The sequence below is a fragment of the Erwinia sp. ErVv1 genome (assembly GCF_900068895.1).
In the GTDB taxonomy this organism is placed as follows: domain Bacteria; phylum Pseudomonadota; class Gammaproteobacteria; order Enterobacterales; family Enterobacteriaceae; genus Erwinia.
On record NZ_CDPK01000002.1, the window covers coordinates 287160 to 374949 of the forward strand.

Consider the following 87790-nt stretch of genomic DNA (forward strand, 5'->3'; position numbering starts at 1 on the left):
GCACTCCAACTTTATCCGCACCGCTCGCGCCAAGGGGCTACCAATGCACCGCATCGTGCTGCGGCATGCGCTGAAACCCGCGATGCTGCCGGTACTCTCCTATCTCGGTCCGGCTTTTGTCGGCATCATTACCGGCTCAATGGTGATTGAAACCATCTACGGCCTGCCGGGCATTGGTCAGCTGTTTGTTAACGGCGCGCTTAACCGCGACTATTCGCTTGTGCTGAGCCTGACCATTCTGGTAGGGGTGCTGACCATCCTGTTTAATGCGATCGTTGACGTGCTCTATGCGGTTATCGATCCCAAAATTCGTTACTAAATCCGGAGCTCGCGATGATGTTAAGTAAGAAAAATAGCGCCGCTCTTGATGCCTTCAGTGAAAAACTGGAGGTCGAAGGACGCAGCCTGTGGCAGGACGCACGCCGTCGTTTTATTCATAACCGTGCCGCGCTGGGCAGCCTGATTGTGCTGGTACTGATTGCGCTGTTTGTCATTTTCGCCCCCATGCTGTCGTCGTTTACCTATGACGATACCGACTGGGGCATGATGTCCGCCGCGCCGGATCTGGTGTCGAAACACTATTTCGGCACCGACTCCTCCGGGCGCGATCTGCTGGTGCGCGTCGCGATTGGCGGCCGAATTTCGCTGATGGTCGGCGTGGCGTCGGCGCTGGTGGCGGTGCTGGTCGGCACGCTTTATGGTTCGCTGGCGGGCTATCTCGGGGGCAAAACCGACTCGGTCATGATGCGCCTGCTGGAGATCCTCAACTCCTTTCCCTTTATGTTCTTTGTCATTCTGCTGGTGACCTTCTTTGGCCGTAATATTCTGCTGATCTTCGTGGCGATTGGGCTGGTTTCCTGGCTTGATATGGCGCGTATCGTGCGCGGTCAGACCCTGAGCCTGAAGCGCAAGGAGTTTATTGAAGCGGCCCACGTCGGCGGGGTTTCCACGCCGCATATCGTGGTTCGTCATATCGTGCCGAACGTGCTGGGCGTGGTGGTGGTTTATGCCTCGCTGCTGGTGCCGAGCATGATCCTGTTTGAATCCTTTCTCAGTTTCCTCGGTCTGGGCACGCAGGAGCCTCTGAGCAGCTGGGGGGCACTGCTGAGCGATGGCGCTAACTCAATGGAAGTGTCGCCGTGGCTGCTGCTGTTTCCGGCGGGCTTCCTGGTGGTCACCCTGTTTTGTTTCAACTTTATCGGCGATGGCCTGCGTGATGCCCTCGACCCGAAAGATCGTTAAGGAGTTTCCCGATGAGCATAATTGAACAACAGCCAGCGATGGCCAGTCTGACGGGAAGCAAGCTGCTTGACGTAAAGGATCTGCGCGTGACCTTTGGAACGCCGGACGGGGATGTTACCGCCGTAAACGACCTCAATTTTAGCCTGCGCGCCGGTGAAACGCTGGGCATTGTGGGCGAATCCGGTTCAGGTAAGTCGCAGACCGCCTTTGCCCTGATGGGGCTGCTGGCCAGCAATGGCCGAATTGGCGGCTCGGCGCTGTTTAACGGTAAAGAGATCCTCAACCTGCCGGAAAAGCAGCTTAACAGGCTGCGGGCCGAGCAGATTGCGATGATCTTCCAGGACCCGATGACCTCCCTTAACCCCTATATGAAGGTGGGCGAGCAGCTGATGGAAGTGCTCAGGCTGCACAAGGGGATGAGCAGCGCGCAGGCGTTTGAAGAGTCGGTACGCATGCTGGATGCCGTCAAAATGCCTGAGGCGCGCAAGCGCATGAAAATGTATCCCCATGAGTTTTCGGGCGGCATGCGTCAGCGGGTCATGATTGCGATGGCGTTGATGTGTCGGCCTAAACTGCTTATTGCCGATGAGCCCACCACTGCGCTGGATGTGACGGTACAGGCGCAGATTATGACGCTGCTGAATGACCTGAAAAGGGAATTCAATACGGCGATTATTATGATCACCCACGACCTGGGCGTGGTGGCGGGCATCTGTGACCAGGTGCTGGTGATGTACGCAGGCCGCACCATGGAGTATGGCCGCGCGCGCGACGTGTTCTATCAGCCTACGCATCCTTATTCTATTGGGCTGCTTAATGCCGTGCCGCGTCTGGATGCGGAGGGCGAATCGCTTACCACTATTCCGGGCAATCCGCCTAATCTGCTGCGTCTGCCGAAAGGCTGCCCGTTCCAGCCTCGTTGCCCCCACGCGATGGAAATCTGCTCTACCGCACCGCCGCTGGCGCCATTCGGCGAAGGGCGTTTACGTGCCTGCTTTAAACCCGCGGAGGAACTGGTATGAGTGCGGTCGCTGAAAAGAAAGTTTTGCTGGAGATCGCCGATCTCAAAGTGCATTTCGACATCAAGGACGGTAAGCAGTGGTTCTGGCAGCCTTCCAAAACCCTGAAGGCGGTTGACGGCGTCAGCCTGCGGCTTTACGAAGGGGAGACCCTGGGCGTGGTCGGCGAGTCGGGCTGTGGAAAATCCACGCTGGCTCGCGCCATTATTGGCCTGGTAAAAGCGACCGATGGCCGCGTGGCCTGGCTGGGACGCGACCTGCTGGGGCAGAGTGAAGAGGAGTGGCGCAGGGCACGCAGCGATATTCAGATGATCTTCCAGGATCCGCTCGCCTCGCTGAACCCGCGCATGACCATTGGCGATATTATTGCCGAGCCGCTGCGTACCTATCATCCCAAAATGGCAAAGGCTGAGGTGAAAGAGCGGGTTAAAACGATGATGATGAAGGTCGGGCTGCTGCCTAACCTGATTAACCGCTACCCGCATGAGTTCTCAGGCGGCCAGTGCCAGCGCATCGGTATTGCCCGTGCGCTGATCCTGGAGCCGAAGCTGATCATCTGCGACGAACCGGTTTCCGCGCTGGACGTGTCGATTCAGGCACAGGTGGTTAACCTGCTGCAAAAGCTGCAAAGGGAGATGGGGCTGTCGCTAATCTTTATCGCTCATGACCTGGCGGTGGTGAAGCACATTTCCGATCGCGTGCTGGTGATGTATCTGGGCCATGCCGTAGAGCTGGGGACCTATGATGAGGTCTATCAGAATCCGCAGCATCCTTACACCCGGGCGCTGATGTCAGCGGTGCCTATCCCCGATCCGGATCGCGAGAAAAACAAGGTGATTCAGCTGCTGGAAGGGGAACTGCCGTCGCCGATCAACCCGCCGTCCGGCTGCGTTTTCCGTACACGCTGCCCGATTGCCGGTCCCGAATGTGCGAAAACCCGCCCGCTGCTGGAGGGGAGCTTCCGCCACGCGGTTTCCTGCCTGAAGGTTGATCCGCTGTAAATAAAAACGGCACCCCGCTTATGCGCCGTCGCACATAAACGGGGTGCCGCATCAGGCTCGAACTGAGCCGCGGACGTTACTGATGCCGTAACCGGTGGCCGTATCAGGCCTCAGCTCTGTTGACCGTCTTGCTTACTCACGCCATAAAATATGACACAGCTTGTGGTCTTTCTCACGGCACAGCAGCACGCGGGCGAAAACGTCGTTGATCGGTTCGCCATCGGCATCACCCAGACCAATGACCACCTCGGCGAAAAAGTCCGGGTTGAGATCGAAGTCCACATGTTCCGCCCAGTCGTCAGACGGGTCAAACAGCTCGGCGCCGCCGCGCTCTTCAAACTGCAGATTGAACAGGATGACATCGGCCGGATCGAGATTATCGACTGCCAGCTCAAGAAAAATGTCGTAGGCCTGTTCCAGCGTTTCATCTTCGGTAAGACGATTATTCAAATCCATATCATTTCCCATCATGCCCATTGGGCGCTGTGCAATTTCGCTCGTTTTACAGCAACGGGCTGAAGAAGTAAAACAGTCGTTCAACAATACGCTGCCAGTAGGCGCGACGCGCCCAGCGCTTGCCGTCGACCAGCCGTGATCGGGCGATGTAATCGTCCTGGACGGTCGCCAGATCGCTGCCGAATCCGTCATCATCAATCACCAGCGTAATTTCAAAATTCAGCCACAGGCTGCGCATATCAAGGTTCACCGTCCCGACCAGGCTTAGCTGACCATCGACCAGCACGCTTTTGGTGTGCAGCAGGCCATCTTCAAACTGATAGATCTTCACGCCCGCTTCCAGCAGCTCGGCGAAGAAAGCCCGGCTGGCCCAGCCAACCAGCAAGGAATCGTTATGGCGCGGCACAATGATGCTGACATCCACACCACGGTGCGCCGCGGTACAGATGGCATGCAGCAGATCGTCACTGGGCACAAAGTAGGGGGTGGTCATAATCAGCTGCTCACGTGCGGAGTAAACCGCCGTCAGTAGCGCCTGATGGATCAGATCTTCCGGGAAACCGGGGCCGGACGCAATTACCTGAATAGTATGACCACTCTCCTGTTCAAAGGGCATGATATTGGTGTCGGGCGGCGGCGGTAAAATGCGCTTGCCCGTTTCGATCTCCCAGTCACAGGAGTAGATTATCCCCATGGTGGTCGAGACCGGACCTTCCATCCTCGCCATCAGATCAATCCACTGCCCGACGCCGGCATCCTGTTTGAAATAGCGCGGATCAACGAGGTTCATGCTGCCGGTATAGGCGATATAGTTATCAATCAGCACCACTTTACGATGCTGACGCAAATCCATCCGGCGCAGAAAAACGCGCAGCAGGCTCACTTTTAGCGACTCCACCACATCCACGCCCGCATTGCGCATCATTGCAGGCCAGGGGCTGCGGAAAAACTGCACGCTGCCTGCGGAGTCCAACATCAGCCGGCAGTGTACGCCGCGCCGCGCCGCCGCCATAAGTGATTCGGCCACCTCATCGGCCATCCCGCCGGGCTGCCAGATGTAAAACACCATCTCGATATTATGCCGCGCCAGCTGAATATCCCGGATAAGCGCGGTCATGGTCTCTTCTGTGGAGGTGAGCAGCTGGAGCTGGTTGCCCTTGACCCCGGCAATCCCCTGTCGGTTTTCACACAGCTGGAACAGTGAGCGCGCGACGTCGCTGTTGTCCTGGGCAAAAATCTGGTGACAGGACTTCAAATCGTTAAGCCATCTGGCCGTTGAGGGCCACATGGTGCGCGCGCGCTCGGCGCGGCGCTTGCCCAGATGCAGTTCGCCGAAAGACAAATAGGCGATAATACCCACCAGCGGCAGAATATAGATAATCAGCAGCCAGGCCATAGCTGAAGGCACGGCACGGCGCTTCATCAGAATGCGTAGCGTCACACCTGCTATCAGCAACCAGTAGCCAAAAATGAGAAGCCAGCTGAGTAAAGTATAAAAAGTCGTCATGTCAGTGGAAATTCCGTTCACGCTAAGTAAGAGGAGTTTACGTGCAGATGCGAGCGGGCGAAACCTTTAATGTTTTTAAGTCATCGGACCTGGGCGAAGGCGATAAAGGTCTATAATGCGCCGCGTGTTTTTTAGCCGGGAGTCGAAATGAGACGGAGTAAGAATGAAGTTGCGCGCTGGCGCATGTCGCGTCAGGTTAAACGCCGCCGGGCGCGCTGGCTGGAAGGGCAGTCGAGACGCTATGGCCGTATGCATGCCATCCGCCACCAGTTGAGTCAGCAGCAGCGCCGTTCGATACTGTTTGTTAACCCACTACTCTCGTAGTGAGTACTGCCTGCGCCATCGCAGGCAGTACTCCGGGTTAAAATACCCGCCTGAAGGGCTTTACGGCGACCTGTTTATAGACGCCCGCGGCAATGTACGGGTCGTCCTGCGCCCAGGCCTGCGCCACCTCAAGCGACGGGAATTCGGCAATGATGGTTGAACCGCTAAAACCTGCCACGCCCGGTTCGTTACTGTCCACGGCTGGCATCGGCCCGGCCACAATCAACCGTCCTTCATCCTGTAGCAGCTGCAAACGTGCCAGATGGGCAGGGCGCACGGCCGAGCGCTTTTCCAGTGAATCGGCATTATCTTCTGCATAAATTACGTAGAGCACGTTACAACTCCTGTGGAATCGACAAGATTTTTGTCATCACGTTATGTCATCGTTCACTATTGTGCAAATGAAAAGCCTGCTCGCGCTTGATTAAGGTCAGCCAAAAGTCAATTTCTGACAAATCGCTCGCATGGCCGCCTGATGTTATTGAAACTGATTGCTATTTGCATTTACACTTAGTGCTTCACATTTACAGCAGAAAGATTATGACGACGCTGACCGAAACATCATTCCCCCGCCGTTTTTCCCTGCCCATGCTGCTCTCCATTGCGCTGCATGCGGCAGCGATTGGCGGGATCCTCTATGCTTCATTTCACCGGAGTGTTGAACTACCTAAAGCGTCTCAGCCAATCAGCGTGTCACTGGTCGCACCGGCAGTACAGCCCGTGCCACAGCCGGCTTCCCAGCCAGCGCCGCCGCAGGAAACCGTGCCGGAACCTGAGCCAGAACCGGTTCCCGAACCCGAACCGCCAAAACCTGTGCCCGTTGCCATTCCTAAACCGGCGCCTAAGCCTAAACCTAAGCCCAAACCGGTCAGGAAAGAAGTGGTAAAGCCGAAGAAGCAGGTGAAACCGGAGGAAGAACCCCGGCACGCTTCGCCAATTAATGAACATCCGGCGCCATCGACCACGCCCTCAACGGCACCGAAGAGCTCGCCGACGCCTTCCACATCATCCGTTGCCAGCGGGCCGAAGGCACTCAGCATCGGTAAACCCGGCTACCCGGCACGCGCTTTTGCGCTGAGAATAGAAGGGCGGGTTCGCGTACAGTTCGACGTTGACAGCTCCGGCCAGGTGGGGAATATTCGCATTCTCTCCGCCGAGCCGCGCAATATGTTCGAGCGTGATGTGAGGCAGGCAATGAAGAAGTGGCGTTATGAGCCGAATAAGCCGGGTAAGGACATCAAGATGAATATTGTGTTTCGCATCAATGGCGGCTCAAGTATTGAATAGGCTCTGCCGGAGGGGCGCACCGCACCAGCGATGCGCCCATGCAGGGCAATGATGGTGGAGCATCTGTTACGGGCTGCTTCTCAGTAAGGGGGGAGTCAGTCCCGATCCTTCAGGTCAAAATGACCTTTTCCCGCCGGCAGCGGTCGGGATTTCCCCTGGGCGTCCACGGCGACATAGATGAACACCGCTTCGGTAGTGCAGTATCGCTGACCGATAGGTTCAGATGACACTTTCTTTATCCACACTTCAATGTTAATCGTGATTGAGCTGGTACCGGTGCGAATGCACCGGGCATGGCAGCTCACCACGTCTCCCACCGCTACCGGCTTCAGGAACGTCATGCCATCGGCGCGTACGGTGACGACACGCCCACCGGCAATCTCCTTTGCCAGAATCGCGCCGCCCATATCCATTTGTGACATCAGCCAGCCGCCAAAAATATCGCCGTTGGCATTCGTATCAGCAGGCATAGCCAGCGTTCGCAGAACCATTTCGCCCTGCGGAACGCGATTAGTGTCATCGCTCATTAATAGGCTTCTCAATAAAAAGTGCTGAAATGCCCGGAATGATTTCCGGGCGTTAAAAAATTATTTTTCTTCCTGGGGCATGATGCGGTAGATATAAAGCCCACTGATAACGGTGAAAACCAGGGTGAGGCCGGTCAGACCGAATACTTTAAAGTTAACCCAAAGTTCCTGCGGCAGCCAAAATGCGACGTAAATATTTGCCAGACCGCAGGCAAGGAAAAAGAGCGCCCAGGCAATATTTAGCCTGCGCCAGGCAGCGGCCGGCAGCGTCAGCTCTTTGCCGAGCATGCTCTGGATCAGGGGCTGTTTCATCCAGAACTGACTGAACACCAGCGCAACGGCAAACAGGGTGTAAATCACCGTTACTTTCCATTTGATGAACTCATCATTGTGAAAAACCAGCGTCAGGGTGCCAAAAACGGCGACCAGCACAAAGGTGATGATGGTCATTTTTTCAAGCTTGCGATAGAGCACCCAGCTGGCGACCAGCGCCAGCGCCGTTGCTGCAATCAGCGCACCTGAGGCGACGAAGATGTCATACAGCTTATAGAAAATGAAAAAGACAACGAGAGGGAGGAAATCAAGTAGCTGCTTCATAAGGGTTTCCGGATAACAGACTCAGGCGAACAATCATAATCTCGCGGGTGCCCTGTGGCAGAGCACCCGGTTATGACTAACGTAACAGCATATAGAGACGATAGAGATAGATAATCATTATCGCCGAAATCAAATTACTCAAGGCATTGAGCACGACCGAGGCGACGTTGGCGGGCAGGACGGTCAGCGAGGATGCCAGCAGCAGCACAACGATTTTGGCCAGCAGCCAGAGTGCCACCGCCGGTGCAACCAGCTTAAGATGTCCCCATACCAGGCGCACGCTGAGTCGCATCGAGGCAAAAATACCCACTTTCTCCGTGCTCAGTACGATGGGAGCCAGCGCAAGAACCACGGCCAGCAATACACCCGGCACGACCAGCACCATAAAGCCGAGCTGCACCACCAGGGTCATAATAAACACCAGCAGCAGCAGGCGCGGCAGCGAGGGTGCCGAGGTGCCGATAGCACGTAGCGCGCTGACGCGCTGACCGGCTGACACCATCGGGATCAGGCTGAGCATGCCGCCGAGCAGCAGGGTATTTCCCACCAGCGAAGCAAAAGTACCGGCTGCTGAAGCGCGAAGCAGAATACGCTGCTGATCGGGCGACATATTCTGAACCATTTCCAGCAGGCTCATGCCCGAGCCACGGCTGCCGTCGGTCAGCATGGAGAGTTGGTCGGCCCCGGGCGTCAGCGCGTGGCCGATCAGAACGGTGATAAATGAGGTTAGCAGCGACATCAGCACGATGGTAACCAGCTGATGACGTAAAAAATTCCCCGTGTCACGGTATAACGAGCCAGCCGTGATTGACATGTACTCTCCTTTCAAGCCTGCATTAACGATCCGGGGATTGTACATGGTCTGGGGCGAACCTGGCACCCTGACTTACATAACTTTCATTTAAAGAAGGTGTTACCGGATAAAACAGCGGCGGCAATCCATAGCGTGCCCTTGCCCGGTCACAGGCCTCATTCGCCACGCCATCCTCGCCGGAACGGGCAAACTCGCGGCAGGGGGTGGGTCGCTGCTGATAAATTCCGCAGGAGACACAGCCGCCAGGTTCGCCCTCCAGCGCCACGCAGCGAGGGGTCGCCGCGTTGGTGCCGCGCATATTGCGCAGGAACAGATTCAACGGCTCGGTCAGGTCAGCAGGGACGGTGCCGCCGCCGTCGTCGGCTTCTGCCCAGTAAAAAGAGACGCGAAAATGGGCGCAGCAGGCGCCACAGTTAATGCAGGGGTTAATGCTATCGCTCATTCGATTACCCCGCCCTCAGGCGTCGAACCAAAATCACATGGAAGGAGATAAGCAACATAAGCCGCCGGATATGTTCCCGCAAGGGCTATTTATTGCGCTTGTGAGGGGCGTAAATTGATCTAAATCAAATCGTTGTTTTTTAAGGAGTTTAAAAGAATTGATTAGGATGATCTTTCCCGTTAATCAATGTAAATATGTCGCCAATAAAAATGACGGCGTGTATTGCGCGCTTTTGAAATTGCAAAGGAGTGATGATGAAACTGAAAGCACTGGCCCTGGCTCTGGTAACGCTGCTGCCCGCGGTGGCGTCCGCACATCAGGCAGGCGATTTCTTTATACGGGCAGGCTCTGCGACCGTGCGCCCCACGGGCGGTTCGGACAACGTGCTGGGGTTGGGCGAGTTTGACGTCAGCAACAACACCCAGCTTGGCCTGACGTTTACCTATATGGCCACCGACAATATCGGTATCGAGCTGCTGGGCGCCACGCCATTCCGCCACAAGGTGGGTCTGGCAGCCACCGGCACGCTGGCTACCGTACACCAGCTGCCGCCAACCCTGATGGCGCAGTGGTATTTTATGGGTAATACCAGCAAATGGCAGCCTTACGCCGGCATCGGTATTAACTACACCATGTTCTACGACACTGATTTCAACCAGACCGGTCGCGATGCAGGACTGAGTAATCTGAGCGTAAAAAACACCTGGGGCATCGCCGGACAGGTGGGGCTGGATTATCAACTGACGCCGAACTGGATGCTGAACGCCTCGCTCTGGTATATGGATATTGATACCAAAGTCCGGTTTGATGCGGGCAGCGACCGTCAGAGCATTGACACCCATATCAATCCATTCGTCTTCTTCTTCGGCGCAGGTTATCGCTTCTGATTTCAGGCGAAAAAAAAGGCGCACTCAGTGCGCCTCTGTAATCGTGCAAAGCCGATTTATTTAATCTGCATATTGTTGGTTACCGCAGTTACGCCTTTCACGGTACGGGTGATTTGCACCGCACGGTTAGCCATCTGCGGGGTGGAGACAAAGCCGCTCAGCTGAACGCGACCTTTAAAGGTTTCAACGTTAATTTCCGTAGACTTCAGTGAGTCATCCTTCAGCAGTTCGGTTTTAACTTTGGTCGTTACTACCGTGTCATCAAGATAACCACCGGTGCCTTCTTTAGTCGGGGTTGGCGCGCATGCGCTGACTGTAATAGCCACTACTGCTGCAACAACCATACCCGTCAGCATTTTAAACAACTTCATTATCGATCTCCCTGTCATCTTTGATTGGCATAAGCCGTATTTACAGAAACGCTCTGTAGCCTATCTAGTGTTAGCCACGAAATGGAAATTATCAAATATGGGCGCTTAAAATAGTGTTGAAATAACGCCTTACCGGGTCAGGCAGGGCGTTAGTCGCAATATTAGCGCGTTGCGGCTTTCAGGCTACTGACAAACGACGTCAGCTCGGCCAGCATCACCGGGGGATTGGCGTGATTTTTTTCAATAATTTTTACAATAGCGGAACCCGAAATGGCACCGGCTGCGCCTGCCGCCAGCGCCTCTTTCACCTGAGAGGGTTCAGAGATGCCAAAGCCCTGTAGCGGCGGCGCGGCATGATACTCACGAAGCTTATCCACCAGGTGGCCCAGCGGCAGCGCGGCGCGCGTCTCGGCACCGGTGACGCCGGCACGCGACAGCAAATAGGTATAGCCCCGGCCCCACGAGGCGATCTCCCGCAGCAGATCGTCGCTGGCATTTGGCGGGCAGATAAATATCGGCGCTACGTTGTGCCGCATGGCGGACTGACGGAAGGGGGCCGATTCCTCAATGGGGACATCCGCCACCAGCACCGAATCCACACCGACCTGCTGGCAGCGGGCAAAGAAATTATCAATACCGTTTGAAAACACCAGGTTCGCATACATCAGCAACCCAATGGGAAGAGTGGGGTATTTCTGGCGAATGGTTGCCAGCATCTCGAAGCAGACGCCAGGCGTGACGCCGGCCGCGAACGCGCGCAGCGTGGCGTTCTGAATAGTCGGACCGTCAGCCAGCGGATCGGAGAAGGGAATACCCAGCTCCAGCGCATCGGCACCGCCTGCAACCAGCGCGTCGATTATGCGTAGCGACAGCTCGGGCGTGGGATCGCCCAGCGTCACGAAGGGGACAAAGGCACCTTCTTTCCGCGCCTTCAACTGCTTAAATAGTTCGTCGTAACGTTCCATCAGATCTCTCCCTTCGCGGTCAGAATATCGTGCACGGTAAATATATCTTTATCGCCCCGTCCCGACAGGTTAACCACCAGGAGCTGCTCTTTCTCAGGCGCGTCGCGCATCATCCGTAGGGCGTGAGCCAGTGCGTGTGAGGACTCCAGCGCCGGAATGATCCCTTCGCTTCGGCATAGCAGCTTAAACGCATCCAATGCCTCATCGTCGGTAACAGAGACATAATCAGCACGACCTGAGCTGTTGAGGTGGGCATGCTGTGGGCCGACTGACGGAAAATCCAGACCGGCGGAGATAGAGTAGGACTCCTCTATCTGCCCGTCTTCGGTCTGCATCATGGGGGCTTTCATACCGAAATAGATCCCCACGCGTCCGTGCTTCAGCGGTGCACCGTGCTCGCCGCTTTCGATGCCGTGGCCGGCAGGCTCAACGCCAATCAGGTTGACGGAGGGCTCATCAATAAAGTCCGCAAACATGCCGATGGCGTTAGAGCCGCCGCCGACGCAGGCGATAAGCGCATCCGGCAGGCGGCCTTCTCTTTCGAGGATTTGCGCTTTCGTCTCTTCGCCAATCATGCGCTGGAACTCGCGGACAATCGTCGGGAAGGGGTGCGGGCCTGCCGCAGTGCCGAGCATATAGTGGGCTGTCTCATAGCTGCCGGACCAGTCGCGCAGCGCCTCGTTGCAGGCATCTTTCAGCGTCGCCGAGCCGCTGTGTACCGGGATCACTTCGGCACCCATCAGACGCATTCTGAACACGTTTGGTGACTGGCGCTCGATATCCTTGGCACCCATGTAGATACGGCACTTGAGGCCCAGCAGGGCACAGGCGAGGGCAGAGGCGACGCCGTGCTGACCCGCGCCGGTTTCAGCAATAATTTCAGATTTGCCCATCCGCTTAGCCAGCAGCGCCTGGCCCAGAACCTGGTTCGTCTTATGCGCGCCGCCGTGCAGCAGATCTTCGCGCTTCAGATAAAGACGGGTCCGGGTGCCTTTGGTCAGGTTTTTACACAGGGTGAGCGCGGTTGGGCGACCGGCATAGTTTTTCAGCAAATCGTTAAATTCAGCCTGGAATTCCGGATCGCGCTGCGCGCTGACAAAGGCTTCTTCCAGCTGATTCAGTGCGGGCATCAGAATCTGCGGCACGTACATACCGCCAAATTCACCAAAGTAGGGATTCAATAAAGTCATATTGCTTCTCTTTTCGTTTGTCGGGCTGGACGGGGCCAGCCCAAACGGCATCAGTAAGCCTTCAGGGTTTGAAACACCGAGGCAATTTTGGCGGCGTCTTTAACGCCGGGCTGGCTTTCAACGCCGGAGTTAAAATCCAAGCCCGCGCAGCCCAGCTGTGCAGCCTGTACGCAGTTATCTGCCCCCAGACCGCCTGCCAGCAGGACGTTATCCAGCGTCTGGCCTTCCAGCAGGGACCAGTCGAAATTCTTACCGCTGCCGCCGTTACCATTATCGAAGACGTAGCGATCAACGCCCGTCCAGTCGCGAACGGGGAGGGTGTTCACAATGCTGAACGCCTTCCAAATCTGCACGTCAGCCGGCAGCTGTACCCGCAGGGCATTGACGAAATCACGATCCTCATCGCCATGCAGCTGTACCGCATGCAGGCTAAGTGCTGCGGCGGTGGTGACAATGTCACTGACAGGGCTGTTGCGAAACACGCCGACGTACTTAAGTTTAGCGGCATGCGTTAAGGTCCGCGCGGTGTCAATGTTCACGCAGCGCGGGGATCCCTCAACAAAGATCAGTCCGCCGTAGATAGCGCCAGCCTCCAGCGCGCTTCGGGCATCTTCAGGACGGGTCAGTCCGCAAATTTTGTTATCACCCATGATAACCCGACGCACGGCGGCGGCCAGATCCTCTTCGGACATCAGCGCCGAGCCAATCAGGAAACCGTTGGCAAAATGGCTAAGCGCACGCACCTGGGCGTAGCTGTTGATACCCGACTCGCTGATCACCGTCACGCCGTGGGCCACCTTTGGCGCAAGGCGACGTGTGCGATCCAGGTCAATCGACAGATCGCGCAGATCGCGGTTATTGATGCCGACCACCCTGGCGCCCAGCGCCGTGGCGCGCGCCAGTTCTTCATCACTGATGGCTTCGGTCAGCACGCCCATATTCAGGCTGTGTGCGACGGCCGCCAGCTGACGATACTGTTCATCATTCACCACCGACAGCATCAGCAAAATGGCATCGGCCTGATAGTAACGTGCCAGATAGATCTGATAAGGGTCGATGATAAAGTCTTTGCACAACACTGGCTGAGTAATGGCCGCGCTGACAATGGATAAAAACTCGAACTGCCCCTGGAAATATTTCTCATCGGTTAGCACCGATACGGCCGAGGCGTAATCCTTGTAAACACCGGCGATAGCGGCCGGGTCAAAATCCTCGCGGATCAGCCCTTTTGATGGAGAGGCTTTCTTACACTCCAGAATAAACACCGTCCTGGCCCCTTGTAGCGCATCATAAAAGCTGCGGGTGGCGGGGACGATGTCGTTCTGGAAGGAGGCCAGCGGCTGCTGCTGCTGACGCGCGGTCAGCCACAGCGCTTTGTCCTGCACAATTTTAGCGAGTACGGTATCCTGCATGATTATCCTCTTGCTGCCAGTGCCACAACGCGCTCGTAAGCTTTGCCACTGCGAATGACGTTCAGTGCCTGCTGCGCGTTCTCACGCAGATCTTCATGTCCGAAAACCTTTAACAGCAGAGCGACGTTGATTGCCACGGCTTCTTCGTGCGCGCGCTCGCCTTTACCCTGGAGCAATCGCGTTAAAATGTCACGATTTTCTTCTGGCAGGCCACCTGCCAGTGCCTCCTGCGGGTGGAAGCTCAGGCCGAAGTCCTCCGGCGTCAGCTGATAATGGGTGATTTCGCCGTCGCGCAGTTCTGCAATATGGGTCGCGCTGTGCACCGCCACTTCATCCATACCGCCGCCGTGGACCACGGCAGCACGCTGGTAGCCGAGCATTTTCAGGGTCTGCGCCACCGGCAGCACCAGTTCCGGGCTGTAGACGCCGATCACCGCCAGCGGCGGGCGAGCCGGGTTAATCAGCGGGCCGAGCACGTTAAACAGGGTGCGCGTTTTCAACTGCTGACGTACCGGCATCGCATGACGGAAACCGGTGTGATACTGAGGGGCAAATAAAAAGCAGACGTTAAGCTCATCCAGCGCTTTGCGCGCCTCATCCGCAGGCAGATCGAGGCTGATACCAAAGGCGGCGAGCAGATCGGACGATCCCGACTTACTGGAAACGCTGCGGTTGCCGTGCTTGGCGACTTTCAGTCCGCAGGCCGAGGCGACAAAGGCGCTGGCGGTGGAAATATTGATGCTGTTGCTGCCGTCGCCACCGGTGCCGACAATATCTGCAAACGGGTAATCCGGGCGCGGGAAGGGCTTTGCATCTTCCAGCAGCGCGGTTGCCGCTCCGGCAATCTCTTCCGGACGCTCACCGCGTACTTTCATCGCAATCAGCGCAGCCGCCAGCTGTGTCGGTTCCAGCTGCCCGGTAATAATGGCGGTAAACAGCTGGTGGCTCTCGGCCTGCGTCAGGGAATTCGCCTGGTATAGTTTTTCCAGAATAGCGTTCATCATTCTCTCCTTATCTTACGCCAGCGCCCAGGCGAGGGTTTGTTCCAGCAGACGTGCGCCCTGCGTGGTCAGAATGGATTCCGGATGGAACTGGAAGCCGCAAACGCGATCGTTATCGTGACGAACGGCCATCACCATGCCGTTGAAGGTGGCATTAACCGTCAGTTCATCCGGAATATTGCTCCCAACCAGCGAGTGGTAACGCGCCACCGGCAGTGGGTTGCTGAGTCCGGCAAACATTCCCTCGCCGTCATGGGCGATCCCCGAAGCCTTGCCATGCAGGATCTCACCGGCCTGGCCGACGTGGCCGCCCCAGGCTTCCACGATGGCCTGATGGCCAAGACAGATACCAATAATCGGCAGATGACCCCGCAGCCGTCGCAGCAGTTCAGGCATACAGCCCGCGTCTGCCGGCGCGCCGGGACCGGGGGAGAGCATCAGCACCGGTTTTTCCATCGCCTGGAGGCGCTCAATCAGCGTCTGCGCAGGGACGCTGTTGCGATAAACCACGACGTTATGTCCAAAGGCCCGCAGCTGGTCGACAAGGTTATAGGTGAAGGAGTCAAAGTTATCGAGCAGTAGAATATCGGCCATCAGAATATCTCCTTGCAGTGATGAGCGGTGGCAATGGCGCGAAGAACCGCGCGGGCTTTGTTGCGGCACTCATCCGCTTCGGCCTGCGGTATGGAATCCAGTACGACGCCCGCGCCCGCCTGTACGGTTGCGATGCCATCCTCAACGTATGCCGATCGAATCACGATACAGGTATCCAGAGAGCCGTTAGCGGTAAAATAGCCCACCGCGCCGCCGTAGCTGCCGCGCCGGGTGGCTTCAGCTTTAGCAATCAGCTGCATGGCGCGCACCTTAGGCGCGCCGCTCAGCGTACCCATATTCATGCAGGCGCTGTAGGCGTGCAGCACGTCCAGATCGCCACGCAGCTGGCCCACCACGCGCGACACCAGGTGCATGACAAAAGAGTAGCGATCGACTTTGGTCAGGTCGGCAACATAGCGGCTGCCCGGCTCGCAGATGCGGGCCAGATCGTTGCGCGCCAGATCAACCAGCATCAGGTGCTCCGCCAGCTCTTTATGGTCGGTGCGCATTTCCAGCTCGATGCGGCTGTCCAAATCCCGGTCCAGCGTGCCGTCGGCGTGTCTGCCGCGCGGGCGGGTCCCGGCGATGGGATAAATTTCAATCTGCCGGCTGGCGGCGTCATATTTCAGCGAGCTTTCCGGAGAGGCACCGAACAGGCTGAAGTCGCGATCCTGCATAAAAAACATATAGGGGCTGGGGTTGCTGTTTTTGAGCGTCTCATACGCCGCCAGCGGAGAAGGACAGGGCAGAGAGAAGCGCCGTGAAGGTACCACCTGGAAAATTTCACCCGCCCGAATTGCCTTCTGCATCTCACGCACCACGCTGCAGTACTCTTCGTCGCTCTGGTTGCCGCTCAGCACCATCGATTCGACCGGCTGCACCGGCAGCGGGGCTGCTGGCTGGAGCATCTGTGCATGCAGCTGTTCGATACGGCTTTGCAGGCGCAGGAATTCGGCGGGTGCCGGGCTAAACAGGCTGGCCTGCAGTCGGGCGGTCTGGCTCTGATGGTCGATAACCAGCAGGGTTTCTGCCAGATAGAAGCAATAGTCAGGACAGCGCTGATCGTTGCTCAGGGGAGGCAGGTCCTCAAACCCGGCGACCAGATCATAGGCAAACAGGCCGCCAAGCAGCACCGCCTCGCGCTCCTCCTGCGGGCTGTTAACCAGCTGAGGGATCAGACGCAGCGCGTCAAAAACGGAGGTTGCCTTAAGACGGGAATCCTCGTCCTGAACGTCATTATTCTTTGGGAACCTGAGTTCACGACCGTCGGGACGCAGGCTATTGCTTACGTCCTCGGGCAGGGCGGCATCAAGCAGCGGCAATATGGTCCGGCCATTCTCAGAAAGCGCCTGAATGCTGACCACGCCGTTTAGCGCACTGATGCGCAGCGCGCTGTCGACAATCAGCAGGCTTTTCAGGTTGCGCTTACTGTCGATATCAGCCGACTCAAGCAGCAGCGTGGAGGGACGGGCACCGCAGAGCTGATGAAATACGGATGCCGGATCTTCGCGGTAGGGCGCATTGCCGGTTATCAACTTCACTGTAGGTCTGGCGTTTTGCATGAGGTCAGTTCTCTGAATTTGCTAAAAAAAAAGCCCGCTGTAGGCGGGCTCGGGTATCTGCACAGCGTCTGATGACGTGTATGACTCCTCCGCCCGTTCAGGGAGAAGTACGCCACCAGCCGGTCATAACTAACGTGAATGTTTTCATTTTTCAGATACCCTTGCATGTGAACTTGTGTACTAGTTAACTGGTTCGCGGCAAAAAAGTCAATACTCTTTTTCTCTCCGCTGATAATTCTGGTTATCATGTTGCTCCATTTATTCCGCCGATGCCGGAGCCGTTTTGAGCGAACCCACCCTTCTTAGTTCTTTTCCCATATACGATCTTCACAGCCATACGCGCGCTTCCGACGGGTTTCTGACCCCGGAGGCGTTGGTGCTGAGAGCCGTGGAACATCGCGTGGGCGTGCTGGCCATCACCGACCACGACACCACTGAAGGCGTGCAGCCGGCGCGTGAGGCGATTGCTAAGCATCAGCTACCGCTAAGACTGATAGCGGGCGTGGAAGTCTCCACGCTGTGGGAGAACCATGAGATCCATATTGTTGGGCTTGGCATCGACTGCACTCATCCGGTGCTGGTCGAGTTTCTGAACGCGCAGACCGCGCGTCGCCACGCCCGGGCTGAAATTATTGCCGAGCGACTGGAGAAAGCACGTATCCCTGGCGCGCTGGCAGGCGCAATGGCGCTGGCGGAGGGAGGCGCGATTACCCGTGGCCATTTTGCCCGCTTCCTGATTGCCCAGGGAAAGGCGGATAATATGGCGCAGGTATTTAAAAACTACCTCGCCCGGGGGAAAACCGGCTACGCGCCGCCACAGTGGTGTACAATTAAACAAGCCATTGATGCTATTCATCATTCTGGCGGTCGAACCGTACTGGCACATCCGGGCCGCTACGGGCTGTCGGCCAAGTGGCTTAAGCGCCTGATCTCACACTTCAGTGAAGAGGGCGGTGACGCGATGGAAGTGGCGCAGTGTCAGCAGGCGCCACATGAACGGACTCAGCTGGCGCGCTACGCGCAGGACTATCGGCTGGCCGCTTCGCAGGGCTCTGATTTTCATCAGCCCTGCCCGTGGATTGAGCTTGGTAAAAAATTATGGCTTCCGGGGGGCGTCGAGGCCGTGTGGCAGCGCTTTCCTGAAATAGAGTAGGTTTGTTCCGCCAGCCGTGCGGCAAACGAGAGGTTTTTTTAATGAGTCAATTTTTCTATATTCACCCGGAAAACCCGCAGCCGCGCCTGATTAAACAGGCCGTTGAGCTACTGAATAAAGGCAGCGTGATCGTATATCCTACGGATTCGGGCTACGCGCTGGGCTGCAAGCTGGAAGATAAAACCGCCATGGAGCGTATCTGCCGCATTCGCAAGCTCGACGGTAACCATAACTTCACGCTGATGTGCCGCGATCTTTCAGAATTGTCGACCTATGCTTATGTCGACAATACGGCGTTCAGGCTGATTAAAAATAATACGCCCGGCAACTACACGTTTATCCTTAAGGCGACGAAGGAAGTACCGCGTCGATTGATGAGCGATAAACGAAAAACCATTGGCCTGCGGGTGCCGTCTAATCCGATTGCGCTGGCGCTGCTGGAAGCGCTGAACGAGCCAATGATGTCAACGTCGCTAATGCTGCCCGGCAATGATTTTACGGAGTCCGATCCGGAAGCCATTCAGGATGAAATAGGCAAGCTGGTGGATTTGATTATTCATGGCGGCTATCTGGGACAGCAGCCGACTACGGTTATTGATCTTACGGAGAATACGCCGGAGGTTGTCAGGGAAGGGGTTGGCGACGTACAGCCATTCCTGTAGTCATGCTTGCTGCCCGGCGGGATATCCTATCCGCAGGGCAGCTATTGATCGTTGCGCATGTCTGTCCATTTCTGAGAGGGCAATTAACCTGGTTCAGGTTGTGGACTTCGCCAGCCACTCTTTGAAATCCTGATAAGGAATATAGAGTGAAACGTTTTTCAGCGGTGTTGCCGCATTCCTGTGATTTTTGACTTCACTGGTGAAGCCGACAATCACCCCGCCGATCGTGTCATCACTGTTATAAGCCGCTCCACCTGACATGCCTTTTACCACGCCGGCATTTGAAGCCATGGCTACGCATGGACGTTTATTCCATTCATTTCTTATCCCGGTCAGCGCCAGGTTCACGCCCGAAGATTCAACCGGCATGGCAGAGATAAAGCTGTAGCCATACATTTTAACGGGGGCGCCAATTTCAGCGCTGCGGAATTTTGCGAGCGTAGCGGCATCATTTTTATGGTAAATGATCGCCAGGTCGCAATACGGGTGGTAAGCCTTAACGCGCTGTACGGAGAACTTAGCGACGTGTGCTGCGGTGAGGCTGTATTCAGGCGTCAGCGGGATACTGGTGCCCAGCGCACCGATACCGAGGACGGTAGGAATGCCGGTGAAATTCATATCAACACGCTTCATTGCTTCGCTGCTGTACTGATATTTCCCCACGGAACATCCGGTCAGCGTCAGCGAAGCTAACGCCGCAATCATCATTATCTTTTTCATCGTTCACTTACCGAGTCGGACACGTCAGAATATCCCTGGTGAAGATAATTGACGTGAAAGCCGATGCTGACGTCAGGTCAGCAGGAGGTGAGAAGCCAAAGCTTCCCGTATATTTAAATCAAAAGTTTATAAAGTTTTATATATTTATGTTTACGACTTAGAACTAAATTATAATATTCTTTTAACATTTCAATCCGGCGACACTCTGTCCGCCTGAATGAATTCTACACACTCTTATTCATCAGGCAAACTAATTAATAGCAGCTCGAAACGAAAAAAGAATTAAACAGGGATTAAGCTAATCTACCGTGTTGTTAAGCTGGCTGCTTTCCTTTGCGCAGCAGTAAATGCTAATAAAAAGCCCTTTTTGCAGATAAAAATGCCGCATATGATTGGTGTGGTGGTTATTACAACTGGAAACACCTTTTACATCCTCTGCGGGTATTATAAGCCAAACTGAGGGTAAATAGCCCCTTTTTGGGGACGAAATAAAGAAGGTGCTTATCACAGCAATAGGCCGCGAATTATCATACGCAGAGCTTAATTATTAATTTATCCTCAACGGACAGGTTATTTTAAGCCAAATCAAAGGTGTGGTTTAAAAAAGCGTTTCGAAAGCTGTATTAAGCCAAATTACTCTTCGAAAGGCTAAGCCTATTACAGCATTTGGTCAGATACTGGTTATTTAGAAATATCTTACTTGTGCCCGGCCTGGTAATGAAATCAACTCACGACGTCAGGCGATGCCCGGAATTGAATGGCGGCGTAACAGCGGCTACTGGGTAGGCACTGCGCCAGATAATGGCCGGAATGCCTGTCGTCCTCTACTGCCACGTGATTAATTAACAGAATCCTTTATCGGTAAAATCATGTAGTATGTGCGGCCACGAATCCTTGTGGGTGGCCTTGCGCGCAAGCCATGCCATCTATAAAGTACATATAATACAACAGATTAAGTAGCTTACACCGTGCCTGTTGTTTAGCGATATATCATGACGCCTGGGAAGGCGACAAAGAGGGTGCTCCATGAGCGAAAAGTTACAAAAAGTTTTAGCGCGAGCCGGCCACGGTTCCCGTCGCGAAATCGAATCAATGATCTCAGCCGGACGCGTCAGCGTGGACGGCAAAATGGCTACGCTGGGTGACCGCGTTGAGCCGTCTCAGGCCCTTAAGGTGCGTATTGACGGGCACCTGCTGTCATTAGCCGAGTCTGCTACCGAAGTGTGCCGCGTGCTGGCTTACTACAAGCCAGAAGGCGAACTCTGTACGCGTAACGATCCCGAAGGACGTCCCACCGTTTTCGACCGTTTACCCAAGCTGCGCGGCGCACGCTGGATAGCCGTAGGGCGTCTGGATGTGAATACCTGTGGCCTGCTGCTGTTCACAACAGATGGTGAGCTGGCTAACCGCCTGATGCATCCAAGTCGTGAAGTGGAAAGGGAATATGCGGTACGGGTATTTGGTCAGATCGATGATGACAAGATCAAGCAGCTCAGTCGTGGTATTCAGCTGGAGGATGGTCCTGCCGCCTTTAAGACCCTTAAGTTTTCCGGTGGGGAAGGTATCAACCAGTGGTATAACGTGACGCTGACCGAAGGCCGCAACCGTGAGGTTCGTCGTCTGTGGGAGTCCGTCGGCGTTCAGGTGAGTCGATTAATTCGTACCCGCTACGGTGATATCAATTTACCTAAAGGGCTGCCCCGCGGTGGATGGACGGAGCTGGATTTGGCTCCCACTAACTATCTTCGTGAGCTGGTCGGTCTGCCTCCGGAAATTAACAGCAAGGTAGCGGTAGAAAAGGATCGTCGTCGTACTAAGGCTAATCAGATTCGCCGTGCGGTTAAGCGTCATACTCAGGTCAGCGGTAGCCGTCGTCCTGCTGGTAAGCCGGCGAAGAGTAGCACCAGAAATAACAGCCGCTAAGTCGATACGATATCTGCTGCGGCAGTCAGCAACATCAGTATTTATCGGTCAGATGTGCAGGCTGCGATATTTGCTATGCCGGTGGGCAATCCCAGCGGCTGTCTGGCGGCGATATCTGCTGTTGCGGTGGACAATCCCAGCGGCTGTCTGGCGTCCTCACGCCAGGCTTTGCCTGGTGCCTTTGGCTCCGACTCCAGGCCGGACGGCCCGGTCGCGAGCGGGCATCCTTGCCCGCCGCTCCCTGAGTGCAGCATCCCTGCTGCCCTCGCCTGGCCCTTCGTCCTCGCCGCAGCGCTGCGGATTGCCCGTCACCCGCTGGGATTGTCCACCTGTCAGGCTTTACAGTCGCTTTTATGAATAAAACCATTTTCCGTATAGGGCCCTGGCTTACTTTTAGTTAAAACGGTCGCCGCTTCCTTCTCTCCATTTACTCTCAATGTGAAGATAATTCTTACAATCGCAGGGCTTGCCTGCCTTCAAGGTTTTCTGTAACCCCTGAACCTCGTTTATCTACAGCCAACACAGTATAAAAGGAGCAGGCGGGTGGGGGCCGGNGGGATGCTGGCACAAGGGCATGCCGGGACAGGGATGTCCCGTCATGCCCGGTCCGAAAGGTCGACGAGCGGAGCGAAGGGACCGCGCCAGGCGCGGCGCGAGGACCGCCAGGCACCGGGCCCCACCCGTAGGCGACTCCCCGGACTGTTGCTGCACCGCGCAAAATGGCTCCCGCGCAAGGTGCTGTTTACCAGTCAATACCCTGCTGAGCCTGAACACCTGCATCGAAGGCGTGTTTGACCGGTCGCATTTCGGACACCGTATCCGCGATATCAAGGATTTCACGGTGACAGCCTCTGCCGGTAACAATGACATTCTGCTGGGAAGGCCGCCCCTGCAGCGCAGCCACCACCTCCTCTGCGGAGAGATAGCTCAGACTCACCATATAGGTCAGCTCATCCAGAACCACCAGATCCAGCGTCTCATCCTGAAGCATCCGTTTTGCATGCTGCCAAACCTGCTGGCAGGCGAGGGTATCTGTGGTTCGGTTCTGTGTATCCCAGGTAAATCCGGTTGCCATCACCTGAAACTCCACGCCGTGTGGCTCCAGCAGGTTACGTTCGCCGTTTGGCCATTCACCTTTAATAAACTGGATAACCCCTACGCGCAGGCCGTGACCGACTGCCCGACAGGCTGTGCCAAAAGCCGCCGTGGTTTTGCCTTTACCGTTACCGGTGAAAACCATCAGAATACCGTGCGCCTTCGTAGCCGCCGCTATCCGGGCATTTACCTTCTCCTTTAGCTTTTGCTGACGCTGCTGATGGCGATCCTCAGCCATCACTCAGCCGCGCCGGGTTTGCGGCCCGGCTGAGCATCGAAGCTAATGCCGGTTTCGCCTTTACTGTCGTCGCCCATCAGATAAAGATAGAGCGGCATAATATCTGCCGGTGTTTTCAGCTTACCGGCATTCTCCTGAGGGAAGGCGCTGGCACGCATTGCGGTACGCGTCCCACCCGGATTAATACAGTTAATTCGCAGCTGCTCAGGCGGGTACTCCTCGGCCATCACCTGCATCATGCCCTCGGTGGCAAACTTTGATACGGCGTAGGCCCCCCATCCTGCACGGCCCTGACGACCCACGCTGGAGGAGGTAAACACCAGGGAAGCTCCGGGGGAGACTAACAACAGTGGCAGCAGCGCCTGGGTCAGAAAAAAGGTGGCGTCAACGTTCACCCGCATCACCTGCTGCCAGACCTGCGGATCCTGTTTATCCATCGGGACGATATCACCCAGCAGGCCAGCATTGTGCAGTACACCATCCAGTCGGGAGTAGTGCTGGCTGATTTCGCTGGCAATCCGCTGGCAGGATCCCGGTGTAGCCTTGTCTAAATCGAGGACATACAGGCTGGCGGGGGCCTGACCCAGCGCGGCAATCTCCCCGGCGACGGCCTCAAGCTTTTGTGGATTACGTCCCAGTAGTAGAACCTGTGCACCATGTCGGGCATAGGTGATTGCCGCTTCGCGGCCAATACCGTCGCTGGCGCCGGTAACAAGAATGATACGATCGGTTAGCAACCTGGCGCTGGGGTGGTAGTCCATGAAAATTCCTCTGGCGAAAATAAGGCGGCGGAAAGTAAAAAGTGAATTTCTCACCCGGATATGAATGTGCTTTATGCCTTAAAATCCCCCCCGGTTCAACGATAGCAGCAGCGAATGCGTGCGTTAATACGAGGATTTTGGCGACGACGGAGAGTGTCTCAGCTACACTAGCGATTGATTAAATATGATGTTAAACAAGGCGGAATGAGTGGAATTACTCTCTTACTATGGGCTTTTTCTGGCCAAAACGGTCACCGTGGTGGTGGCGATTGCCGCTATCGCCATTATTATCACTAACCTGATGATGCGCAAGCGCGCGCAAAGCGGCCAGTTAAAGATAGTACACCTGGATGAAAACTATCGGGAAATGAAGGATGAAATGATGCTGGCGGGGATGGAGCCCCATGAGCAAAAGTTATGGCACAAGGCGCAAAAAAAGAAGGACAAGCAGGAGGCAAAAGCGGCTAAACAGCGGGCAGGCGCGGGCCAGGCAGTGACAGAGGCCAAACCCACCCTGTATGTGGTTGACTTTAAAGGCAGTATGGATGCACATGAGGTTAGCTCCCTGCGTGAAGAGCTTTCGGCAGTAATGGCGGTCGCCAAAGAGCAGGACGAAGTGTTGCTTCGGCTGGAAAGCCCGGGCGGCGTCGTGCATGGCTACGGTCTTGCTGCCTCACAGCTGCAACGCCTGCGCGCAAAGGGCATTCGCCTGACGGTCGCGGTTGACAAGGTCGCCGCCAGCGGCGGCTATATGATGGCCTGCGTGGCGGATCGCATTGTGGCCGCACCCTTTTCCATCATTGGATCAATTGGCGTCGTCGCGCAGATCCCCAATTTCAACCGTTTGCTAAAGCGTAACGAGATTGACGTGGAGCTGCATACGGCGGGCGAGTATAAGCGTACGCTGACCCTTTTCGGTGAGAATACCGAGCAGGGTCGCGAGAAGTTTCAGGAGGATCTCAATGAAACGCATCTGCTGTTTAAACAGTTTGTTCATCAGATGCGTCCTTCACTGGATATCGACAGGGTTGCGACGGGCGAACACTGGTTCGGCACCCAGGCGCTGGAGAATGGGTTAATTGACGCCATCGGCACCAGCGATGATTTGATCATCGATCGCCTGGAGAGCCACAAGGTAATTAATGTACGCTTCACGCGGCGCAAAAAAATGATGGACCGCTTCACGCAAAGCGCGGCCAGCAGCACCGAGCGTCTTTTGCTGCGTCTGTGGCAGCGTGGCAACAGGCCGCTGCTGTAAGAACTGAGACGCCCGCGCTGCGGGCGTCAGGTACTCAGGTGATAGCGTGGAGAAAGCGTTACCGCCAGCAATTTGAAGACGTTAAACACTGCCGTACTCTTTTGAGAAGGCAACCCCTGTTCATCCAGGAAGTAGTCCCCGCGAAAAATAAGCAAATCACCATTTTGTTCAACGTCCGTTGCTTCCATTCCCGGAAAATAATTCTCATGGTCGGCAATCATCTGGTTTGCCAACTGTAGCAGTGGGACACGATCGATTGATTCAGTCTGTTTCATCGAGTTCTCTCCTTTATAGTCACGCTCACAGAGATTAGTTTACGTCCGGTATGACCTCTACCGCAAGATCAGGACAGAGTCTGCGCAATGTTGTGCTTTTTTCCCTGGTTCCTGGCGTAAATGGCGGGCAGATGCTAATTAAGTTGCGTATCAAATTTTATCAGGTACAGTGTGGGCGTTTCAGGTTCCGGGCGTAAATGAGACTTTACGCTTTGTTAGGAATGCGCTTAACAGGTTGTAAAAGGTGTCGTTAATCAGCAGGTTGGAAGCCTGAACAGGAAGAGGTGAAGGAACAAATACTCACGGGGTAGCCTTGATTCTACCCGACCTTAACGCAATGCTATTGCCTATGGGCACACGGCACCGTCTACACTCGGATGTTTTAAACAGGTAAAGGTAAATATGGGCAAAGCTCTCGTAATAGTTGAGTCCCCGGCAAAAGCCAAAACGATCAATAAATATCTCGGCAATGACTACGTGGTGAAATCCAGCGTTGGTCACATCCGCGATTTGCCGACCAGTGGCTCAACGGTTAAAAAGAGCGCTGACTCTACAACCAGTAAACCGGCTAAGAAGGTCAAAAAGGACGAAAAAACGGCACTGGTAAGCCGTATGGGCGTCGATCCTTATCACGGCTGGGAAGCGAATTATCAAATCCTACCGGGTAAAGAGAAGGTGGTTTCTGAACTGAAATCCCTTGCGGAAAACGCTGACCATATCTACCTCGCAACTGACCTTGACCGCGAAGGGGAGGCCATAGCATGGCACCTGCGGGAAGTGATTGGTGGCGATGATTCACGCTTTAGCCGCGTGGTGTTTAACGAAATTACAAAAAATGCGATTCGTCAGGCATTTGAAAAGCCGGGCGAACTGAATATCAGCCGCGTAAACGCCCAGCAGGCCCGCCGGTTTATGGACCGCGTCGTGGGCTATATGGTGTCCCCACTGCTGTGGAAAAAAGTGGCTCGCGGTCTGTCAGCCGGACGCGTACAGTCCGTGGCGGTCCGTCTGGTGGTGGAGCGCGAGCGCGAGATTAAAGCCTTCGTCCCGGAAGAGTACTGGGAGCTGCATGCCGATCTCAGCACCCCTAAAGGGACAGACCTGCTGATGGAAGTTACCCATCAGCACGATAAACCGTTCCGACCGGTTAACGGCGAGCAGACGCAGGCGGCAGTGAGCCTGCTGGAAAAAGCGCGCTATGTCGTCGCCGATCGCGAGGATAAACCGACCAGCAGCAAACCCGGTGCGCCCTTTATTACCTCTACGCTGCAGCAGGCTGCGAGTACCCGCCTGAGCTTCGGCGTGAAAAAGACCATGATGATGGCCCAGCGTCTGTATGAAGCGGGTCACATTACCTATATGCGTACGGACTCCACCAACCTGAGCCAGGATGCGATAAGCATGGTGCGCGGCTACGTTGAAAGTGAGTTTGGCGACCGTTATCTGCCGAAAGCGGCGAATATCTATACCAGCAAAGATAACTCACAGGAAGCGCACGAAGCGATTCGCCCCTCAGACGTTAGCATTCAGTCCGAACAGCTGAAAGATATGGAGCCTGATGCACAGCGTCTTTACCAGCTCATCTGGCGCCAGTTTGTTGCCTGTCAGATGATGCCTGCGCAATACGATTCCACCACACTGACCGTTACTGCTGGCGATTTTAAGCTTAAAGCGCGTGGCCGCACCCTGCGTTTCGATGGCTGGACTCGCGTTATGCCCGCCCTGCGTAAAGGTGACGAAGAGCGGACGCTACCGCCGGTTGAACCTGGTGAAGCGCTGAACCTGAAAGCGCTGAAGCCTGCTCAGCACTTTACCAAGCCACCGGCACGTTTCAGCGAAGCATCCCTGGTACGCGAGCTGGAGAAGCGCGGTATTGGCCGTCCTTCAACCTACGCCTCCATCATCTCCACCATCCAGGATCGTGGCTATGTTCGCGCTGAAAGCCGCCGGTTTTATGCGGAAAAAATGGGCGAAATCGTTACCGACCGACTGGAGGAGAACTTCCGCGAGCTGATGAACTATGACTTCACCGCGCATATGGAAGACAGCCTGGACCAGGTCGCGAATAATGAAGCGCAGTGGAAGGGCGTGCTCGATACGTTTTTTGCCGACTTCACTCAACAGTTGGAAAAGGCCGATAAGGATCCGGAAGAGGGCGGCATGCAGCCGAATCAGATGGTCCTGACCTCCATCGACTGCCCGACCTGCGGACGTAAAATGGGGATCCGCACGGCCAGCACCGGCGTATTCCTGGGCTGCTCGGGCTATGCCCTGCCGCCAAAAGAGCGCTGCAAGCAGACCATTAACCTGATCCCTGAGAATGAAGTCCTGAATATTCTCGAGGGTGATGATGCTGAAACCAATGCGCTGCGCGCCCGTCGTCGCTGTGAGAAGTGCGGAACGGCAATGGACAGCTATCTGATTGATAATCATCGGAAGCTGCACGTCTGCGGAAATAACCCAGGCTGCGACGGATATGAAATCGAGCAGGGCGAATTCCGCATCAAGGGCTATGATGGTCCGGTGGTTGAGTGCGAGAAATGTGGTTCTGAAATGCACCTTAAAATGGGGCGTTTCGGTAAGTACATGGGCTGCACGAATGACGAATGTAAAAACACCCGTAAAATCCTGCGAAATGGTGATGTGGCGCCACCGAAAGAGGATCCCGTTCCTCTGCCGGAGCTGGAGTGCGAGAAGTCGGATGCCTATTTCGTGCTGCGCGACGGAGCGGCTGGCGTATTCCTTGCGGCGAACACCTTCCCTAAATCACGGGAAACGCGCGCGCCGCAGGTTGAAGAGCTCCAGCGGTTTCGTGACCGCCTGCCGGAGAAATTACGTTATCTGGCCGATGCGCCCGTCGCGGACGACGATGGCAATAAGTCCGTGGTGCGCTTTAGCCGCAAAACGAAGCAGCAGTATGTCAGCACGGACGTAGACGGCAAAGCCACGGGCTGGTCTGCATTCTATGTAGATGGCAAATGGCAAGTGGCAGAGAAGGCTGCGGCAAAAACCGCAGCGAAAACGTCCAAAGCCCCCTCTAAGGCAGCCACAAAAGCCGCAGCGAAAGCGACGGCCAAACCGGCTATCAAAGCCCCGGCAAAAGCTGCAGTTAAAACAACTGCGAAAACGTCGGCCAAATCTGATGTAAAATCAGCGAAGACGACCGCCAGTAAAAAGTAATCCGATCTGGGCCAGCACGCTGCTGGCCCATCTAATACCCCTCTCCTGCGCTATACATCCTGACCATATTTGATATAGTTGTTATAGATAACGCCTTTCTTATTATTATAAAGCATTAGACCGGCATCAGCTGGCTGTAGCCCATTGCGCTACAACCTCTACCTGTGTCCGGCGCGCGGGCTTCAACCCTGGATGGAATAACAAATGAAATTGCAGCAGCTGCGTTATATCGTTGAAGTGGTTAATCATAACCTCAATGTCTCTTCAACGGCTGAGGGGCTATACACCTCCCAGCCCGGTATCAGTAAGCAGGTTCGCATGTTAGAGGACGAACTTGGCATCCAGATTTTCGCCCGCAGCGGCAAACATCTGACTCAGGTCACCCCGGCAGGACAGGAAATTATTCGTATTGCCCGGGAAGTCCTGTCAAAAGTGGATGCGATTAAGGCCGTGGCGGGTGAGCACACCTGGCCAGATAAGGGGTCACTCTATGTCGCGACCACCCACACACAGGCTCGTTACGCGCTGCCCAATGTGATCAAAGGGTTTATCGAACGCTACCCACGCGTCTCATTACATATGCATCAGGGATCGCCCACACAGATTGCAGAGGCCGTGTCGAAAGGCAATGCGGATTTCGCCATCGCCACCGAAGCCCTGCACCTGTATGACGATTTAATCATGCTGCCTTGCTATCACTGGAATCGCGCAATCGTCGTAACCCCCGATCACCCTCTGGCGGGTAAAACGAAAATCTCCATTGAGGAACTGGCCGAATACCCGCTGGTTACTTATACCTTCGGATTTACGGGCCGATCAGAACTGGATACCGCATTCAATCGGGCAGGGCTGGTGCCGCGTATCGTCTTTACTGCGACCGATGCTGACGTAATAAAAACTTATGTCAGACTGGGACTGGGCGTAGGGGTCATCGCCAGCATGGCGGTAGATCCCGTATCAGACCCTGACCTCATTCGCATTGAGGCAACCGATGTCTTTACATACAGTACAACCAAGATAGGCTTTCGAAGAAGCACCTTCCTGAGAAGCTATATGTATGATTTTATTCAGCGTTTTGCCCCTCACCTGACGCGAGATGTGGTCGATACTGCCGTCGGTTTGCGCTCGAATGAAGACATTGAAGCCATGTTCAAAGACATTAAACTTCCCGCCAGGTGATCTCCATCTCCATAATTTGTGTTATGTCAAGGCCCGCGTAACGGGCCTCATCCCTTCGAAAACCTTCAACTATTGTTAACATCGCTGAAACCTTTTAATTATTTTTCATAAACAGAACATGGTTCACATGTTTTTTTATTGTTATTCATTAAATGAGAAACAGAACACATTTTCTGTTAACTGACTTTGCGGAAGGCCATGATGCTTATCATACTTTTTGTTAAAAGAGCCGCCAGATGGCGCCTGGAAAGCCAGAAATAGAAATTTTATAGAAATAAACGGATCTAAAATGTAACTTAAGTCGATTTATTTGGCTTAAGCGTTAATAAATTTACTTTAGTTTCATTAAAGGCAACTATTAAAGTATGCGCCTTTTGATAAATCCCATTAATCGTTTTGTTCAATAAAAATTACTGGATTTCATCCCGTAAAATGTTTAGGATTCATCCTAATTTCTGATTGGTCCAAACAATCGTTTCAATGAGAGTGATTATCAAAAACTATGGCTACGAGATTATCTGTACAACCCGAATTCGGGCATAAGACCCTCAAGGTTCAGCGTAACAGCAATCTGAAGCGCAAGGCCTGGTTGGCGATTTTTGCGGGATCAGCGGTATTTTGGATCGCTGTAATATTCATGATTTGGCGTATTTGGGGATAACCATGCAGCTACGGTCAGCGAACCACCATCCGCAGCAGAGCAGAAAGATAAACGAAACGTATTGCAAAGCCCCTTCACAGGATCAGGTTATTATTCCCGAATCATGGCAGATGACCGATACGCAGCGTCAGTTTATTGAAATGATGATGGACAACGAAAACAAATAATAAACCGTCTCATTTTTTATTTTTTACTCATTTTTTTTAATACTGAGAGTTAGCCTCAACGTTAGCGGTAAGCATCTATTATGACTGAGTGATGCCGCGCTGCCGGGATGCGTAAGCAAATCATCCAAACGACATTTTGTCGGCAACTTTTTTTAAGCTCAACCTGACTGGCATTTTCCGACCTGAGTGAGGCAAATATGAATTTAACGCAAATGACCTGGTTTACGACCTGGACCTTTTCCGCCTTATTCTGGACGAGCCTCGTCTGGATGGGAATGATAATGCGCTAGTACGCGCTAATTGCTCCGCCCTCTTTAATAGAAACGCCTCGCTGACTTTGTCCGCGGGGCGTTTTTGTTTCTTCAGATTGTTTCAGTGCTTGTCATTTGGTGTTGTTATCAGAACGTTACCTGATGTATGTACTATGTTTAAATCTGACCCTGTAAAAACTCGGGTTATAGTCAGAGTGAAACAAAGGAGGAGTGATGTCGTCTACCCTACACCAAATAAGTAAGGATCAGCTGGATGTAAAAGGCCAGCGTTACCATTACTACAGCCTCAGCCGGGCGGCTGAAGAGCTTGGCGACCTTGCGCGTCTGCCCAAATCCCTCAAGGTTTTGTTAGAGAATCTGCTGCGCTGGCAGGACGGCCAGTCCGTGACCGCTGACGATATCGCCGCGCTGGCTGGCTGGCTTAAAAATGCACATGCTGACCGTGAGATTGCCTATCGTCCCGCCCGCGTGTTAATGCAGGATTTTACCGGCGTTCCCGCCGTTGTCGACCTTGCCGCCATGCGTGAGGCTGTTAACCGCCTGGGCGGTGATGTGGCGAAGGTGAATCCGCTAACGCCGGTGGATCTGGTCATCGATCACTCGGTCACGGTCGATCGCTTTGGTGATGATGATGCCTTTGAGGAAAACGTCCGGCTGGAAATGGAACGTAATCACGAGCGCTATGTGTTTTTACGCTGGGGGCAAAAGGCGTTCAATAAGTTTAGCGTGGTTCCACCCGGAACGGGTATCTGCCATCAGGTAAACCTGGAGTATTTAGGGCAGGCCGTCTGGCATGAAACGCAGGACGGGGAAGAGTTTGCCTGGCCGGATACGCTGGTGGGTACGGATTCTCATACCACCATGATTAATGCGCTGGGTGTGCTGGGGTGGGGCGTGGGCGGTATTGAAGCAGAAGCCGCTATGCTCGGACAGCCGGTTTCGATGCTTATTCCCGACGTCGTCGGTTTTAAATTGTCCGGTAAGCTCAGGCCCGGCATTACCGCTACCGATCTGGTGCTCACCGTCACCCAGCTGCTGCGCAAGCACGGCGTGGTCGGCAAATTTGTTGAATTTTATGGCGACGGGCTGGACGACCTGCCGCTGGCGGATCGTGCCACCATTGCCAATATGGCCCCGGAATATGGTGCAACCTGCGGATTTTTTCCGGTAGATGATGTCACTCTCGCCTATATGACCCTGACCGGCCGCAGCGCCGAACAGGTGGATCTGGTTGAAGCCTATGCTAAAGCTCAGGGCCTGTGGCGTAACAGGGGCGATGAGCCGGTATTTACCAGTTCGCTGGCGCTGGATATGAATGACGTTGAGGCCAGCGTGGCCGGGCCTAAACGCCCTCAGGACCGGGTGTCGCTGGGTGATGTACCCGAGGCGTTTAATGCCAGCAATGAGCTGGAAGTCAATCAGGCGGTGAAAAAACACCAGCCCGTGACCTATACCGACAGCCAGACCGGCAGAGAGCATCAGCTCGATGATGGGGCGGTGGTAATCTCTGCTATTACATCCTGTACCAATACCTCTAATCCCAGCGTACTGATGGCCGCAGGCCTGCTGGCTAAAAAGGCGGTTACCCTCGGACTGAAGCGAAAACCGTGGGTGAAGGCCTCCCTCGCGCCCGGATCGAAAGTGGTATCAGATTATCTGGCTGCTGCCCGACTGACGCCTTATCTCGATAAGCTTGGTTTTAACCTTGTCGGCTACGGCTGCACGACCTGCATTGGCAACTCCGGCCCGCTACCTGATGCGGTTGAAAATGCCATCAGGGCAGGGGATCTGACCGTCGGGGCGGTATTGTCCGGAAACCGTAATTTTGAAGGTCGCATTCATCCCTATGTGAAAACCAACTGGCTGGCATCCCCACCGCTGGTCGTCGCTTACGCGCTGGCGGGGAATATGAAAATCAATCTGCAAACGGATCCCATCGGGGAGGATACGACGGGTAAGCCAGTGTTCCTGAAGGATATATGGCCATCCCCCGAGGAGATTGCCGAGGCGGTCGGACAGGTATCCACCGCCATGTTCCATAAAGAATACGCCGAAGTATTTGAGGGTACGCCCGAGTGGCAGGAGATTAAGGTCAGCGAGGCGGCAACCTATGACTGGGATGAAGGTTCAACCTATATTCGACTGTCGCCATTTTTCGATGAGATGGGCAGGGAGCCAGAGCCGGTCAAAGACATTCGGGGAGCCAGAATTCTTGCCATGCTGGGTGATTCGGTGACGACTGACCATATCTCACCGGCCGGTAGCATCAAAGCGGAGAGCCCGGCAGGGCGCTATTTGCAGCAGCACGGCGTAGAACGCACCGATTTCAACTCCTACGGATCCCGTCGTGGTAATCATGAAGTGATGATGCGCGGCACCTTCGCCAATATCCGCATCCGTAATGAGATGGTTCCGGGAGTCGAAGGCGGCGTGACGCGTCTTGTGCCGGGTGACGAGCAGCTGTCAATTTACGATGCGGCGATGAAGTACCAGCAACAGGGAACGCCGCTGGCCGTCATTGCCGGTAAAGAGTACGGCTCGGGTTCAAGTCGGGACTGGGCAGCTAAAGGACCGCGTCTGCTGGGCGTTAGAGTGGTTATCGCTGAGTCATTTGAACGTATTCACCGCTCTAACCTTATCGGCATGGGAATTTTACCGCTGGAGTTCCCGCAGGGGGTGACGCGCAAAACGCTGGGTCTGACCGGAGACGAACAGATAGATGTGGCAAATCTTAACGCCCTTAAACCGGGCGGGCAGGTGAGTGTGACGCTAACCCGCGCTGACGGTACTCAGGAGACGCTTGACGCGCGCTGTCGCATCGATACGGGTAACGAACTGACCTACTATCAGAATGACGGTATCCTGCACTACGTGATTCGCAATATGCTCAACTGACGGGGATGGTCCGCTCCAGGGTACTGAGTCGGGTAAGCAGGCCGGCAAATACTGACAGAGAGGGGGCCTTGCAGAGAGAGCTGGGACCCGGAAGGGAGCGGGTGTAAACCCGCTCCTGACGCTGTGCAGTGGTGCTGTGCAGTGGTAATACCAGGCAGTATGGAAACCCGTACCTGGCCTGCGCCTTTATAAGGGCATTTCAATATGCAGTAATTACTCTTTTGACAGCAGATGCCCCATTTTAGCGGCTTTGGTATCAAGGTAGTGGGCGTTCTCGGGGTTACGTCCCACGATTAAGGGGACACGCTCGACAATATTAATCCCGGCTTCACTCAGGATCTCAACCTTACGGGGGTTATTGGTCAGCAAACGCACTTCCCGCACGCCAAGCAGTTTGAACATATCTGCACACAGCGTGAAATCGCGCTCGTCGGCGGCAAACCCCAGCTGATGGTTTGCTTCAACCGTATCGTAACCCTTGTCCTGTAGGGCGTAGGCGCGGATTTTATTCAGCAAACCGATATTACGCCCTTCCTGACGGTGATACAGCAGCACGCCGCGCCCCTCTTCCGCGATGTGATTCAGCGCGGCTTCCAACTGAAAACCACAGTCACAGCGCAGGCTGAACAGCGCATCGCCGGTCAGACACTCAGAGTGAACGCGGGCCAGTACCGCTTCGCCATCGGTAATGTCGCCATAAACCAGAGCAACGTGGTCATGGCCCGTTGCCAGTTCTTCAAAACCTACCATAAGGAAATCCCCCCATGGCGTGGGCAGTTTGGCCTCTGCCACCCTTTTAAGCTGCATGTGATTCTCCAGAATCTTCAGGTGTTGCGCTATCATCATGGTAGCGTGCTGTCAGCAGTCTGACACTCATCAATGTTGCTATTTTGCCACAATCAGTGCCGGTAAAGTGAATGAGTTAATGCGATCGCTGTTATACCGCACAATTATCACGTTCCGGCCCAGTATGTTATTATTTTTCATCATATTCTCAGCAGAAAGTAGTGTAAGCCCCGCAACGATTAAGGGATTCTATGTTTAGCATCGCCAAACGCACCACCCTGGGTGCGCTGTTATTACTGATTATGCCGGTTGGCGTGTGGCTCTCGGGCTGGCAGTGGCAGCCGGTAGAAATGGGCTCAGGCTACAAGCTGCTATTCGGGCTCACGGAAACCGTCACCAGCCCGTGGGGAACGCTGACCAGCCTCCTGCTCTGTGGGTGGTTTCTCTGGTGCTTACGGTTTCGCCTTAAACCGGCAGTGGTGCTGTTACTGATCGTTGCTGCCTCGCTTCTGGTAGGGCAGTACGCCAAGACCTTTATTAAGCGGGAGGTTCAGGAGCCTCGTCCCTACGTGCTGTGGCTGGAGAAGAGTCAGGGCCTGAATGAAAAAACCTTCTATGAGCAAACGCGCAGGCAGCGCAGCGCGGTAGTGACCGAGGCAATGCGCCAGGATACACAGCTCCCGGAGTGGCTCAAGCGGCACTGGGCGTTTGAAACGGGCTATGCTTTTCCGTCAGGGCATACGATGTTTGCTGCTACATGGGCCTTACTGGCGGTAGGGCTCTTGTGGCCCAGGCGGCACAGGGTAACCGTCGCGGTGATTATCCTCTGGGCGGTGGGCGTAATGGGCAGCAGGCTGGCGCTGGGAATGCACTGGCCGCGCGACCTGATCACCTCAACGGTAATCAGCTGGCTGCTGGTGATGCTGGCTACGTGGCTGGTGCAGCGCTTTTGTGGCCCGCTAACCGTGCCGGTGCATGAGCAAAAAGAGATCGCGAAGCGCGAGCGACAGTAGACGGTAATTGAGTTTACCCCGGCAGGCCCCATATCTACAGCATGCTGAGGGCCTGTTTTCCCGGTCAATGCGGTTCCCGACGCATCAGACAAGCAACAGGGCATTTTTTTTGGCATAATTCAGCTGGATAACACCAGCTTAAAGGACGGACTGTGAAATATTTGCTGATTTTTTTACTGGTACTGGTGATTTTTATCATCTCCATTACCCTGGGGGCTCACAACGATCAGACGGTGACCTTTAACTATTTGTTAGCGCAGGGTCAATATCGGGTATCCACGCTGTTAGCGACGTTGTTTGCCGCCGGTTTTATTCTGGGCTGGGCAATATGCGGACTTTTCTGGCTGCGGGTACGCGTGTCACTGGCCCACTCTCAGCGTAAAGTTAAACGTCTCCAGCAGCAGCTGGGTCAGGCAGAAGAAATCGTGACAGTGTCACCCGTCCCCGCTGTTAAGGAATAATTTTTTATGTTGGAACTGCTGTTTCTGTTATTACCCGTTGCCGCCGCTTATGGCTGGTATATGGGGCGCAGGAGTGCGCAGCAGGATAAACAACAGGAAGCCAGCCGCCTGTCGCGAGATTACGTTACGGGCGTAAACTTTCTGTTATCAAATCAGCAGGACAAAGCCGTCGATCTCTTTCTGGACATGCTCAAAGAGGACAGCGGAGCGGTTGAAGCCCACCTTACGCTGGGCAATTTGTTTCGCTCTCGCGGCGAGGTGGATAAGGCCATACGCATTCACCAGTCGCTAATGGAAAGCGCTTCCCTGACTTACGACCAGCGTCTGCTGGCCATCCAGCAGCTTGGACGTGATTATATGGCGGCCGGCTTCTACGATCGTGCCGAAGAGATGTTCAGTCATCTGGTGGATGAAACCGATTTTCGCATTGGGGCACTGCAGCAGCTGCTGCTTATCCACCAGGCGACCAGCGACTGGAGCAAAGCCATTGAAGTGGCAGAGCGGCTGGTTAAGCTGGGGAAAGAGAAGCAACGTCTGGAGATCGCCCACTTTTACTGCGAGCTTGCGCTGCAGGCAATGGGCAGTGACGATCTCGACCGGGCGATGACGCTGTTGCGTAAAGGAGAGTCGGCCGATCGCGAGTGCGCGCGCGTGTCGATAATGATGGGCCGCATTCATATGGCCAGGGGCGAATATGCGAAAGCGGTAGGCCATTTGCAGCGTGTGATCGAGCAGGATAAAGAGCTGGTCAGCGAAACGCTGGAGATGCTGCAAACCTGCTACCAGCATCTCGATAAGCAGAATGACTGGGTTGACTACCTTAAGCGCTGCGTAGAAGAGAATACCGGGGCCGCTGCCGAACTCTACCTTTCCGATGTTATTGAGAAAGATGAAGGGGGAGAGGTCGCGCAGCTTTATATCAATCGGCAGCTACAACGGCATCCGACCATGCGGGGCTTCCACCGCCTGATGGATTATCACCTGCACGAAGCGGAAGATGGCAGGGCGAAAGAGAGCCTGATGGTACTGCGCGATATGGTCGGAGAGCAAATCCGCACCAAGCCACGCTACCGCTGTCATAAATGCGGTTTTACCGCCCATGCACTTTACTGGCACTGCCCATCCTGCCGTGCCTGGTCTTCGGTTAAGCCTATTCGCGGTCTTGACGGCCAGTAACGCAGCCCGCGTTGCCGGTCTGGGTCCGCATCGCGCTTTAGTTACAACATACTGAAGGGTTGCAATCAGCGGGTTTCAGAACCCCCAGCGTTTACCCAGTCTGGCAGGGGAGAAAAGGGAAAACTGAGCAGGGAACTGTGAATTTTCCGGCGCCACAGGTAGAATGCATGCCGTTTCTCGCCTGCACCGCTGGTGCTTTACTTAAAAGGGTATATCCATGCATTCACCTCAGATAGCGGGTTCTCCGATTTTGCTGGCATTAGACTACGCGTGTCTTGACAGCGCGATGGCTTTCGTTGACCAGATTGACCCCAAAAGCTGTCGCCTGAAGGTAGGCAAAGAGATGTTTACCCTGTTTGGCCCACAACTGGTGCGGGACCTTCAGCAGCGGGGCTTTGAGATCTTCCTCGATCTCAAGTTTCATGATATCCCCAACACCACGGCGCACGCGGTGGCCGCCGCCGCCGAGCTTGGCGTTTGGATGGTAAACGTACACGCCAGCGGTGGGGCACGTATGATGACGGCAGCCCGCGAAGCATTGGTTCCTTTTGGCAAAGATGCCCCCATGCTGATTGCCGTTACCGTGCTCACCAGCATGGACACGGAAGATCTCAGGGAGCTGGGTATCACGCTGTCGCCCGCTGAACACGCCGAACGGCTGGCGCGTCTGACGCAACAGTGTGGTCTTGATGGCGTGGTCTGTTCTGCGCACGAAGCGGTTAGCCTTAAGCAGGCGCTGGGAAGCGCCTTTAAGCTGGTGACGCCAGGTATCAGACCAGCGGGCAGCGCAGCGGGCGACCAGCGCCGTATTATGACGCCCCAGCAGGCACAGCAGGCGGGGGTGGATTATATGGTGATCGGCCGCCCCATCACGCAATCCCCGGATCCGGCGGCCACGCTCTCCGCGATTCTGGCTTCATTACAGGAGGCATAATGGCTGATAACGAAAACAGGCTGGTTTATTCGACCGACACGGGCCGCATTGATGCGCCGAAAGCGGCTCCCCAGCGCCCTAAGGGCGACGGTATTGTCCGCATTCAGCGGCAGACCAGCGGCAGAAAGGGGAAGGGCGTTTGCCTGATAAGCGGGCTGGATTTAACGGATAGCGATTTGGAGAAGCTGGCCGCGGAGCTAAAGAAAAAATGTGGCTGCGGGGGTGCGGTTAAGGACGGCATTATTGAAATCCAGGGCGATAAGCGTGACCTGATTAAAACGCTGCTGGAAGCCAAGGGATTGAAGGTAAAGCTGGCGGGTGGCTGATGTCAAAAGTCAGGGCCGCGAGTGTTCGCGGCCCTGGCAGGGATGTGCTGCTATAGTCTTATTTATTAGTATCGAAATTAACGGCTAATCTGATGGCCGATAACCCCACCTACTGCGGCCCCGCCAAGGGTACCTAAACCGCTACCATTGGAAAGAACAGAACCGCCAATTGCGCCGGCACCCGCCCCAAGCGCTGTATTTCGATCGCGTTTTGACCAGTGTGAGCAGGCGCTCAGTGACAGGACTAACGTGGCGGCCAGCACGGCGGCGGAAATGCGTTTTGCGGTCATAGACATAATTACTTCTCCAAAATTGCTACTACAGGGAACTCTGCTTAAGTATAGCGTTCAACCTGCGTTTCTGGCCCGCTCTCAGCATAATTATTAGCGATTTATCTTCCTAAAAAGAAACAAACCGCATAATCAACTTCTCACTCTCTTACGAGCAGTACGTGAGGGGCAGTGCCTGTGTCTAAAAGGTTAGATAGCTAACTATCACTCCTGGTTCTATTGCTGACATTAATTATAACCCGGCGGGGGCAGGGCGAAAGGTAAAAAATCTTATTTAGCGCCACGTGATTCTGGCAGCAGCCTCTTCAGCGCTACATTTTTTAATTGAATCATCACAATTAGAGATCGACAGCCAGTTTCTGCCGCACATCCAGCCGTTACCTCCATACCCGTCTTCGCCGCGAACAATGAAAATAAAAAGAAACGCGATGGGAGCAGAAAGTGTTAGAACAACTCAAGCAGCAGGTGCTGGAGGCGAATCTCGACCTTCCGCGTCATAACCTGGTGGTATTCACCTGGGGGAATGTAAGCGCCATAGACCGTGAATCCGGGCTGATGGTGATTAAGCCCTCGGGCGTTAGCTATGGTGCAATGACGCAGGACGATATGGTGGTGGTTAACATACTGACGGGCGAAGTTATCGAGGGGAGCAAACGGCCCTCTTCAGATACGGACACGCATCGGGCGCTCTATCAGGCCTGGCCGCAAATTGGGGGAATTGTCCATACGCATTCACGTCATGCCACCATCTGGGCCCAGTCGGGCCGGGATATTCCCGCATGGGGTACCACGCATGCCGACGACTTCTACGGGGCGGTTCCCTGTACCCGGCAGATGCACACCAGCGAAATTCAGGGGCGCTATGAGTGGGAAACCGNCGCTTACATGGGTATTTACAGCCAGCAGCTTTCGCCTGAACTCCCGGCAATGCAGCAGCCTCTTCTGGATCGCCACTATCTTCGCAAGCACGGCAGTAATGCCACCTATGGTCAGAAAAAGTAATTCTTTCAACGATGCTTAAGTTACTTTCGCATTATTCCCACCCCTAAAACTGCTGTCACCGCTGGTCACGCACGCGGCTGACAGCCTGCGTCGGGCCCCCCTCTGTTTTATCTTAAAAATCAGATACCCGTTTAGAGAACAGTCCCTCTGGATTACGCTTGAACCGCATTTGAGCACACCCATAAACAGAGGAAATACCATGACCGTTATTAATCAAACTACCTGCAGGCTGTTTAGTGAAGTTGGACAAACCACCCAGCTTTCCGCGTACTACGAAGAAGGCCGCCGTACGATGTGGATGATGCTACGGGCGCAGCCGCGTCCAAGTTTTAACCATGAGCTTATTGAAGAGATAATGAATCTCAGCTATGCCGCCCAGCGTTCAGGTTTGCCGATCGATTTTTGGGTTACCGGCTCGCTGGTGCCGACCATGTTCAATGCAGGCGGCGATCTCAACTTCTTCGCCCAGTGCATTAAAAACGGACGCCGTGAAGCTCTGCGTGCCTATGCCCGGGCCTGCGTAGACTGTATCCATGCCGCCGCGAGGGGGTTCGATACCGGCGCAGTCAGTATTGCAATGATTGAGGGTAGCGCGCTGGGCGGCGGTTTTGAAGCCGCGCTGGCGCACCACTTCATCCTCGCACAGGACACCGCCCGGATGGGCTTTCCTGAAATCGCCTTCAACCTCTTCCCGGGGATGGGGGGATACTCACTGGTGGCGCGCCGCTCCGGCATGAAGCTGGCGGAGGAGTTAATCTGCGAGGGGGAGTCTCACAGCGCCGAGTGGTTTGCAGAGCGCGGGCTGGTCGATAAGGTTTTTCAACCCGGGGAAGGCTACCAGGCTACCCGTACCTTTATTGACGTCCTGCGGCCAAAACTTAACGGGGTGAGGGCGATGCTGAAAGCCCGCCAGCGCGTACTGCAATTATCGCGTGCTGAGCTGATGGACATCACCGAAGACTGGGTCGATTTTGCCTTCACCATGGAGCCCAAAGACCTTGCCTATATGGAGCGTCTGGTCCTGATACAAAATCGCCACAGCGCCCAGGCATTGAGAAAGGTAAGCTAATTATTTAGATGCGCTTTAAGCCAGTGCTCGAGCTCGTTAGCGGGCATTGGCTTAGCGTAAAGAAAGCCCTGACGCCCATCCACTCCACTGGCAATGACAAACTCCTCTTCCTCTTTAGTTTCGATCCCCTCGGCAATCACGCTGAGATCCAGCGCCCTGGCAACGGCGACGATGGCTTTAACCAGCGACTGCGACACCGGCTGGTGGTTCACATCGCGAATAAAGCTCTGATCGAGTTTAATGGCGTTAATCGGCACGCGCGCCAGCTGTGAAAGCGACGAATAGCCGGTGCCAAAATCATCAAGATGTACCTCTGCGCCCAGCGCTTTAAACTGTGCCATCAGCGAGAGCGCTTTCTCTTCATTTTCAATCAGGCAGCTTTCGGTCAGTTCAATATCGATTGGGCTTTGACTCAACCCCGCCTGTTCCAGCGCCTGTTTGAAATCGACCAGGATGCTTTGATCGGCCAGCTGACGAGGCGAAACGTTCACCGCAACACGCAGATGAATGCCCTGTTCCCGCCAGCGGAGCGTCTGTGCCAGCGCACTCAGCATCACCCAGCGGCCTAAGGGGACAATCAGCCCTGACTCCTCGGCATAGGAGATGAAACTGCCGGGCGGCACCAGGCCGCGCTCTGGCGACTGCCAGCGCACCAGCGCCTCCACGCTGGAGACCTGACCATTCGCGTTGAGCTTTGGCTGATAGTGAAGGATAAGCTGATCCTGCTCGAGGGCTTTTCGCAAATTGGTATCCAGCCAAAGATATTCAAACACCCGCTGGTTCATCTCCGTGGAGAAGATGCAGAACTTGCCGCGCCCGCTCTCTTTGGCGGTATACATGGCGGTATCGGCATTGCGTATCAGACTCTCGCGGTCGTCGCCGTGCTGCGGACTGACCGCCACCCCGATTGAACAGCCGGAATAGACTTCAATCAGCCCAATACGAAACGGCAGCTTGAGGCGCTCAAGAATGCGCTCTGACATCGCCTCCAGCGCGCACTGGCTTGAGTTAAGCGCCAGCACAATAAATTCATCGCCACCGAGACGGGCCAGCGTCTGATCGGTCTCCAGACAGCCGAGGATGGCAAGGGAGACGGCCTGTAACAGCCGATCGCCAAACATATGCCCGTAGGCATCATTGACCTTCTTGAAGTTGTCCAGGTCCAGATAAACAATGCCCACCTGAGTGTCGCCACGCTGCTCCACCGCGTCGCCGATAGCAAGATGGATCGCATTGCGATTGGGCAGGCCGGTAATGGTATCCGTATTGGCCAGCACCTGCAGACGCTCCTGTGCACGGCGCTCTTCGGTAATATCCGTACCGGAGCAGATAAGATAGATTTCGTTCTTGCCGCTGCCGCTATGGACAAACTTATTGCGGAACAGAAACAGTCGCTGGCCCTTTTTGGTCTTAACCCAGCGCTCTACCTCATAGGAGCTGCCATCCCGGAAAAATCCGCTGATGTTACGTCTTGAAGCCGCGGCTTCCTGGCGGGTCATAAACAGCTGGAAGACATTGCAGCCAATCACTTCCTGCTCTTTCAGGCCGGTATACTCCTCACTCATGCGGTTAAAGCGCTGAATATTTCCACGCTGATCGAGGATAACAATCACCGAATTTGCTTCGGAGACGACCTGCTCGGCGAAGGACAGCCCTAACGACAGGTCGCGCGCCACGGCAGAGGTATCACCCCATGCCGATGCGCTCCCCGCCCATTCCGAGCGGTTAACCTTGCGGCCAACCAGATGCATCGGGATCTCTTCACCATAGAGAGAAAGAGTCAGATTCACGCTGGAGGTGATCACGGTCATACCTCGCAGCAGCCTGGCCTGAACCGGGGTGAGCGCCACAGCGATGTGAGTGGAAGAGGTTTCGTCTTCGGCGAAATTGAGCGCATCGCTGTCGGAAGTTAAACGCCAATGAGGGCTTGTAGTACCAAACCGGGTATAAAATAACGACTGCCCGTAATCATCGGTCATTTAATCATCTCCTTAAAACATGCGATGCAGCTGTATCTTATTATTTTAGCAACAGTATTCGTCAACCTGCACAATCACAAGCTGAATAATGAATATATTTCTTAAGTGAAGATGAACGGCGAAACTAATATGCCCCGCTGGATTGCGCACAAGGACATCTAAAAAATTCGAGGTCACGATGGTACTGCCGGATAGGGAAATCATAAGGTTAACCCCCGAGCCGACGCTCGGGGGACGCACCTGTATGCACCGGGTGAACTGCCGGGGCAACGTTAGCAGGGACACCTGCCGGAACCGCCGCCTTTACCCGGATAGCGAGCATCAATGCAGTAGCGGTGAAACGCTTTCTCGGTCATGGGCGTTAATTCAGGGTGCTGCTGCTGCATATGACGCAGATAGCCCGCATAGTCCCGTACCCCGACCATCAATCTGAAGCTCTGTGTCAGCCGGGATATAAACAGCCCGGCAGTAAGACGCGTAGTATTGTCAGACATGGCTGGCCTCATTTCGTCGTGTTGTATCGCTCTCGTGAACGGTCGGGTGGGCACTGTTGAGTGCACGGCGGATCACAAAAAAGGCGGCAATCAGCATCGTCACCGCGACCAGCATAAAGAAGGCGCAAAGCGCCGCGTTAATCTGGTTACTTAATACAATCGTCTGCATATCCGCTAACGTCTTCGCCGGAGCGATAACAGTGCCATTCTCAATGCCAGCTGAGAATTTACGCGCCTGCGCCAGAAAACCAATATTCGGCAGGGGATGGAAAATTTTCTGCCAGCCCGCGGTCATTGAGGTGATCAGCAGCCAGGCCGTTGGCAGAAGGGTTACCCACGCATAGCGCTGTTTCTTCATTTTAAACAGCACCACGGTGCCGAGGATCAGCGCCATGGAGGCCAGCATCTGATTACCAATGCCAAACAGCGGCCAGAGCGTGTTGATCCCGCCCAGGGGGTCCTTGACGCCCTGATAAACAAAGAAGCCCCATCCGGCGACGGCAACGCTGGTGCCCGCAATGTTACCGAGCCATGAGCGATTATTACCGAGGGCGGGGACTACCGTACCAATCAGGTCCTGCACCATAAAACGACAGGCCCGGGTACCGGCATCGACGGCGGTGAGAATAAACAGTGCTTCAAAGAGAATAGCGAAGTGATACCAGAACGCCATCATTGCCCGGCTGTTAAATACTTCGGTGATAATATGCGCCATGCCGACGGCAAAGGTCGGTGCGCCACCTGCCCGTGAAAGTATTGAGCCTTCACCCACATCGCGGGCGATGCCATTCAGCACTTCTGGCGTGACCACAAAGCCCCAGCCGTTGATCGCCTGCGAGGCCGTTTCCACCGTAGTGCCAATCAGCGCTGCCGGCGAGTTCATGGCGAAATAGACGCCGGGTTCGATCACGGAGGCACAAATCAGCGCCATAATCGCCACAAATGACTCCATCAGCATTGCACCATAGCCAATGAAGCGGATATGACTTTCACGCTCGATCAGCTTCGGTGTGGTGCCGCTGGAAACCAGCGCGTGGAACCCAGAAATGGCACCACAGGCGATGGTAATAAACAGGAAGGGAAACAGGCTGCCTGAAAATACCGGGCCGCTGCCGTCGGTAAACTGCGTCAGGGCGGGCATTTTCATTTCGGGCATGGCGAAAACAATCCCCACCGCCAGCCCGACAATCACCCCAATTTTGAGGAAGGTTGACAGATAGTCACGCGGCGCCAGCAGCAGCCAGACGGGGAGAACGGACGCGATAAAGCCATAGATTACCAGCACCCAGGTCAGGGTGGTCCCTTCGAGGGTAAAGAAGGGGCCAAGGGTAGGGTGCTGCGCGACATCGCCGCCATAAATAATCGCGGCCATCATCAGCACAAAGCCAATCAGCGACACCTCTGCGATTTTACCCGGGCGGATATAGCGCATATAGATGCCCATCAGCAGGGCGATCGGCAGCGTGGCGGCAATGGTAAACAGCCCCCAGGGACTGTTCGCCAGCGCCTTCACCACTACCAGCGCCAGCGCGGAAAGAATAATAATCATCACGCCCAGCGCGCCCAGCATGGTCACCACGCCCGCAAAGGCCCCCAGCTCCTGCTTAGCCATTTCACCCAGCGAGCGGCCATCGCGCCGGGTTGAGATAAACAGGATCAGAAAGTCCTGTACCGCACCGGCCAGCATCACGCCGACCAGGATCCAAATGGTCCCGGGAAGAAAGCCCATTTGTGCTGCCAGAATCGGGCCAACCAGCGGCCCGGCCCCGGCAATCGCGGCGAAGTGATGACCGAACAGTACCCATTTATTGGTGGGCACATAGTCCAGACCGTCGTTATGGCGCTCGGCAGGCGTCCGTCTGCGGTCATCCAGTTCAAAAATATCCCTGGCGATAAACAGGCTGTAAAATCGCCAGGCAATGCTATAGCAGGCTACCGAGGCCACAACCAGCCACAGTGCGTTCACATGTTCACCACGGCTTAATGCCAGCATGGCAAACGCGCCAGCGCCGATCACCGCCACCGTACTCCATATCACGCCGGTTTTGACGTTTCTCATTACATAACTCCTTGCAGCAACCATAAGAAGGGGCACAGAAGCTTAAGGTAATGTAATCGTTTGTTAATGAAAGTGAATCAGCGGAGAAGTGTGAGGAGGGGAGGTTTTTTTCGTTATCGGATGAGGCAGGTGGGATAAGGGGCTATCCCACCTGAAGGAGGTTATGCGACGGGGCGGGCCACGACGCTGCGCGTTTCCATACGCACTTCAGCGATCGTCACTTCAATCACGTCCGTGACGCGGTAAGCAACTTCACCTTTGATCTGAACGGTGCCGTTCTCCTGGCTGCATACCATCTCATCACGCACCGCGTGAATAAAGGGGGCAGGGATAAAGGCAACCGCGCCGTTGTCGGTCAGCCGCACGCGCATTCCGCCGCGTGACACATCAATAATCTCCGCACTGAAGCGTTGATCGGTTCCCGCAGCGCTTTGCAGGAAGCGCGAGTATAACCAGTCTCCGACATCGCGCTCAGCCATGCGGTTCTGACGCCGACGCTCGGCCATTCTTACCGTAATCGCATCCTGAGGGCGTGGGGCGCTTTCGCCTTTGATAATCGCCTTCAGCAGGCGATGGTTGATCATATCGCCATATTTACGGATAGGTGAGGTCCAGGTGGCATAGGCCTCAAGGCCCAGACCGAAATGGGGACCGGGTTCGATACTGACCTCAGCAAAGGACTGAAAACGGCGGATACGGCTGTCGAGGAACTGCGTCGGCTGCGCATCCAGATCGCGGCGCAGGGCGCGGAAACCTTCCAGCGTAGCGATGGCCAGTGGGTCAACCTTCACGCCGTGGTTATCGAGCACGTTGGCCGCCAGCTCAGCACCGGCTGCATCAAAGCCCTGGTGGACGTTATAAACGCCGAAGCCCAGCTTATCGCGCAGTACGGTCGCCGCGCAGATATTGGCGGTGATCATCGCTTCTTCGACAATACGGTTAGCAATACGGCGGTGTTCAGCGATGATATCCAGCACTTCGCCTTTCTCACCCAGCAGGAAGCGGAAATCAGGGCGATCTTTAAACACCAGCGCATGGGTCTGACGCCATTCGGCGCGTGCCAGGCAGAGGCGGTGCAGCAGACGAATTTGGTTCGCGATCGCGTCCGTTTCTGGCTGCCAGTCACCGATATTCTCCAGCCAGTCAGAGACATTGTCATAGGCCAGTTTGGCTTTGGACTCAATCCAGGCGGCGAAGAAGTGAATATCCGCACCCAGCGAGCCATCTGCGGCAACGCGAACGCGGCAGGCCAGTACCGGACGGCGTTCATGCGGGCGCAGCGAGCAGATATCGTCAGAGAGCTGACGCGGCAGCATCGGAATATTAAAGCCCGGCAGGTAGTTGGTGAATGCGCGCTGTGCGGCAATAGTATCCAGCTCACTGTCGGCAGCCACATAAGCGGTCGGATCGGCAATAGCGATGGTCAGCAGCAGCTCACCTTCCGGCGTTTCCTGCACGTAGAGCGCATCATCCATGTCCTGGGTGCTGGCGCTGTCGATGGTGACAAACTCCAGCGCGGTCAGATCTTCGCGCTCAGGCTGCTCATCCAGCATTTCGCCAGCGGTCGCCTCGGGCGCTTCACGTTCCAGATTGTGGCGTGAGAGGGTGACCCACCAGGGGGCGAGATGATCGTCGGCGGTAGTGATAAAGCCCGTCAGCTCGGCGTAAAAGGTACGGTCGCCCTTCAGCGGGTGGCGGCGCATTTCGGCCACGGCCCAGTCGCCCTGCTGAAAATCATGCTGGACGCTGCGATCCGCGCGGCACTGAATGGCATCTTTTAACAGTGGATGGTCGGGTATGATGGAAAGACGATCGTCTTTCTTTTGTACGCGGCCAACAAAACGGGTCAGGAAGGGCTCTATCAGCGTTTCGGGATCGGCAACTTCACGATCCTTATCGGTCTGGATCACCGCGCTGATGCGGTCGCCATGCATCACCTTTTTCATAAAAGGGGGCGGAATAAAGTAACTCTTCTGTGCGTCTACTTCGAGAAAGCCGAAGCCTTTTTCCGTGCCTTTTACCACCCCTTCAACACGCGGCGTCTGGGAGTGGAGTTTCTCTTTGAGCTGCGCGAGCAGCGGGTTATCCTGGAACATAATCTCAACAGTTTTCGTGGCCTAAGAGCGGCAGACAGTTTTACGCGATTAACCGGCTCGCGGCAAGTAAAAAGCCGGGAGACCCGGCTTAGATTGATGAGGGAGGGGGCAGGGATCAGGCGATACGCAGCGCGTCTTTCACCACGGAAAGGCTGATTTTCACCGGCACTGATTTCGAGGTCGGCGTGCCGCTGTCGTCACCAAAGCTGGAGAGAGGGACCAGCGGATTGGTTTCCGGATAGTAGGCCGCCAGGTTGCCGCGCGGAATGTTGTAAGGCACCAGCTTAAAGCCGCTGACGCGACGGGTAATGCCGTCATTCCACAGCGTTTCGATATCGACGTTGTCGCCGGCCGACAGTCCCTGCGCCGCCAAATCATCCGGATGGATAAACAGCACCTCACGCTGACCGTAAACGCCGCGATAGCGGTCATCCAGCCCGTAGATAGTGGTGTTGTACTGATCGTGCGACCGCAGCGTTTGCAGGGTAAAAGGCACCTCAACGCCGTCCAGCTGGGGAAACAGTGAGTCCGGCAGCCTGGCGGGGCTGAACTGCGCTTTGTTGTGCAGCGTATTAAAGCGGAACTCAGCAGCGGCATTGCCCAGATAGAATCCGCCTTTGATGTCGCACTTCGCGTTAAAATCATCGAAACCCGGAATGGTGGCGGCGATATGGTCGCGGATCAGATTGTAATCGCCCGCCAGCGCCTGCCAGTCAACTTTCTCACTGCCCAGTACCGCCTGCGCAATACTGGCGACAATCCAGGTTTCAGAACGCTGGGTGTCGGCAAGGGGTTTACCCACGCCTTCGGAAGCGTGAACCATGCTGAATGAATCTTCCACGGTAATAAACTGAGGACCGGTGGCCTGAATATCCTGTTCGGTACGACCCAGCGTTGGCAGGATCAGCGCGTCTTCGGCGCCGGGGCAGAGGTGGCTGCGATTGAGCTTGGTGCTAATCTGTACGGTCAGGCCGCAGCGGCGAATCGCCTCCTGGGTACGTGGGCTGTCCGGCGCGGCGGCCGCAAGGTTTCCGCCGAGGGCGATAAGCACTTTCACTTCACCGCGCAGCATGGCTTCCAGCGCTTCAACCGTATTGTGGCCGGCGTCGCGAGGGGGCTCAAAATCAAAGTGTTTCGCCATACTGTCCAGGAAAGCCTGAGACGGTTTCTCATCGATCCCCATCGTGCGGTTGCCCTGCACGTTACTGTGTCCGCGAACCGGGCAGAGGCCTGCGCCTTTTTTACCCAGCTGACCAAACAACAACTGCAGGTTAACGATTTCGCGAACGGTATCAACCGAGTGTTTATGCTGGGTGATCCCCATCGCCCAGGTACAAATAACCCGATCGGCACTCTGATAAATGGCTGCCGCTTCGCGCAGCTGCTGCTCAGTCAGCCCGGACTGCTTCTCTATCTGTGTCCATTCGGTCGACTCAACCACCGCCAGATACTCTTCCATACCTTCGGTTTTGGCGTTGATAAACACATCGTCAAACAGCCCTTTTGCGCCAGTGGCAATCAGTGCCTTATGGGTTTCGTTCAGCGCTTTAACCATGCCGCGAATGGCCGCCATATCGCCGCCGAGATTCGGCTGGTAATAGGTGGAGCTAATGGATCCGGCTTTGCTGGTCACCACTTCCAGCGGTTTCTGCGGGTCGGCAAAACGCTCAAGGCCGCGCTCGCGCAGGGTATTGAAGGTGACGATTTTTGCCCCGTGATCGGCCGCGTGACGCAGGCTGTGCAGCATACGCGGATGGTTGGTGCCGGGGTTCTGACCAAAGACGAAAATAGCGTCGGCATGGTCAAAATCATCAAGCCGGATGGTGCCTTTGCCCACGCCAATGCTGCGCTTCAGGCCCGTACCGCTGGCCTCATGGCACATATTGGAGCAGTCAGGGAAGTTGTTGCTGCCGTGCAGGCGCCCAAAGAGCTGATACAGCCATGAGGCTTCATTGCTGGCGCGACCAGAGGTGTAAAGCTCCATCTGATCGGGGTTATCCATCGCATGAATATGTTTGGCAATCAGCGCAAAGGCATCATCCCAGCTGATGTGTTCGTAATGGTCGGTTTCGCGATTATAGCGCAGCGGTTCGGTCAGGCGACCCTGGTACTCCAGGAAGTAGTCGCTCTGCTGATAGAGGGCGGAAACGCTGTACTGGGCGAAGAAACGGGCATCAATGAAGCGACGGGTGGCTTCCCAGGTTACCGCTTTGGCACCGTTTTCACAGAAGCTGAAGGTACTTTTGTTATCGTCACCCCAGGCACAGCCCGGACAGTCAAAGCCTTTCGCTTTGTTCATGCGCATCAGGTTACGCATGTTTTTCAGAACTTGTTTGCTGTCGAAGACGAAACGGGTAGTGGCTTCAAGAGATCCCCAACCGCCGGCAGCTGCCTCATAGGGCTTGATTGCAGTTTTAAATTTCATATGGCTTCGCAGGTTTAATTTATGTTTTTGGGATGTTAATAAACTATTGCTTCTTTTATGGGATAAGTCTGCATTCAGGTAAAAAAATTGTCTAATTGATTGGTTTAATGGTGCGATAGCTAATGTTTATCGCGAAAGCGTGATGGGACTCAAACATTGCGCCACAAAACTATGAGCAAACCGTTCCCGTCCGGCGAATTGGCTAATAATTAGGCTTTCTCACCGACGCGTTGAGGGACCTATGAAAGAATTTGCCAGTAAAATCCACGCCTTCGGGAAGGCGCTGATGATGCCCATCTCCGTGATTGCGGCCGCCGGTATTTTCCTCGGCCTGGCGGCTGCCCTGCAAAATCCGGCCGTAACCGGCGAAACCTTTGCCAGCTGGCCCCTCCCTCAACTGCTGATCGGCTTTATTCGTAAGGTGGCGGGCGCACTATTTGCTAACCTGCCGCTTTTTTTTGCCGTGGCCAGCGCAATTGGTCTGGCGAAAGCCGAAAAGCCCACCGCAGCGTTCGCCGCGGTGATCGGTTTTATTGCTATGCACGTTGGCATCAGTGCCACACTGGCGGCGCAGGGGCTGACCGCCGCGACCACCACGTCCGCAGCCCTTCAGGCAAAGGGGATGACGCAAACCGCCGCGCTGATGACCTCGGCGGAGTACACCGAAACGCTGGGCATCTTTACCTTTAATATGAGCGTGCTCGGCGGGGTGATCGCCGGTTTGCTGACGGCGGCGCTCCATAACCGCTTCTATACCACGCAGCTTCCAATGGCCATCGGTTTCTTTGGCGGCAGGCGGCTGGTGCCCATCGTGACCGTGCTGGTTCTGCCACTGGCAGGGGTGCTGCTGGCTGGGATCTGGCCGACAATAGGTTCCGGGATAGCCTGGATTGGCGCACTGATTGGCCGAAGCGGTCAGTACGGCGCATTTCTGTATGGCAGCAGCGAGCGGCTGCTGATCCCCACCGGACTTCACCACATTCTCAATGAAACCGTGCGTTTCACGCCTATAGGCGGCATCGCTCAGGTGGATAATCAAACGCTGGTAGGGGCTTTGAATATCTTTAATTACTCCCTTACGCATCCGCAAAGCCTCAGCGATGACGCGGTACGCAGCGCCACCCGCTTTCTGGCGCAGGGCAAAATTCCGGTCATGATGTTCGGACTGCCTGCGGCCGCGCTGGCGATGTATCACTGCGCCCGCCCTGAACACAAACAGCGGGTAAAAGCCCTGATGCTGGCAGGCGCACTGACCTCGTTTACCACCGGCATTACCGAACCGCTGGAGTTCTGTTTTATCTTCGTCTCCCCGGTGCTGTACCTGCTGCACGCGCTGCTCAGCGGCCTCTCTTTTATGCTGATGTCAGTGCTGCACCTGATGATTGGCAATGTGCAGGGCGGCGCCATCGATCTGATGGTCTTTGGGGTGCTGGGCGGCGGCAAAACGCAGTGGTGGTGGACGCTGGTGCTGGGCGCACTCTATATACCGGTATATTACTACGGTTTCCGCTTTATTATTCTGCGCATGCGGGTCGAAACCCCCGGCAGAGAGTCGGAAGAGGAGGATAAACAATCCGCTATCTCCGATGCCGGAGAGCGCACGCGGATCATTATCAGCGGGCTGGGCGGCGAGGCCAATATAGAGGATATTGATTGCTGCTTTACCCGACTGCGGGTGAGGGTCAGGGCGATGCAGGAGGTGGATGACAAAACCCTGCTAACGACCGGAGCAAACGGCGTAAAGCGCGTCAGCGATCATGACGTACAGGTTGTTTACGGTCCGCAGGTAGAGAACATCGCCAACGAGGTCAAAACAGCCCTCGGCGTTACCTGAATGGATCTGAAACCAGGAAAAGAGTGCGGTTGTTTACACCATTGAAACATGGGACGCTGTGTCAGTATAGGTCTTCCCGCATCCGGCTCAGCGTCAACATGATCACCCCGCTGACTGTACCTAATGACGTGATATTAAGAAATAATGGATATAAAACAGCTTATTTACCTGGTCAACCTTGAGCGCGAGAGGCACTTTGGCCGCGCCGCAGAGGCCAGTTTTGTCAGTCAGCCCACGCTATCGATGCGCCTGAAAAACCTTGAGCGGGAGCTGGAACTGTCGCTGATTAACCGCAGCAACAACTTTGATGGCTTTACCGCCGAAGGCGAGCGGGTGCTGGTCTGGGCGCGGGAGATCGTGTCGGTTTACCAGGGGCTTAAGCTGGAGGTGGAATCCCTTAAGCACGGGGTAAACGGTACGCTGCGTATTGGCGTGGTACCGCAGTGCAGCCTCTCGCTGCCGCTGATGCTGAAAGTCATTGGCGACCGCTATCCCGATCTCGATTACCGGGTGGCGGTGCTTAGCGCCGATCAGCTGCTGGATGCGCTTAACAGCCACACCGTTGATGTCGGCATTGGCTTTTTTGAGCCTGCGACCCTGCGTGAGCTGCATTTTCAGGCCATCTCATTACAGGATGAAGGCGTGGAAGTGGTCTTCCACCCGCAACACTTCCCGCAGCTGGTGGGCGACGAGTCGCTGATGCCTGGCGAACTGGCCGGGATACCCCTGTGCCTTGCCGAGCAGACGCGCTATTTCCGGCGCTATCTGGACAGCCACTTTCGCGAAGCCGACGTCCGCCTGCGGGTGATACTGGAAACCACCTCGATTTTTCAGCTGGTACAGGCCACCCAGGTTGGCCTGGGGGCGCTGATTTCACCCTGCGGACACCTGCTTGCGGAAATGACCCCCGAGCTGCAACGACGCAGGCTGGTTATCGAGCCGATGGCCCGTCAGGCCGCAGTGGTGATTGCGGAGCCGGGCAGGGCGACACCGCTGTCACAGCACTTTTTTGATGAGGTACGCGGCTGGTCAGGTGGTCGTGCCCAGTGACTGCATCAGGCGGTTGTTCCAGCTGGCCAGCGCCGTGCTCATGAAAATGTTCAGCTTCAGGCTAAGCGTGAATCCCTGCGCCTGAAGCGGTTGGACCTGAGCGGCGTTAAAGCGCTCGGGCGAGCGGGTGAGCTGAGCAGCCGCCTGAATGATGGCCCGATCGGTGTCGCCAGCCACTGCCATGGCCCGTTCGATGTTCTGCTGCAAGGCATCCCGTAACACGCCTGATGGATAACGGTAAAAGCAGGCCGCACTGCCGTTAATCCTCGCCGCCACGGCCGCCGCCAGCGCGCCTTCAGGCGTTTCAAGCGACGCTTCCAGCGCGGCAAACAACCTGCCCCAGCCATAAAGTGCCGACGCGTCATGCGCTAAAAGCCATGCGCTCTCCTTCAGCACGGCCTGTGGCTGGCAAAAGGTCAGCGCTTCCAGCTGGCGCGCGGAAGCATAGCGCAGCTCGACGGGCGGCAGCTGCGGCTGCCAGCGGTCGCCGGGTAAAAAGGGGTCAGCATCCGCTGGTACGTTTACGCCGGGGATCCAGCAAACTGGCAGCGCCAGCATGGCGTGAATACCGGCCACCACGCGAGCCTGGTAGCTGACGAAGCCGATTATCTGGCTGAAGGTGATTATATCCGGTGCCGTCAGGCCAACCTCATCCAGGCGCATAAGCGTAGCGGGGGTGATCAGCGTGGGCTGGCTGGCCAGCTGGCGGGCATATTCCGTTATTTGCGTCAGGCGATGATTGCTTTCGCGCGAGGAGTCCGGGCCAGGCAGCGGATTAAGCCGCGCAGCGTAGTGATTACACAGACGCTGAATACCGGTAACCTGCGCGACGGTCAGCGCGGTGCTCAGCCGGTCATACAGCGTCAGGGTGTGCGTCAGGCTGGTGGTGACCTGTCGGGGAAGCAGCACATCATACATTTCACGGGAAGCGAGCAGAGCAGGCTGCGCCAGGAACATCGTCTCCTGTAATTCACCCGTGCAGGCTGATGCCAGGCCTAGCAAAAATCGATCTTCGATATCGGCCGCTTCAGGAACCAGCGGGGCAGCCTGCGACGTGAGCGTGGACTGTGTTTCATGATACCAGTGACTGTTGCCGGAAAAACGGCGCTGTTCCATGGTCATTCCTTTTCAAGTTAGCCGGCCCGGCGAAAGGGTAAAAGGCGGCAAAACGCGTTGACCGGGCCTGAAGAACAGAATCATCCTGGCGCAACGGGAGAAGTGAACCAAAGACCAATCGGTGCTAATTAATAGCGTAAAGGTATAATGAGGTTAGCGATCCTTGCGCCAGGCGTCGGCGGTCAGGGCTTCGCCAAAGTGACTGCTAATCAGGCGTCGGGTCAGGTCGTGCAGCGGGCTGGCCATCACATCCGCGGTGCTGCCGCGCTCCACCACTTCTCCCTGATGCATGACCAGCACCTTGTCGCTGATATGCTTCATCATCCCCAAATGCTGGGTGACATAGATATAGGCGATGCCATGCTTATCCTGTAGCTCCAGCATCAGATTAACTAGCTGTGAACGCATCGACATATCCAGCGAGGCCAGCGCCTCATCGGCGACAATGACCTTCGGCTGGAGGATAAGCGCGCGCGCCAGGCCCACGCGCTGCCGCTGCCCCGGTGCCAGCATATGGGGGTAGTAGGCAGCATGATCTCTGAGCAGGCCCACCTGGCGCAGCGTAGCAATAATGCGCTCTTCGCGCGCTTCGGCTGAGAGATCGGTATTGAGCCTGAGGGGAAAGTCCAGAATCTGACTGATGCGCTGACGCGGGTTCAGGGATGTAGAGGGATCCTGAAATATCATGCGAATACGCTGGCTGCGATAGCCATAGTCGCCGTATTCCAGCGGCCGGTCATCGATAATAATATCGCCGGCGGTCGGCGCAATCATGCCGCTGAGCATTTTCGCCAGGGTTGACTTACCCGAGCCGTTCTCACCGATAATCGCCAGCGTCTGACCCTCAGACAGGGTAAAACTGACGGATTTTACCGCCTCCACGTGCTGACGGCGGAACAGGCCCGTACGGTAGCGGTAAGTTTTGCTCAGCGCGCGCACTTCAAGCAGCGTATCCACCATTACTGACTCTCCATATTGAGCGGGAAGTGGCAGGCGTACAGGTGGCTTTTCGTCCCGGTCAGCCTCGGCGTCTGAATACAGGTCTTCTGGGCATAGGGGCAGCGTGGACCCAGCCGACAGCCAATCGGCAGATGCTCAAGCGAAGGGATCGCGCCGGGTAGCGTATTCAGCCGACTTTTATGCGGTAGCGCGCGGCCAAAGTCCGGCATGGCGCGGATCAGCGCCTGGGTATAAGGGTGGTGCGGCGTATCGAGCAGATCGGGACTCAGCGCAGTTTCCACCGTCTGGCCGCAGTACATCACATTGATGCGGTTAGCCCAGTGGCTCAGCATCTGAAGATCGTGGCTGATCAGCAGTATCGTGGTGTTATTGTTCTGATTAAGCCGCGACAGCAGCCGAAAAATTTGCGCCTGGGTGGTCGGTTCCATAGCATTGGTTGGCTCATCCGCAATCAGCAGCCGCGGCTGGTTCGCCAGGGCGATGGCAATCATCACCTTCTGACACTCCCCCTCGGTCAGCTCATAGGGGAAACTGCTCATAATCTCCTTATGGTCTTTAATCCCCACGCGGTGAAGCAGCTCAATGGCCCGGCGGTGCCGCCAGCGAAAGCGCTGATACCAGCGGCCTTTCCACGTCCAGCCGGGGATCGCCTGCACCAGCTGGCGTCCAATGCTGGCAGAGGGATCCAGGCAGGACTGCGGCTCCTGAAAAATCATCGAAATATTGTGGCCGATGATTTTGCGACGCTCGCGCGGAGAAAGATGAAGGAGATCAATATCATCAAAGCGCATACGATCGGCGGTCACGCGCCAGTTATCGCGGGTTACGCCGCAAATCGCCTTCGCGATCAGGCTTTTACCAGAACCGGATTCGCCCACCAGCCCGCGAACCTCGCCCGCGCTTAGCGTCATACTGACGCGATCCACGGCCTTCACCGGTCCGTCAGCGGTGATAAATTCAATGGTCAGATTGCGAATATCGAGCAGCGGCATCTATTCAACTCCCGATACAATGGCGCGGCGGATGCCGTCACCCAGCAAATTGACGATCAGTACGCTCAGCATAATGGCGCCGCCGGGCAGCATCACTGTCCAGGGGGCCACGTAAATCAGCTCCAGCGCATCACCCAGCATCGCGCCCCATTCAGGTGAGGGCAACTGCGCACCTAAATCGAGAAAACCCAGTGCGGCAATGTCCAGGATCGCCATCGACAGCGCACGAGTAAATTCGCTCACCAGCAGCCCAAGGATATTGGGGAAAATCGCATGACGAAGAATATCCATGCTGGTGGCCCCGTCCAGCCTGGCCGCGACCACATAGTCCTTCTCAAGCTCGTCATGCACCGCCGTATAGATGGCGCGAACCAGCCGGGGCAGTATCGCCAGAAATACCGCCAGCAGCGCATGTTCAAGCCGTGGCCCCATAAAGGCCACCACGATAATTGCCAGCAGCAGGGAGGGCAGCGAGAGCAGCGTATCCAGCACGTGATTAAGCAGGGCGGACCGCAGCCCACGGGTCAGACCGGCCATCACCCCCAGCACCATGGCGCAGACGGCGGCAAGCAGGGTCACCAGAATCGCCGACCCCACGGTGGGGGCGGCACCGCTCAGCAGACGGCTCAGCACGTCACGACCCAAATCGTCGGTGCCGAGAAAGAATGAGACATCGCCATAGCGCGACCATGAGGGCGGCATCAGCTGATAGCCCAGAAACTGCTGGTCGAGACCGTAGGGAGCCAGCAGGCGGCCAAAGATGCACACCAGCAGCAGCGCAATAAAGGTATAAAAGCCAATCATTGCGGTGGTATCCCGGTAAAACAGGCCCCAGGTGTGGCGAAGCGGACTGGGTAACCGCTTCTCGTCGTAAATGTTATCTGAGGGCATACCACTCCTTATGCTTAAGTGGCGTGGTGAGGGCACCGAGAATATCCGCCAGAACGTTAACGGTGATCACCAATCCACCCACCGTCATCACGCCCGCTGAGATAGCCGCATAATCCTGCTGGCGAATGGCATCCACCAGCCAGCGACCCAGACCCGGCCAGCTAAACACCACTTCGGTGATCATCGCCAGCGTCAGCATGGTTGAAAATTGCAGTCCCAGGCGGGGTATAACCGGTGGCAGCGCATTATGCAGCACGTGACGCCGGATAATGGTCATCAGCGACAGACCCCGGGTAGCGGCGGCCTTAATATAGTTTTTCTCCATCACCTCACGCGTACTGATGCGCAGCAGTCGGATCACCTCGGTAGTGGGCGCGACGGCCAGTGCCGTCACCGGCAGAATGGCGTGCATCAGCGCGCTGATCATCATTTCATGCCGCCAGGGGGAGTGGCTAAGCCAGGCATCAATCAGCGCAAAGCCGGTGATATTTTTGACCGGGTAAAGCAGGTCAAACCGCCCGGAAACGGGCAGCCAGCCGAGATTCAGCGAGAAATAGAGCGTCAGCAGCAGCGCCAGCCAGAACACCGGCAGGGAGAATCCGAGCAGCGCAATCGCGCTGATAAGCTTATCCTGCCATTTATTGCGCATGACACCTGCGGCGATGCCCAGTGGAATACCAATCAGCATGGCCAGTGAAAAAGCCAGCAGGCAGAGCTCAAGCGTGGCCGGAAACACTTCGCGTATCTGCGGGCCTATTGGTTCGCCGTTGATACTCGACACGCCGAAATCGAGCTGGAAAAGTCCTTTATACCAGAACACAAAAGCATCGCTAAATGAGGCGCCCTGTAGCGGGGCATGCGGCGTAAAATAACTCAGGCTAAAGCCCACCAGCGTCAGCATAAATAGCGTCACCAGCCACAGCACCAGCCTTCGCAGAGTGAAAATCACCATATTATTTCCCCCCAGCCTTATCGCGATGAACGCCGGCAAACGACGCATTACCAAAGGGACTCAGTACCAGACCGTGGATGTCGGCCCGGTAGGCCTGCAGACGGAGAGAATAAGCCAGCGGCAGCACCGGTAAAGATTTTGCCAGCATGCTTTGCGCCTGAGCGTAGTAGTCGACGCGCGATGAAAGATGCTGGGAGAGCAGGGCCTTATGCAGCACGTCATCCAGCGCGGCATCGCACCAGTGCGCATAGTTCGTCTGCGATCCTATAGCCGCACAGCTCAGCAGCGGGCGAAAAAAACTGTCCGGATCGTTGCTGTCGGTTGCCCATCCCGCCAGCGTCAAATCGTGGTTCATCTCCATCAGGCGGGCTTCCTGAAAACGGCCTTCAACGGGGACGATAGTCACCGTCACGCCAATCTGCGCCAGGTCGGCCTGAATCAGCTCGGCGGTCTTTAACGGACTGGGATTCCACGCCTGAGAAGCCGAGGGCACCCACAGCGTGAGATGCAGGTCTTCCACGCCCTGTGCCTTCAGCAACTCGCGCGCCTTACCGGGATTGTATTCCGTCACCCGCGAATCATTATTATAGGCCCAGGAGGCGCGCGGCAGGATCGAGGCGGCGGTTTCCGCCGTACCGTAATAGATCGATTCCATCAGGCGTTCATTATTTATCGCCAGCGCCAGCGCCTGACGTACGTCCGGGCGGTCCAGCGGCGCTTTGCGGGTGTTAAAGGCCAGATAGGCGATATTCATCCCCGGCCGCAGCGTAAGCCGCAGGCGGGGATCGTCGCGCAGCACGGAAATCTGACTGGCCGCCGGGTAAGCCAGCACGTCGCACTCACCGGTAAGCAGCTTCGACAGCCGTCCTGTGCCGCCTGCGCCCATATCAATCACCACCTGCGCCATACGCGGCAGACCCTTCCAGTAGTCAGGATTGCGCGCCAGGCGAATATATTGTCCGGTACGATAATCGCTGAGCATAAAAGGCCCGGTGCCCACCGGCTGACGGTCCATCTGCTCCTGATGGTCTGCGCGCGTCAGTTGTTCCGCATACTCTGCCGACAGCACCGGGGCGTAGTGGGTGGCCATATGCCAGAGAAAAGAGGCGTCAGGATTTTTTAGCTGGATTTCAACGGTGTTCCGATCGAGCTTTTTCACGCTTTTAACCGCATCGGCAAATTGCAGGCTGTCAAAATAGGGATAGCTGCCCCCGTTAACGTTATGCCAGGGCGAACGGCGATCGAAAATACGCTGAAAGCTGAAAACCACGTCGTCAGCGTTCATCGCGCGCGTGGGCGTGAACCAGGCGGTTTTCTGAAACGGGACGTTATGGCGCAGATGAAAACGGTAGGTGGCACCGTCGTCCCGTATCTCCCAGCTTTCCGCCAGCTCGGGGATCAGCCGGTAAGTATAGGGGTCGACATCCAGCAGGCGGTCATACATCTGGGCGGCCAGCGTATCCACGACCAGTCCGCCGCTGGCCAGCTGCGGGTTGAACGTGGTTACCGCGCCGTTAACGCAGTAGACAAATCCGCTCTGGCGAATATCGCCCGGCGGGGCGGAGCAGGCAGAGGCAGAGGCCAGCAGAGCCAGTCCGGTCAGTAGGGTGGGGATAAGTGTGCGCATAGGTCATCTGAAAATCAGGCAATAATCAGAGTGTATCGCACTCTCCCGTATCGCCCAAAGTTTGCAGTGGTAACTGGCGCTTTTTAAACCACCCTGCGCCTGAACGCCTAACCCACCGCCCGGCGGATTGCTGCCAATACGCCCAGGGTTGCTATGGTAATGAGAAAAATTCTCAACAAAATGCTTTACAGACAGTAGTGAGAATGATTACTATTCAAATGCGCTTCGACGGTGGCTCTACTGAAGAAGAGCACGACATTGCTCACATTGCTTCCAGTAATACTTTAGCCCGCCTTGAGCGGGCTTTTTTTTTGCTCTCACTGGATGCCGAAAGACGAAAAAAAACCCGCACGAGGCGGGCTTATTTCCACTTGCAGGATAGTAGGAGTATCCCGCTTGTTCAATTCGGTTGTAATGTAAAAAGGCCCGCGTTACCGGGCAGCAAGCACTACAAAAGGGGTTATCCAAAATGCACTCAGTACCAATCCCTCGCTTACTGATGACCACAGCCTACAGAGTTAAAACAAAATAGATATTATTGTCTTAAAAAGGCGTAAAAATAAGCACGTTATGCATTTTAGAAATGACCTCAGCGCCGCGCGCGGGGTCAGGAACTTTAGCTTCCAGGTGCAAACGCGCCGCTGGCTAAAAACCACGACATAAAGGCGACGGCCGCAACGAGGATAATAACGGGTGGAATTAATTTCAGGTTCATCGGTGTTTCTCTGGGTTAAGGTTGAACAACTGCCTGTTTCTCGCCATTTATATCGTGCTTTTTCATCATCGCGCGCAGTTGATGATAGGTTACCACCAGCAACGCAGCCGCCCGGCGCTGGTTGAAGCGGGACTCCACCAGGGCTTTTTCCAGCAGCGCTTTTTCCTGTTCATTCTGCCAGCGGCGTAAATCCACGGGCAGGGCGGGTAGCTGTGGCGCAGCCGTCGGTGCCGGTGCTGATTGTGCCGTGAGCGCGGAGGAACGCCGCTGAAAAGGATCGAGGATAATATCATCCAGCGGCTGGTCGGGTTCTGCATGGCGGTATACTGAGCGTTCAACCACGTTTTTTAGCTCACGAATATTACCGGGCCAGTGATAGGCCAGCAACGTCTGCTGTGCGTTCTGGGTGAATCCGGCAAAAAGCATCAGTCCCAGTTCCCGACACATCTGTATGGCGAAATGGTTAGCCATGACCAGAATATCGCTGCGGCGTTCGCGCAGCGGGGGCAGTTGTACCACATCGAAGGCGAGACGATCGAGCAAATCCGCGCGGAATTTCCCCTGCTGTGCCAGCAGGGGCAGGTCGTCATTAGTGGCACAGACCAGCCTGACGCTTACCTGTAGCGGCTGACTTCCACCGACCCGCTCCAGCTGTCCGTATTCAATTACCCGCAGCAGCTTCTCCTGAACCAGCATCGGGGCCGTTGCCAGCTCATCCAGAAACAGCGTTCCTCCGTCTGCGCGCTCAAAGCGGCCCAGATGGCGCTTTTGCGCACCGGTAAAGGCGCCCGCCTCATGCCCAAACAGCTCGGAGTCGAGCAGGTTTTCGTTCAGCGCCGCGCAGTTTAGCGAAATAAACGGCCCCTGCCAGCGGTCAGAGAGGTAGTGCAGGCGGCTGGCGATCAGCTCCTTGCCGGTTCCGCGTTCGCCGGTCACCAGCACCGGCTTGTTCAGCGGGGCAAGGCGGGAAACCTGTTCCAGCACCTCAAGAAAGTTGTTCGACTCGCCCAGCAGGGTATCGTTAAATTCGCTCATGAAATTCACCATCTGTTAGTGATTTACACCACCTTAAACTTACCTTGCCAGGGTGTAAAGTAATCTTTTTGTGTTAAATCAGTAAGATAAAAGTTGGCACGGGAATTGAATTAGATAACAGAGCGCACCGCGCCTGATAAACAGATTAATGAGGAGTGTAATTATGGGTATTTTTTCTCGCTTTGCTGACATCGTGAATGCCAACATTAACTCTCTGCTGGAAAAAGCGGAAGATCCGCAGAAGCTGGTTCGCCTGATGATTCAGGAAATGGAAGACACGCTGATTGAAGTCCGTTCCACTTCTGCCCGTGCGCTGGCAGAAAAGAAACAGCTCTCGCGTCGTATCGAGCAGGCGGAAACACAGCAGGCCGACTGGCAGGACAAAGCCGAGCTGGCTCTGCGCAAAGAGAAAGACGATCTGGCCCGCGCGGCGCTGATCGAAAAGCAGAAGCTGACCGAGCTGGTCACGACGCTGAGCCGGGAAGCGGAGCAGGTCGATGAGACGCTGGTACGTCTGAAAGGCGAAATCGGCGAGCTGGAGAAGAAGCTGAGCGAAACGCGCGCGCGTCAAAAAGCGCTGACCCTGCGTCACCAGGCGGCTTCGTCCTCTCGCGATGTGCGTCGCCAGCTGGACAGCGGTAAAATCGATCAGGCGATGGCGCGGTTTGAGTCGTTTGAACGCCGCATCGACCATATGGAAGCGGAAGCCGAAAGCCAGAGTTTTGGCAAACAGCAGACGCTCGACCAGCGGTTTGCCGACCTGCACGCCGATGACGAAATCAGCGAGCAGCTGGCCGCGCTGAAAGCGAAAATGAACCGCGGCGAATAAGTCTTTGAATGGCACCCCTGTGGGTGCCCACGTCAGCTATCGGATAACTGTTTCAAGGAGAGTGAATGAGCGCGTTATTTCTGGCCATACCTTTAACCATTTTTATGCTGTTTGTGGCACCGGTCTGGTTATGGCTGCACTACAGTAACCGTCAGAATGGCGGTGCTGAACTGTCCCAGAGCGAGGTCCAGCGGCTACAGCAGCTCACGGCTGATGCAAAAAGGATGCGCGAGCGCATTCAGACGCTGGAAGAGATCCTTAACGCGGAGCACCCTAACTGGAGGCAGCCATGATTGACCTGACATTTAAGGGCCGCAGGCTGTACCGCATTCCGGCCAGAGGTAAGATCAAGGGCGTCTGCGCGGGCCTGGCTGAATTTCTGGATATACCGGTGCAGCTGGTGCGGGTGATGGTGGTGCTGTCGCTTTTCTTCGGTGTTTTTATCTTCACCGCTATCGCTTATTTTGCGCTGGCCTTCCTGCTTGATGAAAAGCCGGACAGCGCGGCGACTGGCGCGCAACCCCGGCCTTGCGCGCGCGAACTGCTCGATGATTTGCAGAACGAACTGCGCGGCGTCGAGCTACCGCTACGCGAAATGGAACGCTATGTGACCTCAGAAACCTTTAGCGTTCGCAGTCGGTTTCGTCAGCTTTAATCCCGTTGTTCACGCGGGCTCGCATCCGGGCCCGGTATAATTCTGGAGACACCCCTTGCGTAATGTTCATCAGACTTTTAACCGTCACGCCAGACCCGTTTTAAAGCAGGCTGGTAAATTTATGCTGCTCGGTGCGATGAGCTACGGCCCTGCGGGCCTGGCCGGCTGGGCGGTCAAATCTGTTGCGCGCCGCCCGCTAAAAATCGTGCTGGCCTGGGCACTGGAACCTCTCCTGCGCCGGATGATGCGTCACGCCACGGCGCGCTGGAATAAACCCTGAGGGCATGAACCCGCCATAAATTGCTACACTGGGTGACGCAATCACGCCAATACACCCGTTATAAGAGGTCCTTACACCTGGATGAAACGACTGCAAAGTGAATTACTTTCGCTGGTGAGTCGGGGAACGGATCGCCACCTGCGCCTTGCGGTTACCGGCTTGAGCCGCAGCGGAAAAACGGCTTTTATTACGTCTCTGATTAATCAGTTGCTTAACGTTAACGCCGGTGCGCGACTGCCATTCTTTACCGCCGTGCGGGAAGGGCGCCTACAGGGAGTCAAACGCATCACGCAGCGGGATATGGGCATCCCGCGTTTTACCTATGATGAAGGCCTGGCGCAGCTTTATGGCACGCCGCCCAACTGGCCAACGCCAACGCGAGGCGTCAGCGAAGTGCGTCTGGCGCTGCGCTACCGTTCCCGCGCGTCACTCCTGCGCCATTTTGCCGACACTGCAACGCTCACTTTGGAAATCGTCGACTATCCCGGCGAATGGCTGCTGGATCTGCCCATGCTGGCGCAGGATTATCTCAGCTGGTCGCGGCAGATGGACGGCATGCTTACCGGGTCGCGGGCGGCGTGGTCAGCACGATGGCGCGCGCTGTGTGACGATCTTGATCCGCTGGCCCCCGCTGACGAAAACCGCCTGGCAGAAATCGCCGCCGCCTGGACAGATTATCTGCTGCGATGCAAGCAGGAAGGATTGCACTTTATCCAGCCGGGCAGATTTGTGCTGCCGGGAGAGATGGCGGGTGCGCCCGCGCTACAGTTCTTCCCCTGGCCGCAGGCGGATGCCGCGGATGACTCCACCCTGACACAGGCCGGGGCGGGCAGTAACTACGCCATGCTGAAAGCCCGCTTTCACTACTACTGTCAGCATGTGGTGAAGGGATTCTACAAAAATCATTTTCTGCGCTTTGACCGGCAGATCGTGCTGGTGGATTGCCTGCAGCCGCTGAACAGCGGTCCCGAAGCCTTTAACGATATGCGGCTGGCAATGACCCAGCTGATGCAAAGCTTCTCATATGGTCAGCGTACGCTGTTTCGCCGCCTGTTCTCACCGGTTATTGATAAACTGCTGTTTGCCGCGACCAAATCTGACCATGTCACCACCAGCCAGCATGCCAATCTGGTTTCGCTGCTGGAGCAGCTGGTGCAGGACGCACGGCAAAATGCAGCCTTTGAAGGCATTGACATCGACTGTGTGGCGCTGGCCGCCGTGCAGGCAACCGAAAGTGGCCTGGTTGATCATCAGGGAGAGAGCTTTCCGGCGCTGCGGGGTCACCGGCTAAACGATAACGCGCCGCTCACGGTTTTTCCGGGCGAGGTGCCGCCGCGCCTGCCGGGCGAGGCTTTTTGGCAGCAGCAGGGCTTTCATTTCGAACAGTTCCGGCCTCAGTCGATCGACAGGGACCGCCCGCTGCCGCATATCCGTATGGACTCTGCTTTGGAATTTCTACTGGGAGATAAGCTGCGATGACCACCCCGCTCAAACCGCGTATTGATTTTACACCCACGACAGGGGCGGAAAAGGATCCCGCATCAGGGTTCCAGCCGGATGTCTCAGCCGCTGACAGGGCCTCTGTGCTGCAACCCGCCCGGGCATTTGAGCCGGGGATTTCCACCTTCACCGTGCAGGATCCCCTTTCCGAACCCGAAGAGGAGAGCGCGGGTGAGCAGGTGGTGGAGGCCGCACTCCGCCCGCGACGCAGCCTGTGGCGAAAAATGGTGCGGGTTGGGCTGGGAATATTCGCCGTCAGCCTGGTGGCTCAGGGGGCGCAGTGGGCTCATACCGCATGGCTCCAGCAGGACTGGGTGGCGATGGGCGGCTGCGTGGCGGGGGGAATGATTGTGCTGGCGGGCATTGGATCGCTGGTGACCGAATGGCGTCGGCTTTACCGGCTGCGTGAACGCGCGGAGGAAAGGGATGTCGCGCGCGACCTGCTGGCCAGCCACGGCATCGGCAAAGGGCGTGATTTCTGCGAGAGACTGGCGCGCCAGGCGGGCCTGACCCGTCAGCATCCCGCGCTGCAACGCTGGCGGGGTGCCCTGCATGAAACCAATAACGACCGCGAAATCGTCGGGCTTTATGCCCGTATGGTCCAGCCCGAGCTGGATCGCCAGGCCCGCAGGGAAATTGGCCGCAGCGCGGCCGAATCGACGCTGATGATTGCCGTCAGCCCGCTGGCGTTAGTCGATATGACCTTTATTGCCTGGCGCAACCTGCGGCTGGTTAATCGCATTGCCACGCTGTATGGCATTGAACTGGGCTACTTCAGCCGCCTGCGTCTGTTCCGGCTGGNAAAACCATGGAGCTCTGCCGGCCATTGCCCTGGATGGCGGGGGATAAGCCGCGGCTCGGTGACTTCCGACGCGATCTGATTACCGAGCTGAAAGAGACGCTGCGGAAAAATCCGGAAAAATAACCTGCAACCTGTCAACTTTTCCTTCCAGACACTTCTGACGTTAAGGATCATAAGGTATTATCGGCACTACGCCACCTGGAATGCCCCATCATAAATAAAGGTTATCACGCATGCGTCTGGAAGTTTTTTGTCAGGACCGGCTGGGTCTGACCCGCGAGCTGCTCGATCTGCTTGTGGATCGCAACATCGATCTTCGCGGTATCGAAATAGCCTCTATCGGGCGCATATACCTTAATTTCTCCCCGGTCGATTTTGAGTCCTTCAGCCAGCTAATGGCTGAAATCCGTCGCATTCCGAGCGTAACCGACGTGAAGACGGTGGCGTTTCTGCCGTCTGAACGCGAGCACCGTGCGCTTAGCGCACTGCTGATTGCGATGCCGGAACCGGTTTTTTCTATCGACCTGAAAAGCAAAATCGAACGGGTTAACCCGGCGGCTGAGAGGCTGTTCGCCCTTAACGAAGCGAAAATGCGCAGTTTAGGCGCGGGTGCGCTGATCCCGGGTTTTAACTTCCAGCGCTGGCTGGAAAATGAAAGCGACAAGCCGCAGGCGCTGCATGTGGTGATCCAGGGACGAGACTTCCTGATGGAGATCACGCCCATTTATGCCGCTGAAGATAATAGCCACGCGGGCCAGCCTGCTGGCGCTGTGGTGATGCTCAAGTCTACGGCGAGAATGGGCCAGCAGCTGCAGAACCTGAAGGTCAATGATGATACCGATTTTCAGCATATTGTGGCGGTAAACCCGAAAATGCGGCAGGTCATCGATCAGGCCCGCAAGCTGGCGATGCTGGATGCGCCCCTGCTGATCGTTGGCGATACCGGCACCGGTAAGGACATGCTGGCCCGGGCCTGCCATCTGCGCAGTGCAAGGGGTAAAAAGCCTTTCCTGGCCCTCAACTGTGCCTCCCTGCCGGATGATGTGGCTGAAAGCGAACTGTTTGGTCATGCCGCCGGGGCCTATCTGAATGCGCTTGAAGGGAAGAAGGGCTTCTTTGAACAGGCCAGCGGCGGTTCAGTGCTGCTGGATGAGATCGGCGAAATGACGCCCCGGATGCAGACCAAACTGCTGCGTTTTCTGAACGATGGCACCTTCCGCCGCGTCGGTGAAGAGCACGAAGTTCACGTTGACGTCAGGGTAATCTGCGCCACGCAGAAGAACCTGACGGAAATGGTACAGCGCGGCGAATTCCGGGAAGATCTCTACTACCGCCTGAACGTGCTGACGCTCAATTTGCCGCCGCTGCGCGAGCGCGCGCAGGATATTCTGCCGTTAACCGATCTGTTTGTCGCCCGCTTTGCGGACGAACAGGGCGTAGCCAGACCGACGCTTTCCCCGCAGCTAAGCGCCTTTCTCAGCCGCTATACCTGGCCTGGCAACGTTCGTCAGCTGAAAAATGTGCTTTATCGTGCCCTGACGCAGCTGGAAGGGGATGAGCTGCGGCCACAGGATATCATGCTGCCTGAATTTGCCCTGGATATGCCGCTGGGGGATGAGGCCATTGAGGGTTCGCTGGATGAGATCACCAGCCGGTTTGAGCGTTCAGTGCTGACCCGCCTTTATCTCAATTATCCCAGCACGCGTAAACTGGCGAAACGGCTCGGCGTGTCCCACACTGCGATAGCGAATAAACTTCGTGAGTATGGTCTGAGCCAGAAAAAAGCAGGTGGCGAGGAGGATGCAACATCCAAAAAAGATGCGGGTAACGCGCCCCCGCAGTAAAAGCGTGGCCGGTGCATAACCGGCCTGTAAGCTGTGTTTTGCCACACACTGGCATAACAGGGAATTTCACTCCCTTCAAGGATCCGTCTATGAGAACAGTCAGGGTATATCCAGAAAGCTGGCCATTACATACGCCGTTCGTGATTGCCCGTGGCGCGCGCAGTGAGGCAGGGGTGGTGGTGGTTGAGCTGGAGGAGGGGGGCGTCAGGGGGATCGGTGAATGTACGCCCTATCCACGCTACGGCGAAACCGAAGCCTCCGTGCTGGCGCAGATCGTCGGGTTGACGGACGCACTGGCCCAGGGGATGACGCGTGAAGCGCTCCAGCTGGTATTGCCGCCGGGCGCGGCGCGCAATGCCATTGACTCGGCGCTGTGGGATTTGCAGGTAAACCAGCAGCAGCGGTCACTCTGGCAGCTTACCGGTACAGAGATGCCGCAGCAGGTCGCCATGGCGCAGACCGTCAGCATTGATACGCCGGAGATGATGGCCAGCGGTGCGCTGGCGCTGTGGCAGAACGGAGCAAAACTGTTAAAAATCAAAATGGATAACCAGCTGATCACTGAAAGGCTGGTTGCGGTGCGCACGGCCGTGCCGGATGCGATGCTTATCGTCGATGCCAATGAATCCTGGCATGCAGAGGGCCTGGCGGCGCGCTGTCAGCTGCTGGCCGACCTCGGCGTGGTGATGCTGGAGCAGCCGCTCCCCGCTGGTGAAGATGCGCTACTGGAAAACTTTATCCATCCGCTACCCATCTGCGCCGATGAAAGCTGTCACTCGCGTGAGAGCCTGCCCGTGCTCAGGGGGCGCTATGAAATGGTTAATATCAAGCTGGATAAAAGCGGTGGTCTGACCGAGGCGCTGGCGCTGACAGAGGCCGCAAAGGCGGAAGGATTTGAGATTATGCTCGGCTGTATGCTCTGCACCTCACGGGCAATCAACGCCGCGCTGCCGCTGGTCCTGTCCGCCCGCTACGTTGATTTCGATGGCCCTACCTGGCTGGCCGCGGATGCGGAGCCAGCCCTGCATTTCAGCTGTGGGCGCATTACGCTGTCAGGAACGCCAGCTTAGCAGATCCACCATCGCGTCGAGGTATTTTTCCGTGGCTTCATCAACGGATATTACCGGGAGTTCGGCGGTTATCACCGGCAGATTCAGGTCGGCGCACCAGCTGCCGAACGAACCGGGGGTGGCGTAGCCAACGGTGGTAACCAGCGGCAGCGCCATTCGTTCTGACAGCCAGTGTCCGAGCAGGCTGGTGTGAGGATCCTCAATGCAGGCCAGCGGCTCGTGCAGCGTGACAATCCATGCCGGGTTAAGTGCGTGAATCAGGTCGCACAGGGCCTGCGTTTCAGGCTCTGAAGCCGGATGGTTGCCCGTTGACAACAGGACATCGCGCTCTTCTGCCACGCTGTTCCAGCGATAAACCGTCTCGCCCGGCTGCCAGTTAGCGGCGGGGAAATTACGATTTAGGTCCACCCCGCGTGAATTCGCACGCAGCCCCAGCTGGCAGCCGTCCGGGTTTACCGCCAGCACCACATGGTGTCGGCGATGCGTCTCCTGCAGCGTCCGCATCGCGCAGGACAGCGTAGCCACTGCGGCGTTTTCATCGCCATGCGTGCCGGCCAGAATCAGCCCGCTGGCGCTATCCGCTGCGGGAGCGGGAAACCAGAGCAGCGGGGCACCCAGCACTGAGGTGCCATAAATCTTATACTCAGCATCCAGCTTGCCGCGCCGGGGTCGTGGATGTTTCAAAGACATAGTATTGGCTCCGGAATAATTTCCCTCAAACTAGCGCAAAAACCGGGCGAACAAAAGCGCTGTACGCGGCGACGCCCTCTGCCCCGATCGGGGGCGCGGAAAATGCTGTTTTTCAATCAGCTATTTGCGTTAAAGTGCTGTCATACGCCCGTCCTGTCGAATCGACCCCGATCGTTTAAAGGTGCTCTGATGAGGAAACTTTCCCGCTTCACCCTCGCTGCCGCTGCGCTGGCCGTTAATCTCTCTCTCTGTGCGGCGGTCGTGCCGCCCGGATCGGTGCTGGCAGAACGACAGGAGATTGTGCGTCATATCAAAGATGAACCGGCCTCGCTGGATCCGGCGAAAGCCGTCGGCCTGCCTGAAATACAGGTTATCCGCGATCTTTTCGAAGGCCTCACCAATCAGGATGCGTCGGGGAAGATTGTTCCCGGCGTCGCAGAACAGTGGCATACCACCGACAATAAAAGCTGGATATTCACGCTCAGGAATGACGCGCGCTGGTCTAACGGTGACCCTGTCACGGCAGAGGATTTTGTTTACAGCTGGCGGCGGCTGGTTGATCCTGCGGTTGCCTCCGACTCTGCCTGGTTTGCCGGACTGGCGGGTATTGAAAATGCCGGGGCAATTGCTAAAGGCCAGCTTTCACCGGATAAGCTTGGCGTAACCGCGCTGGACAACCATCGTCTGAAAGTGACGCTGGACAGGCCGGTTCCCTGGTTCCCCAGCCTGGCCGCCAGCGTCAGCCTCTTCCCGGTGCCGCAGAAGGTGATTGAAAAGGCCGGGGCAAACTGGACGCGGCCAGAAAATCTGGTCGGCAACGGTGCCTACAAGCTTCAGCAGCGGGTAGTGAATGAAAAGCTGGTGCTGGTACGTAATGACAGCTACTGGGATAACGCGCACTCGCTGCTGACGAAAGTGACGTTCCTGCCGATTAATGAAGAGTCCAGCGCCACCAAGCGCTACCGGGCGAATGATATTGATATCACCGAATCCTTTCCTAAAAATATGTATGGCCTGCTGAAAAAAGAGATCCCCAATGAGGTCTATACGCCCGATCAGCTGGGAACTTACTACTACGCGTTTAACACTACCAAAGGACCGACCGCAGATCCGCGCGTGCGCAAGGCGCTGTCATGGACTATCGACCGCACCATTATTGCTGAAAAGGTATTAGGCACCGGCGAGAAACCCGCCTGGCATTTTACGCCGGACGTGACCGCCGGGTTTAAACCCGTGCCGGGCTTTTTGCAGCAGCATACTCAGGCTGAACTGAATATGCAGGCGAGGGCGCTTCTGGCAGCCGCGGGCTATGGCCCCACTCATCCACTGAATCTGACACTGCTCTATAACACCTCCGAAAACCACCAGAAAATTGCCATCGCCGTGGCGTCAATGTGGAAGAAAAACCTGGGCGTCAGCGTGAAGCTGCAAAATCAGGAGTGGAAAACCTATATTGACAGCCGTAACAGCGGCAATTTTGATGTTATCCGGGCCTCATGGGTGGGGGACTATAATGAACCTTCGAGCTTCCTCAGCCTGCTGACCTCCAGCCACAGTGGAAATATTGCCAAGTTTTCCGATAAGCAGTACGACGCGGTGCTGGATAAGGCCAGCCAGGAGACGCGCGCCGAGGCCCGCAGCAGCGACTATAACCGGGCAGAGCAAATTATTGCGGACCAGGCCCCCATTGCGCCGATCTATCAGTACACCAATGGCCGTCTGATTAAGCCCTGGGTGAAAGGTTATCCTGTAAATAATCCTGAAGATGTGGCCTATAGCCGCGAACTCTATATTCTTAAGCACTAAGCACTAAGCACTAAGCACTAAGCACTAAGCACGGTGAACATTTCGTCGTATGGCCGCTGACCGCAGGGTGGTCTTTGACTCAGGAAGCCATACGCAAACCTATGGTGACAATTAGCGGTGAATTGATGAACTATTCACCGCATCATGCTGCCGGAACCAGCAGATAATAAAGCCGTTGCTATCACATCCTCCAGCTCCCTTCAGGTGATCTATGGCCCGTAATACCGCTCTGCTATGTGCTTTGTTATTGCTTTCCGGCTGTGCCCTTAAGCAGTATCCGTCGTCACCGCCGGTCAGCAATGTTCAGGCAACCACCCTTGATTGTCAGGGTATAGAGGATCAGCTTGCCAAACAGGAGCAGGTTCAGGCGGAAATTAATAAAACGGGCGAGTTTAACGGATTGACGGTGCTGGGCTTTATTGGGGATTTTGGCATTGGCAATGGCGTCGCAAAAAGCCTTGCGCAAAAACATGCCAGCCAGCGTCTGGCACAGCTTAAAGGGTTGCAGCAGCAGAAATGCTGATGGGATGTTGACCTGCTCCCCTCTGGTTAATCCATCGCCAGGCTAGTAATGTTTATCATTGACCCGCTCCCCGTATGTGATCCATTCATAATCAGGAATAACCGGCTTCATGTTGGTTGCGTATTCTGGCAACCGGCAGATTTTTCGGCAAATTCAGAGGGAGTCATCCAGCCCAGTGCAGAATGGGGACGACTCTGGTTATAGTGTATGCGCCAGGCCTCGATTTTGCACCGTGCATCCTCCAGAGACATGAACCAGTTCTCGTTCAGGCATGCCTGCCGCAACCTGCCGTTGAAGGACTCGACCGTGGCGTTGTCCGTCGGTGTTCCCGGCCGTGAGAAGTCGATCCTAATACCTCTTTCATACACCCACCTGTCCAGCATTTTTCCTGCAAATTCAGATCCATTATCGGTTTTCAGCAACTGCGGTAAGGGACGCCTGAGCGCTATGCTGTTCAGCATTTCTGCCACTTCTGTTGAACGCAGATTCTGCCCTACGCAGATCCCCAGGCATTCGCGGGTGTAAAGGTCGATAACCGTCAGCAGGCGCAGTCGTCGCCCGTTAAACAGCGCGTCCGAGACAAAATCCATGCCCCAGACGTGATTCGGATACAGACCCTGAGGCTGCGGTTGTCGGCGCTGGGCCGATTTATTGCGGCGTGGCCGTTTGAGGCGCAGCGACAGACCCTGCTCACAGTAGAGGCGGTAGATTCTTTTGTGATTATCGCGCCAGCCTTCCCGCCTGAGCATCACGTGTACCCGGCGGTACCCGTAATGAACCCGGGTTTCGGTTATCTCACGGATGCGTAGCCGCAGTGCGCTGTCGTCGGCGGCCACAGAACGATATCGAAACGAGCTGCGGCTGACCCGCAGCGCAAAACAGACCTGTCTCTCACTGGCACCGTAGCGGGCTTGCAAATCCCTGACCCATTCGCGCAGGCGTGCCAGCGTCAGCTCTTTTTTGCCAGCACGTCCTGCAGCATCGCCTTGTCGAGGCTCAGATCGGCAACCAGCCTCTTCAGCCGCAGATTTTCCTCTTCCAGTTGCCGCATATGCTTCAGCTCCGAAGGAGAAATGCCGCCGTATTTTTTACGCCACGTATAGAAAGTGGCATCCGAAATGCCCAGCTTGCGACAGACGTCCGGCACTGACGTACCCAGTTCAGCCTGCTTGAGGGCAAAAACAATCTGCTCTTCGGTGAATCGTGACTTTTTCATCGGCACATCCTCCGTTCAGGGGAGTGTTTATCATGCCGGAATTCTGTTTCTGAATGGAGCAGGATTTTGGGTCAGGGTCAGTACCAGCGTACCGCCCACAGAATGATGTCACGCTGAAAATGCCGGCCTTTGAATGGGTTCATGCGCTGCTCCGTCAGCAAAAGGTGGCCATAATTTTATCACCTTCAGATTTTTGCAACAGTGCCAGAAAAACGGGTATTTCACGAGCCACCTATTTTCGGCTGAAAAAACGGTCTGAACTCCAGCCGTAAAGCTTTGCTGTGCAAAAGCGGGAAATGAAAAATTCCTTGCTGTAGCTCAAACTACTGAATTGTTAATAACGCTATGATGGATGGATATAAAAAATATCAAGGAATTTCAGTGGCTTTATACGGAAAGTTTATACTTAATGGGGCGGACATAGCACCTCTGACAGTTCCAGGCGTCGGTGTATTTATGGCCTTCTCCGGGAATGGTGGCTGTGTAAATCAGTCCAGCTGTTCAAAACTACCGTCTCAGGGTCCTGTACCACTAGGAAGATACTGGATTGTGGACAGACCACAGGGAAGGCTTCTCTCTTATTCAAGAGCTAATGAAGTCAGCCGGGATATCATCAACCACTATGTATATGGGGCAAGCTTCAAGCATAGCGAGTGGTTTGCTTTGTTTCCTGATTCGTGGGGTAACGTGAATGACGGAAGGTGGCTTGATGACGTCTGGAGAGGTAACTTCAGGTTACACCCCGGCAGAATATCTAAAGGTTGTATAACCCTGTGTCATGATAGTGATTATGCGACTCTTAGAAATGCGCTGTTGAGAACCAGCAAGATCCCCGTAACCTGCATGAAAAATATGCAGGCTTACGGGCAAATTGAAGTGGTTATATAAATGGCAGCTATGCTCCGCAGGATAATCAAAATTGTGACCTTTATGATTATCCTCTTCATCGTTGGCAGACTATCTGCCCCTTATTTTTATGATATAGTAAGCATTGATACTGCTGACAAAATTTCGAATTTTATCAATGACAGCGCCTCAGTTGAAGATATTGATAACGTTTACTTTTACCTTAATTTTTCAACAACACTGGTATTAACTGTATTGCTGTATTTGTTTCTATCAAAAGTATTTTTTCTCATCAGGAAACAACTTCGTTTTGATAAGAAAATGCGCCCCTGAAAGCGACGCATTGCGCATTTTACTATGCGGTAGGCCTTTCATTCCATGCATCAGAAAACTGCACATTACCATCGACATACCGCCAGGTGATTTTCTCATACTCAAGGCTGACATTTTCGATGTGATTGAGCTGTGAGCTGGATGTTTTTACATTTGGTACGGAGGTATTAACCCCCGTCACCTTCACATTTTCCAGTGCGATGATGTAATGACAGACTTCCTGACCGGCATGATTGATCTGATAGAAGCGAATTTCGGCGCTTTTTAGTGTCTGTCCTGTTACTACGGCGCGTTGCAGATAAGGCGATGAACTGTCAATTTCCTTTTCCACTAACATGGAAGAATGCTGACGCGGTCCCGTAATTTTTCCGTTAGCCGGATCAACCGGCAGCGACAGACCGTGCGATAATCCTATTATCAAAGGACAAGGTTTAATATGCTTTCAGGAAAAATCACATCATTCGTTTCTAGCTTCTATAAAACATCTTCTTCCACTCCGGCCCCCAATGCAGGGAATGTTACCTTCGCAAAATCAGTTAGCTCAGTGAGAAACACAACTGTCTATCGTGCAGATACACGCTCCCCAGCAACGATTAAGAAATTTGGTTTTTCTGGCACCAACAGTAATGAGCCTTGTTAGGTTCGTGTATTTGGTAAAAATACCGTATTTGCTTCAACCTCAAAAGAAAAAGTTAAAGACTTTATCCATATGATAGAGCATCAAGGCCAGAGCAAAAAATATTACCTTTATCAAATAGAAACCAACAAACAACAAGTTTTCTCATTTCGAGAAAATATGGATAAAAATCCCACATCGTTGATTAATGGCATTGCGAATCTAGCTATTCGAGAATTGGGTATTCCACAGGATGAAGCTCTGGCGTTAGCTAAAGATGCGATACATTCCAACTATCTCGCTGTAGATGAGGTGCAAGTTGAAGGTCCAATTTCCCCTTTGAGTATCAAACACATCAACACGATTAGTATTGATGGTTGATTATCCGAACGATCGCCTGTCAGCCAGCCGCCGCCCGTTCATGCATAAAAGGAGCGGCGGCTTCCCCATCTTAAGAGTGTAAACTGCGATTCCTGCGTATTCTGGTGAATATGATCGGCTGGTACGCAGCATCTATAAAAGATGTGTAGCAGGCAATCCAGGTATCATCCCAAACAGGGACGATACCGATGAGAAACCAGGGAAAGACAAGAGATCGCGAAGTTAAGCAGTATAAGTTAAATCAGCGATTTTGATGATATGTGCTCTGTAATAAGCACATACGCCAGAGCATGCAGATGAATAACTACATCAGCATCAGTGCATTCTGATGCTCAGGGGTAATTATTGATTAGAAAATGAAATGTCTGCGAGAAGGTAACTCTCTTTTAATCAATTCTTTAATCTCTTCCGTTGTAGCATTTGGAGGAAATTTATCTAATTCCTGCTGGATTGCACCTCTTCTAATCCCTTCATGACGATTGTCAACGTGTTGGCCTTCAGTTTTACTAATAAAGGAGATATCAGATCTCTGAACGACCGATATACAACGGGAGGAAAAATCTGCTGTTTTGTGGTTTTTATTACCATTTAATGCATTGTTTTCTGATGGGGATCCATACCTATTAATATAGAAAGCATGCAGAAAAGATCTGTTAGGTGATAAGCCCATAACTCAACTCCCTTAAATTATAAATTGTTTGATGATTTTAAATATAATCATATCCGTATATAATTTTCTTGCAAAAAACGACTAAAAATTTTTGTGATTCTGAATCAAATCGTACCTTTCTCTATCCGCTAAGCAGGCGATAACGAGCGTCACCAGGATGCCTTTTCTAAGACCTCAGAACTGACCATCCGCGTGGCGCAGGTTAAATTAGTGGGCGTTATCACAAAGTGTTCAATATTCCACCTGTAAATAATCGAGCATATTGGCCACAGATTTGTGCTTTATAAACCGGTGCCACGCGAGATAGACATTACAGGAAATACACGCCTGCTGATATTGCTCCTTCTCCGCTGCACGCTCCCCCAATACGCGCTCGGGAATAAAGCCGATGCCAAAATTGTTCTCCGCCAGTAAAAGCATCGTCTGATAGCTTTCCATCTGCGTCATCTGGTATTTGCCCGCTGGCTGTTCGGCATGCCAGCGTTCGACCATATCGCTGTAAAGGCACTCTTTGCCAAAACTGTATAGCGGGATGGGGGAAGCGTTGACCCTTTCCGGGTGTCCAACCAGTACCAGTCGCTCTTCGAATGCCAGCGCGCTGGTGACTTCAGGACTGAGAATCGGTCCGTCAGAGAAGATCATATCCAGCTGACGATTGATCAGCTTCTCTTCCAGCACTCGCGAGTAGGCGTTGATCAGGTTGACCCGAATATGGCTGTTTTCCTGCATAAAACCCACAACCCGCCTGGGTAACCAGAAGTCGATAGCCACATCTATTGCCCCAATGGTCAGCGTAGACACGTCAGCGCCTTTTTGATGCTTTTTGTGGATTTTATCAGAGAGTTCAAGCAGCTGACTGACATCCTGGTAGTACTGCTTGCCAAAAGGGGTGACGCTGAGTCTGCCTTTATAACGATCAAACAGCGGCTCCCGGAGCTCGCTTTCAAGTTCTTTTATCATTTTGGTGATATTTGAGGGGACGCAGAACATTGCCTCGGCCGCAGGCACTATCCCTCCCAGCTCGACCACGCGACAAAAGGCCTCAGCCGAACGAAGTTTCATAGGTTTTCCATTTAGTGAAACGATCTATTGAAAACAAGTTACTTTAAGGAATTCACTGGGTCAAGTAACCTTCTCTGCGTCAAAAGAAATCAGCTATATTCACTTGCACAAGGGAAAATTACTATGATTACACTTAATGTATTCTTTAAAGTTAAGCCGGAAAATAAGCAGGAATTTCTTGCCGTACTGAATAATATGGTCGTCGAGTCCAACAAAGAAGAGGGCTGCCATTTTTATCAGCTGTGGAACAATGAAGATGATAAAAACCACTATGCATTAATTGAACTCTGGTCAGGTAAAGATGTACTGAGTGAGCATCAGAAAACACCACACTGGATTGCCTTTAACGATGTGGTTAATACGTTCCTTACCGAACCCTATGATGAACACCACTTTACTGAAATTGCTCGCTAATAACGGCAGCGCTGGCATAATGTGCCAGCGTTTTTTACCGCGTTGTAAATATCATCCTTTCTGAATATGCTCGTCACCGCAATAACTCTTGCTGCATCCTTATTCCACTTATTAATATATCTACGTTTAGTTAGAGAGATAAATATCCCAGCCATCTGCTTGAATTAGCATGCGGTTTCTACCAGGCTAAAAGCTGTTTCATACTGTGCAGTATGATTTTTCACGACCACCAGGGGGAATGTCATGATTGTAAAAAATAACATTGATTTAAACGAAGCCCGGCGCCTGACGGATATCGCGATAGATAAGGCGAAAGACATTGCGTCACCGAGCAATATTGCCATCGTGGACGCCTCGGGTTTTTTAATCTCCCATATGCGAATGGATGGCGCGCAGCTACCCAGTATTGAACATGCCATTAACAAGGCCTACACCAGCGCACTGTTTGGTAAAGCGACCCAGGAGCTGAAGAAAGATGCTGAGCCGGGCGGCGAGCTGTACGGTGTGAATAATACCCTGAATGGCAGAGTCATCGTCTTTGCAGGCGGGAATCCGTTAATCGTCAACGAACAGGTGGTGGGGGCGATTGGTATCAGCGGCGGGACCAGTGAGCAGGATCGGGCGATCGCTGACTATGCCGTCGCGCAATTCAGGCTGAACGATGCAGCCAGTCAACAGGGTTAACCTGGCGCAGGGCGGGTTTGCAGAATGACATGGTTTCTAACGGCTGAGTAACCTTAACCATTTTGCAACGACCCGGCGGCAGGCTAGACTGTACCGCACTGATTGTCCTTAAAATGGAGCCGCCGTGGACGTTATTGCAGGTAAGTCATTACAGGTTACGGACGCAATTATTGCGTGTCAGCTGGACGGCAAAGGTGGGCTGATCCCCATCGATAATAAAGACGTATTAGCAAGCGATCGCCCCTGCTGGTTACACCTGAATTACACCCACCGGGAAAGTGCCGACTGGCTGTTGTCCACGCCGCTGCTGCCGGATTCCGTCCGCGATGCGCTGGGTGGCGACAGCATGCGCCCTCGCGTCAGCCGGCTTGGCGATGGCACGATGATTACCCTGCGCAGTGTTAATCTGAACAGCGAGTCTCGCCCCGATCAGCTGGTGGTGATCCGGGTATTTATCAATGAGAGACTTATTGTCTCAACCCGGCAGCGTAAGGTCTATGCCATCGACGAGGTGCTGACCGATCTCCAGAACGGTAACGGACCGGTGAATGGCGGAAGCTGGCTGGTTGAGGTCTGCGACGCGCTTAACGATCATACCAGCGAGTTTATTGAACAGCTGCACGATAAGATTATCGATCTTGAAGATGCAGTAGTGGATCAGCAGGTACCGCCGCGCGGCGAACTGGCGCTCATCCGCAAACAGTTAATTATCATGCGTCGCTACATGGCTCCGCAGCGTGATGTGTTCTCGCGTATTGCCAGTGAGCGGCTGCCGTGGATGAGCGACGACGATCGCCGCAGGATGCAGGATATCGCAGACAGGCTGGGTAGGGGGCTGGATGATTTGGACGCCAGCCTGGCGCGTACGGCGGTACTCTCTGATGAAATCAGTACGGTGATGGCTGAGTCGATGAACCGCCGCACCTATACCATGTCGCTGCTGGCGATGGTGTTCCTGCCTACCACATTCCTGACCGGGCTGTTCGGTGTCAATCTAGGCGGTATTCCCGGCGGCGGCTGGCATTACGGTTTTGGCGCGTTTTGCCTGTTGTTAGTGTTGCTGGTGTTGGGTGTTGCTGTGTGGTTACGCCAGCGTAAATGGCTGTAGGGAAGGGGGCGTAAAGGTCGCTAAAGCGAAAATAAACCTGATCCATATCAATACAAAATCGGTTCAGCGGAGGCAAACTCTGTTTCGCAGGTGAATGCAGCGTCAAGCGATGGGCGCTGCGCTCCATATTGTACTACTTCCAAATTTGAATTACTGCATAGCACATTTGATTCATAACAGCCGACGCATAGTCGGCTTTTTTTTGGCCGTTTGCTACTGTGTCAGATGGTGCCTATGCTTAGTATTCAAGCAAAGACTGAGGAGGAAGACATGTTAACTGCAAACGTTATGGACACTCCGCACGCATCTGACCCTATCCCTACCGACCCTGTGCCCATCCCTGAGCCGTTCCCGACGCCTCAGCCGATGCCTGATCCCCCCCCGGGCGATCCCGATCCAATTCTGGACCCCCCCCCGCATATGTAACCGGGGACTGGCCGTTGAGCAGCATCAGGCTGCTCAACAGCCGTTAGCATAACCAGCGCCTGACTGCCTTATCCGATCTGCATGACATCGAGACGAACCGGGGCGTCCTCTTCATCCTCCGGCTGCCAGCCGGCAGGCCTGAGTGGCACAGGCTCGCGGTCGAATGCCAGATCGCCGCCGTCCACCACTTCTGAACCGTGCTGAATTCCTTTGAAATCGAATAGCGACGTATCGGCCATATGCGAAGGCACAATGTCCTGCATCGCGCTGAACATGGTTTCGATGCGTCCGGGATAGCGTTTATCCCAGTCGCGCAGCATATCGCCAATCACCTGACGCTGGAGGTTAGGCTGGGAGCCGCACAGATTACAGGGGATAATCGGGTATTCGCGGGCAATGGCGAAACGCTCAATGTCTTTTTCACGGCAGTAAGCCAGCGGGCGTATAACGATATGCTTCCCATCATCGCTCATCAGCTTAGGCGGCATACCCTTCATTTTTCCGCCGTAAAACATATTCAAAAACAGCGTTTGTAAAATATCGTCGCGATGATGGCCCAGGGCGATTTTGGTACAGCCCAGCTCGGTGGCGGTGCGGTAGAGAATGCCGCGTCGCAGGCGCGAGCAGAGTGAGCAGGTGGTTTTGCCTTCGGGAATTTTATCCTTCACGATGGCGTAAGTATTCTCTTCGACGATCTTATACTCCACGCCGAGCTTGTCGAGATACTCAGGCAGGATGTGTTCCGGGAAACCTGGCTGCTTCTGATCGAGGTTAACGGCTACCAGGGAAAAAGAGACCGGCGCGCTTTGCTGGAGATTGCGCAGTATTTCCAGCATCGTATAGCTGTCTTTACCCCCCGACAGGCACACCATAATGCGGTCGCCTTCTTCAATCATATTGTAATCGGCAATCGCTTCCCCAACGTTGCGGCGCAGACGCTTTTGCAACTTATTAAGGTTGTATTGCTCTTTCTTAGTATTGTCTTGATGTTGGTGCATAATTTAGCGGCTCAGATTCAAAATGGGGGGCATTACGCTTATTTTGCCAGTTTCTCTCAGCAATGAAATCTTTTCGTTAGAGTTCATCGGTTCCGGCATGCGTCGTTGTGGCGAGTATGGTACGGATTACAGCGGCGAAAGCCAGCGCCAATTATTTACTTTTACCGTCCCTGCATCGTTAATTCACGGCGCATCCTGTCGCTTATCGCCTGCTGCGCGTTAGTGCATCCGCCAGTAACCGCCATCGTCCGTTCTCTGGTACACTCTGCGGCAATACGCCCGTCGGTTTCTATCAGAGAGTAACTTGTGACTGCTTTTTCAACCCTGACTTCCCTGCCAGCCAGCCAGATCGATAATCTGACCGAGCTTGGCTATCACAGCATGACACCTATCCAGGCCGCGTCGCTGCCGGCGATCCTGGCGGGGCGCGACGTGCGCGCCCAGGCGAGGACCGGCAGTGGTAAGACCGCTGCGTTTGGCCTGGGTGTGATGCACCGTATAGACGTGACGCAGTTTACTACCCAGTCACTGGTGCTATGTCCTACGCGCGAACTGGCCGATCAGGTCGCTAAAGAGCTGCGCCGTCTGGCGCGTTTTACCGCAAATATTAAAATCCTCACGCTCTGCGGGGGGCAGCCGATGGGTGCCCAGCGCGATTCGCTGGTGCACGCGCCTCACATTGTGGTGGGAACGCCCGGACGTATCCTCGATCATCTTAAGCGTGAAACGCTCAAGCTGGGGCAGGTCACCACGCTGGTGCTGGATGAGGGGGACAGGATGCTGGAGATGGGGTTTCGTGAGGATATCGATACGATAATCCGCTATTGCCCAACGGAGCGCCAGACGCTGTTATTTTCAGCCACCTGGCCGCAGGACATGGCGAAAATCAGCCAGAGTATCCAGCGCGATCCGCTGGCCGTCGAAACCGATGTGGTCTCCGATCTACCGGCTATCGAACAGGTATTTTACGAGGCAGGCCCGCGCGAGAAACTGCCCGCGCTCATTGGCCTGTTAAGCGATAAAAAGCCGCGTTCCTGCGTCGTGTTCTGCAATACCAAACGCGAGTGCGATGACATTGCTCACGCGCTGGAGAGCAAAGAGATTAGCGCTCTGGCCCTGCATGGCGATCTTGAACAGCGCGACCGCGACCGGGTGCTGATCCGCTTTGCCAACGCCAGCTGTCGCGTGCTGGTCGCAACCGATGTGGCCGCGCGCGGTCTGGATATCAAATCACTGGAAATGGTGGTCAACTATCAACTCTCCTTTGACCCGGAAGTTCATGTTCACCGTATTGGTCGTACCGCCCGTGCGGGCGAGCAGGGCAGCGCCATTAGCTTTGTGGCTGCGGATGAGATGATCCGCGCCCATGCGCTCGAGGATTTTTTACAGCAGAAGCTGAGCTGGAAGGGCGTTGCTGAACTGAAATCGGTCGCTTCACAGCCGCTGCCAGCCGAAATGGCTACCCTGTGCCTGGACGGCGGGCGTAAAGCCAAAATACGTCCAGGAGATATCCTGGGCGCGCTGACGGGTGATGCGGGCCTGAAGAGTGAAGTGATAGGAAAAATTGATATCGCCGCTACCCACGCCTATGTGGCTATTCGTCATGACAGTGCACGGCAGGCGATGAAGCAGCTCCAGCAGGTGAAGATTAAAGGTAAATCCTGTCGTGCCGTGCTGCTGAAGTCCGCCTTCTGATTTTTATTGCGGCCAGCCGGATGAACGACTGGCCGCGTTCAGAATGCCTTTTACACGCGGTGTACGGCAGGTGGCGTTGACAGCAGCGGTTCAGCATCGGCCATCAGGGTTTTGAAATGCGGCTGTTCACCGTGGGTTTTGACGGCCTCTTCGTTCTTCCAGGTTTCGTGGAAAAGGAAGACGTTACCGTCCTCAACGCTGCGGTAAAGATCGTAATGAACGCATCCCGCTTCTGCCCGGGCAGGTTTCACTCCGTGCGTCAGGACTTTCTTCAGCTCATCAGCCTTGCCCGGTTTGGCAGTGAATTTTGCTACAACAAGAATATTTTTATCGCTCATTCTGTTCTCCATACGTTTGCTTGCAAATTTGGCCGGACTAAACGGCCATGATAATCCCTTTTACGTCACGGCTAATGCATTTCAACCGAATGCACGCCTTTAATTTCCAGTAGTGAATCATAAATCTGGTGTGGGGCAATTTTTCGTGACAGGGTCACGTCAATCGTCATCTCACAGAGTCCGGTCTCGACATCCCGATTCACAATGGACACCTGACCGGTCCTGACGCGCTCTTTCTCAAGTACAATCAGCACCATTGGAACGCTTTTCGGTTTAAGATGAAACACCAGCGTGTGATGGCGGCCGATAAGCCAGTGGCTAATTCTGCGGAACGTTTCCAGCACCACCAGTGCCAGCAGCGTGCCATAGATACCGATTTCGTAAAGACCACTCCCAATGACCAGTCCAATCGCGGCGGTGACCCACAGACCGGCGGCAGTCGTCAGCCCCTTAACGATCTGCTTCTGAATAATAATAGTCCCGGCGCCCAAAAAACCCATTCCGCTGACGACCTGAGCGGCAATACGGCTGGGATCCAGACCAATATGCGCCTGCATAATGATGTCATCAAAGCCATATTTAGAAACGATCATAAACATGGCGCTACCGATACCCACTAAAATATGCGTCCGCAGACCCGCTTCTTTAGCCCGCAGCTGGCGCTCCAGCCCAATTAATCCACCCAGTGCACCGGCCAGCGCGATACGTAATAACAGATCCATTAACACAGGCTATCCTTCTGATTTATTGTCATCTTTCATCGTTACACGCCCTTTTTTATAAAATAAGAACGCAGGCTATTGCTATTATTGAGATTATTAAATGGTAAATATTCGTGACAGCTATCGACCCACATCCGATCCTGGCTTATGCTGACAAACCGCATAAATACCAACCCGGAGTGGATAATGAAAGCAGCGACTTTACTGCTGCTGGGGGCATCTCTCGTGCTCTCAGGCTGTAGCAGCGACAGCAATGATGAACCGCCACAGCAGGCAACCAGTGCCCACGTTCCCACTAAAGTCGTGATGTCCGATCTGGCTGCCAGCGCCTGCTCCAATGCCGGTGGCACGCTGGCCCTTTCGCGTCAGCTTGATGGCTCTGCCGTCGGCATGTGCCAGCTGGCAAATGGACGACGCTGTAATGAAAGCGCGCTGGCTGGCGGAACCTGCGCGCGTTAAGCGGGGCGGTGAGCCGGGATGGAGCAGGCGGAGCGAATAACCCATTAGCCGCTGGCCGAATGATTTATGCCGTTACCGCGTTCGGGCAGGACTCCCCTGCGGCCAGCTGACTGATATTTTGCAGCGTCGTTTGCGAGATGCCGGTCAGGGCCTCCGCCGTCAGGAATGCCTGATGGCCTGTGAACAGCACGTTATGGCAGGCTGACAGACGGCGGAAAATATCGTCCTGAATAACGTCGTTGGATTTATCCTCAAAAAACAGGTCACGTTCGTTTTCGTACACATCCATGCCTAATGCGCCTATCTTCTGCAATTTCAGTGCATCAATCGCCGCCTGAGAATCAATCAGCCCGCCCCGACTGGTGTTAATGATCATCACGCCATCTTTCATTTTTTCAAATGCCGACATATTCAGTAAATGGTGGTTTTCTGGGGTTAGCGGACAGTGGAGCGAAATAACATCTGCTTCCCGGAACAGGGTGGCGTTATCCACGTACTCCACGCCCATCTCCAGCGCCAGCGGATTTGGCCAGGGATCGGACGCCAGCAGGCGCATGCCGAAGCCTTTAAGAATACGCAGCGTGGCAAGGCCAATCTTACCCGTGCCGATAACGCCGGCGGTACGGGCATGCATATTGAAGCCAATCAGCCCTTCGAGTGAGAAATTAGCGTCGCGGGTTCGCTGATAAGCACGATGAATACGGCGGTTAAGCGTCATCATCATTCCTACCGCGTGTTCTGCAACGGCTTCCGGGGAATAAGCGGGAACGCGAACCACGTGCAGACCCAGCGCGTTGGCGGCGTCGAGATCGACATTATTGTAGCCCGCACAGCGCAGCGCGACGAATTTCACGCCCAGCCCGGCCAGTTCCTCAAGCACGGCGCGGCTCCCATCGTCATTGACAAAGATGCAAACGCCATCGCAGCCCGTGGCATTTTTAGCAGTACGTTCGGTGAGCAGGAAGTCAAAAAACTCCAGTTCATAGCCATAGCTATTATTAACCTGCTCCAGATACTTCCTGTCGTACTGTTTGGTACTGTACACCGCTATTTTCACGATTGCTCTCCTGCTATGCCGAAGGGATTTCATCAACCGACATCTTAACAAGATTTGATATCAGGCTGCGACCCTTACCAGAGCTGCGGTAAATATCACGGCTGCCTGGCCTGTTTTCGGGGAAAAACTTCTCCATCCGGGCTTAACGTGCCATCATTTACCTCACTTAACCTGTCTAAATAAACGGACTTTATATTGCCATGACCCGGGGCTGGAAAATTTTAACCGCAGCAGTAATGAGTGTCGTTTTGCTGCTGGCAGGACTGATGCTGACCATTACGCACTGGCTGCCGCGGCTGGCGGGAGTCTGGCTTCCGGCGGGAACGTCCGTGGCGCTGGACGGACGGCCAGGCTGGCATAAGGGCGCGCTTTCCCTGCCGGGTATCCGCTATCTGGCCGGGCAGTGCGTGCTGGCTAACGTGCGTGATGTTTCGTTGAGCAAGCGAAAGGGTCGCTGGCTGCTCGATGCCGCAGACGTCAATATCGACAGCGCATGTTTCGATCGGTTACCCAACGGAAAATCCGAGGCCGCGCCGCGAACGCTGGCGGCCTGGCAGGCGATGCTGCCTTCTGCGCAGGTTTCTGTTGATCATTTCTCGATCGCCCCGTGGCAAAATCTGGCTGGCGCGTTGCGCCTTAGCCTGGATAGCGATCGCCAGCAAATCACTTACAGCGGTGACGCGCTGTCCCTTAAGGCGAGGCTGGAAGGCGACCGCCTGAATGTCGATGCGCTGACCTTTCAGGCCCCCGGCATTCCTGAACCGGTACAGCTTTCCGGCACTCTGCATCTTCCTGTCATCCCCAATACGTTGCCAGAGGAGGGGCAGCTTGGCGCTAACCTGACGCTACAGGGCGTGCCGGATCCTCTGACAGTCAGGCTGAACTGGCAGCAGCAGCAGGGTGAATTGCTGGTCACGGCGAAGGATAACCAGACGCCGCTGGTCAGCTTACCCTGGCAGGTTTCAGCCGACAGCGTGCAGATAACTCACGGACAGTGGCGCTGGCCCTGGGCTTCCCAGCCGCTTTCCGGCGGCGTGGCCCTGAGCCTGAATCACTGGCAACAGGGGCTGGCGGCAACGGAAATTACCGGACGTCTGAACGTCCTGACTCAGGGACGCGGAGGGAAGGGCAACGTGGTACTGACGCTCGGGCCGGGCCACCTCGACCTCGTTAATAGCGCGTTACCCTTCAGGATAACTGGCGAAAGCAAGCTGGCCCAGCTGCAATTTTATGCAGGTCTTCCGGGTGAAGTGCGTGGCCCGCTGCTGGATCCCGCACTCTGGCTCAGCCCGGGTGCGCTGCTGCGCATGCGAGGGCGGCTACTCCCGACGCTGGAGGTTGACGAGGCACGCTGGCCGCTGGCCGGGGTCACCCTATCTTCAGCGGGAGTGGATGGGCGTTTACAGGCGATCCTTAGCGCCCACGATCCGCAAATGGGGCGGTTCAGACTGCATCTGGATGGCCGCGCGACGGGCTTCTGGCCGGATAAAGGCCTGTGGCAGTGGCGCTACTGGGGCAACGGAAAAATGGTACCGCTGTCGGCCAGTTGGGATGTGAACGGAAATGGGCGCTGGCAGGAGACGCTGATTGAACTGACGTCACTCTCCACCGGCTTCGATCGGATCCGTTATGGCGGCGTCAACGTTCACGCGCCCAGACTAACCTTAACCTCGCCGCTGCGCTGGGATCGGGCTAAACCCTCTTTTGATGGTGCGCTCAGCCTGACCGCCCGGCAGACGCTGTTTGGCGACGGCGGTTACCTGCCGCCCGCCACGCTGGCGCTTAACGTCAGCGGGCGCGATCCGGCCTCTTTTCTCTATCGCGGCACGCTTCAGGCGCAGGCAATTGGCCCGGTGCGCTTGCAGGGCCGCTGGGATGGTGCGCATCTGCGCGGTCAGGCCTGGTGGCCAACGCAGCCTCTTACGGTTTTCCAGCCGCTGCTGAGTAACGACCTGAAAATGAAGATCCGCTCCGGCACCCTCAGGGCGCAGGTGGCCTTTTCCGCTGCCAGCGACAGCGGCCTGGAGGCGGGTGGTCACTGGGTGGTGAGCAACGGGAGCGTTTCACTGCCGGATAACGACATCAGCGGCGTCGATTTCTCCCTGCCGTTCAGGCTGAAGGTCGATCGCTGGTATTTCGGCGCAAAAGGACCGGTCTCTCTTCGTATCAAAGCGATTAAAAATCAGTTTACCCTGCAAAATATCACTGCCGATCTCCAGGGCGGCTACCCCTGGAGTGAAGAGCAGCCGCTGCGCCTGAGTAACGTCGGCATGGATATTCTGGGGGGGACGCTGCGTATGGAGAGTTTGCAGATGCCGCAGCATGAAGCCGCGACGCTGCGCATTAAAAATATCAGCGTCAGCGAGCTGGTCACGGCGATAAAGCCGAAACAGATTGCGATGTCCGGGCATATTAATGGTGCGCTGCCGCTGTGGCTGAGTCATCCCCGCTGGCTGATTAAGGACGGCTGGATTGCCAATAGCGGTCCGCTGACGGTCCGGATGGATAAGGACTTTGCGGATACGATTTCCAACAACAATATTGCGGCAGGTGCGGCGATGAACTGGTTACGTTATATGGAAATTTCACGCAGCTGGGCCACGCTGGATCTGGATAACCTCGGGATGATGACCTTCAGGGCGCAGGTTAACGGTACCAGTCGTTTTAGCGATAAAAATCAGCGCGTGTCGCTTAACTATACGCAGCAGGAAAACCTGTTTCAGCTCTGGCGCAGTTTGCGCTTTGGCGATAACGTGCAGTCATGGCTGGAAGATAACGCCACACTGCCGAAGCACAAGGAAAAATCTGATGAAACGCATTAGCCTGCTGATGCCCGCCGCTGCGCTACTGCTTAGCGGCTGTACGCCCCGTATTGAGATCGCTGCACCAAAAGAGCCGATTACCATCAATATGAACGTCAAAATTGAGCATGAGATCCATATCAAGGTGGATAAAGACGTTGAGGCACTGTTAAAAAATCAGAGTGATTTATTTTGAGGGGGGCATGATGGGCAGGTTAAGAAATATGCTGATTTGCCTGCTATTGCTGCCGACGGCGGCTATGGCACTGACGTTGAGCGAGGGGCGTCAGCAGGGTCGGGTAGGTGAGACGCTGTCCGGCTATATCGCGCCTCGAGCTCAGGATGCGGATACGCTGGCACTGGTTGAGCGTATCAATCAGGGGCGCAGTCAGCAATATCTAGTGCTGGCCCGGCAAAACGGTCTGACGACGGAAGAGGTTGCCCGTATTGCCGGGATGAAGCTGGTCGACAGGGCCGCTGCGGGCGAATATGTTCGTGGGATTAACGGGCAGTGGCTACAGAAAACACCTTAATCGTGTGCCATTTCGGTGGTGACTGGAGCATATCGCCGATGGGTGTTGTCCGGCTGGCTAAAGGTTTGGTGCCGTCGCCAGCGGATTGTGCCCGGCTGGCTAAAGTCTGGTGCCGTCGCCAACGGATGGTGCCTTGCCCGGTAAAGGCTCAGTGCCATCGCCAATGGGGCTTGGTTAGCTAAAGGCCTGTTGCATTCGCCAACGGATGGGGCCCGGTGCCTGGCGGTCCTCGCGCCGCGCGTGGCGCGGTTCCTTCGCTTCGTTCGTCGACCTTTCGGACCGGGCATGACGTGACATCCCTGTCCCGACATGCCCTTGTGCCAGCATCCCTGCTGGCCCATCCGGGTCTTCCTCTCTGCGCTCAGCGCTGCGGAATGCCTGTCACCGGGCCCCACCCGCCGGCTCCATTTACATTGTGTTGGCTGCGGGTAACGGCGGTTTCGGGGGTTACAGGCGATTCTTTGGCAGGTTTAAAGCAAAGAGAACTCTGCAAATAAGACAACCTCCTTGCCA

84 protein-coding genes, 4 pseudogenes and 1 other annotated feature (1 of these 89 running past the window's edge) are annotated in these 87790 nt (G+C 55.2%); of the genes and pseudogenes, 47 read left to right on the forward strand and 41 right to left on the reverse strand.

Going from position 1 to position 87790, the window contains the following annotated elements; all coding sequences use genetic code 11:
- The 4 genes in view from oppB to oppF are tightly spaced (at most 14 nt apart) and all read left to right on the forward strand, a layout consistent with a single transcriptional unit that may run on beyond the window.
- On the forward strand, positions 1 to 319 hold the final stretch of the coding sequence (gene oppB, locus A1830_RS02805; protein WP_067701429.1) for an oligopeptide ABC transporter permease OppB. Its footprint begins 602 nt before the window's first position; only the last 319 of its 921 coding nucleotides appear in the window; the start codon falls outside the window, past its left edge; the stop codon is at positions 317 to 319.
- Positions 320 to 333: 14 nt separating this feature from the next.
- Positions 334 to 1242: an oligopeptide ABC transporter permease OppC gene (gene oppC / locus A1830_RS02810; RefSeq protein WP_067701432.1), complete on the forward strand. Its 909-nt coding sequence runs from the start codon at positions 334 to 336 to the stop codon at positions 1240 to 1242.
- Between the two features lie 11 nt (positions 1243 to 1253).
- Entirely contained in the window at positions 1254 to 2264 is a 1011-nt protein-coding gene (locus tag A1830_RS02815; protein ID WP_067701435.1) for an ABC transporter ATP-binding protein, read from the forward strand.
- The gene (oppF, locus tag A1830_RS02820) at positions 2261 to 3262 is read left to right on the forward strand and encodes a murein tripeptide/oligopeptide ABC transporter ATP binding protein OppF (RefSeq protein ID WP_067701438.1); all 1002 of its coding nucleotides are present in this window, start codon (positions 2261 to 2263) and stop codon (positions 3260 to 3262) included. The genes A1830_RS02815 and oppF overlap by 4 nt, the downstream gene beginning before the upstream one ends.
- 132 nt (positions 3263 to 3394) lie before the next feature.
- On the opposite strand, the gene A1830_RS02825 is transcribed toward oppF, so the two are convergent.
- The gene (locus A1830_RS02825; RefSeq protein WP_067701441.1) at positions 3395 to 3718 is read right to left on the reverse strand and encodes an HI1450 family dsDNA-mimic protein; all 324 of its coding nucleotides are present in this window, start codon (positions 3716 to 3718) and stop codon (positions 3395 to 3397) included.
- Positions 3719 to 3764: 46 nt separating this feature from the next.
- Entirely contained in the window at positions 3765 to 5225 is a 1461-nt protein-coding gene (cls, locus tag A1830_RS02830) for a cardiolipin synthase (protein WP_067701444.1), read from the reverse strand.
- Positions 5226 to 5372: 147 nt separating this feature from the next.
- Between cls and A1830_RS22475 the strand changes: the two genes are divergently transcribed.
- Positions 5373 to 5549: a YciY family protein gene (locus tag A1830_RS22475; protein ID WP_156484922.1), complete on the forward strand. Its 177-nt coding sequence runs from the start codon at positions 5373 to 5375 to the stop codon at positions 5547 to 5549.
- A gap of 37 nt (positions 5550 to 5586) precedes the next feature.
- Here A1830_RS22475 and A1830_RS02835 read toward each other — a convergent pair whose 3' ends face one another.
- Complete coding sequence (locus A1830_RS02835; RefSeq protein ID WP_067701447.1) at positions 5587 to 5883, reverse strand: YciI family protein; 297 nt, start codon at positions 5881 to 5883, stop codon at positions 5587 to 5589.
- A gap of 206 nt (positions 5884 to 6089) precedes the next feature.
- Here A1830_RS02835 and tonB point away from each other — a divergent pair, with 206 nt between their 5' ends.
- Positions 6090 to 6836, forward strand: a complete 747-nt coding sequence (gene tonB, locus A1830_RS02840) for a TonB system transport protein TonB (protein WP_197473280.1) — start codon at positions 6090 to 6092, stop codon at positions 6834 to 6836.
- Positions 6837 to 6931: 95 nt separating this feature from the next.
- Here tonB and yciA read toward each other — a convergent pair whose 3' ends face one another.
- From yciA to A1830_RS02860, 4 genes are all read right to left on the reverse strand, one after another.
- On the reverse strand, positions 6932 to 7363 hold the full coding sequence (gene yciA, locus A1830_RS02845; protein WP_067701450.1) for an acyl-CoA thioester hydrolase YciA: 432 nt from the start codon (positions 7361 to 7363) through the stop codon (positions 6932 to 6934).
- A gap of 60 nt (positions 7364 to 7423) precedes the next feature.
- Positions 7424 to 7960, reverse strand: a complete 537-nt coding sequence (locus A1830_RS02850) for a septation protein A (RefSeq protein WP_067701453.1) — start codon at positions 7958 to 7960, stop codon at positions 7424 to 7426.
- A gap of 76 nt (positions 7961 to 8036) precedes the next feature.
- Positions 8037 to 8774 (reverse strand): YciC family protein, encoded by a 738-nt coding sequence (locus A1830_RS02855; protein WP_067701456.1) that lies wholly within the window; start codon positions 8772 to 8774, stop codon positions 8037 to 8039.
- A gap of 22 nt (positions 8775 to 8796) precedes the next feature.
- The gene (locus A1830_RS02860) at positions 8797 to 9216 is read right to left on the reverse strand and encodes a YkgJ family cysteine cluster protein (protein ID WP_067701459.1); all 420 of its coding nucleotides are present in this window, start codon (positions 9214 to 9216) and stop codon (positions 8797 to 8799) included.
- 254 nt (positions 9217 to 9470) lie between these two features.
- Here A1830_RS02860 and ompW point away from each other — a divergent pair, with 254 nt between their 5' ends.
- Positions 9471 to 10103, forward strand: a complete 633-nt coding sequence (ompW, locus tag A1830_RS02865; protein ID WP_067701461.1) for an outer membrane protein OmpW — start codon at positions 9471 to 9473, stop codon at positions 10101 to 10103.
- Positions 10104 to 10159: 56 nt separating this feature from the next.
- On the opposite strand, the gene A1830_RS02870 is transcribed toward ompW, so the two are convergent.
- The 6 genes and pseudogenes from A1830_RS02870 to A1830_RS02900 all read right to left on the reverse strand — a co-directional run bounded on the left by A1830_RS02870 (position 10160) and on the right by A1830_RS02900 (position 17198).
- Positions 10160 to 10474, reverse strand: a complete 315-nt coding sequence (locus tag A1830_RS02870) for a BON domain-containing protein (protein WP_067701463.1) — start codon at positions 10472 to 10474, stop codon at positions 10160 to 10162.
- A gap of 161 nt (positions 10475 to 10635) precedes the next feature.
- Positions 10636 to 11439, reverse strand: coding sequence for a tryptophan synthase subunit alpha (trpA, locus tag A1830_RS02875; protein WP_067701465.1), 804 nt, complete (start codon positions 11437 to 11439; stop codon positions 10636 to 10638).
- The gene (gene trpB / locus A1830_RS02880) at positions 11439 to 12629 is read right to left on the reverse strand and encodes a tryptophan synthase subunit beta (RefSeq protein ID WP_067702205.1); all 1191 of its coding nucleotides are present in this window, start codon (positions 12627 to 12629) and stop codon (positions 11439 to 11441) included. The genes trpA and trpB overlap by 1 nt, the downstream gene beginning before the upstream one ends.
- A gap of 50 nt (positions 12630 to 12679) precedes the next feature.
- Entirely contained in the window at positions 12680 to 14041 is a 1362-nt protein-coding gene (gene trpCF / locus A1830_RS02885) for a bifunctional indole-3-glycerol-phosphate synthase TrpC/phosphoribosylanthranilate isomerase TrpF (RefSeq protein WP_067701466.1), read from the reverse strand.
- Between the two features lie 2 nt (positions 14042 to 14043).
- Positions 14044 to 15636: pseudogene (gene trpD / locus A1830_RS22890) on the reverse strand (bifunctional anthranilate synthase glutamate amidotransferase component TrpG/anthranilate phosphoribosyltransferase TrpD).
- Entirely contained in the window at positions 15636 to 17198 is a 1563-nt protein-coding gene (locus A1830_RS02900) for an anthranilate synthase component 1 (protein ID WP_067701469.1), read from the reverse strand. Before A1830_RS02900 ends, trpD begins: the two are co-directional and overlap by 1 nt.
- Positions 17199 to 17222: 24 nt before the next feature.
- Positions 17223 to 17322, reverse strand: a sequence feature (Trp leader region).
- Positions 17323 to 17481: 159 nt separating this feature from the next.
- Between A1830_RS02900 and A1830_RS02905 the strand changes: the two genes are divergently transcribed.
- Both A1830_RS02905 and A1830_RS02910 read left to right on the forward strand, forming a co-directional pair.
- Positions 17482 to 18351, forward strand: coding sequence for an RNase RNM (locus A1830_RS02905; RefSeq protein WP_156484923.1), 870 nt, complete (start codon positions 17482 to 17484; stop codon positions 18349 to 18351).
- Positions 18352 to 18392: 41 nt separating this feature from the next.
- A complete protein-coding gene (locus tag A1830_RS02910) occupies positions 18393 to 19013 on the forward strand; it encodes an L-threonylcarbamoyladenylate synthase (RefSeq protein WP_067701474.1) in 621 nt (206 codons plus the stop codon).
- A 93-nt stretch (positions 19014 to 19106) separates the two neighbouring features.
- Here the strand turns inward: A1830_RS02910 and A1830_RS02915 are convergent, their stop codons facing one another.
- Positions 19107 to 19733: a serine protease family protein gene (locus tag A1830_RS02915; protein WP_067701477.1), complete on the reverse strand. Its 627-nt coding sequence runs from the start codon at positions 19731 to 19733 to the stop codon at positions 19107 to 19109.
- Between the two features lie 1026 nt (positions 19734 to 20759).
- Here A1830_RS02915 and rluB point away from each other — a divergent pair.
- Entirely contained in the window at positions 20760 to 21656 is an 897-nt protein-coding gene (rluB, locus tag A1830_RS02920) for a 23S rRNA pseudouridine(2605) synthase RluB (protein ID WP_067701480.1), read from the forward strand.
- Between the two features lie 54 nt (positions 21657 to 21710).
- On the forward strand, positions 21711 to 22013 hold the full coding sequence (locus A1830_RS02925) for a hypothetical protein (protein ID WP_156484924.1): 303 nt from the start codon (positions 21711 to 21713) through the stop codon (positions 22011 to 22013).
- 385 nt (positions 22014 to 22398) lie between these two features.
- On the opposite strand, the gene cobO is transcribed toward A1830_RS02925, so the two are convergent.
- Both cobO and A1830_RS02935 read right to left on the reverse strand, forming a co-directional pair.
- Positions 22399 to 22989, reverse strand: coding sequence for a cob(I)yrinic acid a,c-diamide adenosyltransferase (cobO, locus tag A1830_RS02930; protein WP_067701486.1), 591 nt, complete (start codon positions 22987 to 22989; stop codon positions 22399 to 22401).
- The gene (locus tag A1830_RS02935) at positions 22989 to 23750 is read right to left on the reverse strand and encodes a YciK family oxidoreductase (protein WP_067701489.1); all 762 of its coding nucleotides are present in this window, start codon (positions 23748 to 23750) and stop codon (positions 22989 to 22991) included. The genes cobO and A1830_RS02935 overlap by 1 nt, the downstream gene beginning before the upstream one ends.
- Positions 23751 to 23958: 208 nt before the next feature.
- On the opposite strand from A1830_RS02935, the gene sohB reads away from it, so the two are divergent.
- Positions 23959 to 25008: a protease SohB gene (sohB, locus tag A1830_RS02940; protein WP_067701492.1), complete on the forward strand. Its 1050-nt coding sequence runs from the start codon at positions 23959 to 23961 to the stop codon at positions 25006 to 25008.
- A 26-nt stretch (positions 25009 to 25034) separates the two neighbouring features.
- Here the strand turns inward: sohB and A1830_RS02945 are convergent, their stop codons facing one another.
- Entirely contained in the window at positions 25035 to 25283 is a 249-nt protein-coding gene (locus tag A1830_RS02945; protein WP_067701494.1) for a DUF2498 family protein, read from the reverse strand.
- 402 nt (positions 25284 to 25685) lie between these two features.
- Between A1830_RS02945 and topA the strand changes: the two are divergent.
- The 5 genes and pseudogenes from topA to acnA all read left to right on the forward strand — a co-directional run.
- A pseudogene (topA, locus tag A1830_RS02950) lies at positions 25686 to 28280 on the forward strand (type I DNA topoisomerase); the annotation flags it as partial.
- Between the two features lie 387 nt (positions 28281 to 28667).
- Positions 28668 to 29642 carry an HTH-type transcriptional regulator CysB gene (gene cysB, locus A1830_RS02955; protein ID WP_067701497.1) on the forward strand — a complete coding sequence of 325 codons (975 nt, stop codon included), beginning with the start codon at positions 28668 to 28670 and terminating at the stop codon, positions 29640 to 29642.
- 502 nt (positions 29643 to 30144) lie between these two features.
- Entirely contained in the window at positions 30145 to 30303 is a 159-nt protein-coding gene (locus tag A1830_RS21075; protein ID WP_073980938.1) for a YmiA family putative membrane protein, read from the forward strand.
- 2 nt (positions 30304 to 30305) lie between these two features.
- The gene (locus A1830_RS22480) at positions 30306 to 30470 is read left to right on the forward strand and encodes a hypothetical protein (RefSeq protein ID WP_156484925.1); all 165 of its coding nucleotides are present in this window, start codon (positions 30306 to 30308) and stop codon (positions 30468 to 30470) included.
- A 485-nt stretch (positions 30471 to 30955) separates the two neighbouring features.
- Positions 30956 to 33637 carry an aconitate hydratase AcnA gene (gene acnA / locus A1830_RS02960; protein ID WP_067701500.1) on the forward strand — a complete coding sequence of 894 codons (2682 nt, stop codon included), beginning with the start codon at positions 30956 to 30958 and terminating at the stop codon, positions 33635 to 33637.
- 213 nt (positions 33638 to 33850) lie between these two features.
- Here the strand turns inward: acnA and ribA are convergent, their stop codons facing one another.
- On the reverse strand, positions 33851 to 34444 hold the full coding sequence (gene ribA / locus A1830_RS02965; RefSeq protein ID WP_067701502.1) for a GTP cyclohydrolase II: 594 nt from the start codon (positions 34442 to 34444) through the stop codon (positions 33851 to 33853).
- Between the two features lie 230 nt (positions 34445 to 34674).
- Between ribA and pgpB the strand changes: the two genes are divergently transcribed.
- From pgpB to yciH, 5 genes are all read left to right on the forward strand, one after another.
- The gene (gene pgpB, locus A1830_RS02970; protein WP_067701505.1) at positions 34675 to 35436 is read left to right on the forward strand and encodes a phosphatidylglycerophosphatase B; all 762 of its coding nucleotides are present in this window, start codon (positions 34675 to 34677) and stop codon (positions 35434 to 35436) included.
- A 152-nt stretch (positions 35437 to 35588) separates the two neighbouring features.
- Positions 35589 to 35897: a LapA family protein gene (locus tag A1830_RS02975; protein ID WP_067701509.1), complete on the forward strand. Its 309-nt coding sequence runs from the start codon at positions 35589 to 35591 to the stop codon at positions 35895 to 35897.
- 6 nt (positions 35898 to 35903) lie between these two features.
- Complete coding sequence (gene lapB, locus A1830_RS02980) at positions 35904 to 37073, forward strand: lipopolysaccharide assembly protein LapB (protein ID WP_067701512.1); 1170 nt, start codon at positions 35904 to 35906, stop codon at positions 37071 to 37073.
- Between the two features lie 217 nt (positions 37074 to 37290).
- On the forward strand, positions 37291 to 38007 hold the full coding sequence (pyrF, locus tag A1830_RS02985; protein ID WP_067701515.1) for an orotidine-5'-phosphate decarboxylase: 717 nt from the start codon (positions 37291 to 37293) through the stop codon (positions 38005 to 38007).
- Positions 38007 to 38333, forward strand: coding sequence for a stress response translation initiation inhibitor YciH (gene yciH, locus A1830_RS02990; protein WP_067701518.1), 327 nt, complete (start codon positions 38007 to 38009; stop codon positions 38331 to 38333). The genes pyrF and yciH overlap by 1 nt, the downstream gene beginning before the upstream one ends.
- A 77-nt stretch (positions 38334 to 38410) precedes the next feature.
- Here yciH and osmB read toward each other — a convergent pair whose 3' ends face one another.
- The gene (gene osmB / locus A1830_RS02995) at positions 38411 to 38629 is read right to left on the reverse strand and encodes an osmotically-inducible lipoprotein OsmB (RefSeq protein ID WP_067701521.1); all 219 of its coding nucleotides are present in this window, start codon (positions 38627 to 38629) and stop codon (positions 38411 to 38413) included.
- A gap of 435 nt (positions 38630 to 39064) precedes the next feature.
- On the opposite strand from osmB, the gene A1830_RS03000 reads away from it, so the two are divergent.
- Complete coding sequence (locus A1830_RS03000) at positions 39065 to 39625, forward strand: class II aldolase/adducin family protein (protein WP_067701531.1); 561 nt, start codon at positions 39065 to 39067, stop codon at positions 39623 to 39625.
- Positions 39626 to 39824: 199 nt separating this feature from the next.
- Positions 39825 to 40694: a crotonase/enoyl-CoA hydratase family protein gene (locus tag A1830_RS03005; RefSeq protein ID WP_067701534.1), complete on the forward strand. Its 870-nt coding sequence runs from the start codon at positions 39825 to 39827 to the stop codon at positions 40692 to 40694.
- Here the strand turns inward: A1830_RS03005 and pdeR are convergent.
- The 5 genes from pdeR to A1830_RS03030 form a co-directional block, all read right to left on the reverse strand.
- Positions 40691 to 42673: a cyclic di-GMP phosphodiesterase gene (pdeR, locus tag A1830_RS03010; RefSeq protein WP_067701537.1), complete on the reverse strand. Its 1983-nt coding sequence runs from the start codon at positions 42671 to 42673 to the stop codon at positions 40691 to 40693. The two genes, A1830_RS03005 and pdeR, sit on opposite strands and share 4 nt — an antisense overlap.
- A gap of 272 nt (positions 42674 to 42945) precedes the next feature.
- Positions 42946 to 43179: a YbdD/YjiX family protein gene (locus tag A1830_RS03015; protein WP_082804069.1), complete on the reverse strand. Its 234-nt coding sequence runs from the start codon at positions 43177 to 43179 to the stop codon at positions 42946 to 42948.
- The gene (locus A1830_RS03020) at positions 43160 to 45226 is read right to left on the reverse strand and encodes a carbon starvation CstA family protein (protein WP_067701543.1); all 2067 of its coding nucleotides are present in this window, start codon (positions 45224 to 45226) and stop codon (positions 43160 to 43162) included. The genes A1830_RS03015 and A1830_RS03020 overlap by 20 nt, the downstream gene beginning before the upstream one ends.
- A 161-nt stretch (positions 45227 to 45387) precedes the next feature.
- Positions 45388 to 47322, reverse strand: a complete 1935-nt coding sequence (locus A1830_RS03025; RefSeq protein ID WP_067701546.1) for an exoribonuclease II — start codon at positions 47320 to 47322, stop codon at positions 45388 to 45390.
- A gap of 115 nt (positions 47323 to 47437) precedes the next feature.
- Positions 47438 to 49747: an FdhF/YdeP family oxidoreductase gene (locus A1830_RS03030; protein ID WP_067701549.1), complete on the reverse strand. Its 2310-nt coding sequence runs from the start codon at positions 49745 to 49747 to the stop codon at positions 47438 to 47440.
- Positions 49748 to 49988: 241 nt separating this feature from the next.
- Here A1830_RS03030 and A1830_RS03035 point away from each other — a divergent pair, with 241 nt between their 5' ends.
- Both A1830_RS03035 and A1830_RS03040 read left to right on the forward strand, forming a co-directional pair.
- Positions 49989 to 51581, forward strand: coding sequence for a PTS transporter subunit EIIC (locus tag A1830_RS03035; protein ID WP_067701552.1), 1593 nt, complete (start codon positions 49989 to 49991; stop codon positions 51579 to 51581).
- A 144-nt stretch (positions 51582 to 51725) separates the two neighbouring features.
- A complete protein-coding gene (locus A1830_RS03040) occupies positions 51726 to 52631 on the forward strand; it encodes a LysR family transcriptional regulator (RefSeq protein ID WP_067701559.1) in 906 nt (301 codons plus the stop codon).
- On the opposite strand, the gene A1830_RS03045 is transcribed toward A1830_RS03040, so the two are convergent.
- From A1830_RS03045 to pspF, 8 genes are all read right to left on the reverse strand, one after another.
- Entirely contained in the window at positions 52611 to 53747 is a 1137-nt protein-coding gene (locus A1830_RS03045; RefSeq protein WP_067701562.1) for a CMD domain-containing protein, read from the reverse strand. The two genes, A1830_RS03040 and A1830_RS03045, sit on opposite strands and share 21 nt — an antisense overlap.
- Before the next feature lie 153 nt (positions 53748 to 53900).
- Positions 53901 to 54707: a putrescine export ABC transporter ATP-binding protein SapF gene (sapF, locus tag A1830_RS03050; protein ID WP_067701565.1), complete on the reverse strand. Its 807-nt coding sequence runs from the start codon at positions 54705 to 54707 to the stop codon at positions 53901 to 53903.
- Positions 54707 to 55699 carry a putrescine export ABC transporter ATP-binding protein SapD gene (sapD, locus tag A1830_RS03055; RefSeq protein WP_067701569.1) on the reverse strand — a complete coding sequence of 331 codons (993 nt, stop codon included), beginning with the start codon at positions 55697 to 55699 and terminating at the stop codon, positions 54707 to 54709. Before sapD ends, sapF begins: the two co-directional genes overlap by 1 nt.
- Positions 55700 to 56590, reverse strand: a complete 891-nt coding sequence (gene sapC, locus A1830_RS03060) for a putrescine export ABC transporter permease SapC (protein WP_067701574.1) — start codon at positions 56588 to 56590, stop codon at positions 55700 to 55702.
- Positions 56577 to 57542, reverse strand: coding sequence for a putrescine export ABC transporter permease SapB (sapB, locus tag A1830_RS03065; RefSeq protein ID WP_067701576.1), 966 nt, complete (start codon positions 57540 to 57542; stop codon positions 56577 to 56579). The genes sapC and sapB overlap by 14 nt, the downstream gene beginning before the upstream one ends.
- 1 nt (position 57543) lies before the next feature.
- Positions 57544 to 59169 (reverse strand): ABC transporter substrate-binding protein SapA, encoded by a 1626-nt coding sequence (gene sapA, locus A1830_RS03070; protein WP_067701579.1) that lies wholly within the window; start codon positions 59167 to 59169, stop codon positions 57544 to 57546.
- A gap of 616 nt (positions 59170 to 59785) precedes the next feature.
- On the reverse strand, positions 59786 to 59884 hold the full coding sequence (locus A1830_RS23650) for a YoaK family small membrane protein (protein ID WP_156484926.1): 99 nt from the start codon (positions 59882 to 59884) through the stop codon (positions 59786 to 59788).
- 15 nt (positions 59885 to 59899) lie between these two features.
- On the reverse strand, positions 59900 to 60919 hold the full coding sequence (gene pspF / locus A1830_RS03075; RefSeq protein ID WP_067701582.1) for a phage shock protein operon transcriptional activator: 1020 nt from the start codon (positions 60917 to 60919) through the stop codon (positions 59900 to 59902).
- Between the two features lie 163 nt (positions 60920 to 61082).
- On the opposite strand from pspF, the gene pspA reads away from it, so the two are divergent.
- From pspA to ycjG, 8 genes and pseudogenes are all read left to right on the forward strand, one after another.
- Complete coding sequence (pspA, locus tag A1830_RS03080; RefSeq protein ID WP_067701585.1) at positions 61083 to 61748, forward strand: phage shock protein PspA; 666 nt, start codon at positions 61083 to 61085, stop codon at positions 61746 to 61748.
- Between the two features lie 65 nt (positions 61749 to 61813).
- Entirely contained in the window at positions 61814 to 62041 is a 228-nt protein-coding gene (gene pspB, locus A1830_RS03085) for an envelope stress response membrane protein PspB (RefSeq protein ID WP_067701587.1), read from the forward strand.
- Entirely contained in the window at positions 62038 to 62403 is a 366-nt protein-coding gene (pspC, locus tag A1830_RS03090) for an envelope stress response membrane protein PspC (RefSeq protein ID WP_067701592.1), read from the forward strand. Before pspB ends, pspC begins: the two co-directional genes overlap by 4 nt.
- A 55-nt stretch (positions 62404 to 62458) precedes the next feature.
- Positions 62459 to 62683, forward strand: a complete 225-nt coding sequence (pspD, locus tag A1830_RS03095; protein ID WP_073980943.1) for a phage shock protein PspD — start codon at positions 62459 to 62461, stop codon at positions 62681 to 62683.
- An 81-nt stretch (positions 62684 to 62764) separates the two neighbouring features.
- Positions 62765 to 64162 carry a YcjX family GTP-binding protein gene (locus tag A1830_RS03100; protein ID WP_067701593.1) on the forward strand — a complete coding sequence of 466 codons (1398 nt, stop codon included), beginning with the start codon at positions 62765 to 62767 and terminating at the stop codon, positions 64160 to 64162.
- Positions 64159 to 65108: pseudogene (locus A1830_RS03105) on the forward strand (TIGR01620 family protein). Before A1830_RS03100 ends, A1830_RS03105 begins: the two are co-directional and overlap by 4 nt.
- A gap of 110 nt (positions 65109 to 65218) precedes the next feature.
- Complete coding sequence (tyrR, locus tag A1830_RS03110) at positions 65219 to 66829, forward strand: transcriptional regulator TyrR (protein WP_067701595.1); 1611 nt, start codon at positions 65219 to 65221, stop codon at positions 66827 to 66829.
- 89 nt (positions 66830 to 66918) lie between these two features.
- On the forward strand, positions 66919 to 67899 hold the full coding sequence (gene ycjG / locus A1830_RS03115; protein ID WP_067701598.1) for an L-Ala-D/L-Glu epimerase: 981 nt from the start codon (positions 66919 to 66921) through the stop codon (positions 67897 to 67899).
- Here the strand turns inward: ycjG and mpaA are convergent.
- Positions 67882 to 68589 (reverse strand): murein tripeptide amidase MpaA, encoded by a 708-nt coding sequence (mpaA, locus tag A1830_RS03120; RefSeq protein WP_067701603.1) that lies wholly within the window; start codon positions 68587 to 68589, stop codon positions 67882 to 67884. The genes ycjG and mpaA overlap by 18 nt on opposite strands.
- A gap of 189 nt (positions 68590 to 68778) precedes the next feature.
- Here mpaA and A1830_RS03125 point away from each other — a divergent pair, with 189 nt between their 5' ends.
- A complete protein-coding gene (locus A1830_RS03125) occupies positions 68779 to 70395 on the forward strand; it encodes a peptide ABC transporter substrate-binding protein (RefSeq protein ID WP_067701608.1) in 1617 nt (538 codons plus the stop codon).
- Positions 70396 to 70606: 211 nt separating this feature from the next.
- Positions 70607 to 70918, forward strand: coding sequence for a hypothetical protein (locus A1830_RS03130; protein WP_067701611.1), 312 nt, complete (start codon positions 70607 to 70609; stop codon positions 70916 to 70918).
- Between the two features lie 107 nt (positions 70919 to 71025).
- Here the strand turns inward: A1830_RS03130 and A1830_RS03135 are convergent.
- Positions 71026 to 72134 (reverse strand): IS3 family transposase gene (locus A1830_RS03135; RefSeq protein ID WP_369815686.1). Its coding sequence is split into 2 segments (ribosomal slippage): positions 71026 to 71873 and positions 71873 to 72134, totalling 1110 coding nucleotides; the frame shifts between segments, so codons are not numbered across the junction.
- Positions 72135 to 72479: 345 nt separating this feature from the next.
- On the opposite strand from A1830_RS03135, the gene A1830_RS03150 reads away from it, so the two are divergent.
- Both A1830_RS03150 and A1830_RS03155 read left to right on the forward strand, forming a co-directional pair.
- Positions 72480 to 73022, forward strand: a complete 543-nt coding sequence (locus A1830_RS03150; protein WP_345827619.1) for a DUF2778 domain-containing protein — start codon at positions 72480 to 72482, stop codon at positions 73020 to 73022.
- The gene (locus tag A1830_RS03155; RefSeq protein WP_067701617.1) at positions 73023 to 73313 is read left to right on the forward strand and encodes a hypothetical protein; all 291 of its coding nucleotides are present in this window, start codon (positions 73023 to 73025) and stop codon (positions 73311 to 73313) included.
- A 22-nt stretch (positions 73314 to 73335) separates the two neighbouring features.
- Here the strand turns inward: A1830_RS03155 and A1830_RS03160 are convergent.
- Positions 73336 to 73731: pseudogene (locus A1830_RS03160) on the reverse strand (Hcp family type VI secretion system effector); the annotation flags it as partial.
- Positions 73732 to 74022: 291 nt separating this feature from the next.
- Here A1830_RS03160 and A1830_RS03165 point away from each other — a divergent pair.
- Positions 74023 to 74310: a hypothetical protein gene (locus A1830_RS03165; RefSeq protein WP_067701624.1), complete on the forward strand. Its 288-nt coding sequence runs from the start codon at positions 74023 to 74025 to the stop codon at positions 74308 to 74310.
- A 349-nt stretch (positions 74311 to 74659) separates the two neighbouring features.
- On the opposite strand, the gene A1830_RS22490 is transcribed toward A1830_RS03165, so the two are convergent.
- Positions 74660 to 74980, reverse strand: coding sequence for a hypothetical protein (locus A1830_RS22490; RefSeq protein WP_156484927.1), 321 nt, complete (start codon positions 74978 to 74980; stop codon positions 74660 to 74662).
- Positions 74981 to 75211: 231 nt separating this feature from the next.
- On the reverse strand, positions 75212 to 76042 hold the full coding sequence (locus A1830_RS03170) for a LysR family transcriptional regulator (protein WP_067701626.1): 831 nt from the start codon (positions 76040 to 76042) through the stop codon (positions 75212 to 75214).
- 123 nt (positions 76043 to 76165) lie between these two features.
- On the opposite strand from A1830_RS03170, the gene A1830_RS03175 reads away from it, so the two are divergent.
- The 3 genes from A1830_RS03175 (at position 76166) to zntB (ending at position 78248) form a co-directional block, all read left to right on the forward strand.
- Positions 76166 to 76456 carry a putative quinol monooxygenase gene (locus A1830_RS03175; RefSeq protein ID WP_067701629.1) on the forward strand — a complete coding sequence of 97 codons (291 nt, stop codon included), beginning with the start codon at positions 76166 to 76168 and terminating at the stop codon, positions 76454 to 76456.
- Between the two features lie 243 nt (positions 76457 to 76699).
- Positions 76700 to 77140 (forward strand): GlcG/HbpS family heme-binding protein, encoded by a 441-nt coding sequence (locus A1830_RS03180; protein WP_067701632.1) that lies wholly within the window; start codon positions 76700 to 76702, stop codon positions 77138 to 77140.
- Between the two features lie 124 nt (positions 77141 to 77264).
- Positions 77265 to 78248, forward strand: a complete 984-nt coding sequence (zntB, locus tag A1830_RS03185) for a zinc transporter ZntB (protein WP_067701634.1) — start codon at positions 77265 to 77267, stop codon at positions 78246 to 78248.
- A 494-nt stretch (positions 78249 to 78742) separates the two neighbouring features.
- Here zntB and ttcA read toward each other — a convergent pair whose 3' ends face one another.
- The gene (gene ttcA, locus A1830_RS03195) at positions 78743 to 79672 is read right to left on the reverse strand and encodes a tRNA 2-thiocytidine(32) synthetase TtcA (protein ID WP_067701642.1); all 930 of its coding nucleotides are present in this window, start codon (positions 79670 to 79672) and stop codon (positions 78743 to 78745) included.
- Positions 79673 to 79978: 306 nt separating this feature from the next.
- Here ttcA and dbpA point away from each other — a divergent pair, with 306 nt between their 5' ends.
- Positions 79979 to 81367: an ATP-dependent RNA helicase DbpA gene (dbpA, locus tag A1830_RS03200; RefSeq protein ID WP_067701644.1), complete on the forward strand. Its 1389-nt coding sequence runs from the start codon at positions 79979 to 79981 to the stop codon at positions 81365 to 81367.
- A 50-nt stretch (positions 81368 to 81417) separates the two neighbouring features.
- Here the strand turns inward: dbpA and A1830_RS03205 are convergent, their stop codons facing one another.
- Together A1830_RS03205 and A1830_RS03210 are read right to left on the reverse strand one after the other, a co-directional pair.
- The gene (locus tag A1830_RS03205; RefSeq protein WP_067701646.1) at positions 81418 to 81705 is read right to left on the reverse strand and encodes a putative quinol monooxygenase; all 288 of its coding nucleotides are present in this window, start codon (positions 81703 to 81705) and stop codon (positions 81418 to 81420) included.
- Between the two features lie 71 nt (positions 81706 to 81776).
- Positions 81777 to 82433, reverse strand: coding sequence for an MgtC/SapB family protein (locus A1830_RS03210; RefSeq protein WP_067701648.1), 657 nt, complete (start codon positions 82431 to 82433; stop codon positions 81777 to 81779).
- A gap of 180 nt (positions 82434 to 82613) precedes the next feature.
- On the opposite strand from A1830_RS03210, the gene A1830_RS03215 reads away from it, so the two are divergent.
- A complete protein-coding gene (locus A1830_RS03215; RefSeq protein ID WP_067701651.1) occupies positions 82614 to 82886 on the forward strand; it encodes a putative hemolysin in 273 nt (90 codons plus the stop codon).
- Between the two features lie 64 nt (positions 82887 to 82950).
- Here A1830_RS03215 and A1830_RS03220 read toward each other — a convergent pair whose 3' ends face one another.
- Positions 82951 to 83943, reverse strand: a complete 993-nt coding sequence (locus A1830_RS03220) for a 2-hydroxyacid dehydrogenase (protein WP_067701659.1) — start codon at positions 83941 to 83943, stop codon at positions 82951 to 82953.
- A 200-nt stretch (positions 83944 to 84143) separates the two neighbouring features.
- Here A1830_RS03220 and A1830_RS03225 point away from each other — a divergent pair, with 200 nt between their 5' ends.
- From A1830_RS03225 to A1830_RS03235, 3 genes are read left to right on the forward strand one after another with little or no spacing between them, the layout of a single operon-like run.
- Complete coding sequence (locus tag A1830_RS03225) at positions 84144 to 86765, forward strand: YdbH family protein (RefSeq protein ID WP_067701661.1); 2622 nt, start codon at positions 84144 to 84146, stop codon at positions 86763 to 86765.
- Positions 86752 to 86940: a YnbE family lipoprotein gene (locus tag A1830_RS03230; RefSeq protein WP_067701663.1), complete on the forward strand. Its 189-nt coding sequence runs from the start codon at positions 86752 to 86754 to the stop codon at positions 86938 to 86940. Before A1830_RS03225 ends, A1830_RS03230 begins: the two co-directional genes overlap by 14 nt.
- A 7-nt stretch (positions 86941 to 86947) precedes the next feature.
- Positions 86948 to 87277 carry a YdbL family probable chaperone protein gene (locus A1830_RS03235; protein ID WP_067701669.1) on the forward strand — a complete coding sequence of 110 codons (330 nt, stop codon included), beginning with the start codon at positions 86948 to 86950 and terminating at the stop codon, positions 87275 to 87277.
- Positions 87278 to 87790: the final 513 nt, after the last annotated feature.

Coding starts and splice junctions, on each gene's coding strand:
- ribA (WP_067701502.1), bottom strand. CDS start 34,444: ATGCAGCTTAAAAGGGTGGCAGAGGCCAAACTGCCCACGCCATGGGGG.
- A1830_RS02900 (WP_067701469.1), bottom strand. CDS start 17,198: ATGCAAAACGCCAGACCTACAGTGAAGTTGATAACCGGCAATGCGCCC.
- ompW (WP_067701461.1), top strand. CDS start 9,471: ATGAAACTGAAAGCACTGGCCCTGGCTCTGGTAACGCTGCTGCCCGCG.
- sapC (WP_067701574.1), bottom strand. CDS start 56,590: ATGCCCTCAGATAACATTTACGACGAGAAGCGGTTACCCAGTCCGCTT.
- A1830_RS02910 (WP_067701474.1), top strand. CDS start 18,393: ATGAGTCAATTTTTCTATATTCACCCGGAAAACCCGCAGCCGCGCCTG.
- trpA (WP_067701465.1), bottom strand. CDS start 11,439: ATGGAACGTTACGACGAACTATTTAAGCAGTTGAAGGCGCGGAAAGAA.
- rluB (WP_067701480.1), top strand. CDS start 20,760: ATGAGCGAAAAGTTACAAAAAGTTTTAGCGCGAGCCGGCCACGGTTCC.
- A1830_RS02855 (WP_067701456.1), bottom strand. CDS start 8,774: ATGTCAATCACGGCTGGCTCGTTATACCGTGACACGGGGAATTTTTTA.
- A1830_RS22475 (WP_156484922.1), top strand. CDS start 5,373: ATGAGACGGAGTAAGAATGAAGTTGCGCGCTGGCGCATGTCGCGTCAG.
- A1830_RS03235 (WP_067701669.1), top strand. CDS start 86,948: ATGATGGGCAGGTTAAGAAATATGCTGATTTGCCTGCTATTGCTGCCG.
- A1830_RS03175 (WP_067701629.1), top strand. CDS start 76,166: ATGATTACACTTAATGTATTCTTTAAAGTTAAGCCGGAAAATAAGCAG.
- A1830_RS03005 (WP_067701534.1), top strand. CDS start 39,825: ATGACCGTTATTAATCAAACTACCTGCAGGCTGTTTAGTGAAGTTGGA.
- A1830_RS21075 (WP_073980938.1), top strand. CDS start 30,145: ATGGCTACGAGATTATCTGTACAACCCGAATTCGGGCATAAGACCCTC.
- A1830_RS03205 (WP_067701646.1), bottom strand. CDS start 81,705: ATGAGCGATAAAAATATTCTTGTTGTAGCAAAATTCACTGCCAAACCG.
- A1830_RS03100 (WP_067701593.1), top strand. CDS start 62,765: ATGAAACGACTGCAAAGTGAATTACTTTCGCTGGTGAGTCGGGGAACG.
- A1830_RS03020 (WP_067701543.1), bottom strand. CDS start 45,226: ATGAGAAACGTCAAAACCGGCGTGATATGGAGTACGGTGGCGGTGATC.
- A1830_RS03230 (WP_067701663.1), top strand. CDS start 86,752: ATGAAACGCATTAGCCTGCTGATGCCCGCCGCTGCGCTACTGCTTAGC.
- trpCF (WP_067701466.1), bottom strand. CDS start 14,041: ATGCAGGATACCGTACTCGCTAAAATTGTGCAGGACAAAGCGCTGTGG.
- pdeR (WP_067701537.1), bottom strand. CDS start 42,673: ATGACCGATGATTACGGGCAGTCGTTATTTTATACCCGGTTTGGTACT.
- oppF (WP_067701438.1), top strand. CDS start 2,261: ATGAGTGCGGTCGCTGAAAAGAAAGTTTTGCTGGAGATCGCCGATCTC.
- pspA (WP_067701585.1), top strand. CDS start 61,083: ATGGGTATTTTTTCTCGCTTTGCTGACATCGTGAATGCCAACATTAAC.
- A1830_RS03035 (WP_067701552.1), top strand. CDS start 49,989: ATGAAAGAATTTGCCAGTAAAATCCACGCCTTCGGGAAGGCGCTGATG.
- sapD (WP_067701569.1), bottom strand. CDS start 55,699: ATGCCGCTGCTCGATATTCGCAATCTGACCATTGAATTTATCACCGCT.
- tonB (WP_197473280.1), top strand. CDS start 6,090: ATGACGACGCTGACCGAAACATCATTCCCCCGCCGTTTTTCCCTGCCC.
- trpB (WP_067702205.1), bottom strand. CDS start 12,629: ATGACTTTATTGAATCCCTACTTTGGTGAATTTGGCGGTATGTACGTG.
- lapB (WP_067701512.1), top strand. CDS start 35,904: ATGTTGGAACTGCTGTTTCTGTTATTACCCGTTGCCGCCGCTTATGGC.
- A1830_RS03125 (WP_067701608.1), top strand. CDS start 68,779: ATGAGGAAACTTTCCCGCTTCACCCTCGCTGCCGCTGCGCTGGCCGTT.
- yciA (WP_067701450.1), bottom strand. CDS start 7,363: ATGAGCGATGACACTAATCGCGTTCCGCAGGGCGAAATGGTTCTGCGA.
- A1830_RS03130 (WP_067701611.1), top strand. CDS start 70,607: ATGGCCCGTAATACCGCTCTGCTATGTGCTTTGTTATTGCTTTCCGGC.
- A1830_RS03155 (WP_067701617.1), top strand. CDS start 73,023: ATGGCAGCTATGCTCCGCAGGATAATCAAAATTGTGACCTTTATGATT.
- A1830_RS03165 (WP_067701624.1), top strand. CDS start 74,023: ATGATAGAGCATCAAGGCCAGAGCAAAAAATATTACCTTTATCAAATA.
- ttcA (WP_067701642.1), bottom strand. CDS start 79,672: ATGCACCAACATCAAGACAATACTAAGAAAGAGCAATACAACCTTAAT.
- cls (WP_067701444.1), bottom strand. CDS start 5,225: ATGACGACTTTTTATACTTTACTCAGCTGGCTTCTCATTTTTGGCTAC.
- A1830_RS03215 (WP_067701651.1), top strand. CDS start 82,614: ATGAAAGCAGCGACTTTACTGCTGCTGGGGGCATCTCTCGTGCTCTCA.
- A1830_RS03150 (WP_345827619.1), top strand. CDS start 72,480: ATGATGGATGGATATAAAAAATATCAAGGAATTTCAGTGGCTTTATAC.
- A1830_RS23650 (WP_156484926.1), bottom strand. CDS start 59,884: ATGAACCTGAAATTAATTCCACCCGTTATTATCCTCGTTGCGGCCGTC.
- pspC (WP_067701592.1), top strand. CDS start 62,038: ATGATTGACCTGACATTTAAGGGCCGCAGGCTGTACCGCATTCCGGCC.
- sapB (WP_067701576.1), bottom strand. CDS start 57,542: ATGGTGATTTTCACTCTGCGAAGGCTGGTGCTGTGGCTGGTGACGCTA.
- A1830_RS03170 (WP_067701626.1), bottom strand. CDS start 76,042: ATGAAACTTCGTTCGGCTGAGGCCTTTTGTCGCGTGGTCGAGCTGGGA.
- sapA (WP_067701579.1), bottom strand. CDS start 59,169: ATGCGCACACTTATCCCCACCCTACTGACCGGACTGGCTCTGCTGGCC.
- mpaA (WP_067701603.1), bottom strand. CDS start 68,589: ATGTCTTTGAAACATCCACGACCCCGGCGCGGCAAGCTGGATGCTGAG.
- cysB (WP_067701497.1), top strand. CDS start 28,668: ATGAAATTGCAGCAGCTGCGTTATATCGTTGAAGTGGTTAATCATAAC.
- A1830_RS02825 (WP_067701441.1), bottom strand. CDS start 3,718: ATGGATTTGAATAATCGTCTTACCGAAGATGAAACGCTGGAACAGGCC.
- tyrR (WP_067701595.1), top strand. CDS start 65,219: ATGCGTCTGGAAGTTTTTTGTCAGGACCGGCTGGGTCTGACCCGCGAG.
- oppC (WP_067701432.1), top strand. CDS start 334: ATGATGTTAAGTAAGAAAAATAGCGCCGCTCTTGATGCCTTCAGTGAA.
- acnA (WP_067701500.1), top strand. CDS start 30,956: ATGTCGTCTACCCTACACCAAATAAGTAAGGATCAGCTGGATGTAAAA.
- ycjG (WP_067701598.1), top strand. CDS start 66,919: ATGAGAACAGTCAGGGTATATCCAGAAAGCTGGCCATTACATACGCCG.
- A1830_RS22480 (WP_156484925.1), top strand. CDS start 30,306: ATGCAGCTACGGTCAGCGAACCACCATCCGCAGCAGAGCAGAAAGATA.
- A1830_RS02915 (WP_067701477.1), bottom strand. CDS start 19,733: ATGAAAAAGATAATGATGATTGCGGCGTTAGCTTCGCTGACGCTGACC.
- A1830_RS02945 (WP_067701494.1), bottom strand. CDS start 25,283: ATGAAACAGACTGAATCAATCGATCGTGTCCCACTGCTACAGTTGGCA.
- A1830_RS03225 (WP_067701661.1), top strand. CDS start 84,144: ATGACCCGGGGCTGGAAAATTTTAACCGCAGCAGTAATGAGTGTCGTT.
- pspB (WP_067701587.1), top strand. CDS start 61,814: ATGAGCGCGTTATTTCTGGCCATACCTTTAACCATTTTTATGCTGTTT.
- pspF (WP_067701582.1), bottom strand. CDS start 60,919: ATGAGCGAATTTAACGATACCCTGCTGGGCGAGTCGAACAACTTTCTT.
- pgpB (WP_067701505.1), top strand. CDS start 34,675: ATGTTTAGCATCGCCAAACGCACCACCCTGGGTGCGCTGTTATTACTG.
- pyrF (WP_067701515.1), top strand. CDS start 37,291: ATGCATTCACCTCAGATAGCGGGTTCTCCGATTTTGCTGGCATTAGAC.
- A1830_RS03025 (WP_067701546.1), bottom strand. CDS start 47,322: ATGTTCCAGGATAACCCGCTGCTCGCGCAGCTCAAAGAGAAACTCCAC.
- yciH (WP_067701518.1), top strand. CDS start 38,007: ATGGCTGATAACGAAAACAGGCTGGTTTATTCGACCGACACGGGCCGC.
- A1830_RS02815 (WP_067701435.1), top strand. CDS start 1,254: ATGAGCATAATTGAACAACAGCCAGCGATGGCCAGTCTGACGGGAAGC.
- A1830_RS02870 (WP_067701463.1), bottom strand. CDS start 10,474: ATGAAGTTGTTTAAAATGCTGACGGGTATGGTTGTTGCAGCAGTAGTG.
- A1830_RS03180 (WP_067701632.1), top strand. CDS start 76,700: ATGATTGTAAAAAATAACATTGATTTAAACGAAGCCCGGCGCCTGACG.
- A1830_RS03030 (WP_067701549.1), bottom strand. CDS start 49,747: ATGAAATTTAAAACTGCAATCAAGCCCTATGAGGCAGCTGCCGGCGGT.
- A1830_RS03045 (WP_067701562.1), bottom strand. CDS start 53,747: ATGGAACAGCGCCGTTTTTCCGGCAACAGTCACTGGTATCATGAAACA.
- cobO (WP_067701486.1), bottom strand. CDS start 22,989: ATGGCTGAGGATCGCCATCAGCAGCGTCAGCAAAAGCTAAAGGAGAAG.
- A1830_RS02850 (WP_067701453.1), bottom strand. CDS start 7,960: ATGAAGCAGCTACTTGATTTCCTCCCTCTCGTTGTCTTTTTCATTTTC.
- osmB (WP_067701521.1), bottom strand. CDS start 38,629: ATGTCTATGACCGCAAAACGCATTTCCGCCGCCGTGCTGGCCGCCACG.
- A1830_RS22490 (WP_156484927.1), bottom strand. CDS start 74,980: ATGGGCTTATCACCTAACAGATCTTTTCTGCATGCTTTCTATATTAAT.
- A1830_RS02935 (WP_067701489.1), bottom strand. CDS start 23,750: ATGGACTACCACCCCAGCGCCAGGTTGCTAACCGATCGTATCATTCTT.
- A1830_RS02860 (WP_067701459.1), bottom strand. CDS start 9,216: ATGAGCGATAGCATTAACCCCTGCATTAACTGTGGCGCCTGCTGCGCC.
- A1830_RS03015 (WP_082804069.1), bottom strand. CDS start 43,179: ATGAGGCCAGCCATGTCTGACAATACTACGCGTCTTACTGCCGGGCTG.
- sapF (WP_067701565.1), bottom strand. CDS start 54,707: ATGGTGGATACGCTGCTTGAAGTGCGCGCGCTGAGCAAAACTTACCGC.
- A1830_RS03040 (WP_067701559.1), top strand. CDS start 51,726: ATGGATATAAAACAGCTTATTTACCTGGTCAACCTTGAGCGCGAGAGG.